105 protein-coding genes, 5 pseudogenes and 1 riboswitch (1 of these 111 running past the window's edge) are annotated in these 115343 nt (G+C 49.1%); of the genes and pseudogenes, 77 read left to right on the forward strand and 33 right to left on the reverse strand.

What is annotated here, in order from left to right:
* Both VK70_RS24225 and VK70_RS26785 read left to right on the forward strand, forming a co-directional pair.
* Positions 1-1773, forward strand: the 3' portion of a protein-coding gene (locus VK70_RS24225) for a DEAD/DEAH box helicase (RefSeq protein ID WP_046724531.1). It extends 1314 nt beyond the left edge of the window; only the last 1773 of its 3087 coding nucleotides appear in the window; its start codon lies off the left edge, out of view; the stop codon is at positions 1771-1773.
* Positions 1774-1824: 51 nt separating this feature from the next.
* The gene (locus VK70_RS26785; RefSeq protein WP_052756034.1) at positions 1825-2610 is read left to right on the forward strand and encodes a hypothetical protein; all 786 of its coding nucleotides are present in this window, start codon (positions 1825-1827) and stop codon (positions 2608-2610) included.
* A gap of 61 nt (positions 2611-2671) precedes the next feature.
* Here the strand turns inward: VK70_RS26785 and VK70_RS24235 are convergent, their stop codons facing one another.
* Positions 2672-3283, reverse strand: coding sequence for a GTP pyrophosphokinase (locus VK70_RS24235; RefSeq protein WP_081754802.1), 612 nt, complete (start codon positions 3281-3283; stop codon positions 2672-2674).
* Positions 3284-3825: 542 nt separating this feature from the next.
* On the opposite strand from VK70_RS24235, the gene VK70_RS24240 reads away from it, so the two are divergent.
* The 4 genes from VK70_RS24240 (at position 3826) to VK70_RS24255 (ending at position 6475) form a co-directional block, all read left to right on the forward strand.
* Positions 3826-4563, forward strand: coding sequence for a zinc ribbon domain-containing protein (locus VK70_RS24240; RefSeq protein WP_025694753.1), 738 nt, complete (start codon positions 3826-3828; stop codon positions 4561-4563).
* A gap of 36 nt (positions 4564-4599) precedes the next feature.
* Complete coding sequence (locus VK70_RS24245) at positions 4600-5448, forward strand: TrmB family transcriptional regulator (protein WP_025694754.1); 849 nt, start codon at positions 4600-4602, stop codon at positions 5446-5448.
* 43 nt (positions 5449-5491) lie between these two features.
* Complete coding sequence (locus VK70_RS24250; protein WP_025694755.1) at positions 5492-5797, forward strand: hypothetical protein; 306 nt, start codon at positions 5492-5494, stop codon at positions 5795-5797.
* Positions 5798-5896: 99 nt separating this feature from the next.
* Entirely contained in the window at positions 5897-6475 is a 579-nt protein-coding gene (locus VK70_RS24255) for a xanthine phosphoribosyltransferase (RefSeq protein WP_025694756.1), read from the forward strand.
* Positions 6476-6699: 224 nt separating this feature from the next.
* Here VK70_RS24255 and VK70_RS24260 read toward each other — a convergent pair whose 3' ends face one another.
* Positions 6700-7620, reverse strand: coding sequence for a diacylglycerol/lipid kinase family protein (locus tag VK70_RS24260; protein ID WP_046723868.1), 921 nt, complete (start codon positions 7618-7620; stop codon positions 6700-6702).
* Positions 7621-7716: 96 nt separating this feature from the next.
* On the reverse strand, positions 7717-8055 hold the full coding sequence (locus VK70_RS24265) for a DUF4870 domain-containing protein (protein ID WP_025691167.1): 339 nt from the start codon (positions 8053-8055) through the stop codon (positions 7717-7719).
* 577 nt (positions 8056-8632) lie between these two features.
* On the opposite strand from VK70_RS24265, the gene VK70_RS24270 reads away from it, so the two are divergent.
* The 7 genes from VK70_RS24270 to VK70_RS24300 all read left to right on the forward strand — a co-directional run bounded on the left by VK70_RS24270 (position 8633) and on the right by VK70_RS24300 (position 15555).
* Positions 8633-8821, forward strand: coding sequence for a hypothetical protein (locus VK70_RS24270; protein ID WP_025691166.1), 189 nt, complete (start codon positions 8633-8635; stop codon positions 8819-8821).
* 345 nt (positions 8822-9166) lie between these two features.
* The gene (gene coxB, locus VK70_RS24275; protein WP_046723872.1) at positions 9167-10213 is read left to right on the forward strand and encodes a cytochrome c oxidase subunit II; all 1047 of its coding nucleotides are present in this window, start codon (positions 9167-9169) and stop codon (positions 10211-10213) included.
* A gap of 120 nt (positions 10214-10333) precedes the next feature.
* Positions 10334-12172, forward strand: coding sequence for a cytochrome c oxidase subunit I (gene ctaD / locus VK70_RS24280; protein WP_025694687.1), 1839 nt, complete (start codon positions 10334-10336; stop codon positions 12170-12172).
* Between the two features lie 7 nt (positions 12173-12179).
* Positions 12180-12806, forward strand: coding sequence for a cytochrome (ubi)quinol oxidase subunit III (locus VK70_RS24285; RefSeq protein ID WP_025694686.1), 627 nt, complete (start codon positions 12180-12182; stop codon positions 12804-12806).
* Between the two features lie 3 nt (positions 12807-12809).
* A complete protein-coding gene (locus tag VK70_RS24290) occupies positions 12810-13133 on the forward strand; it encodes a cytochrome C oxidase subunit IV family protein (protein WP_025694685.1) in 324 nt (107 codons plus the stop codon).
* Between the two features lie 1012 nt (positions 13134-14145).
* Positions 14146-15054, forward strand: a complete 909-nt coding sequence (gene ctaG / locus VK70_RS24295; RefSeq protein WP_025693759.1) for a cytochrome c oxidase assembly factor CtaG — start codon at positions 14146-14148, stop codon at positions 15052-15054.
* 36 nt (positions 15055-15090) lie between these two features.
* Positions 15091-15555: a DUF420 domain-containing protein gene (locus VK70_RS24300; RefSeq protein ID WP_025693758.1), complete on the forward strand. Its 465-nt coding sequence runs from the start codon at positions 15091-15093 to the stop codon at positions 15553-15555.
* A gap of 87 nt (positions 15556-15642) precedes the next feature.
* Here VK70_RS24300 and VK70_RS24305 read toward each other — a convergent pair whose 3' ends face one another.
* A complete protein-coding gene (locus VK70_RS24305) occupies positions 15643-17340 on the reverse strand; it encodes a methyl-accepting chemotaxis protein (RefSeq protein WP_025693757.1) in 1698 nt (565 codons plus the stop codon).
* Positions 17341-17352: 12 nt separating this feature from the next.
* Positions 17353-18645: an ABC transporter substrate-binding protein gene (locus VK70_RS24310; RefSeq protein WP_025693756.1), complete on the reverse strand. Its 1293-nt coding sequence runs from the start codon at positions 18643-18645 to the stop codon at positions 17353-17355.
* A gap of 303 nt (positions 18646-18948) precedes the next feature.
* Here VK70_RS24310 and VK70_RS24315 point away from each other — a divergent pair, with 303 nt between their 5' ends.
* The 7 genes from VK70_RS24315 (at position 18949) to VK70_RS28075 (ending at position 25144) form a co-directional block, all read left to right on the forward strand.
* Complete coding sequence (locus VK70_RS24315; RefSeq protein ID WP_025693755.1) at positions 18949-19677, forward strand: hypothetical protein; 729 nt, start codon at positions 18949-18951, stop codon at positions 19675-19677.
* Positions 19678-19722: 45 nt separating this feature from the next.
* Complete coding sequence (locus tag VK70_RS24320; protein ID WP_025693754.1) at positions 19723-20130, forward strand: GntR family transcriptional regulator; 408 nt, start codon at positions 19723-19725, stop codon at positions 20128-20130.
* Between the two features lie 3 nt (positions 20131-20133).
* Positions 20134-21063, forward strand: coding sequence for an ATP-binding cassette domain-containing protein (locus VK70_RS24325; protein WP_025693753.1), 930 nt, complete (start codon positions 20134-20136; stop codon positions 21061-21063).
* Between the two features lie 3 nt (positions 21064-21066).
* Positions 21067-21969, forward strand: coding sequence for an ABC transporter ATP-binding protein (locus VK70_RS24330; RefSeq protein WP_025693752.1), 903 nt, complete (start codon positions 21067-21069; stop codon positions 21967-21969).
* Positions 21962-23242, forward strand: a complete 1281-nt coding sequence (locus tag VK70_RS24335) for an ABC transporter permease (RefSeq protein WP_025693751.1) — start codon at positions 21962-21964, stop codon at positions 23240-23242. The genes VK70_RS24330 and VK70_RS24335 overlap by 8 nt, the downstream gene beginning before the upstream one ends.
* Positions 23243-23651: 409 nt before the next feature.
* Positions 23652-23846, forward strand: a complete 195-nt coding sequence (locus VK70_RS24340) for a hypothetical protein (protein ID WP_025693750.1) — start codon at positions 23652-23654, stop codon at positions 23844-23846.
* 157 nt (positions 23847-24003) lie between these two features.
* A protein-coding gene (locus tag VK70_RS28075) for an IS630 family transposase (RefSeq protein ID WP_144415158.1) occupies positions 24004-25144 on the forward strand; the annotation gives its coding sequence in 2 pieces (ribosomal slippage) (positions 24004-24443 and positions 24442-25144; 1143 coding nt in all).
* Between the two features lie 259 nt (positions 25145-25403).
* Here VK70_RS28075 and VK70_RS28080 read toward each other — a convergent pair.
* On the reverse strand, positions 25404-25637 hold the full coding sequence (locus VK70_RS28080) for a hypothetical protein (protein WP_144415302.1): 234 nt from the start codon (positions 25635-25637) through the stop codon (positions 25404-25406).
* Positions 25638-26918: 1281 nt separating this feature from the next.
* On the opposite strand from VK70_RS28080, the gene VK70_RS24360 reads away from it, so the two are divergent.
* Both VK70_RS24360 and VK70_RS24365 read left to right on the forward strand, forming a co-directional pair.
* The gene (locus VK70_RS24360) at positions 26919-28052 is read left to right on the forward strand and encodes an MFS transporter (RefSeq protein WP_081755032.1); all 1134 of its coding nucleotides are present in this window, start codon (positions 26919-26921) and stop codon (positions 28050-28052) included.
* A 139-nt stretch (positions 28053-28191) separates the two neighbouring features.
* Positions 28192-28980 (forward strand): SDR family NAD(P)-dependent oxidoreductase, encoded by a 789-nt coding sequence (locus VK70_RS24365; protein WP_025700397.1) that lies wholly within the window; start codon positions 28192-28194, stop codon positions 28978-28980.
* Positions 28981-29012: 32 nt separating this feature from the next.
* Here the strand turns inward: VK70_RS24365 and VK70_RS28085 are convergent.
* Positions 29013-29776, reverse strand: a protein-coding gene (locus tag VK70_RS28085; RefSeq protein ID WP_144415303.1) for an IS5 family transposase whose coding sequence is annotated in 2 segments (ribosomal slippage) — positions 29013-29440 and positions 29440-29776 — 765 coding nt in all. Because the reading frame shifts where the segments join, the coding sequence is not laid out codon by codon here.
* Positions 29777-30544: 768 nt separating this feature from the next.
* On the opposite strand from VK70_RS28085, the gene VK70_RS24380 reads away from it, so the two are divergent.
* The 8 genes and pseudogenes from VK70_RS24380 to VK70_RS24415 form a co-directional block, all read left to right on the forward strand.
* The gene (locus tag VK70_RS24380) at positions 30545-31651 is read left to right on the forward strand and encodes a glycerol dehydrogenase (protein ID WP_025695789.1); all 1107 of its coding nucleotides are present in this window, start codon (positions 30545-30547) and stop codon (positions 31649-31651) included.
* 215 nt (positions 31652-31866) lie between these two features.
* Positions 31867-33336: an APC family permease gene (locus VK70_RS24385; RefSeq protein ID WP_025695788.1), complete on the forward strand. Its 1470-nt coding sequence runs from the start codon at positions 31867-31869 to the stop codon at positions 33334-33336.
* A gap of 212 nt (positions 33337-33548) precedes the next feature.
* Positions 33549-33824 (forward strand): VOC family protein, encoded by a 276-nt coding sequence (locus VK70_RS24390; protein ID WP_025695787.1) that lies wholly within the window; start codon positions 33549-33551, stop codon positions 33822-33824.
* A gap of 374 nt (positions 33825-34198) precedes the next feature.
* On the forward strand, positions 34199-35575 hold the full coding sequence (locus tag VK70_RS24395; protein WP_046723876.1) for an aspartate aminotransferase family protein: 1377 nt from the start codon (positions 34199-34201) through the stop codon (positions 35573-35575).
* A gap of 294 nt (positions 35576-35869) precedes the next feature.
* Positions 35870-36751 (forward strand): pyridoxal 5'-phosphate synthase lyase subunit PdxS, encoded by an 882-nt coding sequence (gene pdxS / locus VK70_RS24400; RefSeq protein WP_046723878.1) that lies wholly within the window; start codon positions 35870-35872, stop codon positions 36749-36751.
* A 59-nt stretch (positions 36752-36810) separates the two neighbouring features.
* Positions 36811-36999 (forward strand): annotated as a pseudogene (locus VK70_RS24405) (pyridoxal 5'-phosphate synthase glutaminase subunit PdxT); the annotation flags it as partial.
* Between the two features lie 129 nt (positions 37000-37128).
* Positions 37129-38505 (forward strand): aspartate aminotransferase family protein, encoded by a 1377-nt coding sequence (locus tag VK70_RS24410; RefSeq protein WP_046723880.1) that lies wholly within the window; start codon positions 37129-37131, stop codon positions 38503-38505.
* Between the two features lie 506 nt (positions 38506-39011).
* A pseudogene (locus VK70_RS24415) lies at positions 39012-39531 on the forward strand (beta/alpha barrel domain-containing protein); the annotation flags it as partial.
* 103 nt (positions 39532-39634) lie between these two features.
* On the opposite strand, the gene VK70_RS27555 reads toward VK70_RS24415, so the two are convergent.
* Positions 39635-39955: a substrate-binding domain-containing protein gene (locus VK70_RS27555; RefSeq protein WP_082210257.1), complete on the reverse strand. Its 321-nt coding sequence runs from the start codon at positions 39953-39955 to the stop codon at positions 39635-39637.
* Positions 39956-40194: 239 nt separating this feature from the next.
* On the opposite strand from VK70_RS27555, the gene VK70_RS24420 reads away from it, so the two are divergent.
* Positions 40195-41475 (forward strand): Glu/Leu/Phe/Val family dehydrogenase, encoded by a 1281-nt coding sequence (locus tag VK70_RS24420; protein WP_046723882.1) that lies wholly within the window; start codon positions 40195-40197, stop codon positions 41473-41475.
* Positions 41476-41642: 167 nt separating this feature from the next.
* On the opposite strand, the gene VK70_RS24425 is transcribed toward VK70_RS24420, so the two are convergent.
* From VK70_RS24425 to VK70_RS28460, 5 genes are all read right to left on the reverse strand, one after another.
* The gene (locus VK70_RS24425; RefSeq protein WP_046723884.1) at positions 41643-42671 is read right to left on the reverse strand and encodes a LacI family DNA-binding transcriptional regulator; all 1029 of its coding nucleotides are present in this window, start codon (positions 42669-42671) and stop codon (positions 41643-41645) included.
* Between the two features lie 968 nt (positions 42672-43639).
* Positions 43640-44728, reverse strand: a complete 1089-nt coding sequence (locus tag VK70_RS24435) for a carbohydrate ABC transporter permease (RefSeq protein ID WP_025700751.1) — start codon at positions 44726-44728, stop codon at positions 43640-43642.
* Between the two features lies 1 nt (position 44729).
* Complete coding sequence (locus tag VK70_RS24440; RefSeq protein ID WP_025700749.1) at positions 44730-45830, reverse strand: carbohydrate ABC transporter permease; 1101 nt, start codon at positions 45828-45830, stop codon at positions 44730-44732.
* A 127-nt stretch (positions 45831-45957) separates the two neighbouring features.
* On the reverse strand, positions 45958-47310 hold the full coding sequence (locus tag VK70_RS24445; protein WP_025700747.1) for an ABC transporter substrate-binding protein: 1353 nt from the start codon (positions 47308-47310) through the stop codon (positions 45958-45960).
* A gap of 203 nt (positions 47311-47513) precedes the next feature.
* Positions 47514-47672, reverse strand: a complete 159-nt coding sequence (locus VK70_RS28460) for a hypothetical protein (protein ID WP_155986990.1) — start codon at positions 47670-47672, stop codon at positions 47514-47516.
* A gap of 731 nt (positions 47673-48403) precedes the next feature.
* Here VK70_RS28460 and VK70_RS29120 point away from each other — a divergent pair.
* A pseudogene (locus VK70_RS29120) lies at positions 48404-49160 on the forward strand (hypothetical protein); the annotation flags it as partial.
* 142 nt (positions 49161-49302) lie between these two features.
* Here VK70_RS29120 and VK70_RS24455 read toward each other — a convergent pair.
* Positions 49303-50331 carry a LacI family DNA-binding transcriptional regulator gene (locus tag VK70_RS24455; protein WP_046723886.1) on the reverse strand — a complete coding sequence of 343 codons (1029 nt, stop codon included), beginning with the start codon at positions 50329-50331 and terminating at the stop codon, positions 49303-49305.
* A gap of 1076 nt (positions 50332-51407) precedes the next feature.
* Between VK70_RS24455 and VK70_RS29125 the strand changes: the two genes are divergently transcribed.
* The 4 genes and pseudogenes from VK70_RS29125 to VK70_RS29140 form a co-directional block, all read left to right on the forward strand.
* Positions 51408-51962, forward strand: coding sequence for a reverse transcriptase family protein (locus VK70_RS29125; RefSeq protein ID WP_052756036.1), 555 nt, complete (start codon positions 51408-51410; stop codon positions 51960-51962).
* Positions 51872-52405 (forward strand): reverse transcriptase domain-containing protein, encoded by a 534-nt coding sequence (locus VK70_RS29130; protein ID WP_233277862.1) that lies wholly within the window; start codon positions 51872-51874, stop codon positions 52403-52405. The genes VK70_RS29125 and VK70_RS29130 overlap by 91 nt, the downstream gene beginning before the upstream one ends.
* Positions 52378-52698, forward strand: a complete 321-nt coding sequence (locus tag VK70_RS29135; protein ID WP_233277733.1) for a group II intron maturase-specific domain-containing protein — start codon at positions 52378-52380, stop codon at positions 52696-52698. Before VK70_RS29130 ends, VK70_RS29135 begins: the two co-directional genes overlap by 28 nt.
* Before the next feature lie 289 nt (positions 52699-52987).
* A pseudogene (locus VK70_RS29140) lies at positions 52988-53704 on the forward strand (RNA-guided endonuclease TnpB family protein); the annotation flags it as partial.
* A 199-nt stretch (positions 53705-53903) separates the two neighbouring features.
* Here VK70_RS29140 and VK70_RS24475 read toward each other — a convergent pair.
* Positions 53904-54365: an SRPBCC family protein gene (locus VK70_RS24475; protein ID WP_025697262.1), complete on the reverse strand. Its 462-nt coding sequence runs from the start codon at positions 54363-54365 to the stop codon at positions 53904-53906.
* A gap of 90 nt (positions 54366-54455) precedes the next feature.
* Positions 54456-55643 carry an MFS transporter gene (locus VK70_RS24480; RefSeq protein WP_025697261.1) on the reverse strand — a complete coding sequence of 396 codons (1188 nt, stop codon included), beginning with the start codon at positions 55641-55643 and terminating at the stop codon, positions 54456-54458.
* A 216-nt stretch (positions 55644-55859) separates the two neighbouring features.
* Here VK70_RS24480 and VK70_RS24485 point away from each other — a divergent pair, with 216 nt between their 5' ends.
* Entirely contained in the window at positions 55860-56654 is a 795-nt protein-coding gene (locus VK70_RS24485; protein WP_025697259.1) for an N-acyl homoserine lactonase family protein, read from the forward strand.
* A gap of 200 nt (positions 56655-56854) precedes the next feature.
* Here VK70_RS24485 and VK70_RS24490 read toward each other — a convergent pair whose 3' ends face one another.
* Positions 56855-58018 carry an MFS transporter gene (locus tag VK70_RS24490; RefSeq protein ID WP_025697257.1) on the reverse strand — a complete coding sequence of 388 codons (1164 nt, stop codon included), beginning with the start codon at positions 58016-58018 and terminating at the stop codon, positions 56855-56857.
* 84 nt (positions 58019-58102) lie between these two features.
* On the opposite strand from VK70_RS24490, the gene VK70_RS24495 reads away from it, so the two are divergent.
* The 8 genes from VK70_RS24495 (at position 58103) to VK70_RS24530 (ending at position 65398) form a co-directional block, all read left to right on the forward strand.
* Positions 58103-58474, forward strand: coding sequence for a MerR family transcriptional regulator (locus VK70_RS24495; RefSeq protein WP_025697256.1), 372 nt, complete (start codon positions 58103-58105; stop codon positions 58472-58474).
* 166 nt (positions 58475-58640) lie between these two features.
* The gene (locus VK70_RS24500; protein ID WP_025697254.1) at positions 58641-59906 is read left to right on the forward strand and encodes an MFS transporter; all 1266 of its coding nucleotides are present in this window, start codon (positions 58641-58643) and stop codon (positions 59904-59906) included.
* A 373-nt stretch (positions 59907-60279) separates the two neighbouring features.
* On the forward strand, positions 60280-60756 hold the full coding sequence (locus VK70_RS24505; protein ID WP_025697253.1) for a PTS sugar transporter subunit IIB: 477 nt from the start codon (positions 60280-60282) through the stop codon (positions 60754-60756).
* Positions 60757-60778: 22 nt separating this feature from the next.
* Positions 60779-61582 (forward strand): PTS mannose/fructose/sorbose/N-acetylgalactosamine transporter subunit IIC, encoded by an 804-nt coding sequence (locus VK70_RS24510; RefSeq protein WP_046723888.1) that lies wholly within the window; start codon positions 60779-60781, stop codon positions 61580-61582.
* Positions 61575-62393, forward strand: a complete 819-nt coding sequence (locus tag VK70_RS24515; RefSeq protein WP_025697250.1) for a PTS system mannose/fructose/sorbose family transporter subunit IID — start codon at positions 61575-61577, stop codon at positions 62391-62393. The genes VK70_RS24510 and VK70_RS24515 overlap by 8 nt, the downstream gene beginning before the upstream one ends.
* 31 nt (positions 62394-62424) lie before the next feature.
* Complete coding sequence (locus tag VK70_RS24520) at positions 62425-62847, forward strand: PTS sugar transporter subunit IIA (RefSeq protein ID WP_025697249.1); 423 nt, start codon at positions 62425-62427, stop codon at positions 62845-62847.
* 1 nt (position 62848) lies between these two features.
* Positions 62849-64534, forward strand: a complete 1686-nt coding sequence (locus VK70_RS24525; RefSeq protein WP_025697248.1) for a glycoside hydrolase family 13 protein — start codon at positions 62849-62851, stop codon at positions 64532-64534.
* A 108-nt stretch (positions 64535-64642) separates the two neighbouring features.
* Positions 64643-65398, forward strand: coding sequence for a MurR/RpiR family transcriptional regulator (locus VK70_RS24530; RefSeq protein ID WP_025697246.1), 756 nt, complete (start codon positions 64643-64645; stop codon positions 65396-65398).
* Positions 65399-65478: 80 nt separating this feature from the next.
* On the opposite strand, the gene VK70_RS24535 is transcribed toward VK70_RS24530, so the two are convergent.
* Positions 65479-66909 carry a radical SAM/SPASM domain-containing protein gene (locus VK70_RS24535; RefSeq protein ID WP_025697244.1) on the reverse strand — a complete coding sequence of 477 codons (1431 nt, stop codon included), beginning with the start codon at positions 66907-66909 and terminating at the stop codon, positions 65479-65481.
* Between the two features lie 710 nt (positions 66910-67619).
* Here VK70_RS24535 and VK70_RS24540 point away from each other — a divergent pair.
* The 3 genes from VK70_RS24540 to VK70_RS24550 all read left to right on the forward strand — a co-directional run bounded on the left by VK70_RS24540 (position 67620) and on the right by VK70_RS24550 (position 69611).
* Positions 67620-67952 (forward strand): hypothetical protein, encoded by a 333-nt coding sequence (locus VK70_RS24540; RefSeq protein WP_025697241.1) that lies wholly within the window; start codon positions 67620-67622, stop codon positions 67950-67952.
* Between the two features lie 81 nt (positions 67953-68033).
* Positions 68034-68414: a DUF6262 family protein gene (locus tag VK70_RS24545; protein ID WP_025697240.1), complete on the forward strand. Its 381-nt coding sequence runs from the start codon at positions 68034-68036 to the stop codon at positions 68412-68414.
* A 144-nt stretch (positions 68415-68558) separates the two neighbouring features.
* A complete protein-coding gene (locus VK70_RS24550) occupies positions 68559-69611 on the forward strand; it encodes an RICIN domain-containing protein (protein ID WP_046724539.1) in 1053 nt (350 codons plus the stop codon).
* Between the two features lie 638 nt (positions 69612-70249).
* Here the strand turns inward: VK70_RS24550 and VK70_RS24555 are convergent.
* From VK70_RS24555 to VK70_RS29390, 4 genes and pseudogenes are all read right to left on the reverse strand, one after another.
* Positions 70250-71140: an alpha/beta fold hydrolase gene (locus tag VK70_RS24555; protein WP_025694688.1), complete on the reverse strand. Its 891-nt coding sequence runs from the start codon at positions 71138-71140 to the stop codon at positions 70250-70252.
* An 18-nt stretch (positions 71141-71158) separates the two neighbouring features.
* Positions 71159-71599, reverse strand: coding sequence for a hypothetical protein (locus VK70_RS24560; RefSeq protein ID WP_025694689.1), 441 nt, complete (start codon positions 71597-71599; stop codon positions 71159-71161).
* A gap of 54 nt (positions 71600-71653) precedes the next feature.
* Positions 71654-72265 (reverse strand): DUF2239 family protein, encoded by a 612-nt coding sequence (locus VK70_RS24565; protein ID WP_025694690.1) that lies wholly within the window; start codon positions 72263-72265, stop codon positions 71654-71656.
* Between the two features lie 613 nt (positions 72266-72878).
* Positions 72879-73483 (reverse strand): annotated as a pseudogene (locus VK70_RS29390) (helix-turn-helix domain-containing protein).
* A 192-nt stretch (positions 73484-73675) separates the two neighbouring features.
* Here VK70_RS29390 and VK70_RS24575 point away from each other — a divergent pair.
* The 7 genes from VK70_RS24575 to VK70_RS26825 all read left to right on the forward strand — a co-directional run bounded on the left by VK70_RS24575 (position 73676) and on the right by VK70_RS26825 (position 83142).
* On the forward strand, positions 73676-74659 hold the full coding sequence (locus tag VK70_RS24575) for an aldo/keto reductase (protein WP_025694692.1): 984 nt from the start codon (positions 73676-73678) through the stop codon (positions 74657-74659).
* 411 nt (positions 74660-75070) lie between these two features.
* Positions 75071-76546: a family 43 glycosylhydrolase gene (locus VK70_RS24580; RefSeq protein ID WP_025699443.1), complete on the forward strand. Its 1476-nt coding sequence runs from the start codon at positions 75071-75073 to the stop codon at positions 76544-76546.
* Positions 76547-77908, forward strand: coding sequence for an ABC transporter substrate-binding protein (locus VK70_RS24585; RefSeq protein ID WP_025699441.1), 1362 nt, complete (start codon positions 76547-76549; stop codon positions 77906-77908).
* An 84-nt stretch (positions 77909-77992) separates the two neighbouring features.
* Positions 77993-78874, forward strand: coding sequence for a carbohydrate ABC transporter permease (locus VK70_RS24590; RefSeq protein WP_201778738.1), 882 nt, complete (start codon positions 77993-77995; stop codon positions 78872-78874).
* Between the two features lie 2 nt (positions 78875-78876).
* Entirely contained in the window at positions 78877-79710 is an 834-nt protein-coding gene (locus VK70_RS24595) for a carbohydrate ABC transporter permease (RefSeq protein WP_025699437.1), read from the forward strand.
* Positions 79711-79783: 73 nt separating this feature from the next.
* Positions 79784-81529: a sensor histidine kinase gene (locus tag VK70_RS24600; RefSeq protein ID WP_025699435.1), complete on the forward strand. Its 1746-nt coding sequence runs from the start codon at positions 79784-79786 to the stop codon at positions 81527-81529.
* 29 nt (positions 81530-81558) lie between these two features.
* Positions 81559-83142 (forward strand): response regulator, encoded by a 1584-nt coding sequence (locus tag VK70_RS26825; RefSeq protein ID WP_025699434.1) that lies wholly within the window; start codon positions 81559-81561, stop codon positions 83140-83142.
* A 139-nt stretch (positions 83143-83281) separates the two neighbouring features.
* Here VK70_RS26825 and VK70_RS24610 read toward each other — a convergent pair whose 3' ends face one another.
* The 4 genes from VK70_RS24610 to VK70_RS26830 form a co-directional block, all read right to left on the reverse strand.
* Positions 83282-83998 carry an SDR family oxidoreductase gene (locus VK70_RS24610; RefSeq protein ID WP_036642619.1) on the reverse strand — a complete coding sequence of 239 codons (717 nt, stop codon included), beginning with the start codon at positions 83996-83998 and terminating at the stop codon, positions 83282-83284.
* A 17-nt stretch (positions 83999-84015) separates the two neighbouring features.
* The gene (locus tag VK70_RS24615; protein WP_046723892.1) at positions 84016-85221 is read right to left on the reverse strand and encodes an MFS transporter; all 1206 of its coding nucleotides are present in this window, start codon (positions 85219-85221) and stop codon (positions 84016-84018) included.
* Positions 85222-85302: 81 nt separating this feature from the next.
* Positions 85303-85689: a helix-turn-helix domain-containing protein gene (locus VK70_RS24620; protein WP_025693660.1), complete on the reverse strand. Its 387-nt coding sequence runs from the start codon at positions 85687-85689 to the stop codon at positions 85303-85305.
* A 120-nt stretch (positions 85690-85809) separates the two neighbouring features.
* Positions 85810-86568 (reverse strand): flavodoxin family protein, encoded by a 759-nt coding sequence (locus tag VK70_RS26830; protein WP_025693659.1) that lies wholly within the window; start codon positions 86566-86568, stop codon positions 85810-85812.
* A 148-nt stretch (positions 86569-86716) separates the two neighbouring features.
* Between VK70_RS26830 and VK70_RS24630 the strand changes: the two genes are divergently transcribed.
* On the forward strand, positions 86717-87226 hold the full coding sequence (locus tag VK70_RS24630) for a MarR family winged helix-turn-helix transcriptional regulator (protein WP_025693658.1): 510 nt from the start codon (positions 86717-86719) through the stop codon (positions 87224-87226).
* A 23-nt stretch (positions 87227-87249) separates the two neighbouring features.
* On the opposite strand, the gene VK70_RS24635 is transcribed toward VK70_RS24630, so the two are convergent.
* Together VK70_RS24635 and VK70_RS24640 are read right to left on the reverse strand one after the other, a co-directional pair.
* Positions 87250-89430, reverse strand: a complete 2181-nt coding sequence (locus VK70_RS24635) for a sensor histidine kinase (RefSeq protein WP_046723894.1) — start codon at positions 89428-89430, stop codon at positions 87250-87252.
* Positions 89414-90130: a response regulator transcription factor gene (locus VK70_RS24640; protein WP_025693655.1), complete on the reverse strand. Its 717-nt coding sequence runs from the start codon at positions 90128-90130 to the stop codon at positions 89414-89416. The genes VK70_RS24635 and VK70_RS24640 overlap by 17 nt, the downstream gene beginning before the upstream one ends.
* A 271-nt stretch (positions 90131-90401) precedes the next feature.
* Here VK70_RS24640 and VK70_RS24645 point away from each other — a divergent pair, with 271 nt between their 5' ends.
* The 3 genes from VK70_RS24645 (at position 90402) to VK70_RS24655 (ending at position 94816) form a co-directional block, all read left to right on the forward strand.
* Positions 90402-92477 (forward strand): copper amine oxidase, encoded by a 2076-nt coding sequence (locus VK70_RS24645; protein ID WP_025693654.1) that lies wholly within the window; start codon positions 90402-90404, stop codon positions 92475-92477.
* Positions 92477-93334, forward strand: coding sequence for a DUF8832 domain-containing protein (locus VK70_RS24650; protein WP_036637876.1), 858 nt, complete (start codon positions 92477-92479; stop codon positions 93332-93334). The genes VK70_RS24645 and VK70_RS24650 overlap by 1 nt, the downstream gene beginning before the upstream one ends.
* 108 nt (positions 93335-93442) lie before the next feature.
* Positions 93443-94816 (forward strand): hypothetical protein, encoded by a 1374-nt coding sequence (locus VK70_RS24655; RefSeq protein WP_025693651.1) that lies wholly within the window; start codon positions 93443-93445, stop codon positions 94814-94816.
* Between the two features lie 164 nt (positions 94817-94980).
* Here VK70_RS24655 and VK70_RS27575 read toward each other — a convergent pair whose 3' ends face one another.
* Positions 94981-96375, reverse strand: a complete 1395-nt coding sequence (locus tag VK70_RS27575) for a stalk domain-containing protein (protein WP_082210258.1) — start codon at positions 96373-96375, stop codon at positions 94981-94983.
* 136 nt (positions 96376-96511) lie between these two features.
* A riboswitch (Fluoride riboswitch) is annotated at positions 96512-96571 on the forward strand.
* A gap of 61 nt (positions 96572-96632) precedes the next feature.
* Here VK70_RS27575 and VK70_RS24670 point away from each other — a divergent pair.
* The 8 genes from VK70_RS24670 (at position 96633) to VK70_RS24705 (ending at position 102106) form a co-directional block, all read left to right on the forward strand.
* The gene (locus tag VK70_RS24670) at positions 96633-97976 is read left to right on the forward strand and encodes a voltage-gated chloride channel family protein (protein WP_025699867.1); all 1344 of its coding nucleotides are present in this window, start codon (positions 96633-96635) and stop codon (positions 97974-97976) included.
* 76 nt (positions 97977-98052) lie between these two features.
* The gene (locus VK70_RS24675; RefSeq protein ID WP_025699865.1) at positions 98053-98499 is read left to right on the forward strand and encodes a MarR family winged helix-turn-helix transcriptional regulator; all 447 of its coding nucleotides are present in this window, start codon (positions 98053-98055) and stop codon (positions 98497-98499) included.
* Positions 98500-98599: 100 nt separating this feature from the next.
* Complete coding sequence (locus tag VK70_RS24680) at positions 98600-98980, forward strand: YidH family protein (protein ID WP_025699863.1); 381 nt, start codon at positions 98600-98602, stop codon at positions 98978-98980.
* A 10-nt stretch (positions 98981-98990) separates the two neighbouring features.
* Entirely contained in the window at positions 98991-99179 is a 189-nt protein-coding gene (locus VK70_RS24685) for a hypothetical protein (RefSeq protein WP_025699862.1), read from the forward strand.
* Positions 99180-99472: 293 nt separating this feature from the next.
* Positions 99473-99865: a MerR family transcriptional regulator gene (locus tag VK70_RS24690; protein ID WP_025699860.1), complete on the forward strand. Its 393-nt coding sequence runs from the start codon at positions 99473-99475 to the stop codon at positions 99863-99865.
* 5 nt (positions 99866-99870) lie between these two features.
* A complete protein-coding gene (locus tag VK70_RS24695; RefSeq protein WP_025699859.1) occupies positions 99871-100194 on the forward strand; it encodes a thioredoxin family protein in 324 nt (107 codons plus the stop codon).
* Between the two features lie 295 nt (positions 100195-100489).
* Positions 100490-101308, forward strand: a complete 819-nt coding sequence (locus VK70_RS24700; protein WP_025699857.1) for an SDR family oxidoreductase — start codon at positions 100490-100492, stop codon at positions 101306-101308.
* 75 nt (positions 101309-101383) lie between these two features.
* Positions 101384-102106: a TetR/AcrR family transcriptional regulator gene (locus VK70_RS24705; RefSeq protein ID WP_144415305.1), complete on the forward strand. Its 723-nt coding sequence runs from the start codon at positions 101384-101386 to the stop codon at positions 102104-102106.
* A 62-nt stretch (positions 102107-102168) separates the two neighbouring features.
* On the opposite strand, the gene VK70_RS24710 is transcribed toward VK70_RS24705, so the two are convergent.
* The gene (locus tag VK70_RS24710) at positions 102169-103053 is read right to left on the reverse strand and encodes a CHAD domain-containing protein (protein ID WP_025699854.1); all 885 of its coding nucleotides are present in this window, start codon (positions 103051-103053) and stop codon (positions 102169-102171) included.
* 163 nt (positions 103054-103216) lie between these two features.
* Here VK70_RS24710 and VK70_RS24715 point away from each other — a divergent pair, with 163 nt between their 5' ends.
* From VK70_RS24715 to VK70_RS24730, 4 genes are all read left to right on the forward strand, one after another.
* Entirely contained in the window at positions 103217-104179 is a 963-nt protein-coding gene (locus VK70_RS24715) for a copper amine oxidase N-terminal domain-containing protein (RefSeq protein ID WP_025699853.1), read from the forward strand.
* Complete coding sequence (locus VK70_RS24720; RefSeq protein WP_233277735.1) at positions 104176-105084, forward strand: lipoate--protein ligase family protein; 909 nt, start codon at positions 104176-104178, stop codon at positions 105082-105084. Before VK70_RS24715 ends, VK70_RS24720 begins: the two co-directional genes overlap by 4 nt.
* A gap of 592 nt (positions 105085-105676) precedes the next feature.
* Positions 105677-106645 (forward strand): SDR family NAD(P)-dependent oxidoreductase, encoded by a 969-nt coding sequence (locus VK70_RS24725; RefSeq protein ID WP_025695668.1) that lies wholly within the window; start codon positions 105677-105679, stop codon positions 106643-106645.
* Positions 106646-106728: 83 nt separating this feature from the next.
* Positions 106729-107286 carry an SRPBCC family protein gene (locus VK70_RS24730; protein ID WP_025695667.1) on the forward strand — a complete coding sequence of 186 codons (558 nt, stop codon included), beginning with the start codon at positions 106729-106731 and terminating at the stop codon, positions 107284-107286.
* 315 nt (positions 107287-107601) lie between these two features.
* Here VK70_RS24730 and VK70_RS24735 read toward each other — a convergent pair whose 3' ends face one another.
* Both VK70_RS24735 and VK70_RS24740 read right to left on the reverse strand, forming a co-directional pair.
* Positions 107602-108663, reverse strand: coding sequence for a DUF4179 domain-containing protein (locus tag VK70_RS24735; RefSeq protein ID WP_025695666.1), 1062 nt, complete (start codon positions 108661-108663; stop codon positions 107602-107604).
* Positions 108638-109186 (reverse strand): sigma-70 family RNA polymerase sigma factor, encoded by a 549-nt coding sequence (locus VK70_RS24740; protein WP_025695665.1) that lies wholly within the window; start codon positions 109184-109186, stop codon positions 108638-108640. The genes VK70_RS24735 and VK70_RS24740 overlap by 26 nt, the downstream gene beginning before the upstream one ends.
* A 210-nt stretch (positions 109187-109396) precedes the next feature.
* Between VK70_RS24740 and VK70_RS24745 the strand changes: the two genes are divergently transcribed.
* Positions 109397-110032, forward strand: a complete 636-nt coding sequence (locus VK70_RS24745) for a nitroreductase family protein (RefSeq protein WP_036640595.1) — start codon at positions 109397-109399, stop codon at positions 110030-110032.
* A 55-nt stretch (positions 110033-110087) separates the two neighbouring features.
* A complete protein-coding gene (locus VK70_RS24750; protein WP_025695663.1) occupies positions 110088-110378 on the forward strand; it encodes a putative quinol monooxygenase in 291 nt (96 codons plus the stop codon).
* 109 nt (positions 110379-110487) lie between these two features.
* Here the strand turns inward: VK70_RS24750 and VK70_RS24755 are convergent, their stop codons facing one another.
* The gene (locus tag VK70_RS24755; protein ID WP_025695662.1) at positions 110488-111267 is read right to left on the reverse strand and encodes a carbon-nitrogen family hydrolase; all 780 of its coding nucleotides are present in this window, start codon (positions 111265-111267) and stop codon (positions 110488-110490) included.
* A gap of 154 nt (positions 111268-111421) precedes the next feature.
* Here VK70_RS24755 and VK70_RS24760 point away from each other — a divergent pair, with 154 nt between their 5' ends.
* The 4 genes from VK70_RS24760 (at position 111422) to VK70_RS24775 (ending at position 115116) form a co-directional block, all read left to right on the forward strand.
* Positions 111422-111799 carry a hypothetical protein gene (locus tag VK70_RS24760; RefSeq protein WP_046723897.1) on the forward strand — a complete coding sequence of 126 codons (378 nt, stop codon included), beginning with the start codon at positions 111422-111424 and terminating at the stop codon, positions 111797-111799.
* 169 nt (positions 111800-111968) lie between these two features.
* Complete coding sequence (locus VK70_RS24765; RefSeq protein WP_025695660.1) at positions 111969-112295, forward strand: ArsR/SmtB family transcription factor; 327 nt, start codon at positions 111969-111971, stop codon at positions 112293-112295.
* Between the two features lie 153 nt (positions 112296-112448).
* Positions 112449-114209, forward strand: coding sequence for a SulP family inorganic anion transporter (locus VK70_RS24770; protein WP_046723899.1), 1761 nt, complete (start codon positions 112449-112451; stop codon positions 114207-114209).
* A 190-nt stretch (positions 114210-114399) separates the two neighbouring features.
* Positions 114400-115116, forward strand: coding sequence for a DUF1361 domain-containing protein (locus tag VK70_RS24775; RefSeq protein WP_025695760.1), 717 nt, complete (start codon positions 114400-114402; stop codon positions 115114-115116).
* Positions 115117-115343: the final 227 nt, after the last annotated feature.

The raw sequence follows: 115343 nt of genomic DNA on the forward strand, positions 1-115343 counted from the left end.
TTCAGGATCGAGGCTTCGCTTGGCGACAGTTCCGTCAGCGCGGAGGAACTAAGTGCGCTGCTGGCGGCCGGAGTGCCGTTCATCAAGTTCCGCGGGGAATGGATCGAAGTGGACCCGAAGGAGATCCGCCAGGTGCTCCGGTACATGAAGCGCCATGAGAGCGGAGAAATGTCCGCATCCGACTGGATGCGTCTTGAGGCGGAGGAAGGGGAAGAACGGCTGTGGAAGGGAATGCCCGTTACGGGCATGGAAACCATCGGTCTGCTCGCCTCGCTGATGCGGGGAGACGCTGTACGGAATCTTCCCGCGCGTCCGGTCCCTCCGGAGCTCAAGGGGACGCTGCGTCCATATCAGGAGCGCGGCTATCAATGGCTGAGCGCTATGAGTGAGCTGGGCTTTGGCGTCTGTCTCGCCGACGACATGGGTCTTGGCAAGACGGTGCAGGTGATTGCCTGTCTGCTGGGCCGTGAGACGGCCGCCGATGGTGCCGCCGCAGCCGGCCGGAATCCGGCGCTTATTCTGTGTCCGACCTCGCTGCTTGGCAACTGGCAGCGGGAGCTGCTGCGCTTCTCGCCTTCGCTGAGCGTCTACATTCATCACGGAAGCCGCAGATTACGGGGCGAAGCCTTCCGGGAGCAGGCCGCAGGGCATGATATCGTGCTGACCACGTACCATTTGGCCGGGAGGGACAGCGAGGACCTTGCCTCGGTGTCATGGTCGTCCGTTGTGCTGGACGAGGCCCAATACATCAAAAATTACCGGACCAAGCAGGCGCAGAGCGTCATGCGGCTCAAGTCGCCCCATCGGGTTGCCATGACCGGAACGCCGGTGGAGAACCGGCTCGGAGAGCTTTGGTCGATTTTTCATTTTCTGAACCCGGGCTATCTCGGAACCTTTCATTCCTTCCGCGAGCGTTACGGGAGCGGCGAAGGGGTGGACCGGCTAAGAGAGCTGCACCGGCTCGTATCGCCTTTTCTGCTGCGAAGACTGAAGAGCGACCCCGACATTTCCAAGGATCTTCCGGAGAAGCTGGAGCTGAAGAACTACTGTACGCTGACGGAGCATCAGGCGCTGTTGTATCAGAGCGTTGTGAACGATATGCTGGATACTCTCGGAGGAAGCTCGGGCATGGCGCGGCGGGGGCTGGTTCTGTCTTCGCTGACGAAGCTGAAGCAAATCTGCGATCATCCGCAGCTCTTCCGCAAGGAGGAAGGCCGTCAGGGCCGAAACGATCAGTCCGGCAAAATGGAGACCATGTTCGAGGTGCTGGACAGCATCGCGGAGCTCGGGGAGTCGGCGCTCATTTTTACCCAATATGTGTCGATGGGCGAGCTGCTGGTGAACAGACTGGCTAAGCGCTACGGCAAGATGCCGCTGTTTCTGCACGGGGGTGTTCCAAAAAGGGAACGCGACGAGATGGTCCGCTCTTTCCAAGAAGGGGAGGGGACGGCGTTCTTCGTACTGTCGCTGAAGGCAGGCGGAGTGGGGCTGAACCTGACAAGGGCCAACCATGTCGTACATTACGACCGCTGGTGGAACCCCGCAGTGGAGAATCAGGCGACGGACCGCGCGTTCCGGATCGGGCAGTATAAGAACGTGCAGGTTCACAAGCTGATCTGCCAAGGAACGCTGGAAGAGCGGATCGACGAACTCATTGAACGGAAAAAGAATCTGTCCGAGCAGGTCGTCGGTTCCGGAGAGAACTGGCTCACCGAAATGTCCGATCACGAGCTGAAGGAATTGATTGAGCTGCAGAACCAGGATTGGATGTAGCAATTCGATCCGGAAAAATAAAACGAGGGAAGCAAGCGGTGGAGGGAAGGTATGACAGAGACGATGAACATGCAGATCGAAGCCGCGCCGGGAGTGCTCACGGCGGTATGGACACCCGTATCCGGCACGGCCGTCAAGGGTCATGCGGAAGGAGGGGGGGCCGTGGACTCGCAGCAGGCCTCCCCGAAATTCCGGCATGTGCTGAAGATGGAGGTATGGCCGCTGTCCCGGCGCAGGGAGGTCGTGGAACGGCTGGCGGAGAGTCCGCATGAATTATACGGACTGCTTAAAGGATGCCTGCCCGCCTGGCTGGCCGAACTTGGGCTGTGGCCGGACGACTCGGAGCTTGCTGACCCTGCGGACCCGAATACGGCTGAAGAGGCTGGAGACACGGCGGCATTGGCGAAGGTGAGAGAACAGCTTGCGAAGGAGCCGCTGACGGCGCTCGCGCTGCGCGGTCTGCCGAAGAGCGAGCTGACGGACGCGGTCTTCGCTCTCTGGGCCGGTGGCGGCTCCGTATCGGCAGAAGCCGCCGGGGCGGGGCCGGCGTCAGCATCATTGTCCGCGGAGCTAGCAAGGCTGGAGAAGAAGGGCACGGCGGCTTCCGCCGGGGAGTGGCTGGCGGAAGCCGCCGCCGAGGGCTCGCTTCACCAGCCGGGTCCCCTGTTCCTGGAGGTCCGGGACCGGCCTGTTCCCGTGTCTCCTTCCCTGTCGCCACCCGGGGAGGACTGGCGGCCGCTTCTGCCCAATGTGCCCCGCGCGAACGAAGGGCTTGAGCTTATTATGCGAAGGGCGGCGGAGACCGCTGCCCGCCGGGCGAAAGACTTGGCGAAATGAAGTGCATATGCGTGAAAAAGAAGGGCCCCGCGGCGGATAGAATATGCCGAGGGGCTTTGCGTTATTTCTGCTCCGTATTATTCTTCGTGCCTTCGGACAGCTCCAGAATCTCCCTGCGCAGACGCAGCATTTTCTTGTCCAACTCGTCGGCGGCGCGTGCGGCGTTCTTTAGCTCTTCCGCGACATGGGGAGGAAGCTGCTGGTCGAACTTGTAGTAAAGAATATGCTCCATGCTTGCCCAGAAATCCATGGCCAGCGTGCGCAGCTGGATCTCGGCTTTTACCCAACGGGTTCCTTCCAAGAGAATGAGCGGCACAGCGACAATCACATGCAGGCTCTGATACCCGTTCGGCTTCGGATGGGCGATGTAATCCTTGATTTCCAGTACGCGGATATCTTCCCGGCTGCTCAAATGATCGGCAAGCCGGTATATGTCTTTGACAAAAGCGCATACAATTCGCATACCGGCGATATCGTGAATATATTTTTCAATGTTCTCGAAGCTGAAGGCGTAGCCTTTGCGCTCCAATTTTTGCAGGATGCTCTTCGGCTCCTTGATCCGGCGCTTGATATGTTCAATTGGGCTGTAACCGTCCCGCATTTCCCATTCCGTCTTCAGCGTTTCAATCTTATTCTCCAGTTCATTCAGGGCGAGTTGGTAAAGGGCGGGCATTTTCTTGAATTCGCTAAGCTGTCTGGACAGTTCTTCATCTAACTCCCAGTGGCCCCAATCCTGTACGTGAACCTGCAGTTGACCTAGTGTCAGCGATTGGCTATTTTGTTCTTTCACGGATACTCTCCCGATGTACGTATTTATGATCTCTTTTATTGTAACCGAAGTGAAGGGCTGGAAGCAAAAAATACCATCTGCATCCAAATTGCCCTAATGCCGGACAGCTCTAGTTATTTCAGTATTATACATCAGACGACAAATAATGAATCTGGCCGTCACATTTGGTATGATAGAGTTATAGTTTCAGGCGGCGCCTTATGCGTCTGCTAATTTGACATAAGTCTTAGTGGAAACGGATACCCTCCTTATAGGCGGTGAAGCCGTTTCTTGAAATATAAGACTTTATAAGCTTCGCACCTATCGTTTGGTCTTATATTTTTACGAGAAACAGATGCCCTACTCATGCGAGGACGGCGCAGCCGTTTCTTCTTAAATAAGCGGTGCTTGTGTCTTGGCTCACCCACGAGAAGGAGGAACTATCGATGAATCTGTTGCAGCGAATTAAAGACGGAGCCAACCGGGTTAGCGAAAAAGCGCAGAACTCCGTGGAGATCGGCAAGCTGAACAGCGGGATTTCCGATATTGAACGCGAAATGGAAATGGAATTTATGAAGATGGGTAAGCTCTTTTATGAGGGCTACCGTTCCAGGGATTTAACGCTGGCCGAAAATAAAATGATTGAGCACTCCCGTGCCTGCCTTAGACTTCAGGATAAAATCGATACTCTGCGCTCGCGCATCGCCGAACTCAAAAATGAGCGGCTCTGCAAATGCGGATATATTGTAGCGCTGGACGCCAACTTCTGCCCGCACTGCGGACAGAAGCTGGCACAGACCGCGAAGACTTCGGTCCAGGATTACTACGAGGAACCGGAATCGGCGCAGCCGGACGAGCCGGAGGCGGCCCCGGAACAGACACCGGAGGAGCCTTTTGGCTATATGTATATGGAGAGTGAGGAGGAAGAGCTGCCGATCCCGCTGGAGGAATACGCCGGGAACGTGCAGAGCCCGAGAAGTGAACGCCGGATCGCCGATGAACTGGAGCGGGAGCGGGAACGGCAGCTTGAGCTCGATCGGCGCATCCGGGATTGGCAGTCGAAGGAACAGGAAGAAACGGAAGACGATACCGGCCCCCGCGAGATAGTAAAATGCCAGATCTGCCGGGCGGACCTGCCCAAAGGCTCCATGTGGTGCCCGCGCTGCGGATCGGAACAGATTTAGTCTAACATTCAACCGGCCTTGGGGGGGAGGAAAGGAATGGAACAATTGCTGCTGCATCTGCGCAGTCTGGGCTTTACGGAAATGGAGTCCAAAATTATGGTGGAGCTGGCGGCGATCGGACAATCTTCAGGATATGAGGTGGCGAAGCGGCTTGGCGTCTCCAGGTCGAATGTGTATGCCGCGCTCCAGCGCCTGACCCAGCAGGGTTATGTACGCTGCGGCGACGGGGAGCCTGCGCGGTACAGCGTTCTGGCCCCGGAAGAGCTGGCAAAGATGATTTCCGGCCGGGTTCAGGCGTCGCTGTCCTTCGTCGAGAACGAAATGCCGCGCGGCGGTTCGGTCAGCACTACCTTTTATAATGTGGAAGGCGAACGCAATGTGATGGATGCGCTGATCCGTCAGCTGAATGCGGCGGAACATGAGATCGTCGTCGATGTGTGGCGGGAGGAAGCCTCGCTGCTGCGCAGCGAGCTGGAACAAGCCGAGCGCCGTGGCGTGCGGCTGCTCTGGGCGTTCGATGGCGGCAATGCCGCAAGCCCTTATCTTCAGTGGCCGCTTCTTGGAGAGCGGGAGGAAGCCGAAGGACGGAAGTTCTCCTTTGTGGTCGACCGCAGATGGTGTATGCTCGGCATGCGCGGCGGCGAAGGAGATGGAACGGTTCAGGCGGTCGTTACGGAGCACCGGGCGCTGGTGGAGCTCCTGCTGGGCCATTTTACTCAGGAAATGGTGCTGTTTGAGCTGGAACAGGATATGGGGCCCGAATTGGAGCGGCGCTACGGCCACCGCTACGGGAGCATATACCGCAAATACATCGGAAGTGACGAAGAAGACGAAGAGGACCTTATGGAGATCCAAACTCCGGGGAACACTCGGGATGGCAGCTAGCGTAAACTGGAATATCCCAAACTATGCCAGGAGGTGAAGAAGAATGGAGTGTATCGTTCATTTTGAAGTGCTGCATTCGAGCGGTCCAAAATCGCTGCGGGGTCTGCTGTTCATTGAAGAGGGAACGGTTCCGGATGAGAAACAGCTGATCGACATGTTCAAGGAGATGAAATTCGACGTAAGGTTGGACGACCGGGAGAAGCTGATATTCAAGCCTGTGAACCCGGGTGCCGACTATTCCCAAATCCGGATTACGGAATATGACGCCGGCAGCGGGAAGTCCGGGGAGGATCATGATTTAAAATCCATCGTTGGGAACCTCCTGCCGCAGAAGCCGACAGGTCTTTGATGCGGCTTTCGAAAGACCCGTTCTCTCCTCTGGAACCACGAGGAAGAATGGGTCTTTCCTACAGCTGAGTTTTACGGGATTGGAGAAGGAGGACTACATATGGAATTGTTGAAGCAAAAGGTAATGAACGAAGGCATTGTGCTTGCCAAGGGTGTTCTGAAAGTGGACTCATTTCTCAATCACCAGATGGACCCGTTCCTGATGCGTGAAATCGGGCGCGAGTTCAAGGAACTGTTCGCGGAAGAAGGGATTACGAAGGTGCTGACCATTGAATCCTCGGGGATTGCTCCGGGTATTATGGCGGCGCTGGAGTTTGGGGTTCCGCTTATATTCGCACGCAAGCAGAAATCGCTGACTTTGACGGAGGATATTTTTGTGGAGAAGGTCTATTCTTTCACCAAAAGAGAGACCAATGAAATCACCGTCTCCAAAAAGTTCGTCTGTTCGGGCGAGCGGGTGCTGATCGTCGACGATTTCCTGGCCAACGGCGAGGCCGCATTCGGATTGGCGCGGATAGTAGAGCAGGCGGGCGCTTCAGTGGCCGGTATCGGCATTGTCATTGAAAAGTCTTTCCAGCCCGGCCGGAAGCTGCTTCAGGAAGCGGGCTACCGGGTGGAGTCGCTCGTGCGTATCGCCTCGCTGGAGGACGGGAAGGTTACCTTCGTCGTAGAGGAGTAGGCGGCTATTGCCGTGTGAGCCGCCCGCCCAATCGTCTTTGAGTGGAACGGGGGCCAGTAATGAACAAAAGCAGCCGTTATGGAGGGCGGGATGGCCCGGGTCATAACGGCTGCTTTTCTGTTATCGCTTCCGGGAAGGGAATGGAGGGCTTAGGGGCGGCTAATCCGCCTTCTTGAAGCAGGCTCCTTCCCGGGGGCCTTCTGCGTTCGTTAGTGCCGGCATCGTCAGGCCGGCCCAGGGCCTGCGGCCCGCGGCGCAAGCACGCGCAGCGCCCCCGGCTCGCAGCGCACGGCCAGATCGCCGCGGCCGAGGCTCTCGCCGTCGCCGATCGCGGGCTGCTCGCGCTCGAAGCGAATCGCTGCGCTTGTCCCGCGCAGCATCGTCACGAAGGGCAGCGAGACATGGCTGCCCTTCAGCACCGTCGGGAACAGCCGCAGCAGCTGCATGCGGCTGCACCCGTGGACGACGCAGACGTCGAGCCGGCCGTCGTCCGGTCTCGCCTGCGGCGCGATGAGCAGCCCGCCGCCGTAGCTCGGCAGGTTGCAGACCGACGCGAGCCAGACGCCCTCGAAGTGCTGCTCCCGTCCGTCCAAGACAACGCTGGCCCGGCACGGCCAAAAGGTGATCAGCGTCTGGAGTACGCCGATCAGATAGGCCAGGCGGCCCGCGTGCAGGGCATTGCATACCCGCTTATACCGGCCCCTGTTGACATTCTCTGCAACCTGGGCGTCGAATCCGCTGGCGGCGGCGGTCAGCGTATAGCTGTCCCCGGCCAGCAGCAGGTCGGCCGGGACGCTGGCGCCGTCAAGCACGGCGTCAAGCGCGGCCTCCGGCTCCAGCGGAATGCCGAAGCTGCGCGCGCTGTCATTGCCGGACCCGGCGGGCAGGATGCCGAGCGGGACGCCGCTCGCCAGCAGCGCCGATAGAACGCTGTGAATCGTCCCGTCGCCGCCGACCACCACGCAGGAGCTCCATTTCTCCCGGCGCGCCAGCGCCTGCATCACATCGCGCCCAGCACCCGATGCGCTCTCTGTGTGCAGCGCCTCGTACTCCACCGCCCGCTCCTTCAGCCGTTTCTCGGCTCGCAGCCAGGCGTGCCGCCCGGCTCCGCCGCCGGAGCGCGGATTGATCACAAACAGGTACATTCATTTTCCCCCAGGTCCAAATTCATGCTGTTGTTCTTATACATTGTACCCTAAGAGCAGAGGCAAAAGGGAATCCCTTTCATGAACATGCGGGACTCACAGCCGCCGCAGCTGCCGCTCCGCGATATCGCCGGCCCAGGGCAGTTTATACCAGCTGCCCCTCAGCGCATGGTACGTCATCAGCAGCCATACGCCGAAGCTGATCAGGAAGATGAGCGCGGCCAGTAGCGGGCCGATGAATGGCAGCAGGCCAGCCAGCACATGGCCGACCATCAGCGCGCCGTAGGCCAATAGAGACTGAAGAGAATGGAACAACACGAACCGGCTTCGCTTCTCCAGAGCGAGAAAGACGATGCCTCCGGCAAAAGGGAACAGATAGCACAGCGCAGCCGCAATATAATCCGGCAAGCCGACGGATGAACGAAAAGGGGACAAGGGCTTCACTCTCCTGTCATATAAACCAAGCACCCTGGGGCTTTGGCCCGCTTCCAGATGCTTCCTCCATACAACATTATGAGCGGCCGGGACAAAGTATGAGCCCTGCCCGTGTAGTCTTAATTAACAAATGTTTCTGAAAATTTTCATGAATGGCTTGACCAATGGTCTAAAAGCTATGGTATAATAGAACGTGTGTTCCAGGACATTCTGTCAATAAAGTTTTCATGTGGACATTTCACAGGAAAGGTGGAAGTTGGACCGGAATATGATACAATAAAACGATAAAGCCCGAAAGGAGTGATCAGAGACTTGGCTTTTCGGGTAATCACAGTGTCAGGGTGTTAATCACACCTGAGCTCTCAGCCCAAATCGCGACGAACCTGCTTCACCGGTCTGTAAATACGCTATGCTTGGCCCTTCGCCCAGCGAATTAGCGAATAGATCGATAAATGCAAGGAACTGCCGATCTTTAATATCTAGAACTAGCCCTTGCATTTCGAAGTAATGGCGGACTTTTCATCATGCATTCTCTACAACGGAGCATTCAATTCAATGTTTTGGGAGGGAACTGATCATGGCAAGCAAAGGTCACAACGAAGTCAAGGAAAGTCTGCGGGAAATGACACGTATTTTCCGGCCCAAGGATCCGAAGAAATTCGTCAAAGATTATGTCCGTAAATACCGGATTACAGGAGGCTATGAGGAAGAACTCACCATGGTCGTAGAGCATGAGCTGGTAAAGTTAAATTCGTCAGTCTCTTAACTGTCAGTTTTTTCATCCGTAAGGATTTTATAAACCGTGATTTGCGGGTAGCCGCAGAGAGCGGTTTTTTTGTGCACTCTAACATGACTTGGATTCAAACGGTGAAAATTTGTCAAATGGATAATAGAGGGGAAAGGGCATTGTAAGCGCTACATATGCCTATTTATAATAATATCGCTTTCGGTAAGCGATTGCAAATGTTGATTTGACAAGCTTTTTCGACTTTGTGAAATAAATGTGAATGATTGACAAAACAGGGCCCGAAAATTATATTAATAGTGATTGTTATAATTGACAGCATAGGGCATGTAATCTGATTGAAATCGGAAAAAGCGGGGTTGATCGATGATGAGAACGTGGCAGTCTGCAAGGCGGCTTCTTCCCCTGATCGCGGTGTTCGGAATGGTTCTCGCCGGCTGCGGCCGTGAAGACCTGTCGGTGCTTAGGCCGCAGGGTCCGGCCGCGGAAAGCTCGCTGGGACTGATGAAGCTGGCGATTTCCATCATGATTGTCGTACTGCTGATCGTATTTTCAATTGCGGCTTATGTGATGATCCGCTTCCGCCGGAAGCCGGGACAGAATGAAACCCCGGAGCAGGTCGAGGGCAGCTTCAAGCTGGAAGTGCTCTGGACGGTGATTCCGCTCATTCTCGTTATCGTGCTGGCGGTTCCGACGGTGAGGACGGTGTTCGCCCTAGGGGACAATCATTCGGGCGACAAGAACGCGATCAAAGTCAAAGTGACCGGCCACCAATACTGGTGGGAATTCGAATACCCCGATTACGGCATCAAGACGGCGCAGGATCTGATTATTCCCGCCGGCAAGGACATTGCTTTTGAATTGACGACTAACGATGTGCTGCATTCCTTCTGGGTCCCCTCACTTTCCGGCAAAATAGATACCAACCCGACCGGAGCGACCAATCGATTCAGCTTTAGCGCACCAAAAGAAGGCGTGTACCGCGGCAAATGCGCCGAGCTGTGCGGACCTTCCCACGGATTTATGGAATTTAAAGTGAAAGCGGTTAGCAATGATGAATTTAATCAGTGGATTGAGGCGCAAAAAGCACCTGCGGTGCTTCCCGAAGATCCGGCGCTTGCTAAGACCTTCAAAGAGCAGTGCCTGAAATGCCACGCGGTCGGCGATCAGGGACTGTCGGTGGGGCCGAACCTGACCGGCATTGGCTCCCGCCAATCGGTAGCCGGTATTCTGCTCAATGACGATACCCGCCAGGACGGCGCTCCCGTGGAGGAGAATTTGAAGACATGGCTGCATGACACGCAAGGCGTAAAGCCGGGCAATCGAATGCCCGACCCCAGCAAGGATATGGGCCTGACGGGCGACGAAATTGACCGGATCGCCGAATATCTGGCCGGCTATAAATTGAACTAGCCCGTAGCAGCCCATACCAAGCGGATCATTGAAAAGGGGGTACGAACCTTGGCTCAAGCAGCGCATACCTTGAAGTCTCCGAAGCCTGCCGCGCACGGCGTCAAACGGCATACCGGGCTGATGGACTGGATTACGACCGTCGACCATAAAAAAATCGCCATTCTGTACCTGTGGGCGGGAGGATTGTTTTTTGGCATCGGCGGGATTGAAGCGCTCCTGATCCGGTGGCAGCTCATTAAGCCCATGAATGATTTTGTCGACGCCCAGACCTTCAACGAACTGATTACGATGCACGGCACTACGATGATCTTTCTCGGCGTTATGCCGATTATCTTCGCCCTGATGAACGCGGTCATTCCGCTGCAGATCGGCGCGCGCGACGTTGCGTTCCCTTTTCTGAACGCGCTTGGCTTCTGGACGTTCCTGTTCGGCGGCCTGCTGCTTAACCTTAGCTGGATGATGGGCGGCGCGCCCGACGCGGGCTGGACGTCTTACACGCCGTTGTCCGGTACCGCTTACAGCGGAACGCACGGTGTCGATTTTTACACAATCGGCCTGCAAATCGCCGGCCTGGGCACCCTGATCGGCGGCATTAACTTCTTGGCGACCATCATTACGATGCGCGCGCCGGGCATGTCGTTCATGCGGATGCCGATGTTCGCCTGGACGACGTTTATTACGTCCGCCATTATTCTGTTCGCTTTTCCCGCAATTACCGTCGGCCTTGTGCTGTTGACCTTCGACCGGATTCTCGGCGCGAATTTTTTTGTGCCCGGCGGGGGCGGAAGCCCTGTGCTCTGGCAGCATATCTTCTGGATCTTCGGCCATCCCGAGGTCTACATTCTCATTCTCCCGGCCTTCGGCATTATCTCCGAGGTCATACCGACCTTTGCGCGCAAGCGGCTGTTCGGCTACAGCTCCATGGTGTTCGCGACCATCCTGATCGCCTTCCTTGGCTTCATGGTCTGGGCGCATCATATGTTCACGACCGGTCTCGGCCCTGTTGCGAATGCGCTCTTCGCCGTATCGACGATGCTGATCGCGGTTCCGACGGGAATTAAAATCTTCAACTGGCTGTTTACGCTATGGGGTGGTTCGGTGCGTTTTGCCACGCCCAACCTGTTCGCCTCCGGATTCATTCCGACGTTCACCATGGGCGGCGTCACCGGCGTAATGCTGGCATCCGCGCCCGCCGATTTCCAGTTCCATGATACGTACTTCGTCGTGGCGCATTTTCATTATGTTATCGTCGGCGGCTTGGTAATGGGCCTATTCGCAGGGCTGCACTACTGGTGGCCCAAGATGTTCGGGCGCATGTTAAGCGAGACTTTGGGAAAATGGACGTTCTGGACGTTCATCACCGGATTTCACCTGACCTTCTTCGTCCAGCATTTCCTGGGGCTGATGGGGATGCAGCGCCGGGTGTTCACCTATCTGCCGAACCAGCATTTCGATACGCTGAATCTGGTCAGTACGATCGGGGCCGGGCTGATGGGAATCGGTACGCTGGTTTTTTTAACCAATATCATAGTCACTTCAAAAAAGCCGCCGGACGCTGGAGACGATCCCTGGGAGGATGGCCGGACACTGGAATGGAGCATCCCGTCGCCGCCGCCGGAATACAATTTCAAGCAGACGCCGCTTGTGCGCGGGCTCGATGCTTTCTGGAAGGAAAAGACGGCGGGGAACAAGGGGATGGCCCCGGCCGAGCCAATAGGATCGATTCATATGCCTTCGGCGACGCCGCTGCCGTTCATCATGTCGGTAGGCATCTTTATCGCCGGTCTCGGGTTCATGTTCAGCCGGGATCATTTCGGCAGCGCTCTGGTGAGCTTTTTGTTCAACAACTACATTGTGACCGGACTCGGTCTGCTCATTACTTTCGGAGCCATGCTGATGCGTTCGCTCTATGACGATCACGGCTGGCACATCGAGCCGGGAGAGCTGGAAGGAAGGTGAACCGGAAATGACAACGACGCATGCGGAACCCATGAACGGCGGCCTGCCCCATGAACCGGAGAAAGCGACCGCCGAAGGCCGAAACAAAGTGCTGGCCTTTTGGCTGTTTCTCGGCGGCGAGGCCGTGCTGTTCGGCACCTTGTTCGCCACCTTCCTGGCGCTGCGGAATCAGACGAATGAAGGTCCGGCAGCTAATGATCTTTTTCACCTGCCGCTTGTTGCGGCAGCGACCTTCCTTCTGCTCGTCAGCAGCCTGACCAGCGTCTTCGCCATTCAAGCGATGCACCGGAACCGTCCGGCGCTGCTTCGGAATTGGCTGCTTGTTACCGTGGTGCTGGGACTTGGCTTTCTCGGACTGGAAATTTATGAATTCAGCCAGTATGTAGGGCTTGAAAAATTCGGCATGACCACAAGCGCGTTCAGTTCGGCGTTCTATACGCTGGTCGGCTTCCACGGCGCGCACGTCGCCTTCGGCATTTTGTGGATCTCATTGCTGATCGGACAGCTGGCCTATAAAGGGCTGACCACAGTAACCGCGCCGAAGATTTATGTCTCCGCCATGTACTGGCATTTTATCGACGTGGTGTGGGTCTTCATCTTCACGGTTGTCTATCTGCTCGGAAAGGTGGGCTAGGCTATGGCTGCTGAACAGCATACCCGGGATCATGGCGTGAAGCGCCGCCACCGTCAGGAGGGCCCGCAGAAGCATATTTTGATATTCGTCCTTTCGGCTGTGCTGACGCTTATTGCTTTTGCGGCGGTGGCGGCCGGAGAAGTCAATGCGGTCTTTGCGGTCATTTTGCTGCTGGTCATGGCCTTGATTCAGGTCTTTGTGCAGATGGGCTACTGGATGCATTTGAAGGATAAAGGGCACATGATGCCGATCATTTTCATTCTGGGCGGTTTCCTGATCGCCGGAACCTGTATCATCATGGCTTTGTACTGGGTCTGGTGGGAATGAAGGGGAGAGGCGGGCCGGGGCCAGCCTTTTTTTCGGAATGTAGCTCTGTCCGGGCTCTGCCGTCAAGGGGGTTAAACAAGCTTGCGAAGGCAGGGAGCCTCTGTTGTGGGATATCTTTCTTGAAACGGGTTCTAAGGGAAAGCCATTTCCTAACCAGAGCTTAGAGGCTTTGCTGAATCCCAGGAGCCGGCAGGGGCCATAGTTCGCGAAAGCCTATGCGATGACACGATGACGCGATGACGCGATGCGCGATAACGGTTGCCCGGTTCGGCTGAACTGGAAATTCTCCGTCTTAATTGAGGTGGATGGAGTGGAATGGTAGATTATAGCGGAAAACCTCCGGTATAATTCCTCTTTAACCGAAGTTTTGGCCGTTTTCGCTTGAATGAGAGGGAGGAATTCCCGTTTAATAGCGGAAATCGTTCGAAAAGGCGAAATAAGCAGGAGGTTTTCCCTGATATTCGAAAGTAGCTTCAGGAATGAGGTTCCGCAGCGGCGGTAGAGGCAGGCGGGTATGCTGCGCATAGGGGCGGCGGCAGAGGTGGCGGGAGTGCAGCGAATAAGAGGGAGCGGAGGTAGAGGCAGGCAGGTAAGCAGTTAATGAGGGAACGGGTATGCGTATACGGTGAGCTGCGGTAGAGGCAAGCTGATGTGGTGCGCGAACGGCGAGTTGTGGCAGAGGCGGCGATTATGAAGCGAATAAGAAGGAGCGTCGAGGTAAGTGGATATGCTCCGCATTCGGCGAGTTGTGGCAGAGGCGGCGATTATGAAGCGAATAAGAAGGAGCGTCGAGGTAAGTGGATATGCTGTGCATACGGGGGCGTCGTGGCAGAGGTAGCATGCAGTCAATTGTGGAGCGGGTATGCTGCGTATTCAGCGAGTGGCGGCAGATGAAGCGGGTATGCTGCGTATACGGGAAGCGCCCGCTAAGCCATGTACTGGCTTCGGGTATCTGCCGGCGCCGGAACAGGCGATTCATTGACGTACATCCTAACGCGGGGAGGCTTGGACGATGCTCGGACTGAACGTGTTCAGCTTTGCCGATGTATGGAGCCCGCTGTTTCTGGCGGGGATGCTGGTGGCGGTCTCCGGTTATTTTGTGCTGGTTGGCCCAATGGCTGGACTGTTCGGGATGGCATCACCCGCACCCCTACGGAGGAGGATTTTCTTCGTCACCGGAATGGCGATGCTCTATCTGGCCCAGGGCGGGCCGGTCAGTCTGCTGGGGCATCTGATGTTTTCTTTTCATATGCTCAGCATGGCGCTGTCCTATTACGTTGCCGTCCCGCTCATCATGCTCGGGATTCCGGCCGAGGTGTGGCGGGCCGCGCTGCGAGTCAATCCCTTCCGGCGTCTGTCCTTTCTGGCCCACCCGGTCACAGCGGCGCTATTGTTTAACGGCTTGTTCTCCCTGTACCATATCCCTGCGGTCCATGATTATGTGATGCTGCATTTTGCCGTTCACCGGCTGTATTACTTGATTTTGTTTGTCGCTTCGGCGCTGATGTGGTGGACGCTGATCCATCCGCTACCGGAAGAGGACCGCTGGAACGGGCTGGTCAAGGTGGGATTTATCTTCCTTAATATGGTGCTGCTGACGCCCGCGTGCGGGCTGATTATTTTTGCCGATAAGCCGCTTTATGCGACGTACAGCGACCCGAGCGCCTGGGCCAGAGCAATGGGCTACTGCGTTTCGGGCGAAAGCGCGGAGCTGCTGCGTTCTTTTGGCGGACCGGCTTTTTTTGAAGTGATGAATCCAAGAGTGGACCAGCAGGTCGGCGGCATTGGGATGAAGTTCATTCAGGAGGTTATTTTTGCCTCCATGCTTGCTTCTGTGTTCTATCACTGGTATAAAAAAGAGAACGGGCAGGACGGCGACGAGGAGCTTCCGGAGTCTTCCGGGGTGAAAGCGGCGAACTGACCTGTGCATCTGCCGGTGAGGTCTAGGAGGACGAACATGGACATATTCACAGTGTTTCCAACGATCAGCACATCGTTCATCGTCATCAGCGCGGTGCTTGTGGCTATCGGTTGGGGACTCATCATTAAAGGCAAACGCGAGGCGCATAAGAAGACGATGATTGCCGCCGCGATTTTTGCGGTACTGTTCTTTGTTGTGTATGCGTCGAGAACGGTATTTGTCGGCAATACGTCATGGGGCGGGCCGGAGAGCCTGTCGGGGCTGTATCATGTGTTTCTCATTTTTCATATCGTGCTTGCATCCGTAGCCGCCGTATTCGGCATTACGACGCTGACGCTGGGCTTCAAGGAGAAATACGCCAAGCACCGCAGGTGGGGAAGAGTCACCTCTGTGATCTGGTTCATCACGGCCATAACGGGCGTGGCGGTATATGTGCTGCTATATTTGATGTATCCAGGCGGGCATACGAAGCCGGTGTGGGAAGTGATTATGGGCGCGTAAAGCGTCCGCGAGGAAAGCTGTCCAAGAAGAAGAGGGTGTCTTAGAAGCCATGTAAAAGGCAGCTAAGGCACCCTTTTGATTGGTGGCCTATACCTTGAATTTATTGACCATTCCAATGAGCTCTTCGGACATCTTGGCGAGCGCCGAGGCGGAGCTTGTGATTTCCTCCATCGTGGCGAGCTGCTCCTGGCTGGCGGCGGAGACGCTTTCTGTGCCTGCGGCAGTGTTGTCGGCCACAGCTGAGATATGCTCGAAGGTGGAGACCAACTGCTGCGTGCTCTTCGAAATATCCTGTGAGATGTCTGTTACTTTAGCCATCTGCACCGCAACACCCTGGATGGACGAATAGATCGTGTCAAAAGAATTGCCCGCCGCGAGCACCGCATCCATGCCGGAACTTACAACTTGGGTGCCGAGCGCCACTTTCTGCATGGTGGTCATGGTGTGTTCTTGAATGCTATCAACGAGACCGGCAATATTCTGCGCAGAAGCGGCGGATTGCTCCGCAAGCTTGCGGACTTCCGCCGCAACCACGGCGAAGCCTCGGCCTGCATCCCCGGCCCGGGCCGCTTCAATCGCGGCATTCAGGGCAAGCAGATTTGTTTTGCCCGCAATTTCAGAGATCACGTTAACCAACTGGTTGATGTTCTGAGAACGCTCACCCAGAACCGTGACCTCACGAGAGATGTCGTTCACCGTTTCTTCGATGTTGCGCATGGTTTCAATGGCAGTGCGGATGTTCAGGCTTCCCTCCTGGGCGAGCTGCGAAGAGCTATCCGCCTCTTTAGACACTGCTTTGGCTTCGGTGGACAGCATCTCGGCTTCTTCCGACATATGATGAATGGCCTTGAGTCCGTCCCTGACCGTGCTAAGCTGTCGTTCAGCTCCGGTCGTAACTTCTCCCGTAATCTCCACGACTTGCTCTGTCGCCTTGGTAGTCTGTTCGGCCCCGGCCGTTAGTTCCTGGGAGGCTGCCGCTACCTGTTCGGCATTAATGCCGACTTCCTGAATGAGCCGGCGCAGATGGTCGACCATGATATTGAAGGAAGCCGCCAATGTGCCGATTTCATCCTTTCTGGAAATCTCGAACTGCTGCATCGTAAGATCGCCGCCGGAGATAACCTTCGCGGCGTTAGAAAGCAATAGCACCGGTCTCGAAATCGACCGGCTGATCCAGAGGGCTACAGTTACCCCGATGATGATAGCCAGCACGGAAATCGCCAGCGAAAGCTTCTGGGTAGCCGCAGTCTGTGTTTCTGCGTTGGCAATTCCCTCCTTCAGCAGGCTCTCTTGAATAGCCGTCAATTTCTGGGCTGCTTCATAGAATTTCTTGGAGATGGGCTCAATATTTGTTGAGCCGATTGCCATATAATCGGCTGTCTTGTTCTGCGCTTTCAGATCAAGCATTTGCTCGGCGTAGTTGGTGTACTGAATCTGCAGCAGGTTTAGACCTTGCAGCAGCAGCCACTCATCGGAATCATTAATAATGGCCTCAAGCTGATGGCTAAGCTTCTTGTATCGGGCAATTGCGGCCGTATATTGTTCCAGAGAGGCCTCGTCCGCGTACAACAAGTAGGAGTTCGTTGCTATTTTCTCATCATTGATCGCAATGCTCAGGTCTTTAATCAGGCTGACGGCAGTGGAACGCTCGTCTATTAATTGCTTGTAGGTGCTCTCGATGCTGTTCATCTGGAAAAAGTTGATCGTTCCTACGACCACCAGAAAAATGAGTATCAGGGAAAAGCTGCCCAGCAGCTTTGATTTGATAGAATGCAGGATTGTCATCGCGCCACCTCTTTAGGAATTCATTTCTGCAAGCGTTGCCGTTGCCTCTTTGCGGAACTGCTGCGAGGCTGCCTCCGGCGTCTTCAGTCCATCGTTGACTTGTTTGCCGAGGCGCAGCAGCAGGTTGTTTACCTTGCTGGCTCCGCGCGGAGGCGGAGGATCAATCGGCTTGTTGTGGCTCGCGACATACTCGATATAATCGTATTGCTCTTTACCGCTGTCGTTCGCTTGCTCCGATAACAGCTTCCGAATCTTACCGGCAATCGGCACCCCGCGCTCACCTTGCAGAATTTCATTTGCCGCCGTGTCATTGGTGAAGAAATTGATGAACTCGGCAGCGGCTTCCTTATGCTTGCTGTAGGACGAAGTGGAGAAGAATTGCGACGGTTTCAGATAATTTCCTTCCTCTCCGCCTTGCAGCAGCGGCAATGGCATCATGCGAATCGTTCTTCCCTTAAGCTGGCTATATAGAATGACCCGGTTGCTCGTAATTGGGCTGAAAGCGGAATCGCCTTTAACGATCAGCGAATCCTTCTCTTCCTTGCTTCCGGAGAACGCCATAATACCTTCGTTTACGAGTGTCTTTTGCAGTGTGAAAAAATCAGTCAGATCCTGGTCGTTCTCATATCCCAGCGCTTTGCCGTCGGTGCTGAACAGCGTCGCTCCTTTTTGCCGGATGTAATAGCTGAAGTCCAGCGTCTCCGCATCTAGCGGATAGAAATCTTCGCCAAGCTCGGCTTTGAGCTGTTTGCCTGTCTCAATCAATTGATCATAGGTGATTTCCGGCCCGGGTCCTTTGATGCCCGTCTGCTGGAATACCTTGGGATCATAAATCAATGCCGGTGCGTTAACGCCGAGTGAAATACCGTACAACGCATTGTTGATTTTGCCTGGATCGACGTACACGCTGTCCACATCGCTCAAATTGATCGTGCCCTTTTCCACAAAAGCATCCAGTGGTTCAAGCAGCTTGCGTATGGAATAATCGGCAATCATACTGTAATCCATCTGAAGCACGTCAGGAAAATCCTGATCTGCTGCTTTCATGGCCAATTGATCCCAATACCCCGATAACGGTACGGTGGAGCCTTCGATTTTAATTTCGGGATGCTGCTCTTCGAACAGCTTGATGACCGCTTCCGTTCTTTTCTGCCGATCTTCCGACCCCCACCAGAAGACTTTCAGTGTGATGTTGGTATCCTCCGTCTTGTGTTCTTCAACGGCTTTGTTGGAACATCCTGCGACAATTAAAGCCAAGCTAGCCAAAATCATTATGAAGATGCGTGTCCTTGCATATCCCTTCACCCGTTTACCCCCCAAAAAGATAAATGATAAGCTCTTATATATATCGGTATGGGCCAGGCAAATTTTATCAAGCATAATTGGAAAATTATGGTGGAGAATATCATAACGCACATGGCGGCGCCCACTGCGGAGGTAAGTGAGAGAGGTTCAGTGTTCAGGTAGATTTTACCCGAAGGCTTCTTTTTTGTGGGCAGTATTTTTTGCCTATATCTCCTTGACGTTGGAAAAATAAGGACATATACTGTGTATATAGATATATACAGTAAGCACACATAATCACACGTTAAAGCGAGGTTAACCTTCATGCAGACATTGAAAGATTCGTTGTTCATGATCCGGGGGGATTTGCGGGGCGACAAAATAAGGATTGTGATTACTACACTGTTCTCCATCGTCTTTATGACTTATCTGGCAGGACTGATGGGATTACTCGTCAATGAATCGGCGGACACCCATCAGCGAAGCGTTTTGCCAGACTATTTGCTGCTGGCTGTAGTTCCGTTCCTCGGAGTTGTGTATTCCCGCCGTGCGATGAAGTATTGGAGCTCGGATTCCTACACGAAAATGCTGGCGTATCTGCGAAGCCTGCCCATCCCGCTGAAAGCCGTCCTATGCAAAAGAAAGCTGCAATCAGTCATATGCTTCGCGCTGAACGGCGCATTGTTCTTTGGACTGGTCTACGCGCTCGCCGGCCATCTCAGAGCTTCCATCTCACCGCTCGGCTATGTCGTGTTTTCCTTGACCTGGATCGGCTATGGATTGGCAATAACGGGTTTGTACATTTTTATCGAGTTTCTATATAGCGGCAAAGCTTATTTCTGGCTCCTTCTGCTGATCATGCTGATTTCTTTTGGAGTAGCTATGCTGGTGAAATTCTCCGGAGGCAATCTGCTGTTCTACAGCCTCGCCTACTCGAAGGAGTGGGGGCTGCTGTCTCCCCTGATGTGGGGAACGCTGATTGCGGGCACGGTATCCGTGCAACTGTTCTCCAGGTGGACGATTCTCAGGCTGAAGAGCCGGGACCTTGTATGATGACGGGGGACGAATCGGCTAGCGGGCGGGAAGGCGGTGTAAGCAGTGTGGATTCCTATACAAATTGATGAAAAAAGCGCGGAGCCGCTGTATCACCAAATCGAGACGCAGCTTCGGTCGCTGATTATCAGTGGCAATCTCGCGGAAGGGACGCTGCTGCCCTCGATCCGGGAATTTGCGGGGGATTTAAAATGCAGCGTGATCACGGTTCGCCGGGTGTATCAGGATCTGGAGGGTGAAGGGCTGCTACGGACGAAGCAGGGAACGGGAACCTTTGTCTCCCATGTCGGAGACGGAGCGAGAGCGGAATACCGGAGGGAAACGGTCCGCAAGGCGCTGGAGGCGGCGGTCGATACCGGGCGCTCGGTGCAGTTCGGCGAAGAGGAGTTGAATGAGCTTTTTCAGGAAATCGTAAAGCGCAAATACGGGGAAGAGGACGAAAAGGGGGAGTGAGGCATGGTTCGACTGGCGGTGGAGATGCGGAATGTGATCAAGAAAAGGCGCTCCAAAACGATAGGGCCGATCAACCTGGAGCTGCCGGAGGGACATATCATCGCGCTGGTGGGGCAGAACGGTTCGGGAAAAAGCACGCTTCTGAGCATGCTGCTGAAGCTGGCGCTTCCGGAAGAGGGGACCATTCGCTGGTTCGGGAATAGCGCCGAAGGCGAACTGCCGATGGATATCCGGCGGAGCATCGGCTATGTGCCGGAATCCCCGATCCAAGAGGAGAGCCACTGGACGCCGGAAGAGGCCGCTTGCTTTCGCAGCAGGTGGTATCCGGAGTGGGACGGCGATTTTTTTCAGGAAATGCTGGATAAATTCGAGGTGCCACGAGGGTCCAGGCTCGGTAAAATGTCCAAAGGTGAACGCCGCAAGTTCGAGATCGCGGCCGCGCTGGCTGCCGGTCCGAAGCTGCTGCTGCTCGACGAGCCTTCATCGGGGCTGGACCCTTTTGCCTGGCGGATCATGATCGAGACGTTCCAGCGCTATATGGATGAGCGGCAAGCGACGATCGTCATTTCCACGCATATTGTTGAGGAGGTGCGCCGGCTGGCCGATTACATCGTCCTGCTCCATAAGGGGGAGCTGCTCGGCATGGTCGAAAAAGACACGCTGCTCGGTACATGGAGCGAAGTCTGGGTCAGCGCGGCGGATGAAGCGGAACTTGCAGAGCTTGCGGCCGAGCTCCCGGAGGCGCTGGAACTGAGTATGCAGGCTCCCGGCATGGCGCGGATGATCACCTCCCGTTTGCCGGATTTAGAGAAACGCTTTGCGCATCTGGGCGTAAAGAAGATCAAGAGCCGCAGCCTGGAGTTGGAGGAGATTTTGAGCTTGTGGACCATGGGACACCGTCCCGATCTTGTCGATCTAAGGAGAGGAGACTAGAGAATGGAAGCACTAAAGCTGGAGGATGTTGTGAAGCAGTATGGAGACAAAACGGCGGTGAATGGAATTACCCTTGGCGTCGAGCCGGGGGAGATCTACGGTTTGCTGGGGGCCAACGGCGCGGGCAAGACGACGACGATGCGCATGGTGCTTGGCCTGATTTATCCTGACGGAGGGACTATCCGGTACAACGGCAAGCCGTTCAGCAGCGAGCTTCAGTCCATCATGGGCTACCTCCCCGAAGAGCGGGGGCTGTATCCCAAAGTGAAGGTCAGTGAACAGATTATCTACCTTGGGCGTCTGCGCGGCATGTCCGCAAGCGATGCCGACAAGAGCCTGCGGTACTGGCTGGACCGCTTCGAGGTGCCGGATTACTATAACAAAAAAATCGAGGAGCTGTCCAAAGGCAATCAGCAAAAAATGGGCTTCATCGCCGCCGTTGTACATAAGCCGCAGATTCTCATTCTGGACGAAGCTTTCAGCGGCCTTGATCCGGTCAACGTCGAGCTGCTTAAAGATACGGTCAGGGAGCTTCGCGACCAGGGTACAAGCATCCTGTTCTCAACTCATCGGATGGAGCATGTCGAGGAGCTGTGCCGCCATATTACGATTCTGGACCGCTCCAATACGGTCGTGCAGGGCGACCTCCGCGAGATTAAGCAGGGCTATCCTCGGGAAGAGGTGCTGCTGCGTACACCGGGCGAAGTGACCGGGCTTGACCGTATTTCCGGCGTGACCGCCGTAGAGCGGCAGGAGAGGGGATATCTCGTTCGGATATCCGAAATCGGCGCGGCTCAGCGGATTCTGAAAGCGGCGCTGGAGCAGGGCGAAGTGGAGCATTTTGAAATCAAGGAGCCGACGTTAAACCAAATCTTTATCAGAGTGGTGGGTGAATCTCATGAATAAGATGGGAACGATTATCGGGTTTACGTTCAAGAACAAGGTGAGAACGAAATCCTTTCTTGTAACAACGCTGATTTTGGTTCTGCTGCTCAGTATCGGAATGAATATCCCTTATTTCATCAAAGTGTTCAAGGGTGAAGACGGAAGCGGAAGCGCTCCAAGCCCGGGTGTTCACATTGCGGTCATTGCGGAGAACGGCAGCCGCGCGGCGCAACTTCTGCAGACTTACGCGCAGCAGTCGGGAACGGGAGCGACGGTCGTTCCGTACGCTTCAGCGGATGACACTGGCCTGAAGCAGGCTTTGTCGGACGGCAAAGTGGACGGATATCTTACCTTAACGGAGCAGGATGGTATGGGACTCGCTTCGGTCGTCTACCATTCCAAGGACGATAGTTCAGAGGAGCAGAGCTTCCTCCGGAGCGCTCTCCAGCAGGTCAACGCGCAGCTGATCGCGGGCGACCGGCTGACGCCGCAGCAGATCGCGGCCATGAACGCGCCGGTGCAGCTTGGCACCGAGAAGATCAGCGCGGACGGCGAGTCGGCTCAGAATAAATCGCATCCGTTAATCAACTATGTTATTGTCTACGTCTTGCTTATTCTGTTCTTTATGTCGATTATGATGACCGGCAATATGATCGCGGCGGAAGTTACTTCGGAGAAAAGCTCGCGCATCATGGAAATCCTGATTACCAGCGCCTCGCCGCTGGCGCAAATGTTCGGCAAGGTCATCGGCATTTTCCTGGTCGGCCTGCTGCAAATCGCCATTATCGCGGCCGCCATCGCCGCCAACCTGATGCTGCCGCATAATTCAAGCGTTCTGCAGGATTTCAATCTCGACCTGGGACAGCTCAGCGCCAGTCTGCTGGTCTACGGAATCATTCTTTATATTCTCGGCTACTTCCTGTACGCTCTGATGTACGCCGCCGTCGGCTCCATCGTCAGCCGCACCGAGGATCTCGGGCAGGCCGTAATGCCGATCATGATGCTTGGTTTCGTGAACTTCTACGTTCCGCTGTTCAGCATCTCGAACCCGAACATCCTGTTGGTCAAGGTTACGAGCTATGTGCCATTCACCTCGCCCCTCAGCATGCTTCTGCGAATCGGCGTCGGCGACGTCGCCGTCTGGGAAATTATCGTGTCGCTGCTGATTCTGCTTGTCACAATCTTCGGCATGGGCTGGCTGGCCGCGAAGATCTACCGCACCGGCGTGCTGATGTACGGCAAGCGCCCAAGTATCAAGGAGCTGCGCAAGGCGATGAAGGCTTATAAGATCTGAGGACAACAGAATTAATGATGTGAGTAACCATTATAGTTGAGACTCCTTTAAATAATAATTGAGACAGGTTTACAATACATGTTTGAGACAATTTGAACCCTTGGTACACCGGAAGTGCTGATGTATCAAGGGTTTGTTCTTTTATAAGGAAGTATTAGAGTTGGACATTCTGGACGAAAATGAATTGACAGTAATGCAATAAAATATTCAATTATAAATCGGATAAATCGTTGGTTTATTAGTGTCTTATAACAATAATGTTATGAAGTGTACTCTATGGATTTAAAACTAGAAGTTCATTATTTATGTTCGCTTAACAGATGTCCACTTTTTATTCTAACTGCAAAATACTGCTTGTGAGTAACCATTCGGAGTTCGCATCTAAACCCAGTACCAAGGAGTGGAAATAATGAATAAAAAACAACAACAAAGTTTAGGAATACTGTTTGCAGCCTCTTTTCTTTCGCTAACAGCGAGTCAAATTATTCATTCTAACGGGAGTACTCTGATGGATTTCGCGCAAGGGACTCTAACTGGTATGGGGATTGTGGGTATGGTGCTGACCATCGCAACCTTTGGCAGATATAATAAGCGTAGCCAATAAGAACGAATCCTGTTGCAAGGGTCAATGCAGTTGATTTATAAGTAGTTATTGATTTAAATTCTTACATGTCTTGTTTGAGGAATCTAGTACTTCATCAGTCTAAAAGCAGTTAAATCATGGAATCTATGATATAGTCAAAGTAAAAGAGGTCGAGCCGATGAAAAAACGAGACTATATCGTAAGTCTAAACGCTGAACAACAAGAGGAACTGAAACGTATGTGTAGCCAAGGAAAGTCGACGGCGCGCGCGTTGCGGCGAGCCCAAATTCTGCTGTGGGCCGATGAAAATCGGCCAGGCGGTAAACTTTCGGATGTGGAAATCGCCGAACGCTCAAACGTGCATACCAACACGGTCCATCTCGTTCGAAAACGGTTTGCCGAGCAAGGCCTTCAGGCCACGCTTGAGCGAAAAAAGCGGTTAACCCCACCGAATCCTCCCAAAGTTACAGGCGAACTGGAAGCCCAAATCATTGCACTCAGTTGCAGTCCACCGCCCGAAGGAAAGAGCCGCTGGTCCTTGCGGATGCTGGCCGACAAAGCCGTTGAACTGAACTACATCGAAAGTCTTTCCTATGACACGGTAGATAAAATTTTAAAAAAACGAGCTCAAGCCTCATCTTCGTAAATGCTGGTGCATTCCGCCAAAGCAAAATGCCGCGTTCGTTGCCACCATGGAAGATGTATTGGAAGTGTATCGACTGCCTTACGATCCGGCTTGTCCCGTCATCTGCATGGACGAAAAACCGTACCAGCTTCTGGATGAAACCCGGGTGCCCATTCCGATGAAACCCGCTAAACCGCTGCGAGAAGATGCGGAGTACGTGCGCAATGGAACGTGCAGCATTTTCATTTTTACGGAACCACTTGCGGGCTGGCGACATGTGAGTGTTCGTCCACAGCGCACGCGGGTGGAATGGGCGGAACAAGTCCGCGATCTGTTGGATGTTCATTACCCGGAGGCTCCGAAAGTGCGCCTCGTGATGGATAACCTGAACACGCATTCTATCGCCTCCCTGTACCAGGCATTCGAACCGGAAGTGGCTTTGCGTCTGGCGAAACGCCTGGAAATCCATTACACACCAAAACACGGTAGTTGGCTTAATGTGGCCGAAATCGAACTCAGTGTCATGACCCGCCAGTGTCTGGGACGCCGGATTCCTTCTTTAGAAGATTTGGCCCATGAACTTACCGCATGGGAAGCGGGACGCAATGCGTCTCAAAAGGGAGTAGACTGGCAATTCACCACGGAAGACGCCCGAATCAAACTGAAACGCTTATATCCACAATTTAAAGACTGATGAAGTACTAGTGTATTTATGTTCAACCAGCGGAAAACGTTAATTCAATAAAAGAGGTAGCCTCGGACTTTATTTTCTCGTCCATGGCTACCTCTATTTTTATTTCCGGATTCAAACAAGCTTGCGGGCTGAATTCAGCCGACTGGGCCCTGTGCAGAGGGGGACCAGTGAGCTACCACGTGGCATCGGACTAGACATGTCTGGGATTGTGGACGCGGTAGGTGATGTCGTCATCGATGTCGTCATCGGTGTTGCCATCCTAGGAAGCGCCGACTACATCGGCGCCCCGATAGCCGGTGCATCGGATCGAGCGATCATAGACCAATGGGCACGTATGCCAGCAGGACTCGACTTCGTGCAGACTGCGGCGCTGCCATTGGCGGTCGAGACTGCCTACCGGAGCATTGAATACCTCGGGGCGAGGTCGGTCCACTCCCTGTTGGTGCAAGGAGCCGGCACAATAATAGATTCGCTGCCGTCCAAATCGCCTCATACGCGGTACTCACGTGATCGCTACAGCTGGTAATACTACTTATGCCGACCGACTACGTACGATAGGAGCGGCGATGATTTCGTACGGCGACGGAATGGTCGAGCGTGTGACTCAACTGACCGGAGAGCCGATGAACCTGGTTCTGGACACTGCATCGGTCAGCAGCGTACTGCACGATCTTATCCTGATCACTGATGGTGATCACCGAAGTTGTAGACTGACTTAGAGGTGCGCCGACACGCAGTGATTGGTATATCCGCCCGGCGCCCAGCTCCAGGTCATTATCAGTTCATGCTCAGTAGGAACCGGCGGCGAAGTCGCTTATTAAATATGACCTTCTTCGCAAGATCCCCAAATTCACAAAACGGGTAATCCCGTTCGGGTAAAAATCTGTACCGCCTCCGGTACCAAACGATTTTGCCCAGGCGAGCTGTAAAACAAAAAAAGATAATGTGAGGAATGTTTACAAAATGTGTCGGAGATGTTATATTGATAGTAAGTTAACCGGTTAACTTCTCTGCATCTCACCAGATAGTTCACACCATTAATGAAAGAAGTGAAGCATATGGCGAAGAAAAATAGCTTTTATGGATGAAAAACTGTTAACGAATCAATTAAAGGAGATAACGCACGAGCCTATGAGTGTAAAAAACAGGGAATGGCTTTTCACTCTTTTCTTGCGGTGACTATCGCTTCGCTTGCGGCAAAACAAATATTTGTGACAACATCCAATTTGATTCACGTATTTCCGAAAAATACTGAAAAAGTAATCAGATATGTATTAAATATGCGGAAGCTTCTACAATGTTAATCGACACAAAATATGATGGAGAATGGTTAAGCGAAAATAGAAAGCGATTAAAGAGTGGGGTGAAATTCCAATAAGAGAAATAGCGAAGATCTATCTTCTTAAAGTTAATCAAGGAGATCTTTGGTAAATCCACAGCCTTTATGAATCGAATTATTAATCCTGATTTTCCACAAGTAACATAAATTAACTAACATAGCTTACTCTGAACATTTAAGTTAAAATTATCAGTTCATTAATTGAATAAATCATTATCTTAATAAAAAAAATGTCAGAAAGATTTACATGGGGAGTTATTTATTCATATAGAAATTTTTAATCTAAGGATGGCCGAAGGCGCGATAAAAGCATGAATTTTTCGAACAGTTTCTTGTAAGTTCAAGCAAACATATAAGGATGGTAAAACTTTGGAACGAATTCAATACAAAAAAAATCAGACGGCCGCAGTAGTCTCGAGCTTTCCGATTGCAATCATGTCTCTTACTATAGGTGCATTTGCGATCGGGATGACCGAATTCGTCATCATGGGTCTTCTTCCTAATGTTGCAAGTGACCTGAACGTAAGCATTCCGAAGGCAGGACAGCTCATTACGGGCTACGCACTCGGCGTCGCGGTTGGCGGGCCAATTATGGCGATCATTACCAACAGACTTCCGAAAAAAATGCTGCTATGTCTGCTAATGCTCTTATTTATACTCGGCAATATCATTGCCGCAGTTGCCCCAAGCTATTCGGTACTTATGGTTTCGCGAATATTAACGGCACTTACTCATGGAACTTTTTATGGCGTTGGCTCGATTATTGCCTCTGGACTCGTCCGTCACGATAAACGGGCTAGCGCTATATCGTTAATGATGGCCGGTATAACTGTCGCAAACATTATTGGCGTTCCGTTTGGCACTTTTATTGGACAGCATTTTGGGTGGAGAGCTTCCTTCACGTCCATCGCAATTTTGGGCGTCTTGTCGCTGATTTGTATTATAACTTTTATCCCTAAGATACGTAATGAGGCATCTTCCACCTTAATCCGGCAGCTTAAAGCTCTCGCTCAGCCTAAACTGGTCCTCATTTATTTAGCAGGCGCATTTGGTGTTAGCAGCCTGTTTATCGTATTCACTTATATTGCGCCGCTGCTTGAAGAAGTGACGGGATTCGCTGAACACAGTGTCAGTTGGATATTGGTGCTATTCGGCTGTGGTGTTACACTCGGCAACCTTCTTGGCGGCAAGCTGGCTGACTGGAAGCTGATGCCATGGCTAATCGTTAGCTTCACCTTAATGGCAGCTGTGCTTGCGCTGTTCTGGTTCACTGACCGGAATCCGACTGCCGCTGTCATTACGATTTTTATCTGGGGGATGGTCACATTTGGACTATTTCCTGGTCTTCAGCTTCGAATTATGACGCTCGCCAAAGACGCTCCGGCGCTCGCCTCGACAACAAACCATGCCGTGCTGAACTTGGGAAATGCAGGCGCGGCCTCTCTTGGCGGATTGGTGATTACGCAGTTCGGACTATCTACTCTACCTTTGTTCGGTTCGTTGCTCAGCTTCATCGGACTGCTGCTTATTGTCATCGTCTACGTATGGGACCGCAGAGATGCATTCTAAAATTCTCATATAGCTTTTATAAATAAAATATAAGAAATGTTAACATCATATGTGTAATACGGAGTGTTTGAATTTATACATTAACTTAAAATACTATAATTTACAGAATAATAAGCAAATTCATGAAGGAGAGTTTGAAATGAATCGATATGATCTAAAAGGCAAAGTTGCATTGATTACAGGTGCGGGACAAGGAATTGGAAAAGGCGCAGCACAAGCGATTGCACATAGCGGCGCTAATGTGATTTTGTGTGGTAGAACAATGGATAAGCTAAATGAAGTAGCGGAAGAAATCAAACTCTTAGGTGTAGAGGTATTGCCTATCAAAATGGATGTTTCCAATATTGATGAGATTAATAATGCGGTTTCTCAGGGTGTGGAGAAATTCGGAAAAATTGATATTCTGCTCAATTGTGCAGGTATATGCGGTGAATTCAAACTGGTAGATACTGAGCCAGAATTCTGGGATAAAATCTTTGATATCAATCTACGAGGTTCTGTGTTTATGTCAAAAGCAGTGGCAAAACATATGATTGAAAAAGGCATTAATGGAACCATACAATTTGTTTCTTCTCAGGCTGGTAAGCTTGGTGAGTATGGATTTCCTGCTTATAGTGCATCAAAATCAGCATTACATGCCGTGTGTCAGTCTATGGCTCTTGAACTTGCAGAGTATAACATCAATGTCGTCACAGTTTGCCCTGGTTTCACGGATACACAAATGATGCAAGCGGAATTCCAGGAAAAAGGCGCGCTGAATAATACCGATCCCAAAATACATGAACAAGAGTTGATTGATACTATTCCTCTAAAAAGAATGGCTTCTCCGTATGAGATAGGAAGTCTCATGGCGTATCTTTCCTCAGAAGAAGCTTCTTATATCACTGGTGTAACAATCACCATCGCAGGAGGTTATGTGAATATATAAAATAACGTGTCTAATAGGGCCTGTACGCAAACCTATTTGAGCCATAAACGAATGGAAAGCAACGTCAAAAAAGCGATGAACATATTCGCTGTTTTTTCATAGCGGGTCGCCAGTCTTCGATAGTTTTTCACTTTGTTGAAAAAGCATTCGATTAAGTGTCGCTCTTTATACGCTTCAGAATCTAACGGACGCTTTACCCGCCGATTGCGTTTGCTTGGGATCACCGGAGTGATCGCTCGGCTTTGCAAAAGCTCCAGAATGGCGTTCGTATCGTAGGCGCGATCAGCCAACACTTCGCCCGGGCAGAAGTCCAATTCATGAAGAAGTCGATAGCCGGTGACCGAATCGTGGTCTTGTCCTGGCGTCAATTCGAAACGCAGCGGATAGCCGAGCGCGTCCACCATCGCATGAATTTTAGTGGTTAATCCTCCGCTCGAACGCCCGATGGCCTGCCGGTCCTGCCCCCTTTTGCGCCCGCTCCATGTTGATGGACGCGGACGATGGTGGCATCGACCATCACTTGCTCCCAATCCGGTTCGATGGCGACATGCTTCAATATTTCATCCCAAAGGTTTGCTTTCTGCAATCGCCAGAAAAAACTGTAGGCGGAAGACCAAGGGCCATAATAACCCGGTAAATCTCGCCATGGCGCTCCCGCTCGAGCTACCCAGAGCACCGCATTGAGCATCTGGCGCCGATCCTTAGGCGGACGTCCTCCTTGTTTTTTTCGGGCCGGGGGCAACAGGGGTTCAAGTATATTCCATTCTTCATCCGTTAACTCGTATCTTCGTCTCATGTTCCTTATTTTACTAGATTTCTACGAGTTGTACAGTTTGCGTACAGGCCCTAATTTGTCCGAAAATCTTACAACAAACTTTTACAAAAATTTTAGTGATAAAAAGCATGTAAGAAAATTCAACTAATATTAGATAATACAAATTTCCAAGAAAAGCCGGACAGAAAACTGCCCGGTTTTTTAGGAAGATAAGAGTTTCCTTTTTGGAAGGTACTTACGAGCTGTCTCCTGTCCGTCTGATTGAAACCCTAAAACATAAACAGCTATGAATTTCATCCAAATAAACGAGAACACGATGCGGCGCGGCTTTTCCTGGCAGATTGGTCATTACGCAGTTCGGACTATCACTCTGCATTTGTTCGGTTCACTGCTCAGCCTTATGGACTACTGCTAATTGTTATCATCTACGTATAGAATCACAGAGATGCATTCATTAAACAATAGCATAAAAGGAATGTGAGAAATGTTTACATCAGTCTGGAAATGCTTAGAAAGTTAACCAGTTAACTTTTAATTTTTTTTCGATTAAGATTTTCCTTAACGATGTGTTTTGCAAAAAAATGAATGCTGGTTGCATAATTCATTAAAATCCTTTTATTTTAAAAAAAATATGTTAGAAATGTTTACATTACTATAGGAAAATGCTATACTGAACGAAGGTTAACCGGTTAACTATTTAATCGGTTAACCTTCTCCGGATATGATGTATTTTTTTTAAAATGCATACCGGTGGCATGAAAATAAAAAAATACAAAACGAGGTGGAAAAGTGGCACAGATTTTTGGATCTCCGGGAAAATACGTACAAGGTTTTGGAGAATTGCACAACATCAAGAAGCATGTTTCCTGGATAGGTGATTCTTATCTTGTTATTGCCAGCAAGAACAGGATCAATGATCTTGGAGAAGTCATTAAGGAAAGCTTTGGAGAAGGCTATAAGATTATTTTTGCTGAGTTCCACGGCGAAAGCTCCAGAAAAGAAGTCAAGCGTCTGATGGATATCGCAGTAACAGAAGGCTGCAACGGCGTTGTCGGTTTGGGTGGCGGCAAGGTTATTGATACCGCGAAGGCGGTCGGAGGCAATCTTAAGCTACCCACCGTCATAATTCCTACGATTGCAGCATCGGATGCAGCAACCAGTGCTTGTGCCTGTATATACAATGAAGACGGATCGCTTGACGAAGAGATCTATTTTGATCAAAACCCGGATATTGTCCTTGTGGATACGGAAATCATCATGAATGCACCGGTCCGCTTCCTGGTTGCGGGCATGGGCGATACGCTTTCCACCTATATAGGTGCACGAGTGTGCTATCGGGGATATAAAGACAACGACTTCGGTGCAAAACCGACGGAAACCTCCATTACCATAGCAAAGCTTTCCTATGACTTGCTAATGAAACATGGCTTATTGGCCAAGCTGGCCTGCGAACAGAAGGTTATGACAAAAGATTTAAACAAAATCATCGAAGCCAATATCCTTTTAAGCGGTCTCGGGTTTGAAAACAACGGCGGTTCTTCGGACCATTCCTTCTACTACGGTTTCTGCGATCTTACACACAGAAAAGAACATATGTATCACGGAGAATATGTTTCGGTATCTTCCTTATGCACGCTCGTCTTGGAAGGTGCGCCCAAGGAAGAACTAGATGAAGTATTCAGCTTCTGTGTAAGTGTAGGCCTACCTGTCTGCCTTGAAGATCTGAAGCTTGGCGATTTGACCGAAGAAGAATTCAAGATCGTGTCAAAAGGCGTGTTAAGATGCAAATCAACGCATAATTATCCTTTCGAAGTGACTGAAACAGAAGTCATCGCCGCAATCAAAACGGCAGATGTCATCGGTAAAATGTATAAAGCGGGCAAGCGCCTGTTTTAGTTAATGACAACAGATGGCATGTACAAGCCACTGGGCTGAAGGAGTATCTGCTCCCAGCTTCTGCTTGCTTAAACATGGATGAGATAGGTTTCCGTCCAAATTTTCCAGGTGATATGTCATACCAGACGATTGGGATTATGAATTAGGTGTACATGGGTCGAGACATTTAACACCACGTATCTTTCCAATCACAGTTAGTAAGGAGGGAAAATGCTTTGAGTGAAATTTTTTTGTCAAAAACAAACAATGAAGAGGTTTCGGTCGGTGGCGTGGGGAACAAACCCCGACTCCAAGGGAACATGGGGGTGGCCGAACTCACGATGAGCGTGCTCGCCTTCTCGGCGCCGCTCATGACTGTCACAGGGATGCTTCCAGTTCTTCTCATGTACAGTGGCTATAAGTCCGTACCTATCTACTTATATTCCACGCTTATACTCTTGCTCTTCTCGGTGGGCTTCGTCCAGATGGGACTGAGAATGCTAAGACCTGGAGGTTTCTACGCATTCATCACCGACGGCCTCGGCCGTTCCGCAGGTCTTGGTGCGGCATTTCTTGCAATGGTTATGTATCCCATAGTCGGATTCGTCGGCCCCCCTTACTTCGCGCTCGTTCTTAAAGGTTATGTCGAGGGTTACGGCGGACCTGTTATACCTTGGTACGTGTACGGCTTCTTGTATGTCTTGTTGATCGGTGCATTGGCTTTCCGAAAAATCGATCTCTCAGCAAAGATACTTACCTTGGTTATGATACTCGAAAGCCTTATCGTCGTTGTGTTTGACTATGTTTCATTCGTACATGGCGGACCTTCGACTGAAGGTGGTGTTGGGTTTGGCTGGCCAGGACTTACTGACAAGGGCTTCGGCATAGGGCTATTATTCGTGGTGGGCACTTTCTTAGGGTTCGAGGCGACAGTTATTTACCGTGATGAAGTCAGGAACCCACTTCGAACCATTCCTTTAGCGACGTACTACGCGATCGTGGGTATTGGAATCTTTTACGCCATCGGAACGTGGGCGTTCATTACCTACTACGGCGCAAGTAATGTGCAGGCAGCAGCTACAGCCAACACCACAGGCCTGTTCGTGAGTATAATGCAGCATTTCTTCGGCAAGGTCATCATTGACATCGTGACGATTTTGATTATGACGTCGATGGCGGCGTCAACGCTTTCGGTCTGGAACGTTTCGGCACGTTATCTCCACTCGCTCGGCACGGACGGTGTTTTGCCGGCATTCCTGGGAAAGGTGCATCCCCGCCATCACTCGCCGTACGTCGGAACGACCATCATTGGAATTGTGTATGGGGCAGGGGTTATTTTCTTTGGGGCCATCCAGTTTGATCCGACTAAGTTGTACGCGTTAGCCAGCGGTGTCGGCTCGTTTGGAGTCATGCTTTTGTTATTTGCCGCGAGCATCGCTATAGTGGTTTACTTCAAGAAGAATAAGTTTGAGTCGGTATCCGTTTGGAGCACGTTCGTCGCACCGGTTCTCTCTGTGATCGGAATCGGCTTCTCGATATACCTTGCGCTCGCCAAATATGGAGACTTGCTGGGTGCCTCCGGAGCTATCACGATAATCTTTATCTTAATCACGTTCGCAATACCCGTCGTGGGTTTCTTCTATGCACAAAGACTGCGTGTGAAGAAACCTGACGTGTATCAGAGAATTGGCCGCCAAGAACCCTGAATGGGCGCCAATCCCGACAATAAGATAATTGATGAAAGATTATAACCGGAAGAGTTGCAGTTGATCATGTTGGAATCACCGTTCCTGATCTTGACGAAGCGCTTTCGTTCTTCGTCGCTGTATTCGGGTGAGTGCGAGGTAGTTTTCTACGGGGGCCCATACGACGATTGCGGATACATCTGACCAGACGAAACGCAGCGGAGAAGACTACTGTGCGTCTGGTTATGCTTACCCATGGTGGGACGCACGACATCGAACTGCTCGAATACAGTATTCGCCCAATCGTGATTAGACAGACGGACCTTCGACCCTCTGATCGAGCTGGTAGGCATCTGGCTTTCTACGTCGAAGACATCGAAACAGTCACGGAACAGCTGAAACAGCGCGATGACATTCGCCTTCTGGGTGCCCTCCAGAAAGAAGTAGTGGGCGGTTCAATCGATGGTACGGACTGGGTATATAATGACGTGGTGGGGATTGGTCCTTGAGCTTATGCGATGGGAACCCGGGCAACTACCTTACGAAGCAGACATATCAGTTCGTATGATTCCGGCGCGCTGGTTGCGCTAGCCTGGAAGATATCGTAAGTTAACCGGTTAACTTTAGTTAATTTACCCGCAGTTAACCTTCTTCCGGATACGATGTATTTTATGCAAAAAAATGCATACCGGTAGCATGAAAATAAAAAATACAAAACGAGGTAGACAAGTGGCACGGATTTTTGGTTCTCCGGGAAAATACGTACAAGGCACTGGGCTGAAGGAGTTACTGGCTTTAGTTAAATAGCAGGTTTCCAAAGCCTGGCTTTGGAAACCTAGAGAGCGCATAGACATACTTTAATACATTTCAGGAGGAAAAGAAAATGTTGAAAAAAGACAAGAGCGAAGCTTTAACGCAAAAATTTAATGAGTACTATCCAGGCGGCCATTCTAATTTGCGAATTCCTATGGATGTTACGAACCATAGGTTGTTTATCAAAAGTTCTGGTGGCACGCATTTAGTTGATGTGGATGGCAATGAATACATCGAATATAACGGCTCCATGGGACCGAATATCCTTGGCCACGCACATCCGGAATATGTAGAACGGTTGACGGAATTTATGGTTAATAACGGAACAGCGATTGGTTCCAACCTGTTGTTCTCTCCGCTGGATATCGAAGTAGCCGAGAAGCTGTGCAAATTTGTTCCTTGTGTGGAAGAGATTAAATTTACGACTTCAGGTTCGGAAGCGGTACAGATGGCGTTCCGTATTATGCGTGCGTACACCGGGAAAACTACCATTGTACGCGTAGAAGGACATTATGCAGGCTGGCCGGATAATGTATTAGGCGGCAGAAGAAATCCTGATCCTAATTCTAAGCCTTATGCTGATTTTTCGTGCGCCGGCGGGCCTGGTGTGGATCCGTTCTATACCGAGGGCAGAATTCCGTGGGCGGGTAAAGAAGTCTTTATGATTACATGGAATGATTTTGAGCAGCTGGAAGAAACCTTTGAAAAATATCATGAAGAAATTGCCGGTATCCATCTGGAAGGCATTGTTTGGAATTATGATGGTCTGTTTCCAAAGACCGGTTACCTTGAAAAGGTAAGGGAGCTTTGCGATAAGTACAATGTCGTTATGTGTATGGACGAAGTCATTACCGGCTTCCGTGTTAATATCGGCGGTGCACAGACGGTTGTTGGTGTAACACCCGATATTTGTACGATGGGTAAGGCTATGGCCAATGGCATCCCGGTATCCTGCGTTGGCGGCAAGAAAAAGATTATGGATACTATCCGCAACGGCCGTGTACTATGTCCGGGTACTTTTCCTGGCTTTGGTTTAGGTCAATGCGCTGTAAATGCTACTCTTGACATTCTGAGCCGCGATAATTGTGCGATCTATGGCCAGGTATTCAAGGTGCAGGAATGCATCATGGACGGTCTGGTCGAAATTGCCAACCGATATGATATCCCGCTCACGCTTACCGAATCGAACGGCGTATTTTCCACCATCTTTGGTGTTCCGGGCGGCAGACGCAGACTCTATACGAAAGAAGATCTTGCAGGCTTTGATAAGAAAATTGTTGAAGTTTTCCAGAAGTATATGCAGGAAAATGGCGTATTCCTTATGTTTGGCGGAAGATGGTATGTCAATGCTTCTCATACGATGGAAGATGCCGAAAAGACATTGGAAGCTGCGGATAAGTCGCTAAAAGCAATGAAGGAACATAACTTCCGTTTTTCTCTAGCTTAATTGTCAAAAAATTAACTTCATTTGACATTGCTCCCCCTCAAAACGGACTTGCTTTCAAAGCCAGTTCCTATAGACACAGATTTGACCAGTTTGTGGCCATTTCAAGCGTCGTCGGTCGGAATCTAATCTGACCGACGACGCTACGAAAAGGCCCATTGGAAAAAGTATTTGTTCCAAACAAAGTAGCAGAAGCCCTTAATTCTCATTCAGGGAACGACCGCACACTTACCTAACTATGAGGGTTGGGTGAAAAACACATTGAAAACGTTACAGGTTAAAACGGAGGCTTTTAAGATGGAAACAGGGACTTTGCGTGTACAGCGCGGTATGGCTGAAATGCAAAAAGGCGGCGTTATAATGGACGTCATGAACGCCGAACAGGCGAAGATTGCTGAGGCGGCAGGAGCTACAGCTGTCATGGCGCTGGAGCGCGTACCTTCCGATATTCGTGCGGCAGGCGGTGTAGCGCGTATGGCCGATCCGACGATATTGGAAGAGGTCATGAAAGTTGTCACGATACCGGTTATGGCGAAAGCCCGTATAGGCCACTATGTCGAGGCGAAAGTGCTCGAGGCGCTCGGTGCCGACTATATCGACGAGAGTGAAGTTCTCACGCCAGCTGACGAAATTTTCCATATCGACAAACGCGATTTTACCGTTCCGTTCGTATGTGGCGCGAAGGAACTTGGCGAAGCCCTTCGTCGCATTCAAGAAGGCGCAGCGATGCTACGGACGAAAGGCGAGCCGGGAACAGGGAATATCGTGGAAGCGGTTCGTCATATGCGCCTGATTAACGGCCAAATCCGCAAAGTGCAGAACATGTCGAAGGATGAGTTGTATGCCGAAGCGAAAAACCTCGGAGTTCCATATGATCTGTTGCTAAGCGTACATGAAGCAGGAAAGCTGCCTGTTGTAAATTTTGCAGCCGGCGGTGTGGCGACACCTTCTGATGCGGCTCTTATGATGCACCTTGGGGCAGATGGCGTATTCGTTGGCTCCGGCATTTTCAAATCCGATAATCCGGAAAAATTCGCTCGAGCTATCGTTGAAGCAACCACTCATTACACCGATTACAAGCTTATCGCGGAAGTGTCAAAGAATTTGGGCGCGCCAATGAAAGGCATCGATATTTCGACACTAGACTTTTCGCAACGCATGCAAGAACGTGGCTGGTAAGAAGACTGTTACACTGAAAATATAGTTCGAACGCTTCGGTGGAAGAAGGTGTTTACACGGTGAAAATTGGCGTATTGGCGCTGCAGGGTGCCGTTGCGGAGCATATTCGAAGCCTTGAGGCCGCAGGCGGCCAAGCGGTTGCCGTGAAACGGACCGAGCAGTTGAATGTGATTGACAGGCTCATCATTCCCGGTGGCGAGAGCACGACAATCGGCAAGCTGTTGCGTACCTTTATGGAATCCATCCGAAATTGATAATGGACGTTAAATCAATGCTTTTTAACTGGAGTAGATGCCTTCCAATTTGTCGTGCCACGGGACTTTGGATATCTCGAGAACGTATAGATATACTTTAATACGTTTCAGGAGGAAAAGAAAATGCTGAAAAAAGACAAGAGCGAAGCTTTAACACAAGAATTTAATGAGTACTATCCAGGCGGACATTCTAATTTGCGAATTCCCATGGATGTTACGAACCATCGGTTGTTTATAAAAAGTTCTGGGGGTTCGCATTTAGTTGATGTGGATGGCAATGAATATATCGAATATAACGGCTCAATGGGACCGAATATCCTTGGTCACGCACATCCGGAATATGTAGCACGGCTGAAAGAATATTTGGATCATAACGGAACAGCGATTGGTTCCAACCTGTTATTCTCTCCGCTGGATATCGAAGTAGCCAAGAAGTTATGTGAATTTGTTCCTTGTGTGGAAGAGGTTAAATTTATGACTTCAGGTTCGGAAGCTGTACAGATGGCGTTCCGTATTATGCGTGCGTACACTGGCAAAACTACCATTGTACGCGTGGAAGGACATTATGCAGGTTGGCCGGATAATGTATTAGGCGGCAGAAGAAATCCTGATCCTGGTTCCAAGCCTTATGCTGATTTTGAGCTCGCCGGCGGACAGGGGGTGGATCCATTCTATACTGAGGGCAGAATTCCGTGGGCGGGTAAAGAAATCTTTATGATTACATGGAATGATTTTGAGCAACTGGAAGAAACCTTTGATAAATATCATGAAGAAATTGCCGGTATCCATCTGGAAGGCATTGTCTGGAATCATGATGGCCTGTATCCGAAGCCCGGTTACCTTGAAAAGGTAAGAGAGCTCTGCGACAAGTACAATATCGTTATGTGCATGGACGAAATCATTACCGGCTTCCGTGTTAATATCGGCGGGGCACAAACGGTTGTTGGTGTAACGCCTGATATTTGTACGATGGGTAAGGCTATGGCTAATGGCATCCCGATGTCCTGTGTTGGCGGCAAGAAAAAGATTATGGATGCAATCCGCAACGGCCGCGTACTGAGTCCTGGTACTTTTCAAGGCTATGGTTTAGGTATGTACGCTGTAAATACTACTCTTGACATCCTGAGTCGCGATAATTGCGCTGTTTATGGCCAGGTATTCAAGGTGCAGGAACGCATCATGGACGGTCTGGTCGAAATTACCAACCGATATGATATCCCGCTCACGCTTACTGAATCAAACGGCGTATTCTCCACTATCTTTGGTGTTCCGGGCGGCAGACGCAGACTCTATACGAAAGAAGATCTTGCAGGCTTTGATAAGAAAATTGTAGAAGTCTTCCAGAAGTATATGCAGGAAAATGGCGTATTCCTTATGTTTGGCGGAAGGTGGTATGTCAATGCTTCTCATACGATGGAAGATGCCGAAAAGACATTGGAAGCTGCGGATAAGTCGCTAAAAGATATGAAGGAACATAACCTCCGTTTTATTCTGGCTTAATTGTCAAAGAATTAACTTAACTTAATTTAATATTGCTCATCCCCCAAAAAGGACGTGCTTTCAAAGCCCGGTTTTTTAGACATCGATTTGATAAGTTTGAGGCCATTTCAAGCGTCGTCGGTCAAGTTGCTTATCTGACCGACGACGTCCGGAAAGGCTTCTACCGGCGAACTTTGTCAGCGGCTAGATTCTGCCGGGCTATTAGGCGGGATTGGTGCTGCAAATCGCCAATAAAGGTATTGTTTAGGCCGTTAAAGAAAACAAGTTTCTTCTGTCTGGCCTCAATGCTGCCTGAGCTTCGATCACTTATGAAGCCGAAGCCAAGAGACCTCGGCATGGATTATGTACTGCAGAAAAAGCATTGGAAAAAATATTGCTACAAGCAAATTAGGTGAACCTCCCAAATTCGGGCCTCGTTCAGGGAACGATCACTCCACTTGCCTAACTATGAGAGTTGTAAACACACTGAAACTTTACGGTTTCATTTAAACGGGAGGCTTTTTAAGATGGGAACAGGAACTTTGCTTGTAAAGCGCGGTATGGCTGAAATGCAAAAAGGCGGCGTTATAATGGACGTCATGAACGCCGAACAGGCGAAGATTGCCGAGGCGGCAGGAGCTACAGCTGTCATGGCGCTGGAGCGCGTTCCATCCGATATTCGAGCGGCAGACGGTGTTGCTCGTATGGCCGACCCGACGATTTTTGAAGAGGTCATGAAAGTTGTCACGATACCGGTTATGGCGTAAGCCCGTAGGCCACTATGTTGAGGCGAAAGTGCTCCCAGGCGCTCGGCGCCGACTATATCGACGAGAGTGAAATTCTCACGCCAGCTGACGAAGTATTCCATATCGACAAACGCGGTTTTACCGTTCCGTTCGTATGCGGTGCGAAGGACCTTGGCGAAGCCCTTCGTCGCATTCAAGAAGGCGCAACGATGCTACGGAAAGGCGAGCTGGGATCAGGGAATATCCTGGAAGCGGTCGTCATATATGCCTGATTAACGGCCAAATCCGCAATGTATTGTCCACTCAGGTAATTATTCCTAATGCGGATACAAGTCAAGGCTCGGTGTAATAAGCGGTTGTGCAAGAGCTTTAAACCGCAATCGATAACAGCAAATATTACGGAGTTAGGTCAATGCGAAGGGTTGCTCGTTCTGCCTTCGTAACGCTAATGTGCGGGGAAACAATCTTCTTGTTTTAAATCTATCGTGTGACTTTCTCACAATTAACTCAATAGGATCAATAATCGTTTGAGCTGAAACGACTCTTTTGTTGAATACATCTTGTCTAATTGTCGTTAACTTTGGTGAATTATACCGTATAATCTCAAGATCTTCAAATCCAACGATAGAATAATCTTTAGGAACTTCTTTTCCATTTTCTCGAAATGCATGCTCAAGAAGATGTAAATGAGCAGGTGATCCTGAGCACGCCTGGAATTCATTCATGTTGCAGGAACATTTCAGGTTCCGTCGCAGCCCTCGATCTCACCATAGATTCTTTGAGATTCATCGACTGTCACAATTTACTATAGGATTTGCAATTTCAGTTTATTTATCACCCATGATTTAAGTGTTATATAGCATATAAGCAGTCGAGTCGGGTGATGTAAGCAAGACAGTTTTAAGAGGCTACTTACAAGAGCCCGACTTATAAAAGGTAGAACGGAATGATTTAAGATGAAAGGATGTCCGAAACCGTGGTCAATAAAGCTGTGTTAGATCATTCTGAAGAAGTTTCTTTATACGAGTCTACCCAATCCATCATCCGGGAAGCTTTATCACATCTGAATGGAGATCAAGCTCTTTTTGATTTACTGAAGGAGCCCTTGCGCGTACTGACGGTACGGATTCCGGTAAAAATGGACGACGGAACCGTGAAGGTGTTTACAGGCTACCGCGCGCAGCATAATGACGCCGTCGGACCGACAAAGGGAGGCATACGCTTTCACCCCGATGTAACGGAGGAGGAAGTCAAGGCGCTTTCGATCTGGATGAGCATCAAATGCGGACTTGCAAACCTGCCGTACGGCGGGGGAAAAGGCGGGATCGTATGTGATCCCCGAACCATGTCCGCCCAAGAGCTGGAGCGCCTGAGCCGGGGCTATGTCCGGGCGATCAGCCAAATTATAGGGCCTGCAAAGGATATTCCGGCGCCGGATGTGTTTACTAACTCCCGGATCATGGCTTGGATGATGGATGAATACAGCTGTATTTGCGAATTCGGTTCGCCCGGGGTTATTACGGGAAAGCCTCTGGCGATCGGCGGTTCGGCCGGTCGGGAATCTTCTACGGCCAATGGCGTGACGATCGTATTGAACGAAGCGGCCCAAAAAATCGGTTTACCGATCGAGGGAGCGAGCGTAATTATTCAGGGGTTCGGCAACGCCGGCAGTTATCTGGCGAAATTTCTCCTTGATGCAGGCGCCAAAGTGGTTGGCATTTCAGATGCTTCCGGCGCCCTTTATGAGCCGGAGGGGCTCGATATTGATCTGCTTCTTACCCAGAAAGATCCATACGGCTCCGTAACCTCACTGTACCCGAACCGGATCACCAATCAAGAGCTTTTAGTAAAACCGTGCGATATTTTGATCCCCGCTGCCATAAGCAATCAGATTACTGAAGAAAATGCCGGTGATATTCAAGCGAAGATCGTCGTTGAAGCGGCGAACGGACCAACGACGTTAAAAGCGACAGAGCTTATGACAGAGAGGGGGATCCTGCTCGTTCCCGATGTGCTCGCAAGCGCCGGGGGCGTGGTCGTCTCTTATTTCGAATGGGTGCAGAACAACCAGGGTTACTATTGGACCGAGGAAATGGTGGACGAGCGGCTGAAACAAATATTGGTCTCATCCTTTGAAAAAGTCTATGAAACCAGCTTGGCCAAGGGCGTCGATATGCGAATGGCCGCGTATATCGTCGGATTGAACCGGCTGATTGAAGCGGTCCAATTGCGAGGCTGGATATGATGCAAAAATGAAATGGATTTTACGGCTGCCGGGAGAGCGGGAGACTATCCGATAAACGGCAATCGATCGATACCAGCAATAATACGGAGTGAGGTTAATGCGAAAGTTCCTGGTTCTGCCTTCGCATTGACCTCATCCTCATGTGCGGGGAAACAATCTTTTTTGTTTTAAATCGATCGTGTTGACTCTCTCACAATTAACTCAATAGGAAGAGTAAGTTTTACAGGATGAGATCCATTTTGTTCAATTGCATCAATAATCGTTTGAGCTGAAACGACTCCTTTGTTGAATACATCTTGTCTAATTGTCGTTAACTTTGGTGAAATATACCGGCTAATCTCAAGATCGTCAAATCCAACGATAGAATAATCTTTAGGAACTTCTTTTCCATTTTCTCGAAATGCTTGTATAATCCCAACCGCCAGAATGTCGGTAGACGCAAAAATAGCTGTTGTTTTTTCTTTGAGGTCGAGAATTTTCATTCCGATTTTATACCCAATTTCAAAAGAATTACCATTAGCATCAAATACTAAATCCGGATTGATCGAAATATGAGCCTCGTTTAATGCCCTTTTGAATCCACGGTAGCGTTGTTGATCGATTAGATCGGTTGATGGTAAATTAATCCTTACAAAGCTAATGTGAGTATGTCCGTTGTTAAGTAAATGCTTTGTTCCAAGATAGCCGCCAAGCTCATCATCGATCATGATTTGATAATTTTTTCTGAAATCCCCATAATTATCGATCAAAACAATTGGTATATTAAAGGTATTCAACTCTTTCATCAATGAATCAGGTAAAGGTCCCGAAATAATAAGCCCGTCTAAATTTCGCTTAGCCACCCAACTTTTGCAATCCTCGGTGTCTCTTACCCCTGAAATAAGCAGGTCGTAGTTTTGAGCACTAGAAATATGCTCCATTCCGCTAATTATTTCCATGTAGTAATGGTCCTGTTTAAAAATAGGAGCAAGTGAATGATTGACAAAGGGGATCATGACACCAATCATATTTGATTTTCTTTTTGATAAACTGATGGCCGTAAAATCAGGATGGTAATCCAGATGTTTAATGGCTTCCAATACTCTTTCTTTCGTCTGTTGGGAAACTTTGTTTATATCATTGAGTACGTATGACACAGTTGCCGTAGAGACACCTGCGAACTCGGCTACATCACGAATCGTCGTTTTTGGTTTCATAGAACCTCCGATTAACCGGTTAACTTATTTTTATTTCTATTATTATACCTTGTTCTTTGTTTTTTAACAAACAAAGCCAATACATCTCATTGCTCTGAAGCAATACATCCGCTGCTTTGTGATTGGATTAAGTGAAGGGTGTCGAAGGGCAAAACATGTATTTTTTTCCGTAGTTGGTAATTATTTTCAAGGATATCCTTTATTTGAAGTATGATACAAACCCTCGGAGTTAAGAAATAGGATCCTCAACTTATAGTCATTAGATTAACGAGGAGTATTCCTAATAATAAGAAAAATTTGTTTGAGAAACAAAAAGGCTCCCTGGTATGATGTTTAGGGATCCCAGATGCTGGGCCAGGCGAACGGATCCAAAAACAAAACCAAGGAGACTACATGATGCATGAAGACGAACGAAATATCCAAATCACTTCTTCGGCACTTGTCGTTGGTTGTAGATATCGCAAAGTTCAAAAATGTGATTCGAACATAAGACTTCCTGCGGAGTCGTATAAGATGCCAATTTCGTTTGAAAAAAACCGGAAAGGATTTGAATTTTTCGTTAGCTGGTCCCGGAAAATCATGAAAGAACAGGAGTATCCAGGACATTATCGTCGGAATGGAACCAACCGGTCATTACAAGCTGAACCTTAAATGAACAGAAAATTTTATACGGCGTGGCGACAGGATCCAATCAGCTGTGGCAAATCAACATTAAGTATGGATATTTATGGGCCTTAGCATCATTGATGCTTGACAGTGTCGTTATCCGGTACAGAGGACTGTATGTGAGGCCGAACATGCAGCCCAAACACTATGACGTGCGTTACATTGCCGAATGAAGCAGTCGAAGCCACGTCTGAATCGAACAGACAACGGGCCGCAATTCGTCAGAGACGACATCATTTGCCACTGATTCCACGGCCTTAATATTCCAATCTAAGACAATTATCTCCTAATTGCCTTACATGTCATCCTTTAACTGAACCGCCCAGTAACCCTCGGATAAAATACTTTTGCATGGAGAAGAAAACGATAAGAGGGACAATCATAGCTACAAACGCTCCTGCAGAAAGCAGATGCCAATCATTCCCTCTCGTACCTGCCAGATTGGCAACGGCAAGGGACAATACCTGAACCTTCTCTTCAGCACCTAGGAAAATTAGTGAAATCAAATAGTCGTTCCATACCGCAAGAAATTGAAAGATAGTCATCGAAGCGAGCACAGGAACGATTAGCGGGACCACAATGTTCTTGAATATCGTGAAGTGGGCTGCCCCATCCATAAAGGCCGATTCGAATAAATCTTTCGGGAGGCGACTTATGGATCCATACATAAAATAGATGACAAAAGGAAGCGCAAAAGCGGTATGCGCAAGCCAAATACCAAGATATGTCCCATTCAAACCTAACGCCTTATAGTCGCTTATTATTGGCGATAAAGCCACTTGCATGGGAACAACAAGCAAACAAAGCATGGTAATAAAAAGGAGATTTTTACCCGGAAATCTTAGCCATGCAAGTGCATACGCTGCAAACGCAGAAATGATAAGTGGAATAACAGTGGCCGGAACCGAAACCGCCACAGTGTTCCAAAAGGATGTTAAAAGACCTACCCCTTTAACATTGACCACTTTACCATCATTTGTAATCATGTCATAGTTCTTACCGCCTACCGCTAATTTATAGTTTTCAAGCGTGAAACTGGAAAAAGGAACCCATTTTTTCTCTTGAACCGCCACAATTCGGCTGCGACGGTCCCCCCAAATAATACGTACGCCGTCCTTTTCAATTCCGTCCTTTAATTGCTTGTCCGTATAGGATGAATCACCAACTTTGATCGGCTTCTTCAAATTGGTATCCAGCGATAACTTCAACTCTTCAGTTGCTTTCCATTCTTTATGGGGCATAACATTCCACCAAGGCGATTTCATAATATCGGGTACGCTCCGAAATGATGTAACTAAAAGTCCTGCTGTTGGAACGACCCAGAGAAGAACGATGATGGCAAGAGAGACGTTTACGAATAGCTTTGAATTGAGTTTCGCAATTTTTTTCAAGTTAGTGCCCCCCTTGCTTTTTTAATTGTCGGATATTGATATAAAAAATGGGCAGGACAGCAACCAATAATAAGGTGGCCAACGCCGAAGCGTATCCGGGACGGTCAATAAAGTTTCGATAAAACTGGGTCGCTACTACATCCGTATTATATTGTCCACCCGTCATTACAAAAATAATGTCGAAAATCTTCATGGTTGTAACTACTGTAGTTGTGGTCACATATAAAATGGTTTCGGAAATATTCGGAATAATTACTGTGAAAAAAATCCGTGTTTCACCAGCGCCATCCATACGGGCTGCCTCTAATAATTCGTCCGGTACTGCCTTGATAGCAGCAGAGAAGATCACCATACCAAAGCCGGTCGAACTCCATATGAAAATTGCGATCAAGAGCAGGTTGTTCCATGGCTGCAGGCTTAGCCATGCTTGGGGTTCACCACCAAATGCGACCAAAATGGCGTTCAGCATGCCGATTTGACTATCCCCGGTTTGATAATAAAACACGAATTTCCATATGACCCCAGTTGCGACGAATGATATGGCCATCGGTAAAAAAATGATAGATTTTGCGATTCGTTCAAATTTGCTCCGGTCAGTAAGGACTGCGATTAATAATCCTAGCGAGACGGATATAACCGTCCCTACAACGACCCATAGCACATTATTGTAAATTGCCACCGTTAGCGTACGGTCATTAAATATAGCCACGTAATTGCCCAGACCAATAAATTTATTAGTCTTATCGTCTATCAAACTCAAATAAAGCGTACGAATTGTCGGGATGACTTGGAGCCACGCGAGAAATATGACAGCCGGGCCAATAAAGACAAGAGGCAAAACCTTTTCTCTCCATTTTTCCGGAAACCGCTCTGCCAACCAATTGAACGAATAATAAATGGAGTAAATCCCAAGACTACCCCAGGCAATGGCAATAAGTGAATTTACTAGAATGGGGAGTGAAGATTCTTTAATAAATCGAAAAATAAGCCAATGAAAAATCACGTTACCACTGATAATCCCAAGTGACAACAGAAGAAGTGAAATCCGACCGAACCTTTTCGAAGGAACTTGCTTTCCTTCAAGCAGAATTGCTTTTTCCAAATGAACCCACCTCACTATTTTTCTGCGTTCCAATCAATTTCAAAGCAGAGAGCTGGGTTCGCATTAACCCAAACTCTCTGCATTCTCTGAGGAATTCATGAAGCTCGTTCATATTTGTAAGAGCGATTTACTTCCTGCCTTGCTGCATTTCCTCTAACGCCTGATTCAAATCTACAATCCCTGCAATATAGTCGGCCATTCCTCTCATAAATGAAGCACTCTCAGAGCTTGGCATCATGTCACTAGCGTCGAAACCGATAACCTTTGCATTCTTTATATATTCCGCCGCTCTTATATCTAGTTCGCTTTGATACCAGCTTGGGTCGGCGTCGTTCATGGGTGGCGTGAACGCTCCCGATTGGATAAAAGGTTTAAGGGATTCGGCTTTCGTAAAGAACTCCATTGCGGCTCTTACTTCCGGACGGTCATTAAGCATGGCATATATGTCTGCGGATATTAGTGCCGGATCACCGTATTGTAGATCAATGGCCGGGAAAGGGAACCAGTCCGCATCTGCACCTTCCGGAAAGAAGGTCTTGAAAGAGGAAGACTGACGGTGGAGCCAAGCTTTAGGTGGATTTTCAAATAATGGTAGAAGTGCATCAAAGACACTGGTTGTAGCAATCGATTTTGTTCCGCCATAAACATAATCGTTGTTGAACATAATTTCGGACATTTTTTTCATAGCGTTTTTGACAATGGGATCCGTAAACGGAATCTCACCCGATACCCATTTATCGTAATTCTCCTTCGAGGTTGTTCTAAGCATAATATCTTCGAGCCAATCGGTAGCTGCCCAGCCTGTCGCCCCGCCGGATTCGATCCCTATGCTCCAAGGAGCATCACCGTCTTGTGAGATTTGTTCTGAAAGCTGTAGCATTTCTTCCCAAGTTTTAGGGACAGTATACCCAGCTGCATCAAACTCTTTTTTGTTATACCAAACCATACTCTTCAAATAACTTATATTCCAAACCCCAGCCATGATATCACCGTTTGGACCAGGCATAGTAGCCATGTCAAGCCAGTTTTTATTGTACTGCTTTTCTAAATATTCTTTACTTAGAAAAGATCTTACATCGACTATTTTTCCTTCCTTTGCAAATGTAGCCAATGTGCCTGGTGAATTAAAATCGGCGATATCTGGAGCATTGCCTCCATTTATTCTTAGAGGAAGCACATTTCCATCTGTCGAGCCTTCATAAACAAAATCAATGCCGGTCTTTTCTTCGAAGGGCTTGATCGCTTCTTCAAACTTTGCCTGCTCGGCATCAACAAATGTTCCTAACATGTGCACAGTCGTACCTTTGTAGGCGCCTGTGTAGGCTTTTTCAAGATAAGAGCTAACTTCGGACGATGTATTCCCAGCGCTGCCGCTTTCCTTTTCATTACTCTTAGCCGTTTCATTCTGTGCACCGCAAGCGGATAACATAATCATTGAAGCAACTGTCCCTACAGTAAGCAATTTATTTACCCATTTCATAAGATCATTCCTTCACTTGATAATAAAAACATAAATTTGCGATAAATTATGAAGTCTGTTCGATTTCCTTTGAAGCGTATGTTTACCCATTTGGAAATTAGAGGAACTTTTTGGTGATACTTTATATGTTTTTAACATTTCAAAAGATCTGGATAATTCTTAATAAACTCGCTTTTACAGGCCATCCACTACCCTTCTTCGCATTATTTATTTTGCTGCTGTCCGAAAAAATGTGCATATTCTTTTTTCATATTTACAGATAATTCCTTGACTGTGAATGTGCCTGCCAGGATGTCCTGCCCGTTTCTGGCCATAACATCATACATGCCATTCGGCGGGTACACACGGTCTGTCAGTTTCATTGTTTTGACTCCTTTCGATAGTTTGGGCGAAAATCGTTTTGTCAAACAAGATTTTTTAATAGTTAACGGGTATTTTTTTATTGGTTATCCGGTTAACCTTATCTTTAAAGTGAATAATATCATTGCATAAAGAATACTGTCAAGATTGAATGTGATAAAATATAACATCAATGATCTTAGAAAAGTCTAAAAAGGAGCAGTGTTTTGTATATAAGACACTAAAATAGAAAAAAAGTGATTGAACTCTGTTGAATATTACATAAACAATACATGGAGTGGTATATTTAATATTTTGAATGTTCGCAAAGTCGCAGGGGTTTCGTCCTTTCGTTTTTAACGTCCTTCATCATGGAGGAGGAACGGGACTATCAATGGGAATGATCCAGAAGATAATCTCCACGTAAAATCCTATAGAAATTCTATGAGTCGCCATTATGAGTTTCAAGTTTTTTACAAATTTCAGGTACACCTCATGACAATGCGAGGTAGGAGTGTTTACCCATTTCATCGAAGATATGCTAGTAAAGTGCCTTCTCTGTGAATATTTCGTATCTCGTTTTGAGGTGAAAACTACAAACGGCCATGGCCGAAAGGCCAATCGTCGCGTGCTAATCGGACAAAATTGTAATGATACGCGACATAACGGTTAATGTAAGCGACCCGTTTCAAATGGAGTATATGTTGCAATTACTTGGAAAGTTTGACGGCGTGAAAGTCGTGAATTTATCGGGATCAAACGTAATAGGATTACGGTTGTTTCCGACGGATCGGGACTTGGCAACATTTGGACCGGAAGCGGCTTTGCCGGTAATGGAAGAGAAAGCGATGCTGTTTAAACAGATGGCTGAGTAGATGCCTTTCCAATTTGTCTTGCTATGCAAAATGCAGGGGTAATCATACAAATTGTAAAAGCACTGGCGCTAACATTTTGCGGGATCAACCTGGAGCACAGGGAAACTTCTATTCCAAACTCTGCATGGGCTTGGTACGCCGACCATACGAATCCAAATGCGGAGAGAGGGAGACTATCCGAAATCATTCCAAGAGCCGATGGTTTTATCGGTGTGTCCGGTCCCAAGGTGCTTGGTGTAGAAGATATCAGAAGATGGCGCGAGATTCGATTATCTTTGCCATGGCTAACCCGACCCGGAGGTTACCCCAGAAGAAGCCGAACCCTCCGTTCGTGTCATGGCTACGGGACGCTCGGATTACCGAATACAACAATGTTTTGCTGTTTTCTGGGTATTTTCCGTGGCGTGCTGGATTACCATGCTTCCCGGAGCACGGAGCAAAATAAAGCTTGCAGCCGCTAATGTGATTTCCTCCGTTGTCGAGGAGGAAGAGCTTAACGAACATTACATCATTCCGAGAGTGATTAATCAGAACGTGGTAGAGAAAGTACGTCAAGCGGTCATAGAAGCGGCATATGAATCCAGCGTCGCGCACCGGAAAAGGTCTAAGGAATTAGTTTCAAGCAATTATTCCTAATGCGATACAAGTCAAGGATGGGTGTTGTGCAAGAGTTTTAAACCGTAATCGATTACCAGCAATCATACGGAGTGAGGTCAATGCGAAGGCTGCTCGTTCTGCCTTCGCATATTGCTCATGTGTGGGGAAACAATCTTCTTGTTTAAATCGATCGTGTTGACTCTCTCACAATTAACTCAATAGGAAGAGTAAGCTTTACAGGATGAGATCCATTTTGTTCAATTGCATCAATAATCGTTTGAACTAAAACGACTCCTTTGTTGAATACATCTTGTCTAATTGTAGTTAACTTTGGTGAAATATACTGGATAATCTCAAGATCGTCAAATCCAACGATAGAATAATCTTTAGGAACTTCTTTTCCATTTTCTCGAAATGCTTGTATAATCCCAACAGCCAGAATGTCGGAAGACGCAAAAATGGCTGTTGTTTTTTCTTTGAGGTCGAGAATTTTCATTCCGATTTTATACCCAATTTCAAAAGAATTACCATTAGCATCAAATACTAAATCCGGATTGATCGAAATATGAGCCTCGTTTAATGCCCTTTTGAATCCACGGTAGCGTTGTTGATCGATTAGATCGGTTGATGGTAAATTAATCCTTACAAAGCTAATGTGAGTATGTCCGTTGTTAAGTAAATGCTTTGTTCCAAGATAGCCGCCAAGCTCATCATCGATCATGATTTGATAATTTTTTTCGAAATCCCCATAATTATCGATTAAAACAATTGGTATATTAAAGGTATTCAACTCTTTTATCAATGAATCAGGCAAAGGTCCCGAAATAATAAGCCCGTCTAAATTTCGCTTAGCCACCCAACTTTTGCAATCCTCGGAGTCTCTTACCCCTGAAATAAGCAGGTCGTAGTTTTGAGCACTGGAGATATACTCCATCCCGCTAATTATTTCTGTGTAGTAATGGTCCTGTTTAAAAATAGGAGGAAGTGAATGATTGACAAAGGGAATCATAACACCAATCATATTTGATTTTCTTTTTGATAAACTGATGGCTGTAAAATCAGGATGGTAATCTAGATGTTTAATGGCTTCTAGTACTTTTTCTTTCGTCTGTTGGGAAACTTTGTTTACATCATTGAGTACGTACGACACAGTTGCCGTAGAGACACTCGCGTACTCGGCTACATCACGAATCGTCGTTTTTAGTTTCATAGAACCTCCGATTAACCGGTTAACTTATATGTATGTATTTATTTTACCTTGTTTTTTGTTTTTTAACAAACAAAGCCAATACATCTTATTGCTGCTGGAGCACTATACCCGCTGCATTGTAATCGGATTAAGTGATTGGAAGACAAGAAGATAATAATCAGTAGCGAAAGCCTAGATAGCGGTGATTAAGGTTAGGCATTTGTTTAAATACGAAAAATTTGATATTTTGGTTAACTTTAATAAGTTGCTAAGAGTTACTTTTAAAAAAATCCAAAAATGTAATTCAATAAATGGATTCACTTGTCAAATGAAAAGTCTCATTTATAGATATAATTTATGAGAAAAATATCAAATGATAACATAGAAAATATTAGTTTTAATTATAAAAATGTCCAATTAAATGCGATTGTAGTCTCATTTATAAACATTACGCACAATGATAAAAAAATTTCATATTTTTCGAGAAATGTATTGATATCCATTTTTATGCATATAGACCTTGAATTCATTAGAAACTTCGATGAATCAAGGTTTTTTTATGGTCGCGTGCCCAGATAAGTACGCATCTTCTAGCCGGTGAAAGTCCGGTCACGGGAGGGACCAAGCCCCCGTGTAGCTAGGATACCTGCGTATGGCGAAATCTGTGCGTAGAAGCGTATCGACGAAAGTACTTGTCAGAGACAAGGCGAGCAACATACCAGGCCGTAACATAAAGTGAATCCTGCCGCGTCGTCAAAAAGGCCTCGCAAGAGGGACAAGAGGAAGCCGAGTCTCGGATCATTGGACGAAGGCCACGGAAGCTGTCTAGAACTTGGAGCGACAGCGAAGAATCCTCCGGCGTATGGGGAGCGGCATGGTCTGAAAGAGGATGCAGTGAACTGGGGATACCCTCCCCTGCACGGAGTTTTTTTTTTGAAACACCGTAAAGAGACGCTCTATAAGCTCAACAGGTGAAGTGAGTGGTCTGCAGGAAGGGAGTCCGAGGGGCTCATAGTACCGAAGAATCGCAGGACAACACAACCTGCGGGAGGGAAGGCGCCCTGCTTTGTTCAGGTTTCACAAGGAGGTACGAGTCAGTGAATGCCAGAGGGCTAACGACACCAAAAGAAAACGTTCAACAACTCCAAATGAAACTAGGTCATGCGGCCAAGGAAAACAAGAAACGCAGATTTCACGCGCTGTATGACAAGGTATACCGGATGGACATCTTGCGGGAAGCATGGCGGAGAGTACGGGTCAACAAGGGAGCGGCAGGCGTGGACGGAGAGACGCTGGCGGACATTGAAATGTACGGCGAGCAGCTATTCCTGCACGAATGTGAGCAGCTTTTGAAAGACGGCAAGTATCATCCTCAGCCAGTGCGGCGGCAGTACATCCCGAAGAAGGATGGCAAAATGAGGCCGCTTGGCATCCCCACTGTCCGGGATCGGGTCATACAAATGGCAGTGAAGCTGGTCATGGAACCCATCTTTGAAGCGGATTTTCAAGACTCCTCTTTGGATTTCGACCGAAGCGGAGCGCCAAGCAGGCGCTCGAACGCATTCGGAAAGCCTGTAACCGGAAAGGTAATTGGGTGGTCGACGTCGACATCCAAGGCTACTTTGACAACATCAATCAGGAGAAGCTCATGAAGCTGGTAGAAATGCGAATCAGCGACAGACGTGTACTAAAACTGGTGAGGAAGTGGCTGAAGGCTGGGGTTCTGGAAGAAGGAAGCGTCCGGCGCTCAGACCTTGGAACACCGCAAGGCGGAGTCATTTCGCCGCTTCTAGCGAATATCTACCTGAATTACTTCGACAACCTGTGGGAGCGTCACGGCAGCGGGATTGGAGAGCTTACCCGGTATGCGGACGACCTGGTCGTAGTGTGCAAGACGAAGAAGGAAGCGGACCGTGCGTACGCTCTCATTCAAGCGATCATGGAGCGACTGGACCTGACCTTGCACAGGGCGAAGACACGGGTTGTCGGACTATGGACTGGCGAGGAAGGATTCGACTTCCTGGGGCTGCACCACCGAAGACAAAGGCAGAGACCTCGCAAGGGAAGGTGTACTATACGACCCAGCAGTGGCTAACCCGGGAAGCGGAAGAACGCATACGGGAAGTAGTAAAGGAGCGGTTGGCTCCGCCGACCATGCGTCATAAGTCGCTTAACGATCATGTGGCATGGCTAAATCCGAAGATACAGGGGTGGCGCAACTACTACTACACGCCTTACAGCCAGCAGAAGCTTGCGAAACTGGATTGGTACATTCTCCAGCGACTTGCCCGGTGGCATGCCAAGAAACGCCAGCGCAACAGGTGGATGAGTTTAGTACGAGAAGTGAACATCTTAGCTCAAACGATGGGACTTAAAGCGCTCTTGTGATCTGCATGCCCATGAATGACGAACATCGGAAAGCCGTATGAGGGAAAACCTCATGTACGGTTTGATGAGGAGGGGCTGAAAATTTCTTCAGCCCTTTACTCTAGATGATACGCGTTGGGAGGAATCATAGAAAAATATTAGGGGTCACGCCTACTGAATGGTAATCGATGTACCCATCGTAAGTTTTATCGCAAGTGCCGTTTCGATTGAAATGGCGATGGCATTCTTTGCTCTTGTTAATGCGATTGTATTTATCAGAAATAGTAGAGAAGACCCCTTCCTCTGCAGGAAAGGTTTGACCTATAGAGTATGTTCAGCCCAATTGACTGGACTCAAACAAGAATTGATGTGGCTGAGCGAAGTAGACAGCACCGCTTTGCAGTCGGCGCTTAAACATCTTGCCGATGCATATGAACAATTTTTCAGAAAATTAAACAATGCCCCCTGTTTTAAAAGCAAGAAGAATCCGGTACAATCCTACACCACCCAAATCCAAGGGAAAAGCCAAATTCTTTCGTACTTTGGAGAATAAACTCGCTAAAGCCCAGCGCAAGCTTTCACAACGAATGAAGGGCGGCTCGAACTGGAAGAAACAACGAATCAAAGTAGCTCGAATACATGAAGACATCAGCAACGAAGGAAAGACTATCTAGATAAAGTTTCTACGCACATTGTCAAAAACCACGACTTGATTGCGATCGAAGACTTATCTGTACGCAACATGCTCACAAACCGGAAGCTGTCTAAAGCGATTAGCGAAGCCTCCTGGTCCTTGTTTCGTAAGATGCTGGAATATAAATGTACATGGTATGGTCGAGTATTGGTCACCGTAGGCCGTACCTTTGCATCCTCTCAATTATGTTCTTGCTGTGGATACCGGAACCAAGAGGTCAAGAATTTGAACGTTCGCGAATGGACATGCCCGGCGTGTGGAACGGATCATAACCGGGACTTGAATGCCAGCCTTAACATCCTGGCCGAAGGCAAAAGACTGCTACAGGTGTAGATCTTACATAAACTGCCGGAACGGTAGGGTTCGCTTGGTCAACTTCTCTTCGGTAGAAGGGACTACCCAAGAATTTCCTTCCTCTAACCTTCAGCGTAGGGAGGGGAGTGTTCAATGTTCTCTCATAGCTTCCCGGTTTTCTGACGACTCCAAATTTGGTTGCCAGAAGTTGGCCCTAATGTTCCCAAGGTTCTTTTTTTCATAAGAGAAGTTCCTTTGCATTAATATTAGTGCTTCCGTTCTCTTCCATCATAGTTTTTAATACGGACAGGTTATTGTTAACTTCACGTTGTATATTCCCTTTTAGCAGCTTAAGCAGAACACCGCTGACACCGGAAGGCTTCATGATGACATGATTGGCAAGTATGGTTTTATTTTCAAATGCTTTAAGCTCATATTTAGATTCGTAATCAAATCTGCCGCCGGCTGCTTGCAAATGGAGGAATTGGTCTGTCCGAGCTTCAATAACCGTAATGGTCTCTATTTCTTGCGAGTGGACTAAATCTCTTGTCAATCTATAGGTATCTTTACGATCTCCCGTTGGCTCTACGGTCATGACAGCATAATTCCAAGATGAAAAGTTCTCCACATTTCTTAAAAATTCATAAACCCGTGCCACAGTACAGTCAATGATTAACTCATTGCTAAATGAAATATCCATAGTTAATTCCTCCTTTGCTAGTGACAAGCTCTTCTTCTGAAAATATGTGATTAGATGACATATCATCTATATGCTAGAATAGATGATATGTCATCTATTGTCAAGAACAGATCTGGAGCGCAAAGTAGGGATACATAACCAAGTGGTTATCGCCGAAAGGAATAATATCATAATTAATATCAAACACAAGACTGCAAATGATTTTGAATACTCGGCCAGCAGCTGGCCAAGACTAGCTCCAACGAATGCGGAAAATGCATTTATGGCAAGAGCGCTCCCTCGAGATTCTCCTCCCAGGTGCCCAATTAGAACAATTATACTCGGATTTGCTATTGAAATACCTGTAACAAAGATAATACTCGCAATAACCAATGGAATTAGTGATCCGGATAAGGCTTCAACTCCTAAGCCAATTCCAGCAGTCGCCAAACCGGCGATAAAAACCCGTTTTGCTTCGAAACGTTTCAATAATGGCCCGGCAAACAGTGACATCACAATACCGGGTATACCTCCAATACGAATCCACATTAACCCCTGTTCATGAAGGTGGAATCGCTCCGAAACATAAGTGCCTAATCCTGAGTACATCGTCACAAAGCTGAATAATACTGTCGCTGAGACGGCAAAAGACACTAAAAGAGAAGGGACGGTGACGAGTTTTATCGTTCGTCCAATCACATGAGAAAGCGATAATTCAGCATGACTAAGCCCGCCTGCAGGAAGTCGATAGATGAAGTATGCGATTACTAGATAACTAATAGCTAAAATTTCGAATACGCCGCTCCAACCTAGCCAGCTTCCGATTGCTTGTGCATAAAGTTGACCCAAAATTCCGGACAAAAGAAAACTGCTGCTTAAGATCGAAATGGCTATAGGACGATAACGGGAGGAAAGCACATCCCCGATATAGGCAAGCGCGACTGTTGGAAAAGATGCGGCGATTAATCCTTGTATGATCCGCAATACAATCAACCATGCCAAAGTTGGACTCAAACCGACTGCTAAAGTGCTAAGTGCCAAGGCAACAAGACCGATTCCTAAAATCGTTTTTCTGTGAAAACGGTCTGAAAAGATGCCGATGATGAGATTCCCAACAGCATATGCAAAACCATAAGCGCTTCCTGCCCATACGGTTTGACCGGGACTCGTATGAAATTCACTTCCCAATAAAGGCATCAAGGGAATGGTGACATACAACAACGAAACTACTAAGATAGATCCCGTTCCCAGCGTGAGCACAATCCCGAAAAAATCGTAGAATTCTTTGCGGTCTTTCAAAATCATCTCTCCAGTGCATATAAATTTGCTGGCGGCAGCTACTATAAAAGAATTATGTATAATTTCGTCCTCCTCGAATAGAAGGCACTTTTATGTAATATGGAAACCTTAAGGTGCCCAGTGAACAAAAAAGTGCCTCCTTCCCTCGGCCTATACAATCCTGCATAATGCTCTTATCAGCTCAAAAATACAACTCTATAGCTGGAGGAGAGATGTATGGAGAAGTTTGTTAAAGTACATGTGATGCATACCGGAGATCTAAAATACGATCGGGCATTAGCTTTTAAGGAACTTGATGTGATTCCGCCCGTTAATCAAAGAGGTGAAGAGTATCAAGAATTAGTACCCGTATCTAGTTACTTAATTGAACACCCGAACGGACGAATTGTCGTCGATGCTGGATGGCATGAAGATATTCGTACTCAGCCCAAAGAACATTTTGGCGAAGATTTGTATCAGTTTATTGAGTACAGACTTCCTGAGGGATGTTCGGTAAGAGAGCAGCTTGCTTCAAAAAACATATCTCCTCAAGATCTGGAAGCTGTTGTTATGACACATCTGGATGAAGATCATATCAGCGGGCTTCAACTTTTAAGCGGGGCTAAGAGATTTCTTGTCAGCGAACCCGAGTGGAAGAATGTGGCGGGCTATAAAGAAAAATGGTATAAAGGAATTTCGTTCGAAGCTTTTGAACTTGAACCCATTCCTTTCGGACCCTACAAGCTAGGAAAAGATTTGTTTGGAGATGGACTCATTTATCTCGTATTTACACCAGGACATACCGCCGGACATGTATCGGTTCTTGCACGTGTAGAAAACGGGTGGTTATTACTCGTGTCCGATGCCGGCTATGCTGAAAGATCATGGAAAGATCTTATTTTGCCTGGCAATACAGTTGACGAACAAGATGCTTTAAAATCATTACAATGGGTTCAACAGTTTGCGCAAAGAACGGATTGTGTAGCCGCTATTGCGAATCACGATCCGTCTGTTCGGCCGGGTTCCTTTTAAATGAACGATCCGTTCTTTGCTCTTATACACAAGCTTTTTTAGTAAGCATTGAAGAGGGGCAGGCCACCCCTCTTTTTGCGTTTCGTTGCAGTTGTTCCAATCCGCGGAGATGCAAAGGAAACTCTATAAACGGACGTTGCTCATCGTTGTCCATTGAGTGATGACAATAGCTTCAAACGGGAGGTATGCCGTCAGCAAAGTCATAACCCCCTGAATCGAGGTGCATTACGGTTTGTCGTTACCGAATAAATAGCGGAAATAAGGGCTAAAACAACCATAATACCAGCCACCCAAGTGTTGGTAGTTACGGGATAATGGTCAACCAGTAAACCACCAAAACCAGAACCTATAGCTACCCCAAGATGTAAAAATGAAGTATTTAAACCTAGTTGGATATCTGAGGAATCCGGAACAGACTTGGCTAGATAATTTTGCACTGCTGGACTAAGTGCCCAAACCATCGCACCATATAGGACGATAACAATAAATAAACTTATCATTGATCCTGTTGAATAAGGTAATAAGAACAAAGAAGCTGCAAATACGATAAGAAATGTGAATATTGTTCTTTCTCCTCCAAATTTATCGGATGCCCATCCACCAATCCATCCACCTGTTATACCTGCTGCACCAAAAATTAGTAAGACTATACTAATCATATTTGTTGATAGTCCCATTGTTTTTTGAAGAGAAGGCGTGAAATAAGTATAAACTGTGAAGTGACCAGTTAACTCCAAAACTGATATGAGCTGAATTGATGCGATTTTTTTACTTTTTAATGTAGCGATCTGTTTAAGTAAAGGAACGGCTGGTTGCGGCGGAATCTTAGGTAAAAACTTAATAATTCCTAGCATAGAAACAATACTAAGGACTGAAACTAATACAAATGTCATCCTCCAACCAAAATTTTCACCAATCATTGTACCTAATGGTACACCTAACACTAATGATGCACTTAAACCCATAAAGATTAATCCGATAGCTCGTCCCCTTAATTCAACTGCAACTGTTTTAGCAGCCATCGTTACGGAAACAACAACTACGATCGAGCAACTGGCCGCAAGAATCATTCTGGCAACTAATAAGGTTGTATAATTCAGACTAAATATAGATAAAATATTGCCTCCTAGAAAAGTTAACATAGCTATGAGCAGTAATTTACGTCTTTCTATTCTAGAAGTTAAGGTAATAAGTATTGGAGCCCCAAAGGCAAAAACCAATGAAAAAATGGAAACTAACTGACCCACTGTTCCTACAGAAACGTGTAAATCTTCGGCAATCATGCCTAATATTCCAGCGATCACCAATTCCACTGTGCCAGCAACAAATGTTGCAAGTGCTAAAACAAAAATCCCTATATTCATTGAAAGTTCCTCCTAAAAACTACGAATTTAGATTAAGCATACTCCTTAGAGCGCACTATAAAGCAAGCGTGTTATAATCATGATATGAAAAAATCATTACTTATTCAGGATATATCCTCAGTCACCGGTCTTAGTTCCTATACTCTACGCTATTATGAAAATATTGGTCTATTAAGTGGGATTGAAAGGGATGAAAATGGATACCGCAAATACTCAGAGACCGATATTTTATGGATTGATTTTCTCATTAGGTTGCGTAATACAGAAATGCCTATAAGGGATATGAAAAAATTTGCAGAACTCAGGCGCCAAGGTGATGCTACTGTGACTGAAAGACGAGAATTATTAGAAGCTCATCAAGAGAATGTTCTTAATCAAATTAAGCAACTAAAGAACAATTTAACCAAGATTAATGAAAAAATTGACTATTATAAGAAACTGGAGGAAAAAGCTTAGTAATGCAACTTAATATTAACTTACACTTGCTTTATAGTGCACTCTAACTGATATAGTGTTTCATGTGGAGACAAAAGATTAACATCCCTACCAAATTTGCTTGTTAAAAATGAGGATGGGAGGGTATCTGCATCGATTATTAAATCAGTGAAAGTAGGGTGTATAGTTGGAAGTTTGGAAAAGAAATATGTATATTTTAAGCATTGCACAATTTCTAGTCATGTCTGCATTTAGCCTAATTATACCTTTTATTCCAGTCTATCTTAAAAATGATTTAGGTGTTCACGCTCAAACCGATATTCAGCTTTGGACTGGAATGATTTTTGGTGCTACCTTTTTATCAGCTTTTCTTTTTCAGCCGATATGGGGGAAAATTGCAGATCGAACGAGTAGAAAAACCATTCTTATCCGTTCAGCTATCGGGATGTCAATTGCCACGTTCTTAATGACCAATAGCACAATGGCTTGGCATTTATTGGTTCTACGATTTATCTTAGGGATTTTTGGAGGATTTATTCCTGCATGTTCTCCATTTATTACAATGAATACTCCTAAAGAGAAAATAGGCTATGCACTCGGTGGAGTCCAGTCCGGTGCATACGCCGGAAATATTTTTGGACCTTTATTAGGTGGGATTTTGGGGCAGTGGATAGGATTTTATAATATCCTTTATGTGTCTAGCGCTATGTTGCTGATTTCCGGGGCCCTTATCTTATTCTTTTTAACAGAACTTAATAAGCCTAAACCGAATAACTTGAAATTTTCGAAATCTAGAAATAGACGTGTTAACTTTTTCTCTGAACTTCAGGAAATTATAAAAAAGCCTATAATTGGAATTTTGTTTATGGTTGGATTTCTTATTCAGTTTTCAACGATGAGTACTTCCCCATTTTTAGCTACCTATGTAGAAAGTATGTGGAATAATAATCACTTTTTAACAACTATGGTGGGCATATCGGTTTCTATCTCAGGGTTCTCTATTATGATTTTTTCTCCCATTTTAGGAAGAAAAACAGATCAAGTAGGTCCTGAAATTATTTTATTAATTTCCTTGTTAGGGAATTTTATTTGCTATGCTTCTCAAGCATTGGTTTCTTCTATATGGTTATTTCTTTTCGCAAGGTTTTTAATGGGGATCTTTATAGGTGGCCTTCTTCCATCAGTAATAAGTTTAATACGAAAACATGCACCTGAAAAAATGGAGAGTTTAACATTCGGTTATTATCATAGCGCCTTATTTCTAGGAAACTTAATTGGTCCCTTAATTGGAGGATATTTAAGTGGAATTATTCACATAAAAGGGGTTATTTTTTTTGCCGGTCTCCTCTTTTTGGTGAATGGTCTAATTTTAAAACACCATCTGTTTAGGCAAGAGTCCTATGTATCTTTAATTATGAGAGTTAAAAAAGGTACTAAACAAATTGGACAGTAAAGAAGCTGCCGAGACTGTTTTTTCAGCGCGACATGATGTAATCACCGTGCAAGTTCACATTCTTCAGGGAACGGGTTCGGCCCCCGCGCGCGATGTTCGGCCATACCGATGCAATTTTGATCATGGAGAAAACCAATTGTACATGTTTAAGACACTACATGCCCCTGATTCGTCAGAAATACTGATGGATCAGGGGTTTTCTATTTGCACTGCCCGTATAGAGGACTGCGGGAATTTTCCCATGCATCTGATACTTTTCCCGGTTTGATAAGCGCTTTCCTAACTTCCTCCAAACGTATTGTTAGCGTTTTCTTATGGTGATATCCTCTGTTCATGGCCATTAAGAAAACACTTTCAAAAGGAGATTAGAGATATGGGAATTGTATTGGCGCGAATTGATCAACGCTTGATTCATGGAATTGTGGTGACTCAATGGGCAGGACACACAAGAGCCAAACGGCTGATGGTCGTAGATGATGTTGTAAGTCAAGATGAAGTTCAAAAAACAGCTATGCGTATGAGCAAGCCTGCCGGAACCGGGATGTCGATCATTGATACGGATACGGCGATTACCAACTTCAATGCCGGAAAATATGACGATCATAATGTTTTGCTGGTTGTTCGAGAACCTGAAACGTTGCTGAAGCTTGCTGAGGGCGGCGTTCAAATTCCGAAAGTAAATGTCGGGATCATTTTTGACGGCGAAGGTAAAAGAACGGTAAAGAAGATGGTTTCGGTAAATGAAAAAGAAGCAGCCGATTTAAAAGCATTAAAAGAAAAAGGAATTCCAGTTACCTTTCATTTTGTGCCGGGAGATGCCGAAGAACCACTGGAAACCTATATTAAATAACAAAGCAGGAAGAGGATAAAACATGGAGATTATACAAGCGATACTCATCGTTGCATTAGCCTTTTGGATGGTTCTTGACCAGCAAGGCTTTGTCATTACTACTTGGTTCCCATCCATCATCGGAATGATTGCCGGACTTATTATGGGAGATGTCGCGACAGCGATGGTTATAGCCGGGACCTTTCAATTAATGGCCCTGGGAGTAGCCAATATAGGCGGGTCCTCCGTACCCAATTATGGTCTTGCGACACTTGTCGGGATTTACGTAGCCATCCGTACAACCCATGATATTGAAAATGCGAAAGCCATTGCCTTGGCAGTTGGGGTACCTGTCGGAATGCTGGGTATTCAATTGGATGTGCTGGGTAAGATCCTCAATTCCTATGTTTCTCATGCGGCTCAAAAAGCGTTAAACGAAGGGAAATTCGGGAAAATGAACCGTATTTTCTGGATTGGGCCCCTGATTTTCGGTTTAACTACAGCGGTTCCAACCTTACTTTGTGTGATATTCGGAGATAAAATCGTCAGGGTGTTGCTGGATGTCGTACCGAAATGGTTTACAGATGGATTATCTATAGCCGGGTCCATGCTGCCGGTAGTCGGGATTGCCTTATTGCTTCAGTTCATGCCAGTGAAGAAATACCTGACGATGCTCTTGATTGGCTTTGTGATTTCCGCATATCTTGGCTTACCGATCCTAGGAATTGCTATTTTAGGCTTCGCCTTTGCCTATTATTACTTCACCCAAAAAATGAGCAGTACACCCGCAGCAACTGCGGCGGGGAGCGGCAATACATCGGTTGAAGGAGACGAATTCGATGAGTAATACAGAGCCTGCAACAAATCAGGTAACGAAAAGAGACATTCGGTCAGCAGCCATCCGGTATATGTTCATGGCTTGCAACACCTTTAATTACGAGAATCAGCAAGCTCCGGCGGTTGTGTTTGGACTGAATAAAGTGTTACGAAAAATATATAAAAATGATGAGGACTATAAAGCATCGTTAAATAATCATTTTAACTACTTTAATACCACGACATGGATGGCTAACCTTCTCTTGGGGGCCTCAGTGGCGATGGAACAGAAAGATGGCATCCAATCCAAAGAAGCGGTTCAAGCTTTTAAAACAGGGATGATGGGACCGCTTGCCGGTGTTGGTGATACGCTTGTTTGGGTGCTATACCCAACGATTATGGGATCAATTGCCGGATATATGGGCTTACAAGGAAATCCGACAGGTGCGATTATTTGGTTGCTGCTCAATATCGTCTTTTTCTTTTTCCGGATTAAATTGTTCGACGTCGGCCACACCTCCGGATTGAAATTAATCACTGCCCTTGGCGACAGATTAAATGTCTTTACTGAAGCAGCCTCCATCATGGGGTTAACCGTAGTTGGCGCATTAATTCCAGCCGTTGTAAAAATGAATGTTCAGCTTAAGTATCAAGCGGGGGAAGTCACACTGCCCATTCAAACTGAAATTCTGGATAAAATTATGCCGGCGATGCTACCGGCTGTTCTAACAGTGGTCGTCTATAAATTGATCGGGTCGAAGAAGCTGAGCCTCACAAACATCATATTTTTGATCATTGCTTTAGCGTTAGTCTGCTCCTACTTTGGAATTTTGGGCGTTTAATTGATAAAGAAAGAGGAAGGAAACGAAGTCTATGCGAAAAATTATCATTGCAAGCCACGAAAAAATGGCGGAAGGCGTAAAAGACACTCTAAACTATATCACTAAAGGTATTGGCAATGTTCATGCTCTTTCAGCATACCTGACCAACACTCCGGTTAAGGAAGAAGTCAAGGAGTTGCTGGGGGATGTAGGGGAAGAAGATGAAGTAGTGGTGTTCACGGATTTGCTCGGAGGATCGGTGAATCAGGCATTTGCAGCGTATATAAGCCGTCCGCATTTTCATATCATATCGGGAATAAATTTGCCGGTTATCATTTCTGTACTGGTGCAACCGGAAGATGAATATTTAACAGCGGATCAAATTCTTAATGCCGTGAATGAAGCAAGGCAGCAGTTAGTATATGTGAATGACTACGTCGCCAATATGCCCAAAGATGATAATGAAGATGAATAAGATGATGCAAGAAAAAGATTGGTGGAAAAAAGGTGTCGTTTACCAGGTTTATCCGCAAAGTTTCAGAGATACAACCGGGAGCGGTATAGGCGATTTAAACGGAATCATTGAAAAGCTCCCGTATTTGGCGGATTTGGGCATCAGCGTGATCTGGTTGAATCCGATTTATCAATCGCCGCTGGTGGATAACGGGTATGACATTGCAGATTACTACGAGATTAATCCCGAATACGGGACAATGGATGATTTTAAACGACTCCTGGATCAAGCGCATCTCTTGGATATCAAGATTATTATGGACCTGGTAGTTAATCATACAAGCGATCAGCATGAATGGTTCAAGAAGTCATGTGAATCGCGGGACAATGAATTTTCAGATTTTTACATTTGGAAAGACCCTAAGGTAGATGGAAGTGCGCCTACGAATTGGGGCTCGACTTTTGGCGGTCCCGCTTGGGAGTATGCCGAGAGCCGCGGACAATATTATCTGCATCTGTTTGCTAAAGAACAGCCGGATTTGAACTGGGAGAATCCCAAGGTTCGTGAAGCGATTTATGATCTGATGAAATTCTGGTTCGAGACGGGAATCGACGGTTTCCGGATGGATGTCATCAGCTTGATTAGTAAACGTCAGGATTGGCCGGATGCAGCAGATGACGCGATCTACACCAAATCGTATTATATCGGTGCTTCGAATGGACCGCGCGTTCACGAATTTCTCCATGAAATGAATCAAGAGGTATTAAGCAAATATAATATTATGACCGTGGGCGAGACAGCAAATACAAATAGTGACCAAGCGATATTATATACAGATCCAGAGCGGAAAGAATTAAACATGGTCTTCCATTTCGATCACATGCACCTGGACTACGGACCCTATGGAAAGTTCTCAGACATCCGTTTTAAGCTGAGCGATTTACGGGACGTTATGACAGAGTGGCAGGACAAACTGGAAGGCAGGGGGTGGAACTCGCTTTATTGGAGCAATCATGATCAGCCGCGTGCGGTTACCCGCTTTGGGAATGACAAGGAGTACCGGGTAGAATCCGCAAAAATGTTAGGAACCCTCCTTCATATGATGAAAGGCACGCCTTATATTTACCAAGGAGAAGAGCTGGGAATGCGCAATGTCCGCTTTGCTTCTTTTGACCAGTATAAGGATATTGAAACCTATGGTGTGAAGAGAGAATTTGAGGCGAAGGGACTTCCGGAAGCGTACATCAAAGAGTCCATTTTCTTGAAATCCCGTGATAATGCGCGCACACCGATGCCGTGGAATGGAAGAGAACCGTATGGATTTACAAGCGGAACACCGTGGATTGATTTCAGCCCGGATAATGCTTGGATCAATGTGGAAGATTGCTTGGCCGATCCAAACTCGGTGTACTACCATTACAAAGAATTGATTCGTCTTCGGAAAGAGCTGCCGGTCGTGGTTGACGGAGTTTATGAACTGATCCATCCGGGCGATTCCGCTGTCTACGGGTATACGCGTACCCTGGCAGGGCAGAAATTAGTAGTCGTCTGCTCCTTCTCCGAGAGTAAAGTTAATTATAGGTTACCTCAAGAGCTGAAAGATTCGTCCGGTAAATTGTTATTATCCAATTATCCGGATACCAAGAAAGAGCTGGACAACTTGGAGCTTCGACCGTATGAAGCTGTAATTTATTTTATTGAAGAATAAAGAACGGATTGGACTAGTAGAGAATCTCCTCTTGCTAGTCTTTTTTGCAGTATACTGTTTTTTGTAAATGATGATACTTAGTAATATTACATAACGAGGAGCAGCTATATGGATTTTGACTTGCGTGTAAAGATACATTATGACGGTTTGACCGATTCTGAAAAAGAAATGGTAAGATTCATAACCAATCGGCCCCAAGATGTCATTGACATGAATATCGTCGAATTAGGCGAGGCGTTGCTTAGTTCGAAAAGCTCGGTGCTTCGTTTGGCAAAAAAGCTGGGGTATCATGGATTTTCAGAATTAAAGTATGCTCTCCGGTCGGACATGACCCTGACATCACTTGAACCCAGTGATTTGACTCTGTTATTAAAACAGGATTTGGACCGGATTTTTCGGTATGTGGAGCAAACGAATTTTCAGCCCTTTCTGGAGAAGCTGAAAGCTGCACGCATGGTCTTTTTATACGCCACCGGCTTCTCACAGAATAATTTCACAAAGGAATTTTCTAAGGATTTAATGATTGCGAATCGACAAAATATAATGATTTCAGGCGAGACAAATTTGGCGATTAACAGCTCTCTTATAACGGAAGAGGATTTGGTAATATTCACTTCGTTCAGCGGCGAAACCAAAATGATAAAAGATGTCGTTCGGGCGTTAAAAATAAAAAACGTAACGATCGCAGCCATTACGAAATTCGGAAGTAATTTTTTGGTTGAGCATGCCGACTATGCATTCTTTTTTGAAGCAACTCCATTGCCAAGTTATCAAAAGCAAGTCGTTCATTCGTTGATTGGGCTAGAAGTGATACTGGATGTCATTGCGCGAAAATATCGTGAGTTTGTTCTCTTTGATGAATAATCATTTTGTAGAACATGTTTGGGACAGAAGGAGACCCTTGAAACATCAGAATGAGTGATGAATCAAGGGTCTTTTAGATTTTAAGCCAAACGGCTGCCCACAGGCGCCCGGGGACATCGGGGATCTGGAGCGTAGTGCTGATCATATCCATAAGCTTTAAGAGCTTCCCTGACACATCTTCCGAGACCTTCATGACACCGCTGGAAATCAGAGCAATCATGGCAAGGTCCGTTGGAAACGGCAGCCTGCTGCGGGTAGGCCAGTTCCAGGGCTTTTGGCGAATTCCACACTTCCAGCAACGTCTGTTTTGTTAAATCGCCGATAATAAAATGTTCGTGATTGTACAGCTCCTCGCAGATAGTTACCTTACCGTCGGGCAGCACAACAACACCGCGCCGGTTAGCTGTACAATAAGCTCTTTCCCAAAAGTTGTTCTTCCTTACCGATTCCTCTCCGGCATAGGGATTATCATTGGCGCCGCTGAAATTCACTTTGTCCGGAAATTCCTCTTTGATCGTATTGAACTCTTCCTCGAAAATCTGGATATCTTCCGGCGAACAGAACAGGCTGTCGTCATGGCGGTATAAGGAACGTCCGTAGCAAGTAAAGTTGCTCCTCAGCACATAAGGCTTCTCCATCAAATACCGCGCCAGGGATACGGCATCCTTGATGTTAACCGGGGTTAACACCGTGTTGGTCCGGACCTTGATTCCCGCTTCACCCAAGTAATCGAGGGTTTGCAGTATTTTCTTCCCATAGCCGGTAAGACCCATGAGACGGTCAATGATTTCCGGGTTAAGCGCGTCAATGCTAACCTGGATGGTGGATAGTCCGGTTGCCGCGAGCTGCTGGGCCATACTTCTGGATAAAGGATACTTCGTGGGGATATTGAGATACAGACCTGCAGACAGAGTGCTCTCAATGAAATCAAAGGCATCCTCCCGGCAAAAAAAGTCGCCCCCCGAGAACTCGACGGTTTCTATACCGCACGCACGGGCCTCTTTCAACAGGCGACGGTACAGATTTAAATCCAATTCCTGTTTTCCTCTAAAACCCTCACGATTAGCATAGCAATACCTGTAATTGGTCACACAGCGCATGGTCGGGAGTACCAGCAAGGTGTAGGGCATTTTGCACCGGGTATCATCCATGTCAATCATCTCTTCCGGAACAATAAAAGTCTTGGGATCGTATATCCGTGCCTGATCCGGGTTGATATCGGAAGCTTCGATGATCAAGGATTCCATGGTCTGTTCATCATTTACCCGCACAGCCAGCAGGGCATCTACTTGCCGAGTCGCTGCTTCCATATCCAGATCGAAGATATAGGCCACGGCTTCACGAACGGCAGTCAGGTCCCGCTTCCCGTCAAACAAGGAGAGGATGACAGCCTGCTGCGGGTAGAGAAATTTAAACACTTCCTGCGGGCTATCCCCCGGATTGGCGGTAAACAGGATTGACCTTCCCCCGTCAGGCCGTAGCTTCACCTCAGGGCTTAGAAGAAGTCCCATAACTATAACCTCCCTATCATTTAGCTACTCCTCCGTTGGAGCATCCTGGAGAACATGATGTACAGCGCATTGAACATCCTATTGTACATCTTGCGATATCCTCCTCATCCTCCGTTACAGCCTCAATGATAAGTTCTCTTAAAAGCTCACGCTTCGAGAGACCTGATCCCGAAAGAAGCGCCCGGATTTCATTTAACCCACTCATTACTGTCACCTCATTCTCTATGATTTGAAGTCCTTAAACCAGCGCATCACTTTGCCGAAGGTCCAGTATTGCAACCTGTTTGACAATTGATACACCCCGCATCACACTGCCCGCATATGGCCATATTGTCCGTGACAGCATCAATCAGCTCTTTTAGAAGCTGACGCTTGGAGAGACCGCATTCGCACAGAAGAGCCTTGATTTCCTGTAATTCACTCATCACTATCACCTCGTCTTTAGCTATATTGTATATTTTTTCACATAAGTCGGTTTTCCATACCCTTATCTTGGAAATCGAAACGAAAAAAGCCCAAGTGTCAAAAGAAAATAATGTTCTAGACTGAAAAATAAAGTGTTAGACTCGGTTAATTGTAGTAACGTAAATAGAGGATGGTTAGTTCATTATATGAGCTGATCTCCTCTATTTTTTGTTTAAAAGAAATATTAACTAAGGCTATATAGCTTGGTATAGATTGTTTAATATATTGAGGATAAATACTTACGTATGAATGGGAAAATCCATGAGATTCATAAGGATGAAGAAATCCCATACGATATCCTGGAAACGCTCTGGCGTGATCAGAAGCTAAATGCGATCGATAATCCCTACGGCTCCTGTCGGGCTCGTGTAAATGGTAATTGTCCATACGCGGAAGAACCCCCCTGTTTAACTTGTAACGGCGGCAGCCCTTGTAAAGACTTAGCTGTAGGTCTCTCTGACATGGACGTACCTAAGTACGAAATTCATATTCAATCTACCTCAAAAATGATAGAAGTTGCCAAACATACGGCCGCGACGAAATTGCGGAGAAAAACCAAAAGAACCTTGATCGTCTGACCAGCATCTATGAGACGATCAGAAAAGGCAACATCGTCTTTGGGCGTATGGAGCGTATCAAAGGAAAGAAAGGTGTAAAACATGTCTGATTACGATCGTAGAGCGCATTTAAAGCAGGTTCATGAGGCTCGCAAAGCTAAGACCATACAAAGAGTGGATGAGTCGATTAGACGGCTTGTAAAAGCCAAAGAGGGCATCAATTTTAATAGTGTTGCAACTGATGCTGGCGTAAGTAAAGCAACGCTCTATAACAATCCTGAGATACGAGGGCGCATTGAATCGCTTCGTCAGCAGCAAGCTCAAGTGCCGACACCAAAACAAATCAAGCGAGAGATGGATGAGAACAACAAGGACGCCATCATTGATGCGTTAAAACGAAAGATGAAGAAGCTCGAAGATGAAAATAAAAAGTTGCGAGAACAACTTAAGTTTTCCTATGCGGAGGTCTATCAAAAGATTTGAGGGAATTTCTATTACCTTATTAAGCTAACTGGCAGGATACCCTGGAAAAAACAGTCTCACTCAGTGAAGACACATTTGGGCATATAACGTTATTTATGACATATCTTAAGGGGGTAAACCTATTAAGAAGGGATGATTTTTGTGATGCCTAATCAAAATCAATTTTATAAGGTTGTCAACAAAAAAAAGGGACTTGTACAGGATTATGGATATCCAGAAGACGGAAAGGAAATAACTTTGTATCCGTGGCATGGGGGGGATAATCAACGATGGATGTTCGTACCGCTTAATAATAATTATTATGCGATTGTCAACAAAAAAAAGGGACTTGTACAGGATTACGGATATCCGGAAGACGGAAAGGAAATAACTTTGTATCCGTGGCATGGGGGGGATAATCAACAATGGTTCCTACATGATTTGGAAGGTGGTTACAAAAAAATTACCAACAAAAAAAAGGGACTTGTACAGGATTATGGATATCCAGAAGACGGAAAGGAAATAACTTTGTATCCGTGGCATGGGGGGGATAATCAACGATGGCTTCCTGAAGCTGTAGAAAGCTTCAACCTACCTTCTGTCCCAACGTATCCTGTACCGGCTGTCCCGCAATATGGGAATATAAATGATGTACTACCAGAGTTTACTGACAAGGTTACAACTCAATATACGCTAGCACCATTTATTGCGGTTGACGATCCTTATTATAGTGATGGGCAACAACAAATAAAAACTAATCCCTATTATTTATACATAAGAAAACAATACTGGAAGCGAGTAGCTTCACATACACTTGCTCCGAATGAAACACACAAATATATACAAACCACAGGTATGACACAGGAAGATCAAAATTTAGTTTCAAAAACTGTTGGTCATACGATTGGGGTAGACGTAGGATTTCAATTTGGAAAGGCGGAAAAGAGTCATTCTTCTGCTAGTCTGTCTTATCAATATACAACGCAACTAGCAACACATGAAAGTCACACAACTACACAAATGACTGAAGAAACAAAAGAATTGTCAATTTTCAATTCGAATCCCTATATTGTCGCATGGACTAAATATGTATTGGTTTCAGAATATAGTGTACAACGTTCAGACGGTACACTCGTAAGGGAACCATGGACAGTAACAGATCCAAATACCACAAGTTCCAGTTACTATCCTCCAACAGCAAACCTTTTGGATAATTAGAACATGCAAAGGGAAGATTTAATTTTCAAGTACCGAACTTAGAAAAACTTTGGGAAGAATTAAAAGATAAAGTAGCCGTTATTAATGAACTGCATACTACGTCTTGGTACTACTAAATTTACATTTTGCCGACCTTGATGGTAATGAACTTGGATTTATGTATTAACAGGAACGTATTAAATCATAAGTAGTACGAATCATCCAACTAACGGGACACGATAGTTAAACATAAAGGGTTCCACATATTATACATGACTAATATGTGGAACCCTTTATTATATCTGACTTTCCTAAATTTAGGTCTTGATAAACTGAGCAAATAAAGTTGTAGACTGAGAAAATAAAGTATTAGACTGACAATGCTTCATAATACGAACGGGCAGGATAGTTAAAGCTGACGATTAATCGTATGGCCTTACGAAGACAAAAAAAGCGCCGGCTCACGATGATATCATGGAACTGGCGCTTATTCGATTGTTTCCATATATACGTTCAAATGGAGCTGCTTTAACAACCGTTCCAAGAGCACCGCCGCTTCCACCCCCAAGGGTGCAAATTGATCAGCGCTGCGCCCCTGGGCCTACTCGTCCCATTGGGCACTGCGGGACTCCGGCTGGTTGCTATTCAGGAAGCGCGTGTCAATTGCGATGAGCCGTTCGCTCTATGCCATCAGCGGTTACTTTGTACAGTTGGTGCGGCAGGTCGTGTCCCATGCCGTCAACCAACATTAGCTCGGCGCCCGGGATGGCAGAAGCCGTGTCCTCGCCACACGCCGGGACGAACAGGGGATCGTCCATCCCATGAATGACAAGTGCTGGTACTTTTATGGTCGCCAGCCGCGGACGACGGTCACCGGAGACAGCGATCGCAGCAATTTGTCGTCCGACACTGCCTGGATCGTAGGCTCGCTGGACTTCCTCCAGAATGAGTGCCCGATAAGCGTCTTCTTCAAACGGATAGCCAGCGCCAGCGATGCGTTTGGCAAAAGAGAGGCTGTGCGCCAAAAATCCTGCTTCATCCTCAAATGGGTTCGGCGCCGGTTTAGTCATCATCCCCATGACATCCGGGGAAGCTTGCGGAAGGGTGGGATTACCGGAACTAGACATAATGGAGGTGAGTGATAAAACCCGTTCAGGGTACTCACTGGCTGCAATCTGGGCGATCATTCCGCCCATTGACCTGCCAACGAAATGTGCCCGGTCAATTGAAAGGGCGTCGAGCAGTCCGATAGCGTCGTTGGACATGTCATCGAGAGTGTAAGGGATGTCCGGTCGCTGTCCCGACATGAGAGCAGTCGCTAATGCGTCAAAATCCAGCGTCCGATAATGGCTAAAGTGTGTTGAGCAACCTACGTCGCGATTGTCAAAGCGGATCACCCGAAAGCCCCGCGCTGCCAATAGTTCACAAAACGGAACCGTCCAGCGGATCATCTGGGTTCCAAGCCCGGCGATTAGGATAATAGCCTCGTCATTTTCGTTACCGAAACTATCATAGGCCAACTCAACACCGTTAACTTTTAGAATGTTCATGGTCATGTTCTCCTTCAATTAATTCGGTTTCGGAAGTTCTGCCATAGGCAGAAGGCGTGAATCTTCTATCGCTGCAGTCCGGTGACCGATACCGGCCAGGTAGTCTTGATGACTTGAAAAAGCTAGAAATGACTGCGCGCTACTCTGGCGGATCAGCATGACAAGATCCCATTTCTCGTCTTCGGGTCCGATAAGAAACTCTCCGCCATCGCCAAGAAACACGATTTCACCTCCGCTTTCACGGAGATATGGGAGGGTGTGCTCAATATAGCGGTTGAAAGCTTCGGCACCGCTAATAGGGACCTCCGGTGTTAGTTCAGGATTGGCTGTGTAATCAGCAACATCACGAAAACGCAGCAGGTTCAACATGACGATGCTGCCCTCAATGCCTCGTTGCATGAACCTCATGCCAGCGCGTTGCGTTGGTTCAATGTAACGAATAGATTCTAACTCAGTCATAGTGACTCCTTTCGCAATTCCTTTTTAATTCTTTACGCCCTCATATGCTTTCATTCATAAGTTCTCTTCAGGGAATGCATTGGCGGCTAATCTCTTGACATGGTTTCTGATATCAGGTGCCCAGTCATCGATGAAGTGGTAAAAACGATCCAAATCACCGGCATACAGTGCCCGCAGAGCTTCTTCGTATTGATTGAAGTCCCCGGCCATAGCTGTCATAAAGTTATATGTTGCTTCTTGTGACTCTCGGATTGTGCTCTGTTGTTCTCCAGTACGGCGAGCTTCATCAATGAGTTTTCGTAATGTTACCGACGCCCCTCCAGGTTGACTCTTGAGCCATTCCCAATGCCGAGGCAATAACGTAACCTCACCGGATACAACACCCAGCTTGGGTCGACCGACCCGCCGTGTAGTCTGGTGATTCACTTCTGTACCGGGTGAGTCACCAAACTGTTCTCCTAATCGTTTAAGCACATCATCTGTCTTCCCACGAAAATCAACATCTATTGGCTTCCCCGTAGAATCGTCAAATATAAGCAGCTGTGTGAGTTCTCTGTCACTCAGAGCATCCTTCACTGTAGTAACAACGTGCTGTAACGAACCACTGGCGACGACTCCCACACCCAAAAATGCCGTGCAGTAAAAGCGTGTTAGGGCATTACTCATGCTGACCTCCTTTCTGCTCGTCTCAATTTTACCCGGGTAAAAATAAAAAATCAATATTACCTGGGTAAAATGTACTTTCCCGTTCGTAATGTAGGGAATAAATGCAAAAGATACGGCCTAAGAGGAACCGCGCTGTTGAGGGCGGAACTGGCAAAGTATTTGCTCGGCGAGCGGCCAGACTACGCGTACTTGAAAAGCTTATTCCAGCACTTGAGAGCGGAGCGATGAAATAATCAATGTTACTGTCGAGTGGAAAGGTATTATAAAAGAGCTACAGCTTTCAACTAACGAGGAACGTTAGTTGAACGACAACTGCGGCAGTCTAAGACTTTGATATCAAGTCTTGGTTCGCCGCTGCTTTTATTAATGGATCAGTCTAAAACTTATTTTTTAAAAGCTGACGATGCTTCAATTCAAAAACCGTGTTAAATCAATGACTCAGTCTAATACTTTATTTTCGCCGAACACCAAGACCTATATGGTGCTTGAGCTACAGTCAGATACAAGAGAACGAAGTGCGAAAAGCCGCCAATCAGCTGGTCTGGAAGTGACGGGAGAACTGGCTTACCCTAGTCAGATCTCCCGGTGTTCTTTTTATCGACGGGCAAGAGGATCATGCGTCCAGCCGATGGTCATATTTTTCCCTCAGACGCTTGATGTCTGCTCTGGGAGGAGCGCCAAACATACGGGAATATTCCCGGCTGAATTGGGATGCGCTTTCGTAGCCTACCCGGAATGCAACATCGGCGGCGTCCGCCGACTCGGATAGCAGAAGGCGCCGAGCTTCCTGCAAGCGCAGCTGTTTTTGAAACTGAATAGGGCTCATCGCGGTGACCTCTTTGAAGTGCCGGTGAAACGAAGAAATACTCATGCTGGCTGTTTCGAGCAAGGAACGGAATGTCTTTCGAATTGTCCAGCAGACGGGTTAACCAGGAGTATCGCATCCAGTATTGAACGCTCTATCTTGCCGACAAACAAGGCTCGCTTGGCATTTCCTTTCGAAGCGATTGGAATGTCGGAGTCATTGATAACCTCTTTTAAACCTTGAGCGATGAAGCATAGGGAAGGGTTCTACACTCTGTGGGCCGGCTTGGTCAAATTAGAGTTGCGGAAAAAATATAAAGAGGGAATCGCGGTCTTGTGAACTCCGTCCCGACCGGTATGACGCTCGATCCGTTTGGCGAGTTCATCCCTCTGGTCTCGTATTTCCTCAGACATAAGCTCCTCCTTGTTGGTGTTCTTTTGTCCAATTAAAAAGCATCTGCGCCGGTGGCGTTAACGAGAGTGAGAGGATTAGGCAAGCATTTGAGACGAATGGGATAACGGTCTTATTTTTAATTATCGCATAATAAGGGTATGCCCTGCCTAGGCGGAATGAGGCCTATACCAAACAAAGGAGTTGTGCCAATTATGGATTATGTCAAACTTGGCCGTACCGGTCTGGAAGTCTCCCGATTATGTCTTGGCTGTATGAGTTATGGGGTGCCCGAACGCGGAATGGCTCCCTGGTCGCTGAATGAAGAGGAAAGCCGGCCCTTCATTAAAAGAGCGCTGGAGCTCGGGATTAACTTTTTCGATACGGCGAATGTGTACTCCGATGGAACAAGCGAAGAAATTGTCGGACGCGCCCTAAAGGAATATACCCGCCGGGATGAGGTGGTCATCGCGACGAAGGTATTTTTCCGCATGAGTCCGGGCCCTAACGGTGCGGGGCTTTCCCGCAAGGCGATCCTGACCGAAATCGATAACAGCCTGAAACGGCTGGGTACGGATTACGTCGATTTATACCAGATCCACCGGTGGGATAATACGACACCGATTGAAGAGACGATGGAAGCGCTCCATGACGTCGTGAAAGCAGGCAAGGCCAGATATATCGGAGCGTCTTCCATGTATGCTTGGCAGTTCCTGAAAGCCCAGCATACCGCTGAGCGCAACGGCTGGACCAAATTTGTCTCCATGCAGAATTTCTACAATTTATTGTACCGGGAAGAAGAGAGGGAAATGCTGCCGTTTTGCCGCGAGGAGGGAATCGGCGTCATTCCGTGGAGTCCGCTTGCCAGAGGCCGGTTAACCCGGGATTGGGAGGAGCAGACCGCCCGGTCCGAGATCGACGAGTTCGGAAAGACGCTTTATTCGCAAATGGCCGATGCCGATCGCAAGATTGTGGAGAAAGTAGCTGAGATTGCCGCCAAACGGGGGATTCCGCGCGCGCAGGTTGCGCTTGCGTGGGTTCTGCAAAAGGAACCGGTGACCGCTCCAATCATCGGCGCAACTAAGCCCCATCATCTGGAGGATGCCGTTGCTGCGCTGTCAGTGAAGCTGGATGCTGACGAAATGGTGAGCCTGGAAGAGCCTTATGTGCCTCATCCAGTGATGGGTAATCTTAGCTAGGGCGGGCCATTATTCACATTATTTATATAAAATGAACTTGAAAAAATGACATCAGGGTAAGGAGTAACGAAGGGGAAGTTTGGAACTGTAGGAGCGATAGCGACCGCCTTTGTCTCCGGATTTCATCCGCGAAGAGCGGTTAATTATCAAGAAATCTGGAGACAACAGCGGCCGGAAGTCCAAACGTTCCTCGAAGTTACGAACGATACCCAAATGGGAAAATCTCAAGTTCATTTTATTTAGTTAAGTTCAGTTCAGGGAGACTTGCCGCCTCAAGGTCATTATTGATCTTGGGGCTATTTTTTTAACGGGAAACTAAAAATATTGAACATCTGACAAAGAACTTAGAATTTAAAGCGCTTACAAATCTTTTTATAATCAAGTTAGGACACAAGAAAGGGGCCGCATACCATGTCGAACCTGTTTTACAAGCCGGAGGGGGCTTGGGTGGGAGATCTTATTCCCTTTTACAAAGACGGTACATTCCGGTTGTTCTATCTCCATGATTGGAGGGAGAATAAGAGCATTCACGGAGAAGGAACCTCCTGGTTTGAGCTCCGCACAAGCGATTTCGTGCGCTACGAGGAAAAAGGTGAAATGCTGAAGCATGGAAGCGTCAGCGAGCAAGATTTGAACTGTTATACCGGTTCCATCATCGAAGCCGAAGGCGAATTCCATCTGTTCTACACGGGGCTGAATCCGTACCCGGACTTCACGGAGGACGGCGAGCCGCTCCAATGTGTCATGCACGCCGTGAGCAGAGACATGGAGTCGTGGCGGAAAATTCCCGAGGACACCTTCTATTCGGACGGGATTCAATATGAGAGGCATGACTGGCGCGATCCTTTCGTGTTCTGGAACGAAGAGGCGAAAGAATACTGGATGCTGCTCGCCGCAAGGAACAAGGAAGGCCCGTCCCGGCGCCGGGGGTGCATCGCGTTGTGCGTTTCCAAGGATCTTAAGAAATGGGAAATCCGCAAGCCTTTCTGGGACCCGAAAATGTACATTACCCATGAGTGCCCGGACTTGTTCCGGATCGGGGATTGGTGGTATCTGGTGTATTCCACGTTTTCGGACCGGTTCGTCACCCATTACCGGATGAGCAAATCGCTCAGCGGGCCTTGGACGGCGCCGAGGAATGACGCGTTTGACGCCAGGGCGTTCTATGCCGCGAAAACATGGAGCGACGGAAACCGGCGGTACGCGTTCGGCTGGGACCCCAGCAAGGAGAAGGAGGACGATTACGGGGACTGGCAGTGGGCCGGCAATTTGGTCGTGCACGAGGTCGTTCAGGAACCGGACGGCACGTTAACGGTGCGAATACCAGAGACCGTATCCCGGCATTTTGCAAATAGGCAGGCTGCCGAGTGGGGCTCACGGCTCGGGGAGTGGAAGGTGTCCGAGGGGCGCATCTCTGCGGAGGCTGACGAAACTTTCTCCTGCATCTCGGCCGGCTCCATGCCCGAAACCTGCATGATTTCGGCCCGGCTGTCCTTCTCCGAAGGGACGAGAAGCTGCGGCATTATGCTCCGCGCAAACGAGGATCTGGATGAAGCCTACTATGTTCGCCTTGAACCGATTCATAACCGGCTCGTCTTCGACATGTGGCCCCGGCGGGTGAAGGGCGAAGCGCAGTGGCATATCAACGGCGACCGCCCCCATGCAGTCGAGCTGGAGGTGCCGATTGAATTACAAGCAGGTAAGGCTTACGATATCCGGATCGTGGTGGAGAATTCCGTATGCGTCGTCTACTTGGCCGACCGGGTCGCCATGACGACACGCCTTTATAATCTGAAGACCGGAAGCTGGGGCTGCTTTGTCCAGGAAGGCCGGGCGCAATTCGGGCAGGCATCTCTATCGGTTCCAAGCGAACAGGAGGTTAAATAGATGAAGGCTTACGGCAAATGGCTAATTCTAGCGTTATCGCTTATCGTTTTAACAGCTTTGGTAAGCGCTTGCGGAGGCGGCAGCAATACGGGCAGCGCTGCGGAAAATGGTTCGGGAGCTCCCGCGAACGCGGGACAGAAAGCGGGTAAGAAAACATACAAATGGTTCGTGGCCCGGGGCGTAGACAGCCCTCCGGCTGTCACCGTAAAGGAAATCGCTGATGAATTCTCCAAGACGCATCCGGAATTCGAGCTCGTTCTGGAAGGTACGGGCGATCGCCCGTCCTATTTGCAGAAGTTGCGGACATTGATCGCGAGCAACGAGATGCCCGCCATGTTCGACACCGATCCCGACGCCTATGCTTCCAAGCTGGTGGAGAAAGGCAAGCTGGTCGATATGAAAAAACTGCTCCAAGACCTTGGGAAATACGACGCGTTCCGTCCGGTTGCCCTGCAATATCAGCAGTTCGCGGATGGCAGCATGTACACGCTCCCGATCGAATACGGGATCGAGGTATTCTGGTACAACATCAAGATGTTTAAGGACCTCGGCCTGGAACCGCCGAAGACGTTTGACGAGTTCCTAAAGGTTGCCGAGACGCTCAAGCAGAACGGCATTACCCCGATTGCCGTCGACGGCAAGGACAAATGGCCGGTTCTCCGGTACCTGGCGTTCGAGCCTTTCCGCATGACCGGCAATGATTTTATCGAGAACGTCAAGCAAGGCAAGGCCTCCTTCAAGGACCCGGCGGGCATGGCAGGCATTAAACTCGTTCACGAGCTGGGCACCAAAGGGTACTTCCAGCAGGGATTCTCATCAACGGATTATACGGCGGCTCGCGATTTGTTCCTAGCTGGCAAGACCGGCATCTATTACATGGGCTCGTGGGAAACGATGAATTTCGCCAACGATAAATTAAGCGCGGAGATAAAGGACAATATCGGATTTTTCCGCCTTCCCATGATGGATGGGGCCAAGACGGCGGAGAACGATTATTTCATCAACTCGGGCATCGGCGTCGCGTTCAACCAGGATACCTTCGACGATACAATGAAGGAATTCGTCAAATTCCTCCTGGAGAAATACCCGGAAGCCTATACGAAAAAAGGCCAGTTCTCGCCTTTCAATTATTCGCTGGATCAGGCGCAAGGGATGCCGGAAGTGTTCTACAAAATCCAGGACGAAATCGCGAAATCCGGCAGCGTCTTCGCCGTACCGTGGGATACGCGACTCGACCCGGCCACGAATGAGCTGCTCGGCAACGAGCTGAATGCCCTGGCGCTCGGAGCGCATACCCCGGATGACTTTGCCGACCTGATGGATCAGGCGATTAAAGAAAACGCGCCGAAATATTTCAAATAACCGCGCTAAAGCAGCCGGCCAGCCGACTTTTCGGTTGGCCGGGCATGAAGCGAAAAAATAATAAAGTGGGGAATGAGCAAGGGTATGGATAAAATCCTCCGTAATCGCAAAGCCGTTCTCGTCTTCCTGCTGCCGGCATTGCTGGTGTATGTGTTCACCGTTCTGGCTCCCATCCTTTGGTCGATGTATTTCAGCTTCTTCTCCTGGGATGGGGTTTCCGATATGGTCTATATCGGTTTTGCCAATTATGCCAAAATGTTTGGCGGCGACAAGACGTTCTGGAAAGCGTTCGGCAATAACCTGATCTATGTTTTCATCATTGTGGCCATGCAGGTGTTTCTCGGTTTACTGGTTGCCATTCTGCTGACCAGCATCACCAAAGGCAGGGAATTATTTAAAACGCTGTACTTCGCTCCCGCGATTATCACATCAGTAGCCATAGCGCAGCTGTTCACAAGCTTATATTCGTTTGAGCCGGTCGGCATATTGAATTTTATTTTGCAGCAGCTCGGTTTGGGAGGGTGGAGCAAGCCCTGGCTGTCCGACCTGAAATGGGCGCTAGGCGCCGTATCGGTACCCGAAGGCTGGCGCTATATCGGTCTTTATATGATCATTTTGTATACCGCGCTCCTGTCCATTCCTTCCGATATCGAGGAGGCGGCGAGAATTGACGGGGCTTCTTCCTGGGACCTGTTCTGGTCGATTAAAATGCCGTTGATTAAGCCGGTGCTGACGGTTTCGATCATTATGGCCACTACGGGCGCTCTAAAAGGGTTCGATATCCCGTATCTCATGACGAACGGGGGGCCGGGCCGGGTGACGGAGCTGCTGCCGACTTATATGTACAAAACCGCATTCTCCAGTCTGGACTTCGGCTACGGCAGCGCGATGGCCGTATTTATCGTCATAGAAAGCCTCATAGCCGTCGCCTTTATCAGACGGATGATGGAGAGTAAGGAGACCTGACAATGAACTATTCCCGCTATTCCAAGGCGTTTCTGGCGGTCATTTCCTTCGTTTTGCTTATCATTCAAGTGTATCCGCTTATATGGGTGTTCATCTCCAGTTTTAAGGCGCCCACCGATTTTTCAAGCAGTAATCCGCTCAGCCTGCCCAGCCGGTTCACCTTCGAAAATTATCTCAGCGTGTGGCGCAAAGGGAATTTGGGCACTTATTTTTCCAACAGCCTCATCGTCGCCGTGACGACTATCGCTTTGGTGATTCTGTTCAGCGCCATGGCCGCTTTCGTGATCGAGAAGATGCGGTTTAAATGGGCCCAAAGCGTGCTGTTCCTGTTCCTGTGCGGCATCATGATCCCAATCCAGGTCGTGCTTATTCCGCTGTTCATTCTGTATAACAAAACGGGGATTATCAATACGCTCACATCCCTTATTTTGCCCCAAGTGGGATTTGCTCTGCCGATCTCGATCTATCTATTCGTCAGCTTCTACAAATACATCTCGAACGAGATTATGGAGGCCGCCGTCATGGACGGCTGCGGGATTTATCAGGTGTTCTGGCGGATGATTTTTCCGCTGTCCCGCAATACGATCGTCACGGTTGTCGTCATGAATCTGATTTTCATCTGGAATGAGTTTATTTTTGCCAATACGTTCATTCACGACCTGAGCTCGCGGACCCTTCCGGTTGGTCTGATGGATTACATCGGCCAGTACGGCTTAACGGATTGGGGAGCGACCTATGCGGCAATCAGCATCACGACCATCCCGACCATGCTGGTGTACTTTATTTTCAACAAAAGCGTGATTTCCGGCATGACCGCGGGAGCGACTAAAGGTTGATCTACCATCTACCCCGGGGCAAAGGTATACTGAAGATATAGGCTTCATACTCTTCTTCGGACAGAGGGATATCATGAAAATAACCCGGCCGTTCCTGTCGATCAGCATTCGGAGCAAAATCATCATTTTGTCCATCGGCTGTTCCCTGCTGCCACTTGTCCTAATTGCCTCTTTAACCTTTGTCTATTTGAGCAAGGTGGCCGAGAACAAGGTGTCCGATACCACCTCCAATTTGCTCGGCTCCATCAACTGGAATATCCAGACTTTCGTCAATGACGTTGAGACGATTTCGAAGCTGATGCTGTCTTCCCGTGACGTACAGAACTTCCTTTCTTATGACAAGAACGATTTCAAAAAAATCTATGACCTCCAAAACGCCACCCGCAACCTGATCGTCAATATTTCCAACAACAAATCGTATATCCGTTACGTGTATGTCGGCAGTGAGCAACGGGAGCTGATCATCACGAACCAGTGGGACCGGTTCACATACGATCATATCTATCAGGCGGTTTCCCGGTCAAAATGGTACCGGCAGGTGGGCGACATGGGCGGCCGGGGAGTGTGGCTGAACAGTGATGAGGTCCGTCTCGTCAAGAACAGTCCGGATTTGCTGCTGTACGGCAAACGGTTAAACAACCTGGATACGCTCGAACCGGTCGGCATGCTGATCATTTCCATCGACAGGCGGGTATTCGACGAAATGTTCAAAGACATTACGAATGCGGAGAACGGGCATCTAATGATTCTGGATCAAAATCAAGTCATTTTTTACAATTCCCGGACCGCCGATTTGCAGCAGATTCCGCAAAAGGAACTGAACCTGCTCTACGATCTGCCTGAACGTGGCACCCGCATTGATATGGTGGGCGGAGAACGGTATGTCGTCACCTTCGATACGAATCCGGGGACAGGGTGGAAAGTGGTCAGCATGATCCCCTATTCCAACATCAATTCGGAAGTCGTCCTGATCCGCAATGTTACGCTAACCTTGACGCTGGCGGCTTTTCTGCTTGCTGCCTATGGTTCGTATCTGATCTCCAAACGGATCACCAAGCAGCTGACTCTGCTCTCTTCCGTCGCCCGTAAAGCGGCCAAACGGGAGGAAATCGAAGGCATCCTCTTTGAGGAGAGGGACGAAATCGGAAAGATCGGCAATCAATTCCTGCGGACTTTCCGCACCAACAGCGAACTGTCGGATAAGCTGATCGAAGCCAAGCTGAAGGAAAAGGAAGCGGAGCTGCATGCGCTGCAGAGTCAGATCAACCCTCATTTCCTATACAATACGTTGAATTCCATCTATCTGATGGCGGAACGAATCAGCGCCAAAAATATTTCCAAAATGGTCATGTCCCTTTCCAACTTTTTTAAATTGAGCTTGAACAACGGGGATTATATTACGACTGTCCGCAATGAAATCGACCAGGTGAAAAATTATCTGGAGATTCAAAACGTCCGCTATAACGGAAAATTTGAGGTGGACATCGACATCGAGCCGGGAATCGAGCAGATCCGCATGCTGAAGCTCCTGATCCAGCCGCTCGTGGAGAATGCGATTTTTCATGGCATCGAGCTAAAAGAGGACAAAGGGAACATCGCCATTCGGGGCCGAAGGGAAGGAGAGACGCTGGTATTCGAGGTCGAGGATGACGGAGTCGGGTTTGATGCTGCGGATGCGGGTTTGCGGCCGAGGGGATATGCTTTAAGGAATATACAGGAGAGAATTCAACTGCATTACGGTCAAGACCGCGGGATTCGCATAGACAGCGTTCCGGGAGCCGGAACCAAAGTTACCCTTGAGATCGGCATCATCGATTAACGTCTGGCTATGAAGGAGGGGGACACATCATGTATAAACTGTTTATAGCGGATGATGAACAGCTTGTGGTGGAAACGCTATCAACCATGATCGACTGGAACGCATCCGGGGTGCGGATCGCGGGGACGGCCAACAACGGCAGGCAGGCGCTGGAGCGGATTCTGGAGTCCGATCCGGACGTTGTCCTGACCGATATCCGGATGCCCGGGATGAGCGGGCTGGAGCTGATTCGCTCCTTGAAGGAGAAGGGCTGCCAAGCGGAATGCATCATCGTGAGCGGATACTCCGAGTTTGAATACGCCAAAGAAGCGATTGAGCTGGAGGCGGTGGATTATCTGATTAAGCCGGCCGAGCTTGAGGAAGTGTCCCGGACCGTCGTAAGAGCGATTGAGCGTCTGGAGCGTAAAAGGGACCCGGCGGGGAATCGCCTGGAGCTGCGGATTGCCAAAGCGCTGGATCGGGCGGTGTTTACCGATCTCATCGTCCATGCCAAGCGACCGTCGTTCGATAGGGCGCCGTATGAACGGTATAGCCAGTTTGCGGCCATCGTGATCGGAAGCGCGGCGGCGCTCTGGCTCGAACGGATGAAGAACAATGGCGTTACGGATGCCCTTCTCGGCTTTTTGTCGAGTCGCGGAATCGACGTGGAGCTGCTCTACGAGCAGCAGAAAGTCATCTTGTTATGCATGGCGGCTCTGGAGGAATCCGAGTCATTACCGGAAATTCTGATGGCTGCGGCCGCAGCGTTTTCAGATGATGGCTCCCCGGACTCGGACGATCTTACCTTGTCGTTTGGAATCGGTCCAGTTGTAAGCGGAATCATGGATGCGCATCTCTCTTTTTTGGCGGCGGACCAGGCCTGTCAAATGGGGCTGTTCTTCGGCGTTCCGGTAACGGACGGCAACCGATGGCCGGAGATCGCCCGCACTTCCGAAAGATGGCTCACCGAATGGTCTGACCGGATCGAATCGTTTACCCGTTACGAACAGAAACCGTTTGAAGAGCTGTTCGAACGCTGGACGGAGTGGGGGAGGGGGCGATGGATGGCTCCTGTTTTCCTGAAGAAGATCGGCATCCAGTGGGTGAACCGGCTGCTCGATCTGGTTGAGCGGGACTATGGAATCAAGATCGGGAGCGTGATCAAAGACCGTTCGCGGCTGATCGAAGGGATGCTGGAAGCGCCGGATTGGGCCTCATTGCAGAAACAGTGCCACGATTGCGCGCAGGGTGTGCAGTTTTATTTGAACGTTACGAAGACTTCCTTAAAAGAAAAGGTGGTTCAAGAAATCAAGGCTTATCTGGAATCCCATTACCATGAAAATATTCAGCTCGATCAATTGGCGGAGCGGTTCGACCTTAACGCTTCCTATGTAAGCCACCTGTATTCCAAATCGACCGGACAGACGATTCTTGAATACGTCACGCTGCTGCGCATTCAGCAGGCGAAACGGATGCTGAGGGAAAGCAGCTTCAAAATCTCCAAAATCTCGCAGAACGTCGGATACGATAACCAGCGGTATTTCTGCCAGGTGTTCAAGAAGCATGTGGGCGTAAGCCCCGGCCAGTACAGAGAGGACCATATGATCAGAGTCGAAGAAAGCTGTTCGTCATGAGTGTATATAAACATTTAAGAAGAGCATCAGGGCCGAAAAAAAGGCCTGCGGCCTTCGTTCGCTGATTAAGCGGACGCGGTCTGCAGGCTTTTTCAGGTGGTTGAAGATGGCCAGCCCTGCCGCAATAATGCTCCGGCTCTCAGACGAGTCTGGCTCCTCCGTCTACAGTCAGCGTAATCCCGGACGTATACGTATTTTGCATCAAGAAGAGAATCGCGCCCGCAATGTCGTCCGCCGATGCTATGCGTCGTACCGGAAGGGTGGCTGCGGTTTGTTCAAACCAGGCTTTCTTTTGCTCTGGGGGCATTCCGTCATGCATCGGCGTATCGACATATCCAGGGGAGACGACGTTGACCCGCACCGGAGCAAGTTCGGCGGCCAGCACCCGGCCCAAGTTCTCCAGAGCGCCATGCACGGCGGACGGCACCGCCGCTCCCGGAACTGCTCTATCGCCAAATACTCCGCTCGTCAGTGTAATCGATCCGGTTTCCCGGATAGCGGGTGCGCCGTAACGAATGGCGAGGTAGGGTCCCCAAAAGCGGCTCTCGAACTGTTCTCTGGCGCTTGCCGCATCTATGTCCAGGACCTTACCCAATCCGTGCTTCACTTCCCCTGCCGTAATGACTAAATGATCGAAATTCCCGATTTCCGCAAAAAACGTACGGAGATCGTCCTCGCTCCGCATATCCAGCGCCCTTGTCTGTACTTTCCCCTCCAGGCTTGCGGCCGCGTGTTTCAGCCGTTCCTTGGAGCGGCTGGCAATGATAACCTCCGCTCCAAGCTCCGCTGCCTGTTTCGCCGCCGCCAGACCGATTCCGGAGCTGCCTCCGATTATAACTATGCGTTTTCCTTGCATTTCGATTCATCTCCTCTTTAGGAATTAATTGCATTCAGACGTTCTTTATCCGCCGACGGTTTGGCGCTCCACGCCGAAACGGCCGCCGCCGCAAGCATAATGACGGACAGAGTCCCACATAAAGCCGCGAATCCGAAGGGCATCAGCGCAGCGTCCAGGATGGGCCCCAGACTTGCGCCGACGAAGACGAAAAATCCGTAGAGCGCCAGAGCCATGCCGCGTGCGGCCGAGCCGAGCAGGCCGATCCGGGAAATGATCGACGGAACGGCCGCAGCGATTCCGGCGACAAAGACAACCGTCGCGGCGATGAACAGCGCCATATTGACGCCGGATAACGCCGCTTCCCCGGCCAATCCGGCCGCAGCGGTGAGAAAGCCCGCCACGAGGACGCGAACAGGCCCGAAGCGGCGGATCCAGGAGCCGCAAAACAATGCGCACACCACTCCGGTCATGCTAATGAGTCTGAGCCAAAGAATACGATCGGGAGACAGATGCAGATGCTCCACCGCAAATTCGTTCAAACCGAAGAACATGGCGACAAAGCTCATTAAAATCGTTACCGCCGCCCCGTAGGAGACGAGCAGCGCCGGAATCCGGACCAAAGTGCGGAATGCTTCGAACACGCCGGGGCCATTCGCGGGCCGTTCGGCACTCGGGCGATCTTTCGGCAGCCGCAATGAGATCACGATCAAAATGACGTAGATGAAGCTTAAACTGGCGAACACCGCTTTCATTCCCCAGCTTGCCGCCACTTCGGCGGAGAAGATTTGTCCGGCCACTCCGGCAAGCAAAAATCCGCAGCTCAGGTAGGAAATCACACTGGGACGCTGCGCCGGGGAGATGACTTCGCTGACATAAGCAAGAGCGACCGGAGGAAACGAAGCGGCAAGAAAGCCTTGCGCCGCCCGCAGCAAGAGGAACGGGGTAAAGGTTGAGACTAGTTCCACGGATAAGGTGCATATGACAAGCAGAATGAGTCCCGCGAGAATCAATCGCTTCTTCGGCACTCTGTCGGACAAGGTGCCGAAGAACAAATTCCCCAGAGCGAAAGCCATGCTGAAGATGCTGCTCGCCCAGACAGCCTGAATGGGGCTTACGGAAAATTCTGCGATCACGTAAGGCGTTAGCGGAATCATCACATACAGCAGCGAAACGACAGCAATCCCCGACACGGTTAACAGCGCCGCCGTATAAGCGAGACGAGATTTACTCATTTCAATCATTAGACATTAAACCTCCTTTTCCAACAACAACATTTACGTAAACGTAATGGTTTGGGGATAAAAACACGGATCGGACACCGCTTAGTTTGACAGTTCGTCAATCATAAGCTGTATCCGGGCCATGTTGCTCAGAATCTCTTGCCTGAACTGATCCAGAGCCTCCATCTTTTTGTCGGTTTCCTTCAGTTGCTTCGATAATATTTCGAGAACCTTCTGTTTGCCTTTAATCATGGACGGCTCTTCAAAATACAGATCGATGACGGATTGAATTTCCTCCAGGCTGAGACCGAGCTTTTTCAAAACGTCGATTTTGTTCAGCCGCTGCAGCGATTCATCCGAGTAATAGTGATATCCGTTGCTCTCCTGCTCGACATTCCCCAGCAATCCGAGCTCTTGATAGTGCCGAATGGTCCGGGGCGTCACCCCGGCTCTGCGAGCCAGTTCTCCGATCAACATTTTGGATTCCATTTGTATCCTCCAACCATTACGTTAACGTTATGGTAAGTATAATGAACAGGGGGGCTGATGTCAAACGTTGTTACCGTTACTTTTCACTTGATCACACTAATATTCCTTCACCCCTAGTACTCACTTTAATTTAATCAATCCGCTTTTAACAAGTGTTGACTTTAGAGGTCTTATCTTCATTAAAATTTTTATTAAAACAGGGATTTGTAGAATATTTAGTTCAGCATACTTTTTGCTTTTTTTACTGATTGTGCCTTTTGTAGCTAAATCTCTTCCAGCTTGACGAAATGCATCGAGTATTATAGCTTTTTTAGGAACGGATTTTTCATCCATACTTTTTAGTAAAAAGCTAGACTTTCTTACAAGAACACCAACCATTGGTGCATCCATAAATCTAGAATAAGTTTTAAAATAGGATATTAAACTTTTGGATGCTTCATTCTCAATATTTCCACAACTAGTCAATAAGACAAAAGGTTTTGAGCAAATATCGGCATTTATGTGATGAAAAAATATTCCCTTTTTAGATACAGTAACCTTGCTTATATCCCCTGTAGAGTTAAACCTGTCAATAAAGTTTTTCATTAATCCCGACATATTGAAAACATGAATAGGTGTGGCATATATAATAATATCTGACTTAGACATCTTCTCCAAAATAACTTTCATATCATCTTTAGCTTCATAAATACATTTCAAGTAACTTTTTCCTGTGTGGCATAATTCACAACCCAAACATTGATTAATTTTATATTTATTAAGAACTATTGTTTCAAATTCAGATCCTGCACCAATAACTCCACTTCTAATTTGATTGATTAAAAACTGAGTAAATCCTTTTTCTCCCCTATGACTTGCATTTATTGCTAATACTTTCATAACCGTATCATTCCTTTCACCTAAATTAGATATATAATAAGGCGCCTAACTAAATGATTAAAAAAATATAGACAAAAGAATACCATTAATTTACTATTATAATAAGGCGGCTAACTAATTTTGTCAATATATTTATGTGGAGGATATTATGGGGAATTTTAATTTCGATTTAAAAGACATACCTAAAAAAGAGGATTTGCTAAAGTATTCAAATGAAAATAACCCTTTAAATATAAATGCTATTCAGGCATGTTTATATTTAATTAAAACTACAGATGAAATTTTAAAGATAGTGGATAGTCAATTTCAAAAATATGGGGTATCTGATGGTAAATTTTCTGTACTTATGACTTTGTACAACAAGGAGAATCATCAATTAATACCATCTGAATTAAGCAGCCAATTAAATGTTACAAGAGCAACAATTAGTGGACTTTTAGATGGTCTAGAAAAAGATATGCTTGTAGAAAGATGTAAACATCCTTCTGATGGGAGAATGCTGACAATTAAAATAACTGAAAAGGGTGTAAAACTTATGGATGAGCTTTGTCCAAAGCATTTCGCTTTATTAAGCAGACTACTGGGATCTTTGGAATATGAAAGCTTAACATCTTTTATAGAAAATTTAAAACATATAAGAATTGGAATCAAAGGATAAATAAATTATATGAAAATTCCCCGTCAGGCATTACGCCTAACGGGGTCTTTGCTTATCCGACTAACTTCCTGCTCAACTTCCTCCAGCGGAATTTCGATCGTGAACGTGCATCCGGGATTCTCGTTCAGGGAGGCATGAATTTCGCCGCCGTGCATATGAAGGACCTCGCGGGCGATCGCTAGCCCCAGCCCGCTCCCCGGAACGCCGCTGTTGCGAGCAGGATCGACCCGGTAGAAGGAGTCGAATACATGCTTCAGCGACTCTGAAGGTATGCCGATACCGAAATCGCTCACATGCAGCAGCAGAGAAGAGGCCGTCATCCGGGCTTGAATGGTAATGGCAGAGCCCGGATGGGAGTACTTCACCGCATTATCCAGCACATTGTCGACCGCTCTGCCCAAATAGTGGACGTCGGCGTTGACGGGCGTGTCCATGATCATCGGCAGCTCGCAGTTCAATGTTCGCCCATTAAGTACAAGGGGATCGTTCCATTTAGTAAGCAATCGTTCCAGCAGGGCATATACAGGCATCGTCTCGGGTTTTAACCGGGTCTGCCTGGTCTCAAGCAAGCTTAAATCATGCAGATTCTGCACCAACTGATTGATGGTCCACAGGCGGTCCGAAATCTTACCCAGATAGCGCGGGATATGCGCCGGCTGAACTTTGCCGTCGATGATCGCTTCAATAAATCCTCCGGCAATTGTCGCGGGGGTCTTCAAGTCATGCGAGATATGGGAGAACCATTTTTTCCGCCAGTTCCCGAGCCGCGTCAGCTCGTCGATTCGCTGCCGCAGCTCATGATTCGCCTGCTTTAGCGCAAATGTTCGTTCCTCGACTTTGTGCTCAAGCTCCTCTTGAAGCTTCGTCTGCTGCTCCATCAATTCTCCGATTCGGGCGGACATCAGGTTAAACGACTGCAGCAGCCGATGCACTTCCCGGATGCGCGTGTCCTTAAGCGTAAATCGGAACTGTCCGTTGCCCATATCGTGAAAGGCGCCGTCCAGCCGCTTAAGCGGCCGGGAAATTCTCAGCCACAGCAGAACGGCAAGCGCGGTGCAAAGGAGGAAGGAAATGATGGAGATGAGCGTCAATTGATGGAACAGATGCTTGCTTGTGCTGGCCGTGAGCTCCGAGGAGGAGCGGGTCACACCGGCGAGCAGCCGTTCTTTTGGCAGCACGTAGCCCAAATACCAGCCCGTGGCGGGCACTTTTTTGGCAAACAGCATTTTGGTCTGGCCGTCCAGCACCGCTTGTCCGTACCCATTGCCCTCCGCAAGCGCTATGAATTCCTCGGGATCAAGCTGACCGATCACTGCGGCGCCCTGACGCTGAACGGCCATCATCTGATGATCCGCGCCAAGCAGGAAGGCGAAAGCATCGCTGCTCTTAAAATGGGCGCCCAGGACATGAGCCACAAAATCATCAACCGTAACATCGGCGGCCACGACGCCGCGAAGCGTACCGCTGCTGTCATAGATCGGTGCCGTCGCCGTGAAGACGCGTCCGTTCGGAGTGATGTCCCAATACGGCTTCGTCCAGACTACTCTATCCTCGGAGCTTGAAATTTGCAGGGCATCCCGGTAGAAGGCATAGCTGGTAATCGGACCCTCTCCGTTAAAAAGACGGCCATATCCCGATTGAGAGCCGTAAGAGAGCGTACCGCCCAGCGGATGCATATAGTACATGGCAATAATATTGGGATTACGGTCCAGTTCTCCCGCGAAAAAAGGGTTCAGATAGGTGCTGAGCGCCAAATCCCGCAGCATGGACCTCGGGAAAGCGCTTGAAGGTTCCTTGGTCAGCTTGATGGCCCATCTGCCGTGGTCCTCGACATAGGCCCCGTTTCCGAGAGAGGTAAGGGCAAGCGGACGGCCGGGATATAACGCGCCGCCGTTAAGGATGGCCTCGGCCTGGCTTCGGGCGGTTGTTACGGCATGCTCAACCTTACGCATTTCAGCGTCGATGGCATAAATCTGCTCCTGCAAGTAGGACTGGTAGATGGTTACGTAATCCCGTTCAACAAGACCCGTCTGCATCTTGGCATAGGTATCAAAATGACTTCGCGTCGACTCGTTTGTCAGCCAGCCAATCAGCAGAAGCGGCACGACGGCGCTAAGCAGCATCACGCACAGCAGCTGCGCCGCCAGCGATTTTGGCGCGAATCGGTCCTGAAGGTGCCTGCAGAAGTCAAATAATCGCCGCATGCTCGCAAAATTTATAGCCGACGCCGCGAATCGTTACGATTCGTTCGGGTCTGGCCGGATCGTCCTCGATTTTGCGCCGCAGGTTGCCAATATGCACCTGAAGCGTCTTGCTGCCAAGGCCCTTGCCGTATCCCCACAGCTTGTCCAGCAGCTGCTCCGCCGTCAGCACCTGTCCGGAATGATTCATGAAAAAGGTGAGCAGCTGGTATTCTTTCGCGGATAATTCCAGACGCTGGCTGTGCAAATAAGCTTCATGCGCGGAGAGGTTCACCTGCAGCGACTCGGAGGCGAGTATGCTGGCCTTTCTCGGCTCCTCCATCCGCCGCATAGCCATCCGGGTGCGTCTCAAATGGGCTTTGATCCGGGCGATAAGCTCGAGCGGGCTGAACGGTTTGCTCATATAATCGTCCCCGCCGACGCTGAGTCCGATGATTTTATCCATTTCCGTAAATTTGCAGGTAAGAAATACGATAGGGGCATCAGTGACCGCGCGAAGCTGCCGGCAGAGCTCGTAGCCTTCAATATCCGGCAGAAACACGTCAAGAATAATGATCTCCGGCGAATACGCATCCACCATCCGAAGCGCCTCGGCCCCGTTCATCGCCTGCTGGAATTGAAAACCGTCCGATACCGCGTACATTTCAATGATCTCTCCAATATCCGCTTCGTCATCGACGAGCATGATCATCTCTCCCGGCATTGTAAGATCCCTCCCCATGATCTGGTCAAACAAGACTGAAACCATGTCAAGTTAGTTAACAATTAATGCTGTGAAGTATCGAGCATAGTTCCACTTTACCTGAATTTAATAAAAATTTGAATCATTTTTACCTGGAACACCTTAGAATCTTTACTTTGGATGAGTACCATTCGAATAGTAGGACGAACAGCCAAGCTCTATACGTTAACATACCTTACATTGATCGGGGCTGGTTGAGCGGACTTATCTAGAAGGATGGGGAGGATGTTTGATGAAAAAGAAAATGCTTCTGGCCGGAACTGCGGCGGCCGCGCTGTTTTTGACAAGCGTAATTCCGGGGTCACCGTGGAAATCCGAGGCGGCGGCGATCGTTGCTCCGAAAGTGGCGTATGATCCGCTGAATCCGCTGACGGAGCAGGAGATCAGGTCGGTGTCTTATATTATCAAGCACAGCTCGAAGTACAAGAAGGACATGCGCTTTACCGAGATTACGTTGAAGGAGCCGGACAAGAAGAAAGTATGGAACTGGGTACTGCTAAATGACGCGGCCAAAAAAATGAAGGCGAACAAGCTTCCGCGCCAGGCGGCGTTCGTTATCTCCGAGCAGCGTAAAGTGTACGAAGGGGTTGTGGATCTCGATTCGAAGCGAATCGTGGAGTGGAAAGAGAACACTTCCGGCGGATATGCAATGGTGAGCTTCGCCGAAGATCCGTCCGCAGTGGTGTACAAAAATCCCGAGTTCCTGGCGGCGTTGAAAAAGCGCGGGCTGGCGGGCAAAGTAAACAAGGTGAAGCTGGTCGGTCTTACCGTGGGCTATTACGGACCGGACAACGCCGATCCCAACCGCCGTCTGTACAAATACACGGCTTATCTGGACACGGGGGACGGCAACTTTTTTACTCATCCGATCGAGAACCTGGTTGTAACCGTTGATATTGACGAGAAAAAAGTGCTTAAAGTCGAGGATGAGGGCGTCATCCCGGTGCCGATGAACGACCATGGATACCGGAAAGGCGACAAAGACAGCACACGCGAGCCGGCTAAGCCGATCGTCATTACGCAGCCCAAAGGCGTCAATTATACGATAAAAGGGCAGGAGATCAGTTGGCAGGGCTGGAAATTCCACGTTATGCTGGACGCGCGTCGCGGTCCTGTCATTTCGGCAGCGACCTTCAACGATCATGGCAAGCCGCGCAAAGTCATGTACAGCGGCGGACTTGGCGGGATGACGGTTCCTTATGGTGACCCCGGCCTGAACTGGTACTGGAAGACGTACATGGATTCCGGCGAATACGGCGTCGGCAAGCTTGGGCGTCCGATGGTGCTAGGCGCAGACGTGCCGAACAATACCACCTTCATTGACGCCACGCTTAACGACGATAACGGCAATCCTTACACGTCCCCGAAGGTTATCGGGATTTTCGAGCGCTACGCCGATTCCGACTGGACACATAACGAGGCCGGAGTGACCGATAGCCGGGCCCGTCTTGAGCTTGTCGTCCGGTTCATCTCCACGGTCGGCAACTATGACTATACGTTTGACTATGTGTTCCAGCAGAACGCGAATATCAAGATCAACGTCGGCGCATCCGGCATTGAGGCGGTGAAAGGCGCGGCAGCAACGAGCGTAAAGAGTACGGACGAGCACTATATTGATCCGAACAATGCGGAAATCCGCAACGGTACACTTGTCGATAAGCATACGGTGGCCGTGTATCACCAGCATATTTATAATTTCCGCCTCGACATGGATGTGGACGGCGAGAAGAACACCGTGCTGGTGCTTGATCCGAAAGCGGCTCCGATAACGGATAATCCGAGCAAGAAGACGGAGATGGTGCTGGAGCAGAAGACCTATCATACGGAGCTCGAAGCCGCGCAGAAATTCGATCCGGACAAAGTTGTCCTTGTTACCAATCCGGAGAAAAAGAACAAATTGGGGTACTTGACCGGCTACCAAATTATCGCGAATGCGGGCGGCACTCATCCTTTCGCGGAAGATCCGCTGTTCGGGGATGACGACTATCTGATCAAGCGTGCGGGCTATTTGAAGAAACATATCTGGGTAACTCCTTATTCACCGGACGAAATTTACCCCGAGGGCAAGTACATCAACCAGAACCCGAACGATACGGGGCTTGCGAAATGGGCATCTCAGGACCGGGATATCTATGAAAAAGATGACGTGGTCTGGATTACGACGGGAACAACGCACATTCCGCGTTCGGAGGAGTGGCCGATGATGTCCACCGAATGGGCATCGGCGATGCTGAAGCCGTTCAATTTTATTGACCGGACGCCGACTCTGGATCTGCCGGCGCCGGCGGAAAGCGAAACGAAGAAATAATGAAGCTGAAGTGCAACCGCTTGTCCGTGTTCATCCTTGTCATTACGGTCATGCTATCCGGATGCGGCGCTGCTGCCAAAGAGGAGCTGCAGGACCCGTATTTGGACCCAATGTCCTTGTCCATGGGGCATGCTCATGGCGGCGCCGCAGCCGAAACATCTGCCGAGAAAGCCATCGAGGCGGTTTGGTCGTGGCCGGAAGGCAAGCCTGAAGCGGGCAGACCGGCCAAGCTAAAGCTGCAGCTTGCGGACGGAGCGGGGAAGCCGCTGACCAAGCTGGACATTGTCCATGAACAGCGGCTGCATCTCGTTGCCGTAAGCGGTGATCTGCGGCATTTCCAGCATATTCACCCCAATTACAACGGCGACGGAAGCTTTGAAATTGCCGTTACTTTTCCAAGTGGCGGTCCGTACACGCTGTTCGCTGATTTTACGCCAACCGGGTATCATGCGCTGACTCGCAGCACAATCGTGGAAGTTTCCGGCGAGAAGCCTGCACCGCAGCCGCTCAAGCCTGACGCACAACTGAGCGGCCAGTTTGAAGGCATGGGGGTTTCCCTTCATTACGACCATCTGATAGCCAAGATAAACACCATGATGACCTTCACCTTCAAAGATTCAAGGACAGGTCGGCCCGTTCGCGATTTGGAGCTATACCTGGGGGCGGTCGGACATGTGATGATCGTCGACAGCACGGCGAGAACGTTTCTCCATGTCCATCCGTTGAACTGGGGCTCTTCCGGCCCGCAAGCCGCCTTTTCCGTTACATTTTCGGAGAGCGGTATCTACAAAATGTGGGGGCAATTCAAACGGGATGGCCGTATTGTCACCGTTCCTTTTACGATTGAGGTTCCTTAATCGTCTGGATATGACTCCTGCCAGAGAATTTCATTTCCCTGGCAGGAGTCTATTTTTTATGGTACCTTCTTTTTGCGGAGATATTATTTATATAAGGGTGTGGCAGCATTGACAAAGCAGTCTGAACTCAAGCAAATCCTAAGCGGCCTTCCTCAAGAGGAACTTATAAGTATCATATTGGAGGTTGCTGACAGCGACAAGTCTTTCCGCAACCGGATTATGGTCAAGTATTCCAAGGGGGACCGGAATCAGGAATTGAAGCATTGCAAGCAGTTGATCGACTCTATCGTAAAAAAGTACACAGGCAGAGAAGGCTTCATTCCATATAGGGAAACAGGGAGCTTTGTCTATGAAATGGGAGAGTTGCTGGAGAAATCCGGCGGCATGAAAGATCCTATGCTGGCTCTGGACATCGCTTTTTTAGTGCTGGATGAGGCAATAGGTGCTTTTCAATATGCGGATGATTCCAATGGAGAGATCGGCGCACTGGTGCAGCACACGCTGGAAGTGATCGGGCAAATTGCGGATGAACAAAGTGCGGAGTATGAGAATGCCGAGACGGTTAACAAGCTATTCGACCGGGTCTTGGAGATGAGCGCTAGCGATATTTTCCGCGGTTGGGATGAATTTCGCTTGGAACTGCTTGCTATTTGTGCCGATCTGGCGGAGACGGCAGAGCTTCGGGGGAAGCTGGAAACCCAGGTGAGACGCTTAATTGCCAATAAGGCGGATGAAGAATACGGGCATTATTTTGACGAACAGGCACATAAGCTGCTGTTTGAGATGATCCGGAACAATGGGAGCCCTGAAGAGGAAAAAGATTTTATTGCGGAGCATTTGCAGTATACTTTTTTCAGGGAACTGGCTATTCATCAGGCTATGGCGAATAAGGACTATGATAGAGCGGTTGCGCTGGCGGAAGCAGGGGAGCAGCAGGACCACAGCTATGCGGGCCTTGTTCGTAAATGGAAGGAGCTCAGATATTTGGTCTACAAGAAGCTTTCGCTTCATGCAGAACAAGGGGCACTGGCTAAAGAACTGCTGCTTGGAGGGGACTTTACTTATTACCATGAACTGGCGGCGCTGGCCGGAGAGAGTAAGGCGGAATTGTACGAAGGCTTGAAAAATGAGTTAAAGAAAGCCGAGGGATGGCATAATAGAGATCTCTATCTAAAGCTGATAGAGGAGGAAGATGATCTTGACGCCATGATGGATTTTGTAAGAGAGAACCCGTCATCCATTGAACAATACGCGGTCCGGCTGGCCGATAAGTACAAAGATGAAGTCATTTCTATTTATGACGGACATATCAATGCGGCTGCAAGTAGGTCAAGCAACCGGAAAGAATATAAGGAAGTATGCCGGAAGCTGAAACGGTACAAGGAAGTAGCAGGCAAGGAAGGTTTGCAGCAATTAAAGATGACATTAACGAATGCTTACAGCAAAAGGCCGGCATTTCTGGATGAACTGAGCCGGGTATGATTCTTCTCACCAATGGTCTTAACAGGAGCTCAGAGTATAATAAAGGCAACAGATCCCGCCGCGTCTCTTCACAATGCGAACCACGGCGGGCCTTTTTGTGCTTCGAGCAAATCTCATGAATCAGGAGCTTTCTCATATTATGAACGAAAAGCCGCAAGCCTGTCCTAAAACACCCGCCGCGCCGTCACGAACCGTTTCTTCCAGTAGTCGCTGAAGGCTTCGGTGCGGACGCCGTATTTCACCGAATAGGTATGCAGCAGCTGGTTGTCGCCCGCATAGATGGCGACATGCCCGATGTTCAAATCGCGCGCGCCGAAGAACAGCAGGTCGCCCTTGCGCAGCTCGTCCAACCCGACCTCAGTGCCGGTCGTGGCCTGATCATAGGACACGCGGGGAAGATCAACCGCGAGCGTATCCTGGAAGACGCGCTTCACAAAGGAAGAACAGTCGAAGCTGCCCGTCTGGTCCGGCGAGGCTCCGAATACATAAGGCGTGCCGAGAAAGGTCTCGCCGTAGGCGATCAGCTCGTCCGCCTGCTTATCGGTCAGGGACGGGCTGGTATAGTCGGTATACTTCGGTTTCGCGGATATGTATCCCGTCTGGTTATCCGGGGTCCGCACCTCAAGCCAGAAGGCATCTACTTCGAGCACGACGTGGACTTTCGATCCCGTGGGCAGCAGCTCCAGAATGTCTGAGCCGCCGCCCGTATCCGGCGAATCGGTGGCTGAAGCTGGCGAACGGCCGCCCGTATCCGGCGCACCGGCGGCTGAAACTGGTGAACGGCCGCCCGCAACCGCTGAACGGCTACCCAGCTTCAGCGAAGGAGCTGCCGCATCTGCCGGGCCGCTGCCTGGATCCGGCGAGCTGCGCAGATTGACGCCCCACCGGATGGTCGTTTCGAAGGTCATCGTGGAGATTTGGACGGAGCGGGCCGCCTGGTCCCAGGCAACGGTGCTGCCAAGAGATTCGCTGACGAAGCGCAGCGGAACCATCGTATATCCCCCGGATATTTGCCCGGGCGTACTAAGCTGCACCGTCCGTTCGTTCACCGTAGCGGTAAGATCCCCGATGCGGTAGGTCAGAGTAGTGCCGTCCTTCGTGGCCGTGACCGTCTTGTCCGCATTGTTCCAGGACAGCTTGGCCCCCTGTCCCTCGAACAGACGGCGCATGGGAACGAGCAGCGTGCCGTTCACATTAACCGGCTCCGCCTCGGTCTGAAGCAGCGAGCCGTCCAGATAGATGGATATCGGCGCGGGAACGGTCTGGGACGGCTGGATAGTCTGGGCATCCGGAGCCGTCTGAACGGTCCCGGCAGCCGCCTGATCGGTTCCGGCCGTCCGGGAAGCCGTTTCAGCCGTCTGAGTGCCCGGCTTGGCCGCACCCTCCGCATGGGCGGAGGCTGAATATAACAGAGAAGACAGGGCGAGAATGGAAAGCAGCGCGTTTCTAAAATATAAGAATTTATAAGCTGAGCGCTTATCATTTTGTTTTATATTTCTACGAGAAACGTTATCATCCCTAAAAGGACGGTAAAGCCGTTTCTTCTTGCGTATCGTCATGAGATCATCACCTTGTAGATGGATTCATTATGTATAGTTAGACTAAGAAAAAGCGAAATGGTTTTGCTATGCGTATAAGTTTTGTTATAAGTTATTTCATTGACGATCTCCCGAAAATGAATTAGAATCGTCCTAACTAATACGGGGCGATGGAGTTCGCCATAACCGCCGCGAGGCTGATGACTCCTACCAGAGGATTTTCACTTCCCTGGTAGGGGTCTGTTTTTTTATTTTTAACTAGGAAGGGAAAGAAGAAGATGAATGCTGCAAGACAAAAGCGGGCGCTGTGGAGCGAAAAATGGAGGTTTGCCGCTCTAGCGGGTACGCTGCTGAAATGGTTGGTCCTCGGGAGCGGTGTGGGCGTACTTTCCGGCACGGCCTCCGCGTTTTTCCTAAAAAGTCTGGATTATGTGACCGATCTGAGAATGGCAAATCCCTGGCTGCTGTTTCTGCTTCCGCTCGGCGGGGCGCTGGTCAGCTTCCTTTATCTGAAGATCGGCAAGAATAGCGGGAAGGGAAACAACCTGATTCTTGAACAAATCAACAATGACAATGAGACCATTCCGCTGCGGATGGCGCCGCTGGTCTTATTCGGAACCTTGGTCACGCATTTGTTCGGCGGGTCTGCGGGCCGCGAGGGTACAGCCGTACAGATGGGCGGAAGTCTGGCCGAATGGTTCGGCAGAATACTCCGCGTCCGGTCCCTCGACCGCAAAATCCTGCTGATCTGCGGCATAAGCGGCGGGTTCGGCTCGATCTTCGGGACACCTTTGGCGGGCACGGTGTTCGGCCTCGAGGTGCTTGCCATCGGGTTGATCAGTCACGAAGCGCTGATTCCGGCATTTGTGGCTGCTTTTACGGGCAATCTGGTCACGACATCGTTCTGGGGCGTTTCCCATATCCATTACCATATCGGCGAAGTGCCCGGTTTAACGTGGATCGTCATCCTTAAGGTCGTCCTCGCCGCGATCCTGTTCGGGTTGACCAGTATTGTATTCAGTGAATTGACTCACGCGCTGAAAAAAGGGTACACCAGGCTGTTCAAGAACCCCATGCTGAAAAGCGCGGCGGGCGGCGTGGTCATCATCGGTCTGGTCTATTTGCTGGGAACCCGCGATTACTTGGGGCTGGGCATTCCGCTCATTCAGAGTTCTTTTACGGAAACCGTTTCTCCGTTCGCTTTTTTGGGCAAGCTGGTCTTTACTTCTCTTACCTTGGGAGCTGGATTTCAGGGGGGCGAGGTGACGCCTTTGTTCGCAATCGGGGCCACTTTGGGGAACGCGCTGTCTGGATTTTTGCATCTATACGCTCCATTTTTGGCGGGTCTCGGATTTATCTCCGTATTTTGCGGCGCAACCAACACTCCGATCGCATGCTTTCTGATGGGAATTGAGCTGTTCGGGTCGGATGCGGCGATTTACATGTTCATTGCCTGTCTCGTCAGCTATCTGTTCTCGGGCCATACAGGCATCTACACCTCTCAGCTAATCGGGACATCCAAGAGCCACCTCCTGCCGATCCCTCAAGGGACAACCTTGGCGGGTGTGAAAGATCTGAGGAAGCAGAAGGACAAAGAAACTTCCGGTTCGGTCAAAAGATAAAGCCCCGCATACGCCGTGTGAAAAAAATGCGCGGATGATATAATAAAGTTAGCTTAGACGAAAGGGAATTTACCATATGGAATTTGCGGAATCGAACGGGCTTATGGCCGGCTGGCTGGCGCTGACCCATATTCAGTCGAATACGGCGGGCAGGCTGGAACAAGCGCTGCAAGAAAGGCATCGGATGTCCCTGAAGGAATTTTATTTGCTGTTGTTTTTGTCCGAAGCACCCGGGAAAAAGCTCCGTCTCCAGCAGCTCGAATCGATGGTTGGGCTGAGCCAGAGCGCGATGTCGCGGTTAGTCAGCCGGTTCGAGGCCAAGGGCTGCGGAGCGCTGAAAAGACATATTTGCGAGGAGGACCGCAGAAGCGTCTACACTTCATTGACTCCGTTTGGCCAGGAGAAGGTGGACCGTGCGTACGCCACCGTTCAATCTGTTCTTCTGGATGCTCTGCCGGGGCGGGAGCTTGAGAATGTGCTGAACCAGCTTCTTGAGGCCAAAGGAAGCTCGGCGGATTCTTAATCCGTCACTTCCGGAGCCGCGCCGCTAAAGAACAGATAAGCCCTTGATTCATCAACCTGATGATGGATTAAGGGTTTTAATCATTAAGGGGTTGAAGCATTTGACGCCGCAGGGGAATGAATCGGAATCGAAATACACACAGCAGCATCTGGCGAACGAACGGACGTATCTGGCCTGGATTCGCACCGCAGTCGCCTTGGTGGGTCTCGGCTTTCTGGCGGCCGGTCTCGTGTTCGGGGATAACCGGTACAGCGGAGTCGGCCATATGGTCGCGGCCATCGCGGGTATTTCCGCAGTACTGCTAGGGGGAGGCGTGGTAGCCGGAGCTACTTGGGATTATTTGCGAAAAAGAGAAGGGATCAACAAGGAGCAGTTCCGTTCGTCCTCTATGCTCATCCGGCTGGTGTTCTTTTCCCTGACTGCCATTGAACTACTGCTGATCGTGCTGGTCGTGTTAATGCTTTACAGAAATCCATTTTAGGAGGGTCACAGTGAAGAACAGAACCGGCGTCATGGTTGCCGTCTCCATTATACTCATCATTATTAGCAGCCAGATTCCTTCATATCAATCGAAAATGCTCGGCGTCTTGCAGCAGCTCCTGCTCGGACTTGGGATGATTGGCTGCCTGCTGGCGGTGTGGAAATTTATGAAGAGCGGCGGCAAGAAAAAGAATAGCTGACTTGATGAACAAGCCGCGGATTACAGAGGGCGCTCTCCGGTATGGAGCAGCGCCTTCTGTATTTTTATCATTCCCCAAATCCGATCTCTTCTTTCTGTAAATAATAGTTATACCAACAATATGGGCGGATTGCTGCTTTGTCAATTTGACAAACATCCATTGGGATGAAAATCTCTGTTCAAATATGTCAGCATTTTGAGCGGACCGGCAGGCCGCAAAAAGTAGTTGACCTTGACACTGGTGTCAGGGTCTATAATGAACCTAAACATTCTCATAATCCGGAGAGAAATGCAATGAAAATAGGCGAGCTTGCCAAACTGACGGGCGTTAGCGTCCGGTCGCTTCGATATTACGAGTCACAAGGTTTGATTTCGCCGGTCCGTCTGGCCAACGGCTACCGCGAATATTCTCCGCTTGCTGCGGAGACGGTGAGGACGATCAAGCTGTACTTAAACTTAGGACTGACGACAGAGGAAATCGCGGGTTTTTTACACTGCGTGTTGAAGAACAAGGAGGCTTTCTGCGCCGAGGTGATGCCGCTGTATGAGTCCAAGCTGGAGGAGATTGAACGTCAGCTGCATCAGCTGACTCAGATCAAGCTTAATTTGGAGGAAAGAATGGCTTCCATTCGGCGGGAGCGGGAAGGTTCCGGCGCTGAAACTCAAACTAAAGCAGGAGAGGAATGATTCTAATGGCGATTAAACATGCGGAAACACCTGAGGGTCTGAGGGAAGAGGTAGCAGGGGGCGGTCTGGTGCTTGTCGATTACGGAGCGGCATGGTGCCCGCCTTGCAGGAATCTGCTGCCGATATTGGAGGAATTGGACCGGGATTACGGTGAAGCGGTATCCGTCGTGAAGGTTGACTGCGACGAGCTGCCCGAGCTGGCTGCAGAAGCCGGTGTCATGAGCATGCCGACCGTAATCTTCTATAAGGGCGGACAGCCGGTGGAGAAGCTGGTCGGCCTAAGCCCGAAATCGGTATATACGGGCGTTCTGAGCAGACATCTATCATAATTAGGCGAAGCGAAGGCTCGCGGACATGTGGCCGGTTGGTCATCCGCGAGTCTTTTTCATGGTTGGGGAGGTAGCCGGGATCACCCATTTGATATTCCCTCTATCGGAAATCATCGCGCTTGACAATTGACTAAGGGTCATTTATTATTGACCCAAGGTCACTGACCTAAGGTCATTTCGTGAGGGGTGATGAATTAAATTCCAATTCTGTTTTAAGAATTCTTTCAAGAAAGTTAAACGAAGTTTTGCGGTTAAGCTTTTTTTAAAATTACGAACAGAATAGGGGAAATGGATTATGGCGAACAATGTAGTTGTAATTACGGGCGCATCGTCTGGTATCGGTAAGGAGACGGCTAAGTATTTTGCTGAAAAAGGATGGACAGTCGCGGCGACTATGCGTACTCCAGATAAGGAAACCGAACTGACTGAGATTGAAAATGTTAAAATCTATCCATTGGATGTTACAGATTTTGAGAGTATAGAGTCCGCAAAAAACGCAATTATCAATGATTTCGGGAAAGTCGATGTCGTGTTGAACAATGCAGGGTACGGATTAATGGGGGCTTTTGAGTTAGCCAATTATGAGCAAATCAAGCGCCAATATGATGTCAATGTTTTTGGTTTGTTCGCAGTGACCAAGGCTTTCTTACCTCATTTCAGAGAAAACAAAAAGGGTCTGTTTATTAATATTTCTTCGGTTGCCGGAAAGACCACCTTTCCGTATTTGAGCATGTACCATTCAACGAAATGGGCGGTTGAAGGCTTCACCGAGTCACTTGGATTTGAATTGGGTCGATTAGGGATCAAGGCCAAGCTCGTTGAACCGGGCGGGGTTGCCACCGATTTTAGCGGCCGTTCATTGGTTATCACTGCATCTGAAACTGTGGAAGATTACAATGAAGATTTTGATACGTTCCAACAAGCCATCCAATCGATGCTGATAGAAAGTGAACCCATTGTCATTGCTAAAGTCATTTATGAAGCGGCTACGGATGGTAAGGATCAAGTACGATATATAGCAGGAGAAGATGCAGTCCAGGCCATTGGCGCCAGAGCACAAATGGGTGATGAAGCATTTATCAAAATGGTAAAGGAACGTTCATTTAGCAAATAAGCAAAAGAAAAACGGTAATAGACCCCTTTGAGCTAAGAACGATTCAAGGGGGTTTTTTCATTGAGCTGCTGCCTTATGAGAAATAGAAACTTAGCGTATAATGAAGCTAGTTCAATGATTTGGGGTGTTTGGATGAAAAGGGCCATGACAGAAAGCGCTAAAGCAGAAAAAGCCAAGCTAATATTAGATACAGCGTATGAACTGTTTAAGAAAAGCACATTTAACGATATTAAAATGATGGATATTGCCAAAGCGGCGAATGTTTCCAAAGGAACGTTATTCAATTACTACAGCACCAAGGAAGTCCTTTTTATGGAAATGTTATATATCGAATACGGGAAGCATTTGAATAATCTGATGAATTTAATCTCTCAGTATGAAACGATGAGTCATGAGGATTTCAAACATTTCTTTTTAAGCTGGATGGAAAGCATTCTTGATCCGGATTCGGTTCTGATTCGATTGAACGCCATAAAGAATACCATTCTAGAAAAGAATATTGATTATGAAACAGCAATCAAAGATAAGGTAGATATGTACGCTTTTTTAGAAAAAATAGGGGAGATGCTGGCGGAAAGAGTTGAATATTTAACCGCAGAAGCTTCAATTGATTTGCTGATGGCACAGAATGCGATGATCGTAGGGTATGTAAATATGGCCAGTGTTCCTGATGTCATTCGTAAGGCCATAGATGACAATGAGCTTGAAGGCTTCAAAGTGGATTTTAACAAAAGTGCTTTAGCTGCAATGGAGTATTATCTTGACGGATTATATGTTAAAAAGAAGGGGGAAGTATAATCGCTATTAACGTTATAACCTCCCCTATATTATAGTGTTTTAGATTCAACCCGGCTATCAAACTATGGGGCATCCGGCACGTCTACAACCGTGTTCCGGCGAACCGCATCCTCCAGCTCGGCTTGAAGACCTTCCATAAAGGTAGTCCACGTTGCGCGGCTGGTGTCCAACTCCTTGCGTCCGATGTCTTCCATGGTATCCAGCCATACCCGCTTATCGGTGATGTCCCCAAGCTCCGACTGAACCTCTTTGTATATCGCTTCATTCGCGTGAAACTTCTGGTCCAGCGCGAATGCTGCCGCGTTTGCGGTATAACGGATACGCTTGGCCGATATCCGCAGCTTATGCAGTTCATCCAGAGCCTTCCGGGAACCGGGGGGTTCTTGCTTGAACATCTCCTTGCACTGCTCCTTTTGCTGCTCGAAAGCGACCTCAAGCTCGCGCATCGTAATATTGACGTCGATATCGGCAACAAGAGCCGGCAGCCGTTCCTTAATAAATTCATCCCATTTGCCCTGGAGCCCCCCATTCATCAGCACAGGCAGCGCATCCGCCAGCTTCGCGCGCTGCTGTCTGCGCTGCGCTTTTTGATGCCGGATCACCGCTTTAAGCAGCTTGGCGGTCTTCTTGTCGCCGCTCAGCTTGGCTGCTTTGCGTCTTTCCTTGAAGGACTGAATGAGCACATCGGCGTCCCTTACCTTACCCAGCCGCTTCTGGGCCTGCTTGAAATTGGCGGTTAGGCCGGAGGAATGTCCGGGGTCCAGAACCGACAGAAGCGTCATCAGCTTGCGGCTGCTTACCCTCGCCTGATGAACGGCCTCGTCGTCAAAGTCTTTCAGCGCCTCTGTTCCATAATCCATAAAGCTTGTGTACAGCTTCGTCATTGCCTGTTCCCATTGCGGCGCTCCGCTTGTCTCGGAACTATGGGCTGCCATATCGGTTGTCATTCGTCATCACTCCCAAGTTATAATCGCCTCAGGGACTGTTCTGTGGAAATTGAATCCAAGCAGTAATGATAGCGCAACCATTTATGAGTTTAGAGCGTCTTAAATTTTGAATAGCTATATTTTAATTCTATCACAATTATCTGCTGCAGAAAGGGTGAGACGAATGTTCAAAAAAATAACAGCCGTCTGTGTCTGCCTTGGATTAGCCGTATGGATTACAGGTACCGGCGGAACACCCGCCCAGGCTGCTTCTCCGGCCGGAGTGACCTCCGTGACGGTCAATGGCGTAAAGCTTACGCTTGAATCTCAGGCTTACGTAAAGCAGGGAAGAGTCATGGCTCCGCTTCGGGACATGGCGAAAGGGCTGGGAGCGCAGCTGTACTGGGATGCGGCTTCCCGGACGGCGACCATCAAGAGAGCTTCGCATCAAGCGGAGATTAAGGCGGGCAGCAGCCGGGCGCTAAGGAACGGAGGGACCGTCATTCTGGATGTTCCTGCCGAAATCCGCAGCGGCCGTGTGTATGTCCCCCTGCGTTTTGTAGTGGAAAGCGTGGACGCGACTATTTCCTGGAACGTGAAGACAGGCACGGCTCAGATTATATTGCCGCTTGACCCGGCCAGCGCGAAGAAGGTCATTGCCGAGCGGGCCGCTGCTGCGGTGCAGGCGCTGAAGGTTAAGGATTGGGCCGCTCTTTCTTCTATGGTTCACTCCACCCGGGGCGTCCGCTTCTCGCCGTATGGCTATGTGGACACCGCAAAAGACATCGTGCTGAGCCGCAGCAAAATCGCGGCGGCCGGTGCGGACGGGACCGTCCGAACCTGGGGCGCCTACGATGGAACAGGCGACCCGATCAAGCTGACGTTCGCGCAGTATTACGATAAATTCATTTACAGCGCCGATTTTGCGGAAGCGCCGGAAATGGGCTACAATCAGACTATCGGCACCGGCAATTCGCTGAATAACGCGCGGAGCGTGTACCCGGATGCCATCGTGGTTGAATACCATTACGACGGGTTCGATCCGCAGTATGACGGCATGGACTGGCAGAGCCTGCGGCTTGTATTCGTTAAGGAAGGCGGGCAGTGGATGCTTGTAGGCATCATACATGATCAATGGACGATATGAGCAAAAGCAATATAACAGGCGGAACGGACGGGCTGCAATCCGGTCCGTCCGGGACGCTTCCCGGGCGTATGGCGCTCTTTGAGCATCTGTCCGGCAGCCCGGCGGAAAGAGAAGGGGGCGGCGATATGCTGATCCCCTTTGCCTTTGAAGAAACGCTGTGCCGGGATGTCGGCGCGGGGCTTGTGCCGCCGTCACTGCATCTGTGGAGCCACCCCGGCGGAGTGGCGCTCGGGCTCCGGGACAGCCGCCTGCCCTGCGCCGGGCAGGCGATGCGGAGCCTGGAAGCGCGCGGCATCCGCACGGCGGTCAGACATTCCGGCGGCGCGGCCGTTCCCCTGGATACGGGAGTCGTCAACGTCTCCCTGATCCTGCCCAAGAGCCGGGGAACGCTCGATTTTCACCGGGATTTCCGTCTCCTTGCCGCCTTGATTGCGGAGGCGGCGGGCGTCTCCCACCCGGCTGCCGCCACGCAAATCGTCGCGGCAGAAGTTGCCGGGTCTTACTGCCCCGGCGATTACGACCTGTCCATCGGGGGCCGGAAGTTTTGCGGAATCGCCCAGCGGCGGCAGAGCCATGCCTACTTTGTGCATGCTTTCGTTGTGGTGAGCGGCTCCGGATGGGAGCGCGGCGAGCTGGTGCGCCGCTTCTACGAGGAAGCCGTCTGCGGCGCTTCAGGTCTGGACTATCCCTTGGTGCGGCCGGAAACGATCGGCGGACTCGGCGAACTGGGCGGACCGGATTCGGCTGGCGTGTTCGCGGACGGAGTCCGGCAGGCGGTCGCAGCCAGGGGTACGGAGCTGGTGAAGGCTTCCGAGCTGGAGGCGGCGACCGGCTACCGCCTTGGATACAGCGACCCAAGGGTGCTGGAAGCGGCAAAGATGCTGCGTGAGCGGTATGCCCAGTGAGCCGCGCTACCCAGTAAGCGGCGTGATAGGTATGCGGGCTGTCCCGTTCACGCAAAAAGTTAAGAAGCCAGCAGGTCATCCGGTTATTGGAGACCTGCTGGCTTCTGTTATTCTATTCGTCAATCCCTCCGTAGGGCCTGATTAGGAGTCGGGGCAATCGCGCCAACATCAGGTAACGAGGTTAGGCTGCGTGTGATCTTAGCCCAGCGCTCTGCAAAACAGCTAAGATGCAGCTTTTTTACCCTAAAGCGCTTATTCAACAGAAACTCCTGCGTTCATACAGGAATTTCAGGCTGTGCTGACTGAATGTGAGGCTGAGCGAGGAAATACCTGTATTTTCGTAGGCATATGATACAGCAGCCATTCTCAGGCGGCCAAAAGATGCACAATTTCAGGTTTTTGCATTATTTGCTTCATCATGCCCCTCTAAATTGGCGAAGAACGTCCCGATTCCATTCGGAGGATGCATCGGGATGTTCTCCTGTCTTCGAAAAAAATTTCTCATTTAGTGATTGACCAATCAATAATTAGATGATATCATGAATTTAAGTTAGTAATTGATCAATAACTAATACGAAATGAGGTCGATGAAATGGAAAAAGCGATTGTAATTGGAGCAACGGGCGGAACGGGAGCAGCGATCACGGAAGAACTGGTCAAACGGGGGATACGTACCATTGCCTTTGGGCGTTCGCATCAGAAATTGGAGCATTTTGCAGAAAAGCTTGGAAATCCCGCGCATTTGACCCTTGCCGTAGGGGACGCAATGCGCCCCGATGATATTGTAGTTCAAGCAGGCGGCGCGGACGTATTGTTCCATTGCGCGAACGTACCCTATAACGAGATGGTGAACAAGCTGATACCGCTAGGCGAATCGGTGATGGAGGCGGCAGAACGGCTTGCGATTAAAGTTGTAGCGATTGACGGGATCTATCCTTATGGGAGAAAACAGATGGATCTTGTCACAGAAGAGCATCCCAAGCAGCCTCATACGAAAAAAGGAAAAGTCCGCCTGGACTATGAACGGATGCTGTTCAGCAAGCGGTGGAGCAAGGCCAAAGTTATGATTGTTCGCTTGCCCGATTATTATGGGCCTACGGCTAATGAAGCCTCGTATCTAGGTTCAACCCTTGAAGCGATCGCTGCTGGGAAAATGGCTTTTTTCGTCGGCAACATGCATGTTCCCCGCGAATTCGTCTATTTGCCGGATGCGGCTTCCATGGTTGCCGAGCTGGCAGGCAAAGACTTCGCTTACGGACAGAACTGGAATATACCGGGGGCTGGGATCATCTCGGGACGGGAGATCGTACGGATTGCGCAAGCGGCAAGCGGCCATGTTAAACCGGTCATTCCACTGAAAAAAATAGGTTTATCGATGCTGGGTATGAGCGTGCCCGTCATGAAAGAAGTCATTGAGATGCTTTATCTAACCGAAGATCCGCTGACACTAAGCGGAGACAAATACAAACGGCTAATCGGACCGATCACCGCGACGCCATTCCAGGAAGGTATTACTTCGACTGTTTTGGCATTGAAGAGCAAGGTATCTTTTGCCCAATAGTTATTGATTGATCAATTAAATAAAGGGAAGTTGTAACATGCTTTTAACCGTTTATGAAATTAATCACTAAGGAGAGATGAAATATGTTGAAAAGATCGTTTAAGTCAAAAGCATTCACGATGAGCTTTCTTTTACTGATATTAGTTCTGATTGGCGGGGGGATTCTTGGTGTGAGGCACTTCAATGATTCCCAACGGACCACCGTCGATGTTGACCGAAACGCCCAGGTCATAGTCGACCTTTCCATCGAGATCGAAGCTTCGCAGCAGACCGTATGGCGGATACAGACTGGTATTGACAAGTGGCCAACTTGGCAGAAAAACGTCTCCCAGGCCCGGTTATCCGGTCCGCTCGCGGTGGGAAGCACCTTCCAGTGGGAGACTCACGGGCTGCCCATCGTCTCCACCATTCGCGAGGTCGACCCTATGCGGCGTATCGTTTGGGGAGGGCCGGCACAAGGCATCGAGGGCGTCCACGTGTGGACCATCACTCCCACCTCCAAAGGAGTCGTCGTGCATACCACTGAGTCCTGGGACGGTCCGCCAGTAGCGGCCGACCCCGACGGCATGCGCGCGGCGCTAACGTCCTCGCTCAATGCCTGGCTTGCCGATCTCAAGACAACTGCTGAGGCGGCCAACTGAACAGCAGCCTTTACGCGACGGGGATTGTTACGCTCCCTCGGTACCTTCGGGTGAGTCAATTGCACATATGAGGGTTAGTCAATGTATTATTTGTAGAGCATCACAAAAAGCAGGCCAAAACTGGTGGCCTGCTTTTTGTGTTTCGGTATGACCAAATGTCGAATAGCTGTTGCGGCATTTCAAATTGAAGGGGCTGGTACACCTCAAAAAAAGGACGCTGCCGCAGCCATTTCTATGGTTTATTGGACACTCCCGCTAAAATACAAAGGAATGCTTCTGAACTCAGTAAGCTCCTAATTGTCATGTGTACGAACCTTAAGGCAGGGTCACGGTGAAACTGTCAAATTTGATTTTTTCCGATGCTTGATGAGGAGTGAATTCGATCGGTGTCTCTGTGCCGTCTTGGTCAATCGCAACCCCGCCGCCCATGCTTGGGAAAGACAAATGAGGAGTGAATGTTAAGGTTTTTGTACCGGCTGAAGGCGGATCGAATAGCTGAGTACCGGTGGAGTATCGTTTTCCGCCGCTGATCCAGCTCTGGGCTCCACCCGAGTGATTGCCCAATTCATGCCCTGTTTCATCGACGGCAATGAATGATATATAGTTGACTAAATCATTGGTTTCCGAGGATACCGCATTGTATGTGAGGCGTATTCCCGCCGGGCCTGTTGTTATTTCGGGTACCGCCAGGTCGATGCCGCCAGCCTGCTGCTTATGATCAATGGTTGCCAGTTTGGTATCGGCTTGCGCACTTATGGGTATGGAGAACTCCCACTGCTTGCTGTCTTCGGCTTGGAAGGTTAGACCCAGCTTGAACTGATCCGGAAGATCCGTAGGGGGATCGATTTCCAAAATACCGGTACGATAGGTCGGGGTGAGTTCCGTTTGTTTTTCACTACCGGAGAAACCCTTCACTTTTCCGTTGACAGTGAGACCTGTCCTTAACATAGAATAAGCTTTTCCCATCGGCTTCTCCGTTTCCAGCGAGTACCCGATACTTAAACGTGTCCCGTCGTAGAATACCTCATTAATGGTAAGCGAGTCGCCGCCAGATACTTTGGTTATGCCAACCGCTGAAGTTAATCCATTTTCGCTTACGCGCTTCAAACCGCTGTCTCCGTACTGGCTGAATACTGACCCAATGACCGGAATTTTGGACACAATGCTTGCCATTGCCGGAGACAGGGCCGCCGAACCGAACAACAGACCGCAAGCAACGGCCGCCGCCCCCACTGCATATGCCATTTTTTTTCGCATCTTCGTCCTCTTGCCTGCTTCGGTTGCTTGAACCGTCTTCGTAATGATAGCGTCCAACTTGTCATAGGGTACGGGAATGTTGTCGATTTCTTTTTTAAAGGAATGAATCTCTTGGATCATCGCAGATGGCTCCTTTCAGCTTTTTCCGCAGAATCGATAGGCCCCGGTGAATGTTCGTCTTTACCGTTCCTTCCGGGCAGCCCAGAATTTCGGAAATTTGCTTAACCGAGTAATCTTTGTAGTAACGAAGCAGCAGCACCGTCTTATATTTCTCCTCAAGCGTCTCCATGGCCTGAAGCAGATCGAGCTGATCCTCCAGTTGGAGCTGATACGAATCCCCGATATTTTCAAGCGCTTCCGGACTCATTGCGGTAACTTTGCGGTTCTTTTTTAAGTGGGCGATAGCCGTATTAATTAGAATCCGCGTGAGCCAAGTAGAAAAATAACGGCTGTCCTGGAGCGAGGATATCGACTTGAACGCCTTATAGACGGTCTCCTGAAAAACCTCCAGCGCATCCGCCTCATTTCTCATGTACACATAGGCCATTCTGTAGAGCTTCTCTTTCTCTTGATGAATGAGCGCTTGAAAAGCGTCCGGATCGCCGCGCATGGCGCGAGGGACCAAATCTGCCGTTGTACTCATAACCCGCCTCCTTTTCTCCTCAATTAGAGATTTCCGGCGCAAGAAACGTTTCAGCTTCTCTCTTTAGCATAATCGCCCACGGGTCAATGAACGGCTTGTAACATAAATCATATAAAAATTAATCTTTTACAATTTATATAGAATAATAACTTCCCAGACTGAACGCATCCGAATCGAACAATCTTTTTTATACAAAGGAGAGATCTACTGATGAACAAGACGCTTAACAATGATTTTACCGAGATTCTTACCGGCCGGCGCTCCATTCGCAAATATGACCCAGCTGTAAAAATCAGCAAAGAGGAAATGACGCAAATTCTTACGGAAGCGACGCTTGCGCCCTCTACGGTCAACATGCAGCCTTGGCGGTTCCTTGTGATTGACAGCCCGGAAGGAAAAGCGGCTCTGGCGCCGCTGGCCCGCTACAACAAGCAGCAGGTAGAGACTTCTTCAGCGGTGATTGCGGTATTCGGGGACATGAACAGCTTCGACTATGCCGAGGAAATTTACAGCACCGCCGTTGAGCGCGGATGGATGCCGGCTGAAGTGAAGGAGAAACAACTGGCAGGCATAAACAGCCATCTTGCCGTCCTGCCGCCGCAGGTCAAACGGGAAATCCTGCTGATTGACACAGGGCTTGTCTCGATGCAGCTTATGCTGGTGGCCCGGGATCACGGTTATGACACGAATCCGATTGGCGGTTATGACAAGGACAAGGTCGCGGAAGCCTTCGGCTGGGACAAGGATCGGTACGTGCCCGTCATGCTGCTCTCGATCGGCAAAGCGGCGGAGGAAGGCTTCTCTTCAGTCCGTCTGCCTATCGACAAAATCGCCGAATGGAAATAAATAGATTTAAGGCGTAGAATATAGAGGAATAAGATCAAGGAGGGAAAGAGAAATCATGATTATTATCCATGCTACGTTTTATGTAAATCCGGAAAAGAGAGAAGCATTCTTGACCGAGATTAAGCTGCTGCTTGCGGGGAGCCAAGCGGAAGAGGGCAACGTGTACTATGACCTGTACGAGCATTCGGAGAAAAAGAATGTGTTCATTATGGTCGAAGCCTGGCGCGATTCCGCGGCCGTCGATATCCATAACGCTACCCCTCACTTTACCGGTTTTGTGGGCAAAGCGGAGAATTTCCTTACAGCTCCGCCTGATATTAAGGTATACAACGCAGAACAGGCGTAAGGGGAATGTCATAGACATTTTACCCGCAGCAGTTATTCATCAGAACCTCCCGTATGGCGGTTATCGTCATTCGGGAGGTTCTTTTTTGAGTAAAAAGGGTCCTTGGCGCTTACTTGTACATCTCGGGTCTTCGGTCGGTAAATACCGGGATTTGCCTGCGCGCTTCCCGCACTTTGGCCAGATCAAGCTCGCCGGATATAATCTCCTCCCCTTCGCCCGCCTCACAGACGATTTCTCCCCAGGGATCAATAATCATGGAATGCCCCGCAAAAACATTGGCGGGATCGGACCCCGCCCGGTTGCAGGCGACAACATAGCACTGGTTCTCAATCGCCCGGCTGACGAGCAGCGCACGCCAGTGGGCAAGGCGCGGCAGCGGCCATTCCGCAGAGACGAACAGCACCTCCGCTCCGGAGACCATGTGCGCGCGTATCCATTCCGGAAACCGGATGTCGTAGCAGATGACGCCGGCGCAGGGGGTGCCGTCCAGACGGAACAGCCCTTTGGACGACCCCGGCTGGAGGTACAGATGCTCATCCATAAGCCGGAACAGATGCAGCTTGCTGTATTCCAAGGCAGGAACGCCTTCGCGGTTCGCTGCGAACATGGTGTTGGTTACACCTTCCGCGCGCTGCCAGGCGGTGGAGCCTGCGATAATATTAATGCCGTATTCCTTGGCTAAGCCGCCGATAAACGCTGCTGCGGCCTGGCCGCCAGGATCGGCCATTTCATCAAGACGCGTCAAGTCATAGCCCGTCGTCCACAGCTCGGGCAGCAGGATGCAGTCCGGCTGTCCTTGCGCGGCAAGACGGATGGCGCGCTCCGCCGCAGCGTAATTGGCCTTCGGATTGCCGAAGGCGATGTCGAGTTGAAGCAGGGAAACTTTCATTTACAGGTTCGCCTCCTTATGTATAGCACTATACGGCTATCCGCCGTTCAAGGCAATATGGCTGCCCGGCGATCTTCTCAAGGCAGCAGCGCCTATTGACAAAACCGGCAGACCGAAGTAAAAAAGTAGGATATACCGGAAGGAGAAGCGAAAGATGAGAATTACGATAACCCGCGCTGGAGAGCGCCATGGCGAGGTATATTTCTCCTCGGCCTACGGCGAGGGCAAGGGGCAATGGCTCGGCTCCTCCCTGGTACCCGGACAGGAATATGAGGCCGAGCTTGAGCTGCCCGAGCTCTTTATTAAATGGGTGGATCTCGTTCCGGCTCCCGGGCAGCCGCCGGCGATCTCTATGGAGTTGGGCAAGAATATCCTGACCGGTACACTGGAGGATATTGAAGAAGACGGAACGGCTTATATGCGGCTCGGGGAGTCGCTGATTATGTTCGAATGTCTCGGCGAGCCTATGGCGATTGGCGGCACAGTGGAGCTTTCTGCCGGAATCATCCGCATCTATCCGGCGGCTTATTAGCACAGGGCGGGTTCCCGCGTTCCGGCGATTCGGGCTTGTCAGCGTAGGCAGCCGGAGGCGGCGAAGGCGAACCGGGGTTGTGCGCGGCTTATTTCGCGGGTATGCTGTAAATAACAGGCGGAAAGTTTGAAGCGAAGAATTTGAAGAAGCTGTGAGGAGCACGGGCGAAATGAACAGTGATATTCAGCAATTTAAAAGCGAATTTTTCAAGGCGTTGGCTCATCCGATGCGCATCCGCATTTTGGAGCTGCTGAGCGAAGGGGAGAAGACCGTCAACGAGATGCAGGCGATTCTGGGGTCGGAAGGCTCTGCCGTATCGCAGCAGCTCTCCGTTCTGCGGGCGAAGAACGTGGTGAACAGCGTGAAGGAGGGCACCTCCGTTATCTATTCGCTCCGCGATCCGTTGATCAAGGATCTGCTGGCCGTGGCCAAGCAAATTTTCGATAACCATCTGGTGAACGCTATCTCTCTGCTGGAGGAGATCCGCAGCAAATGAAGGCTGCGGCTCCCGAATCGCTCGTGTTGAATACGCCTTCATAAAGATCGGCTTCAATGATCTTTGACTTTAGGATTGACATTGAAAAAAGACAGGAGTAATGTGTCATATATATTCAAATAATCAGATATTCAGAGAAAAGAAGGTTAAAAGATGATAGGATGGAGCCGATTTCAGAACTATAGTATGAGCTCTCTGCGGAAGGATCTTGTATCCGGTATAATTGTCGGCGTTATTGCCATTCCTTTGGGAATGGCTTTTGCTATTGCTTCGGGTGTCAAACCCGAATACGGCATTTACACGACGATCATTGCCGGCATTATGATCTCGCTATTCGGCGGTTCGAAGTTTCAGATCGGAGGCCCGACCGGCGCGTTTATCCCGATTCTGTTCGCCATCGGGGCGCAGTACGGCTACGAGAATCTGCTCATCGCGGGCATGATGGCCGGTATTATGCTTGTCCTGATGGGCGCTCTCCGGCTGGGCGTGCTGATCAAATTCATTCCGAAGCCCGTCACCATCGGCTTTACCGCCGGAATCGCCGTCATCATCTTTACCGGGCAAATCGCCAGCTTCCTCGGCCTGAAGGGTGTGGAGCGGCATGAGAAGTTCGTAGATAATATGCGTGAAATTGGTATTCATCTCTCTACAGTTAACGTATACAGCATTGTGACGGCGGCAGTCTGCCTGGCCGTACTGCTGCTGGCTAAACGGTACGCTCCCAAGGTGCCGGGTTCGCTGATCGGGCTGGTTATTGCCAGCGTCTTGGCGGCGCTGTTCTTCAGCGGCAAGGTCACGACGATCGGCTCGGCTTACGGAGATATTCCAAGCACGCTGCCGAGCTTTCACTTCCCGATCATTACCTGGGAGCGCATCCGGTCGCTGCTGCGGCCTGCGTTCCTAATCGCGATGCTGGGCGCAATCGAGTCTCTGCTGTCGGCCGTTGTGGCCGATGGTATGACCGGCAGCCGGCATGACAGCAACCGCGAATTGATCGGACAAGGCATCGCCAATATCGCGGCTCCGCTGCTTGGCGGAATTCCGGCGACCGGCGCGATTGCCCGGACCGCCACCAATATCAAGAGCGGAGCCGCTTCTCCGCTGTCCGGCGTGATCCATAGCGTTGTCGTATTCCTGATTCTGCTGCTGTTCGCTCCGTATGCCTCAAGCATCCCTCTAGCGGGGATGTCTCCGATCCTGATGGTGGTCGCCTGGAATATGAGCGAGCGTAAGGCGTTTCTTCATCTGCTCAAGACGAAGACGGGGGATTCGCTGGTGCTGCTGATCACCTTCCTGCTTACGGTCTTCGCCGATCTGACGATGGCCGTGGAGGTGGGGCTCGTGCTGGCCGTTATCCTGTTCGTCAAGCGGATGGGCGAGGTTCATCTCGTGTCCAAGGTGCTGCCCGATCCGGAGTCGGTCAAAGTGGGACCGCATATGGTCTCGAAGGAGCATGATTGCCCGCAGATCGGCATTTACAACGTGGAAGGCCCGCTGTTCTTCGGGGCGGCCTACCGCTTCGAGAATACGATGCCCGGAGCCGGGCCTGAGCAGCCAAGGGTGGTCCTGCTAAGGATGAGCAAGGTGCCGTTCATGGATACAACAGGGGAGAGCAATCTGGTGGGGCTCGTCCGGCATCTGGAGAGTTCGGGCGGGAAGCTGCTTATCTCCTCTATTCAGCCCCAGCCGCTTGGGCTGCTCCGGAAGACGGGCCTCTATGAGCGGATCGGCGCTGCCCGGTTCTACGATCATACCGGGGAAGCAATCGATGAAGCTCTCCGCACCATTTCCCGGGAGCAGTGCATCGGCTGCCGGCACGCCGCCTTCCGGGAGTGCGCTGCACTGTCCGGCTACGAGGAAGCGCAGAATCTAATTGGCTTCAAAGCACGCTCCAAGCCGGAAATCGCCCGCTGACGGAGCGCGCAAATATGTGAAGAGGAACTAAATGAAAGCCCGGGTGACAGCGCCCGGGCTTTCATTTATGGCTAGATAGCTTGAAGGCCGAACGGACCAGCACACAGGTCATATCGGGTAGACTCGGGTTCTCCTTCTTTGTACAATGGGATAATATATGGAAATATTGCTGATAAGGAGAAGGTTGCTGATGAAGGAGCTGAATTATCCGAAGGTATTTCTGATGCTTGCCGGACTCACTCTGGCAACGCTGGCCGTATATGGCATCGTTTCGCTGAGGACCGATGATTTCTACAAGTTTTTGATCTGGAATCTGTTTTTGGCCTGGCTGCCGTTTCTTTTCTCGCTGGCGGCGCATGCGCTGTACAGACGGGATGCGCATAGTCTGCTGCTGCTTCCGCTGGGAGCGGCCTGGCTGGTCTTTTTCCCCAATGCCCCGTATATTATGACCGATCTGCTTCATTTGACGAACCGCAGCGGGATTTATATTGTTGGCGGCGCCGTCCAGAGCCGGTTCTGGTATGACCTGACTATGCTGCTGCTGTTCACTTGGACCGCCTGGCTAACCGGGTTCTTCTCACTGTACCAGTTCCAGACGGTGATCTGGCGCAAATCGAATCTGCTGCTGTCCTGGGTCTTTGTGCTCGCCGCTTGCATCCTTGGCGGGTATGGAGTGCTGCTGGGCCGGGTATACCGCCTCAACAGCTGGGATGTGCTGACCGACAGGCACCGGCTGTATCAGCTTATGCTGGACAGCGTGAACCGCCAGTCCGTCTTTTTCACCCTATTCATTGCTCTTGTGCTGCTGGTCATCTATGCGACGCTGTATAGTCTGCTCAATGCGCGCGGCAGCGGAAGCCAAGGTGCTGAGATTGGCGGATTCCAGTACAGACGCGGATCGTGGTAAGCGGGTATGAGGTGCAGGATGCGGAATGTGAATTGTAAGCTGCGGTGCTGTGATTAGAAAAATGGAGCTGTCCCATAAGTGAATATACCTGCGGTACGGCCGCCTTCCTAAAAAAGTTAAGAAGCCAGCAAGTCTTTCGGTTATTGGAGATTTGCTGGCTTTTGCTTTTCTAATTAGGGCAATGGCTCTAACATCAAGGGACAGGTCAGGTTCGTTATGATTTTAGT

The organism is Paenibacillus durus ATCC 35681, from assembly GCF_000993825.1.
Classification (GTDB): Bacteria; Bacillota; Bacilli; order Paenibacillales; family Paenibacillaceae; genus Paenibacillus_AQ; species Paenibacillus_AQ durus_B.

Excerpts from the sequence above, each read along its gene's own strand:
- VK70_RS24560 (WP_025694689.1), bottom strand. The coding sequence starts at position 71,599 with ATGACTGAGTTAGAATCTATTCGTTACATTGAACCAACGCAACGCGCT.
- VK70_RS24765 (WP_025695660.1), top strand. The coding sequence starts at position 111,969 with ATGAACAGTGATATTCAGCAATTTAAAAGCGAATTTTTCAAGGCGTTG.
- VK70_RS24315 (WP_025693755.1), top strand. The coding sequence starts at position 18,949 with ATGCAGACATTGAAAGATTCGTTGTTCATGATCCGGGGGGATTTGCGG.
- VK70_RS24285 (WP_025694686.1), top strand. The coding sequence starts at position 12,180 with ATGACAACGACGCATGCGGAACCCATGAACGGCGGCCTGCCCCATGAA.
- VK70_RS27575 (WP_082210258.1), bottom strand. The coding sequence starts at position 96,375 with ATGACGATACGCAAGAAGAAACGGCTTTACCGTCCTTTTAGGGATGAT.
- VK70_RS24730 (WP_025695667.1), top strand. The coding sequence starts at position 106,729 with ATGTTGAAAAGATCGTTTAAGTCAAAAGCATTCACGATGAGCTTTCTT.
- VK70_RS24755 (WP_025695662.1), bottom strand. The coding sequence starts at position 111,267 with ATGAAAGTTTCCCTGCTTCAACTCGACATCGCCTTCGGCAATCCGAAG.
- VK70_RS27555 (WP_082210257.1), bottom strand. The coding sequence starts at position 39,955 with ATGAATGAATTCCAGGCGTGCTCAGGATCACCTGCTCATTTACATCTT.
- VK70_RS24505 (WP_025697253.1), top strand. The coding sequence starts at position 60,280 with ATGGGAATTGTATTGGCGCGAATTGATCAACGCTTGATTCATGGAATT.
- VK70_RS24630 (WP_025693658.1), top strand. The coding sequence starts at position 86,717 with ATGGGGAATTTTAATTTCGATTTAAAAGACATACCTAAAAAAGAGGAT.
- VK70_RS28460 (WP_155986990.1), bottom strand. The coding sequence starts at position 47,672 with ATGAAACTGACAGACCGTGTGTACCCGCCGAATGGCATGTATGATGTT.
- VK70_RS24260 (WP_046723868.1), bottom strand. The coding sequence starts at position 7,620 with ATGTACCTGTTTGTGATCAATCCGCGCTCCGGCGGCGGAGCCGGGCGG.
- coxB (WP_046723872.1), top strand. The coding sequence starts at position 9,167 with ATGATGAGAACGTGGCAGTCTGCAAGGCGGCTTCTTCCCCTGATCGCG.
- VK70_RS24565 (WP_025694690.1), bottom strand. The coding sequence starts at position 72,265 with ATGAGTAATGCCCTAACACGCTTTTACTGCACGGCATTTTTGGGTGTG.
- VK70_RS24705 (WP_144415305.1), top strand. The coding sequence starts at position 101,384 with ATGAGAAATAGAAACTTAGCGTATAATGAAGCTAGTTCAATGATTTGG.
- VK70_RS24325 (WP_025693753.1), top strand. The coding sequence starts at position 20,134 with ATGGTTCGACTGGCGGTGGAGATGCGGAATGTGATCAAGAAAAGGCGC.
- VK70_RS24775 (WP_025695760.1), top strand. The coding sequence starts at position 114,400 with ATGAAGGAGCTGAATTATCCGAAGGTATTTCTGATGCTTGCCGGACTC.
- VK70_RS24760 (WP_046723897.1), top strand. The coding sequence starts at position 111,422 with ATGAGAATTACGATAACCCGCGCTGGAGAGCGCCATGGCGAGGTATAT.
- VK70_RS24240 (WP_025694753.1), top strand. The coding sequence starts at position 3,826 with ATGAATCTGTTGCAGCGAATTAAAGACGGAGCCAACCGGGTTAGCGAA.
- VK70_RS24270 (WP_025691166.1), top strand. The coding sequence starts at position 8,633 with ATGGCAAGCAAAGGTCACAACGAAGTCAAGGAAAGTCTGCGGGAAATG.
- VK70_RS24490 (WP_025697257.1), bottom strand. The coding sequence starts at position 58,018 with ATGAATATAGGGATTTTTGTTTTAGCACTTGCAACATTTGTTGCTGGC.
- VK70_RS24670 (WP_025699867.1), top strand. The coding sequence starts at position 96,633 with ATGAATGCTGCAAGACAAAAGCGGGCGCTGTGGAGCGAAAAATGGAGG.
- ctaD (WP_025694687.1), top strand. The coding sequence starts at position 10,334 with ATGGACTGGATTACGACCGTCGACCATAAAAAAATCGCCATTCTGTAC.
- VK70_RS24725 (WP_025695668.1), top strand. The coding sequence starts at position 105,677 with ATGGAAAAAGCGATTGTAATTGGAGCAACGGGCGGAACGGGAGCAGCG.
- VK70_RS24395 (WP_046723876.1), top strand. The coding sequence starts at position 34,199 with ATGTTGAAAAAAGACAAGAGCGAAGCTTTAACGCAAAAATTTAATGAG.
- VK70_RS24530 (WP_025697246.1), top strand. The coding sequence starts at position 64,643 with ATGGATTTTGACTTGCGTGTAAAGATACATTATGACGGTTTGACCGAT.
- VK70_RS24360 (WP_081755032.1), top strand. The coding sequence starts at position 26,919 with ATGTCTCTTACTATAGGTGCATTTGCGATCGGGATGACCGAATTCGTC.
- VK70_RS24555 (WP_025694688.1), bottom strand. The coding sequence starts at position 71,140 with ATGAACATTCTAAAAGTTAACGGTGTTGAGTTGGCCTATGATAGTTTC.
- VK70_RS24640 (WP_025693655.1), bottom strand. The coding sequence starts at position 90,130 with ATGCCGGGAGAGATGATCATGCTCGTCGATGACGAAGCGGATATTGGA.
- VK70_RS26825 (WP_025699434.1), top strand. The coding sequence starts at position 81,559 with ATGTATAAACTGTTTATAGCGGATGATGAACAGCTTGTGGTGGAAACG.
- VK70_RS24475 (WP_025697262.1), bottom strand. The coding sequence starts at position 54,365 with ATGGATATTTCATTTAGCAATGAGTTAATCATTGACTGTACTGTGGCA.
- VK70_RS24595 (WP_025699437.1), top strand. The coding sequence starts at position 78,877 with ATGAACTATTCCCGCTATTCCAAGGCGTTTCTGGCGGTCATTTCCTTC.
- VK70_RS24610 (WP_036642619.1), bottom strand. The coding sequence starts at position 83,998 with ATGCAAGGAAAACGCATAGTTATAATCGGAGGCAGCTCCGGAATCGGT.
- VK70_RS28080 (WP_144415302.1), bottom strand. The coding sequence starts at position 25,637 with ATGAGGCGATTTGGACGGCAGCGAATCTATTATTGTGCCGGCTCCTTG.
- VK70_RS24550 (WP_046724539.1), top strand. The coding sequence starts at position 68,559 with ATGCCTAATCAAAATCAATTTTATAAGGTTGTCAACAAAAAAAAGGGA.
- VK70_RS24575 (WP_025694692.1), top strand. The coding sequence starts at position 73,676 with ATGGATTATGTCAAACTTGGCCGTACCGGTCTGGAAGTCTCCCGATTA.
- VK70_RS24620 (WP_025693660.1), bottom strand. The coding sequence starts at position 85,689 with ATGGAATCCAAAATGTTGATCGGAGAACTGGCTCGCAGAGCCGGGGTG.
- VK70_RS24715 (WP_025699853.1), top strand. The coding sequence starts at position 103,217 with ATGTTCAAAAAAATAACAGCCGTCTGTGTCTGCCTTGGATTAGCCGTA.
- VK70_RS24255 (WP_025694756.1), top strand. The coding sequence starts at position 5,897 with ATGGAATTGTTGAAGCAAAAGGTAATGAACGAAGGCATTGTGCTTGCC.
- VK70_RS24690 (WP_025699860.1), top strand. The coding sequence starts at position 99,473 with ATGAAAATAGGCGAGCTTGCCAAACTGACGGGCGTTAGCGTCCGGTCG.
- VK70_RS24235 (WP_081754802.1), bottom strand. The coding sequence starts at position 3,283 with ATGCCCGCCCTTTACCAACTCGCCCTGAATGAACTGGAGAATAAGATT.
- VK70_RS24770 (WP_046723899.1), top strand. The coding sequence starts at position 112,449 with ATGATAGGATGGAGCCGATTTCAGAACTATAGTATGAGCTCTCTGCGG.
- VK70_RS24600 (WP_025699435.1), top strand. The coding sequence starts at position 79,784 with ATGAAAATAACCCGGCCGTTCCTGTCGATCAGCATTCGGAGCAAAATC.
- VK70_RS24735 (WP_025695666.1), bottom strand. The coding sequence starts at position 108,663 with ATGATCCAAGAGATTCATTCCTTTAAAAAAGAAATCGACAACATTCCC.
- VK70_RS24700 (WP_025699857.1), top strand. The coding sequence starts at position 100,490 with ATGGCGAACAATGTAGTTGTAATTACGGGCGCATCGTCTGGTATCGGT.
- VK70_RS24290 (WP_025694685.1), top strand. The coding sequence starts at position 12,810 with ATGGCTGCTGAACAGCATACCCGGGATCATGGCGTGAAGCGCCGCCAC.
- VK70_RS24635 (WP_046723894.1), bottom strand. The coding sequence starts at position 89,430 with ATGCGGCGATTATTTGACTTCTGCAGGCACCTTCAGGACCGATTCGCG.
- VK70_RS24245 (WP_025694754.1), top strand. The coding sequence starts at position 4,600 with ATGGAACAATTGCTGCTGCATCTGCGCAGTCTGGGCTTTACGGAAATG.
- VK70_RS24420 (WP_046723882.1), top strand. The coding sequence starts at position 40,195 with ATGTCCGAAACCGTGGTCAATAAAGCTGTGTTAGATCATTCTGAAGAA.
- VK70_RS24525 (WP_025697248.1), top strand. The coding sequence starts at position 62,849 with ATGATGCAAGAAAAAGATTGGTGGAAAAAAGGTGTCGTTTACCAGGTT.
- VK70_RS24585 (WP_025699441.1), top strand. The coding sequence starts at position 76,547 with ATGAAGGCTTACGGCAAATGGCTAATTCTAGCGTTATCGCTTATCGTT.
- VK70_RS24540 (WP_025697241.1), top strand. The coding sequence starts at position 67,620 with ATGAATGGGAAAATCCATGAGATTCATAAGGATGAAGAAATCCCATAC.
- VK70_RS24750 (WP_025695663.1), top strand. The coding sequence starts at position 110,088 with ATGATTATTATCCATGCTACGTTTTATGTAAATCCGGAAAAGAGAGAA.
- VK70_RS24535 (WP_025697244.1), bottom strand. The coding sequence starts at position 66,909 with ATGGGACTTCTTCTAAGCCCTGAGGTGAAGCTACGGCCTGACGGGGGA.
- VK70_RS24650 (WP_036637876.1), top strand. The coding sequence starts at position 92,477 with ATGAAGCTGAAGTGCAACCGCTTGTCCGTGTTCATCCTTGTCATTACG.
- VK70_RS24495 (WP_025697256.1), top strand. The coding sequence starts at position 58,103 with ATGAAAAAATCATTACTTATTCAGGATATATCCTCAGTCACCGGTCTT.
- ctaG (WP_025693759.1), top strand. The coding sequence starts at position 14,146 with ATGCTCGGACTGAACGTGTTCAGCTTTGCCGATGTATGGAGCCCGCTG.
- pdxS (WP_046723878.1), top strand. The coding sequence starts at position 35,870 with ATGGAAACAGGGACTTTGCGTGTACAGCGCGGTATGGCTGAAATGCAA.
- VK70_RS24425 (WP_046723884.1), bottom strand. The coding sequence starts at position 42,671 with ATGAAACCAAAAACGACGATTCGTGATGTAGCCGAGTTCGCAGGTGTC.
- VK70_RS24515 (WP_025697250.1), top strand. The coding sequence starts at position 61,575 with ATGAGTAATACAGAGCCTGCAACAAATCAGGTAACGAAAAGAGACATT.
- VK70_RS24615 (WP_046723892.1), bottom strand. The coding sequence starts at position 85,221 with ATGATTGAAATGAGTAAATCTCGTCTCGCTTATACGGCGGCGCTGTTA.
- VK70_RS24410 (WP_046723880.1), top strand. The coding sequence starts at position 37,129 with ATGCTGAAAAAAGACAAGAGCGAAGCTTTAACACAAGAATTTAATGAG.
- VK70_RS24250 (WP_025694755.1), top strand. The coding sequence starts at position 5,492 with ATGGAGTGTATCGTTCATTTTGAAGTGCTGCATTCGAGCGGTCCAAAA.
- VK70_RS24300 (WP_025693758.1), top strand. The coding sequence starts at position 15,091 with ATGGACATATTCACAGTGTTTCCAACGATCAGCACATCGTTCATCGTC.
- VK70_RS24695 (WP_025699859.1), top strand. The coding sequence starts at position 99,871 with ATGGCGATTAAACATGCGGAAACACCTGAGGGTCTGAGGGAAGAGGTA.
- VK70_RS24340 (WP_025693750.1), top strand. The coding sequence starts at position 23,652 with ATGAATAAAAAACAACAACAAAGTTTAGGAATACTGTTTGCAGCCTCT.
- VK70_RS24745 (WP_036640595.1), top strand. The coding sequence starts at position 109,397 with ATGAACAAGACGCTTAACAATGATTTTACCGAGATTCTTACCGGCCGG.
- VK70_RS24580 (WP_025699443.1), top strand. The coding sequence starts at position 75,071 with ATGTCGAACCTGTTTTACAAGCCGGAGGGGGCTTGGGTGGGAGATCTT.
- VK70_RS24510 (WP_046723888.1), top strand. The coding sequence starts at position 60,779 with ATGGAGATTATACAAGCGATACTCATCGTTGCATTAGCCTTTTGGATG.
- VK70_RS24445 (WP_025700747.1), bottom strand. The coding sequence starts at position 47,310 with ATGAAATGGGTAAATAAATTGCTTACTGTAGGGACAGTTGCTTCAATG.
- VK70_RS24720 (WP_233277735.1), top strand. The coding sequence starts at position 104,176 with ATGAGCAAAAGCAATATAACAGGCGGAACGGACGGGCTGCAATCCGGT.
- VK70_RS24710 (WP_025699854.1), bottom strand. The coding sequence starts at position 103,053 with ATGACAACCGATATGGCAGCCCATAGTTCCGAGACAAGCGGAGCGCCG.
- VK70_RS26830 (WP_025693659.1), bottom strand. The coding sequence starts at position 86,568 with ATGAAAGTATTAGCAATAAATGCAAGTCATAGGGGAGAAAAAGGATTT.
- VK70_RS24740 (WP_025695665.1), bottom strand. The coding sequence starts at position 109,186 with ATGAGTACAACGGCAGATTTGGTCCCTCGCGCCATGCGCGGCGATCCG.
- VK70_RS24330 (WP_025693752.1), top strand. The coding sequence starts at position 21,067 with ATGGAAGCACTAAAGCTGGAGGATGTTGTGAAGCAGTATGGAGACAAA.
- VK70_RS24485 (WP_025697259.1), top strand. The coding sequence starts at position 55,860 with ATGGAGAAGTTTGTTAAAGTACATGTGATGCATACCGGAGATCTAAAA.
- VK70_RS24645 (WP_025693654.1), top strand. The coding sequence starts at position 90,402 with ATGAAAAAGAAAATGCTTCTGGCCGGAACTGCGGCGGCCGCGCTGTTT.
- VK70_RS24590 (WP_201778738.1), top strand. The coding sequence starts at position 77,993 with ATGGATAAAATCCTCCGTAATCGCAAAGCCGTTCTCGTCTTCCTGCTG.
- VK70_RS24455 (WP_046723886.1), bottom strand. The coding sequence starts at position 50,331 with ATGAAACTAAAAACGACGATTCGTGATGTAGCCGAGTACGCGAGTGTC.
- VK70_RS24305 (WP_025693757.1), bottom strand. The coding sequence starts at position 17,340 with ATGACAATCCTGCATTCTATCAAATCAAAGCTGCTGGGCAGCTTTTCC.
- VK70_RS24335 (WP_025693751.1), top strand. The coding sequence starts at position 21,962 with ATGAATAAGATGGGAACGATTATCGGGTTTACGTTCAAGAACAAGGTG.
- VK70_RS24545 (WP_025697240.1), top strand. The coding sequence starts at position 68,034 with ATGTCTGATTACGATCGTAGAGCGCATTTAAAGCAGGTTCATGAGGCT.
- VK70_RS24365 (WP_025700397.1), top strand. The coding sequence starts at position 28,192 with ATGAATCGATATGATCTAAAAGGCAAAGTTGCATTGATTACAGGTGCG.
- VK70_RS24675 (WP_025699865.1), top strand. The coding sequence starts at position 98,053 with ATGGAATTTGCGGAATCGAACGGGCTTATGGCCGGCTGGCTGGCGCTG.
- VK70_RS26785 (WP_052756034.1), top strand. The coding sequence starts at position 1,825 with ATGACAGAGACGATGAACATGCAGATCGAAGCCGCGCCGGGAGTGCTC.
- VK70_RS24520 (WP_025697249.1), top strand. The coding sequence starts at position 62,425 with ATGCGAAAAATTATCATTGCAAGCCACGAAAAAATGGCGGAAGGCGTA.